This is a genomic window from Streptomyces pseudogriseolus (assembly GCA_002154585.1).
Lineage (GTDB): Bacteria > Actinomycetota > Actinomycetes > Streptomycetales > Streptomycetaceae > Streptomyces > Streptomyces pseudogriseolus.
This window is the reverse complement of sequence record MUNG01000020.1, coordinates 1-96,023: the sequence shown is the minus strand read 5'-3', so window position 1 is coordinate 96,023 and position 96,023 is coordinate 1. Positions and strand designations below refer to the sequence as shown.

Genomic DNA, 96,023 nt, shown 5'->3' with positions numbered 1-96,023 from the left:
GACACTGTTTCCGCCGGGGGGTGGGGTCCCCCCGGCGGAAACAGTGTCAGGCGAACACGTCGCATCACTGGGGACCTGGGGGGTTCTGTGCGGCAAGGGGGATTGGTCGGCCCGTTCCCGTCGGAACGGGATCTGGCCGACGGGGCGTTTCACAGAGGTACGGCCGACTGGGAGCACCGGTACCGCCGTACCGTGATCACGAGCGACACCGTGGCGACCGCCGTCGTGGTCGCCGGGATCGGCAACTTCTTCGGCGTGCGGGACGCCGCCGACTGGCACGAGAAGTGGGGCATCCTCGCCTTCGGCACCTGGCTGCTGGTGCTGGGCGCGCTGGCGGTGAGCCGGTCGTGGTCGCCGACCGTGCTCGGCCAGGGCGCCGAGGAGTTCCGGCGGCTGGGCCGCTCGCTGTTCATGGCGACCGTCGTGCTCGCGCTCGGCGGGATCGCCCTGACCTCGCGCAACATCAAACTCTGGATCTTCGTCGCGGTCCCCGCGATCGCGCTCGTCACCATGACGATGCGCTATCTGCTGCGCCTGCGGCTGCACCGCCGGCGCAAGGAGGGCCGCTGCCTGCGGCCGGTGCTCGCGGCCGGGAGCCCGGACACGGTGCGCGACCTGATCGCCCGCACCCGCAAGTACCCGCACCTGGGCTGGCGCGTGGACGCCGTGTGCACCACCGAGGGCCCCGGGATCGACGGGGACCGGCTGGACGGGGTGCCGGTGGTGGGCCGGCTGGCGGACGTCGCCGACCACGTCCGCCGGGACGGCTACCGCGTCGTCGCCGTCACGCCCGACGCGCACTGGTCCCCGGACCGGCTCCAGCGGCTGTCGTGGAACCTGGAGGGCTCCGACGCCGAGATGGTCGTCGCGCCGGTGCTGATGGAGGTGGCCGGGCCGCGGCTGCACGTCGACGCGGTGCTCGGCATCCCGCTGCTGCGGGTCAGCATGCCGGCGTTCACCGGCGGCCGCCGCGCGGTCAAGGGCGTCGTCGACCGGCTCGGCGCGCTGCTCCTGCTGCTGGTGCTCGCGCCGCTGATGCTGCTGGTCGCGCTGCTCGTGGCGACGGACAGCCGGGGCGGGGTGTTCTACCGGCAGCGCAGGGTCGGCAAGGACGGCCGCGAGTTCACCATCCTGAAGTTCCGCACGATGATCCCCGACGCGGACCGCGTCCGCGCCGCGCTCGCCGGCCTCAACGAGGGCGCCGGGCCGCTGTTCAAGATGCGCCGCGACCCGCGGGTGACCCGGATCGGGGCGGTGCTGCGCCGCTACTCGCTGGACGAGCTGCCGCAGCTGTTCAACGTGCTCACCGGGTCGATGTCGCTGGTCGGCCCCCGGCCGCCGCTGCCGGAGGAGTGCGCGGCGTACGGCCCGGACATCCGGCGGCGGCTGAAGGTGAAGCCGGGGCTGACCGGGCTGTGGCAGATCAGCGGACGCAGCGACCTGTCGTGGGAGGAGGCGGTCCGGCTGGACCTGCGGTACGTGGAGGACTGGTCGCTCGCCCTCGACACGGTGATCTTGTGGAAGACGCTGCGCGCCGTGGTGCAGGGACAGGGGGCGTACTGATGCGCGGCGGCCGTGGGGCGGCCGGGGTGCGGAGCGCAGGCCGAGAGGGCCTGCCCGGGGGGAGGAACGGGTCATGAGAGTCAGCGTGTTCGGGCTCGGCTACGTGGGCTGCGTGTCGGCCGCGTGCCTGGCGAGCATGGGTCACGAGGTCATCGGGGTGGACGTCAACCCGGTGAAGGTGGACCTGGTCAACGACGGCAAGGCGCCCGTCGTCGAGGAGCGGATCGGCGAGGTCGTCGCCGAGGTCGTGGGCAGCGGGGCGCTGCGCGCGACCACCGACGTGCGTGAGGCGATCGAGGGCAGCGAGGTGTCCCTGGTCTGCGTGGGCACCCCGTCGGAGCCCAACGGCAGCCTGTGCACCACGTACTTGGAGCGGGTCACCGAGGAGATCGGCGCGGCGCTGGCCGAGCGGGGCGGGCGGCACATGGTGGTGTTCCGCTCCACGATGCTGCCGGGCACCTGCCTGGGCCTGCTGGTGCCGATCCTGGAGAAGCACGTCGGCGGCACCGCGGGCGTGGACGTCGGGGTGGCGGTCAACCCGGAGTTCCTGCGCGAGGGCACCAGCGTGCGGGACTTCTTCGACCCGCCGAAGACCGTCATCGGCGAGCTCGACACGGCGAGCGGCGACGTCGTCGCGGCGCTGTACGCGGACCTGCCCGGCGAGGTGTTCCGGGTGCCGGTGCCGACGGCCGAGGCGATCAAGTACGCGGACAACGCCTTCCACGGGCTGAAGATCGGCTTCGCCAACGAACTGGGCGCGGTGTGCCGGGCGCTCGGGGTGGACTCGCACCAGGTGATGGACGTGTTCCTCGCCGACCGCAAGCTCAACATCAGCCCGGCCTACCTGCGTCCGGGCTTCGCGTTCGGCGGCTCGTGCCTGCCGAAGGACCTGCGCAGCCTGGTGCACGCCGCGCACCGGGCCGACGTGTCGGTGCCGATCCTGTCCCATGTGCTGCCGTCCAACGAGGAGCATCTCCAGCGCGCGGTGGAGCTGGTGGAGCGCACCGGAAGGCGCAAGGTGGGCCTGTTCGGGCTGTCGTTCAAGCCGGGCACCGACGACCTGCGCGAGAGCCCGCTGGTGGAACTGGCGGAGCGGCTCTTCGGCAAGGGGTACGACCTGAAGATCCACGACGCCAACGTCAGCCTGTCCCGGCTGCTCGGCGCCAACCGCGAGTACATCGAGACCCGGCTGCCGCACCTCGCGCAGCTGCTCGCCGACTCCGTCGAGGACGTGCTGGACCACGCCGAGGTCGTCCTGGTCGGCACGAAGGACCCGGCCGTGCTCGCGGCGCTGCCGCACGGCGACGACCCCGTCATCGTCGATCTCGTCCGCCTCCCCGACGCCGACGCGCGCCGGGCCGAACCCGGGTACGTGGGCCTTGCTTGGTGAGCCGAAGGGAGTGCGGGGCCGCCGCGCGCTGATCCTCGTGGAGAACCTGTCGGTGCCGTTCGACCGGCGGGTGTGGCAGGAGTGCCGGACGCTGCGCGACGCGGGCTGGGAGGTCGACGTCATCTGCCCGCGGGGCACGAAGCGGGACACGGAGCCGGAGGCCGTGATCGACGGGGTGCGGATCCACCGCTACCCGCTGCGCGCGGCCACCGGAGGACCGGCCGGCTACCTCAAGGAGTACGGCGCCGCGCTGTGGCACACCGCCCGGCTGGCCCGCAAGGTCGGCCCGGTCGACGTGGTGCACGCCTGCAACCCGCCGGACCTGCTGTTCCTGCCGGCGCTGCGGCTGAAGCGGCAGGGGGCGAAGTTCGTCTTCGACCAGCACGACCTGGTGCCGGAGCTGTACCTGTCCCGGTTCGGCCGGGGCAAGGACCTGCTCTACCGGGGCGTGTGCGCGCTGGAGCGGATGACGTACCGGGCGGCGGACGTGGTGCTCGCCACCAACGAGAGCTACAAGGACGTCGCGGTGCGCCGGGGCGGGCGGCGGCCCGAGGACGTGTTCGTGGTGCGCAGCGCGCCGGACACCGAGCGGTTCCGTCCGGTGGAGCCGGAGCCGGAGCTGAGGCGCGGCAAGCCCCATCTGCTGTGCTACCTGGGCGTGATGGGCCCGCAGGACGGCGTCGACTACGCGCTGCGGGCGCTGGCGAAGCTGCGCGACGAGCTGGGCCGCACCGACTGGCACGCGGTGTTCGTCGGCGCGGGCGACACCTTCGACGCGATGGTCCGGCTGTCCCGGGAGCTGGGGCTGGCGGACCAGGTGGAGTTCACCGGACGCGTGCCGGACGCCGACCTGGTGCGCTGGCTGTCCTCCGCGGACGTGTGCCTCTCCCCCGACCCGTGCAACCCGCTCAACGACGTGTCGACCATGAACAAGGTCCTGGAGTACATGGTGATGGGCCGGCCGATCGTCTCCTTCGACCTGAAGGAGGCGCGGGTCTCCGCCGGGGAGGCCGCCGTGTACGCGGCGGGCGACGACGAGCTCGCATTCGCGCGGCTCGTCGCCCAGTTGCTGGACGACCCCGAACAGCGCGCCCGGATGGGGAAGTTCGGGCAGGAACGGATCAACGGCCCGCTGGCCTGGCGCAATTCGCAGGCCGCGCTGCTGGCCGCCTACGAGGCCGCCGTCGGGGGCGGCGCGGACGCGGCGGCGGCCCGGAGCGGGCGGGAAGAAGGCACGTCCCTTGAGCGATGACGCGATACGCCTGGTCACCATCGGGCGGATGCTCCGCAGGCGCGGCCGGCTGCTGACGGTCCTGGTCGTGCTGGGGGCGCTGACCGGCTTCGGCGCCTCCCTGGTGTTCCCGCCGCGCTTCACCACGTCGGCGTCGGTGCTGCTGCCGGGCGCCTGGGAGGAGCGTGTGCTGCTGACCCAGGCGGAGATCGCCACCAGCACGGTGGTGACCGACCGTACGGCCGCCGAGCTCCGCTGGGCCGGGGTCGACGGCGAGGAGCTGCGCGAGCGGGTGCGCGCCAAGGTGACCAACGGCAACATCATCAAGATCTCCGGGACCGCCGAGAGCCCCGCGAAGGCCCGGCGGCTCGCGGACGAACTGGCGCGGCAGTTCGTGGCGTTCTCCGCGCGGATCGTCGACGACACCGCCGACCCGACGGCGGCGGCCGGCCCCGACCAGCTGCGGCAGATGGTGCTCACCACCAGCCGCCGCATCACCGAGCTGGCCGACTCCGCCGACCCCGGCCGGACCGTGGAGAGCGTGCAGACCCGCACGGAGCTGGCGAAGCTGCGCACCGCCCTCCAGGAGGCGGTCGGCAAACTGGACCAGGCCGGTTCGACCGCGGCCGGCTCCCGGCTGGTCGTGATGGGTCCGGCGGCCGAGCCGTCCGGGGAGGCCCCGCCGACCCGGGTGCAGCTGATCGCCGCCGGGGCGGTGCTGTTCTTCCTGCTGGCGGTCGTCGGGCATCTCACCGCGGCCCGGGCGAACCGCCGGCCGCGCTCCGAGCGGGAGATCGCCGCCGCGCTCGGGTCCGGGCTGCTGGGCGGCGTCGACGTGGCCGTGCGGCGGGGCGCGCTCCGGCCGGAGGGCGGCGGCGCCCGGCAGCGGCTCCGCCGGCTGCTGGGGGTGGACACGCCCTGGAACGCGCCGGCCCCGCCCACCGCCGGGGACGAGGCGAGCCTCGGCATCCGGTACCGGCGGGTGTGCGGGCGGATCCGCGAACTGGTGCCGGGCGCGCGGCGGCTGCTGCTCGTCGTGGCCGACGACGACCCCGTCGCCCTGCGGGCCGCCGAGCGGCTGGCGGAGGAGGCGGGGGGTGACCCGCTGCTGCGGGTGACGGAGGTGTCCGCCGAGGCGCCGCTGGTGCCCGACCGCGGGGAGGAGTCGGGGGTCCTGGTCGTGCTGGGCGCGGGCAGCCGCACCGGCGCCGAACTGGCCGGTGTCGCCGAGGCGTGCGCGGACGCGGGCCACGACGTCGTCGGCATCGTCGTGGCCGACGCGGTCCGGACCCGTCCGGCGCGTCCGGCGCGGTCCGCCGGCCCGCCGCGGGAGGCCGCCGCCCCGGCGCTCGCCCTCGGCGACGGCGCGCGGGGAGGTGCGCGATGACGAGTACGACAGCGGAGCCGGCGGCCGCCGCTCCCCTGCTGGATCTCCAGGCCCTGGTGGTGTCGGTGCGCAGACGCCGCCGCCTGTGGGGCTGCCTGGCGCTGCTTGGGCTGCTGCTCGGGGTGGCGGTGGCGGTGCTGCTGCCCCCGCCGCCGACCGCCGTGACCAAGGTGCTGGTCGCGCACCAGGACGACCAGCCCAACGACCCCGGCACGCTGATCCGCACCGACGTGGCGCTGCTGCACACCACGCGGATCGCCGACGCGGCCCTGACGTCCCTGAACTCCTCGGAGAGCGCCGAGGACTTCATGGAGGACTACGCGGGCGCCGGACTGACCAACAACCTGATGGAGATCAAGGCCACGGGTGAGACCGGCGAGGAGGCGGTGGCGCGCGCCGACGCGGTGGCCGAGGCGTTCGTCGCGGACCACGTGCGGCGGATCAAGCAGGCGGCGGCCGCCGACGCCTCGACGCTGCTCGCGCAGCGCGACCGCATGCAGAAGGAACTCGACGAGGTGAACAAGGCGATCGGCGACGGGCCGCCGGAGGGCAGCCCTGAGGAGTCGGCGAACCTGGAGACGCTGTTCGCCCGCCGCGCCGAACTCAGCTCCCGGATCAGCGACTTCTCGCAGCGGGCCGCGGAGGCCCGGGTGGGCACGCCCCGGCTGATCGCGGGCACGCAGATCGTGGACGCCCCGCACACCGTGAAGCACTCGCTGCCGCGTGCCGTCGCCACGAACGGCGGCATCGGGCTGGTCCTCGGCCTGGTGCTGGGCCTCGTGGTCGCCGCGGTCGCCTCGGTGGTGGGCGACCGCCCGGTGCTGCGCCGGGACATCGCGCGGCACCTGGGCGCCTCGGTCACCGCCGAGCTGTCCCGGTCCGCGCTGCGGCGGGGCCTGCCGGGGCGGCGCAAGCGCCGGCATGCGGCGCGGACCCGGCTCACCTCCTCCCTGGCCCGTACGGTGCGCGGCTCCTCGGAGCCGCTGGCGCTGCTGGAACTGGGCTGTGCGCGCGGGGCGGGCGTGATCGCCCTGGACCTGGGGCGGACGCTGGCGGCGGACGAGCCGGTGGTCGTGGTGGACGCCCTGCCCCGGCACGGCCCGGCCGGACGCCGGTCGAAGCCGGGCGACGTGGAGGTGGTCGGGGTGGAGCGGGCCGCGGCCCTGCCGTCCGACCGGCGCCGGATCGGCGTGGCCTCCGTGGCGCCGGGCGCGGCCTGGTCCGACCTCGCCGACCTGGCAGGCCGGGCCGTGCTGGTGGTGGCCGCCGGGCACGGCACCACGGCGTGGCTGCACACCGTGGCGCGGCAGCTCGCCGACCGGCGTGTGGAGGTGGCGGGCGTGGTGCTGGTCGACCCGGATCCCCGGGACCGGACGGACGGGACGCTGTGGGACGGGCCGTTCCCGGTGCCGCGGGTCCGCGAGGGACGGCCGGCCCGGCAGAACGGCGGAAGCGGATCGCACGCCGTGCAGGCCGTGGCCGACGGGCCGCGGCGCACGGAACGGCTGCCGATGTGGGCGGCGCGGATCCCGGACAGCGACCAGGAGGCGCGGTAGCTCATGTGCGGCATCGCAGGCACGTACCGGTGGCCGGACGGCAAGGCGGTCACCGACCGGCTCACCGAGACCCTCGCCCACCGCGGCCCGGACGGGTCCGGCACCTACGCCCACTCCCTGGGCGACGGCGAGGTGCACCTCGGGCACCGCAGGCTCGCCATCCTCGACCTGTCCGGCACCGGCGCCCAGCCGATGGTGTCGGACGGTCTGGCGCTGACGTACAATGGCGAGCTGTACAACGCGCCGGAGCTGCGGGCCGAACTGGAGGGCGCCGGGGTGCGGTTCCGGGGCACCTCGGACACCGAGGTGCTGCTGGAGGCATGGCGGCGCTGGGGCACGGACTGCCTGCCCCGGCTGCGCGGCATGTTCGCGTTCGGGATCTTCGACGAGCGGACCGGTGAACTGGTGCTGGCCCGCGACCAGTTGGGCATCAAGCCGCTGTTCCTGCTGCGGCGCGGCGAAGGGCTCGTGTTCGCGTCGGAGCTGAAGGCGCTCGCGGCGGTGACCGGCGGGTCGCTGGAGGTGGACCCGGCGGCGCTGGTCGCCTCGCTGCTGTACTACTGGGTGCCGGACTCGCGGTGCGCGTTCCGGGGGGCGGAGAAGCTTCCGCCGGGGACCTGGCTGTCGTGCCGCCCGGACGGCTCGGTGCGGCGCGGGCGGTTCTGGGATCTGCGGGAGGTGGCCGCCGAGGGGCAGGAGCGGGCGCGGTCCGGGGACGTGCCGGATCTGGCGGCCGTGGTGGAGGAGTCGACACGGCGCCATCTGCTGTCCGACGTGCCGGTGGCGACGTTCCTGTCCGGCGGCCTGGACTCCAGCTATCTGACCGCGCTGGCGGCCCGCGACCGGCCCGGCATCCCCGCGTACACGATCGGGTTCCGGGCCGAGGACGCGCGGTTCGAGGCGATGCCGGACGACCTGCGCTACGCCCGCCGGGTGGCGGAGCGGTTCGGGGTGGATCTGCGGGAGATCGAGATCGCCCCGGACGTGCAGGAGCTGCTGCCGCGGATGACGTACCACCTGGACGAGCCGGTCGGCGACCCGGCGGCGATCAACACCTTCCTGATCTGCTCGGCCGCCCGGGAGGCCGGGGTGAAGGTGATGCTGTCGGGGATGGGCGCCGACGAGCTGTTCGCCGGGTACCGCAAGCACCTGGCGAACCTGATCGCGGTGCGCTACCGGCGGGTGCCGGGGCCGGTGCGGCACTCGGTGGCCGCCGCCGTGGACCGGCTGCCGGTCGCCACCCGCCGGCGGGGGCTGCGGTCGGTGCGGTTCGCCAAGCGGTTCCTGACGTTCGCGGGTCTGCCGGAGGAGACCGCGTTCCGCCGCAGCTACACCCTGTACGACCGCGAGGAGCTGATCGGGCTGCTCGACCCGGACCTGGCCCCGGCGGTGGACGACGTGCTGACCGAGCACGCCGACGTCTACCACGACAACGCCCTCGACGACTTCGTGAACCGCATGTGCCTGGCGGACGCCCGGATGTTCCTGCCGGGCCTCAACCTCGCCTACACCGACCGGTCGAGCATGGCCGCGTCGACGGAGGTGCGGGTGCCGTACGTGGACGTCGAGGTGGTCAGGGCGGCGTTCGCGGTGCCCGGCGCGCGCAAGATCGCCGGACGGCAGGGCAAGGCGGTGCTGAAGGAGGCGGCCACGACGGTGCTGCCGAAGGAGATCGTGTACCGGCCCAAGGGCCTGTTCAGCGCCCCGCTGCGGGCCTGGATGAGCCGGGACCTCGCGCCGCTGGTGCGGGAGGTGGTGCACGACGGGCTGCTGGTCCGCTCCGGCTTCCTGCGCGAGGACGCGCTGGCGCGCATGGTCGCCGAGGACGCGGCCGGGCAGCGGGACCACTCCAAGCACCTCTGGCACGTGCTGACCCTCGAGCACTGGTACCGCGACGCGACCTCCAGGGCCGGCCACGACTCCCCCACCTCGACGGCGTAGAGACAAGAGGAACTTCCGTGAAGCAGGTAGTGCAGAACTACAAGAGCGGTGAGCTGGCGCTGCTCGACGTGCCGGTGCCGGGCTGCAAGCCGGGCGGGGTGCTGGTGCGCAGCGCCTTCTCGCTGATCTCCACCGGCACCGAGCTGATGAAGGTGTCCGAGGCCGGCATGTCGATGCTGGGCAAGGCGCGGTCGCGTCCCGACCAGGTGGCGAAGGTGGTGCAGAGCGTCGCGGCCAACGGGGTGCCCGCCACGTACCGCAAGGTGATGGGCAAGCTCGACTCCTACACGCCGCTGGGCTATTCGCTGTGCGGGGTGGTGGAGCAGGTCGGCGCCGGGATCGACGACGTGAAGGCGGGCGACCTGGTGGCGTGCGCGGGCAACGAGCACGCGCTGCACGCCGAGCTGAACTGGGTGCCGAAGAACCTGTACGTCCCGGTCCCGGACGGGGTCGCGGCGCGGCACGCGGCGTTCGGCACGGTCGGGTCGATCGCGTTGCAGGGCGTGCGGCAGGGCGAGTCGCGGCTCGGCGAGGTGGCTTTGGTGATCGGGCTGGGCCTGATCGGGCAGCTGGTGACGCAGCTGCTGAACGCCTCCGGGGTGCGGGTGGTCGGAGTGGACCCCGACCCGGCGCGCTGCGAGCTGGCGGAGCGGCTGGGCGCGGCGGCCTGCGGCGACCCGGGCTCGGCGAGCGTGGAGAGCGCGGTCGTCGAACTCACCGGCGGGATGGGCGTGGACCAGGTGTATCTGGCGGCCGGCGGGAGCAGCAACCAGCCGGTCGAGCTGGCCGCGCGGCTGTGCCGGGACCGCGGCCGGGTGATCGACATCGGCAAGTGCCGGCTCGACCTGCCGTGGAACGCGTACTACGAGAAGGAACTCGACGTCCGCTTCTCCCGCAGCTACGGGCCCGGGCGCTACGACCCGGAGTACGAACTCCAGGGCCGCGACTACCCGATCGGCTACGTCCGCTGGACCGAGCGCCGCAATCTGGCGTGCTTCCTCGACCTGATCGCCCGGGGCAGCGTCGACGTGGAGCCGCTGGTGTCGCACGTCGCCGATTTCGAGGACGCCGTGGAGACCTACCGGCGGCTCGAGGAGGGCGAACTCAAGGCGGTGGCCGTGCTGTTCCGGTACACGCCCGCGTCCGACGACGCACCCGCCGCCGAGGCGCCGCAGGTGACGGTGCCCAAGGTGCCCGAGGTGCCGCGGCCGTCCGGCCGGACGGGTGCCGCGCGGCGCTCCGGCCCGGTGCGGCTCGCGTTCGTCGGCGCGGGGAACTACGCCTCGTCGATGCTGCTGCCGCATCTGACCGGGCGTGACGGCGTGGAGCTGTCCACGGTGGTCACCACCACGGCGCTGTCCGCGGCCAACGCGCAGCGCAAGTTCGGCTTCGGGAAGGCCACCACCGACCTGGACGCGGTGCTCGGGGACCCGGCCGTGGACGCGGTGTTCGTGGTGACCCGGCACAGCTCGCACGCCGAGCTGACCCGGCGGGCGCTGCTCGCGGGCAAGGCGGTGTTCGTGGAGAAGCCGCTGGCGCTCACCGAGGAGGAGCTGGCCGGGGTGCTGGCGGCGGTGGAGGAGTCCGGCAACGACCGGATCCAGGTGGGCTTCAACCGCCGGTTCGCTCCGCTGCTGCGGGAGGCCAAGGAGCGGTTCGGCGTCCGTGGCGGCCCGGCGAGCCTGCGCTACCTGGTCAACGCGGGCCGGCTGGAGCACGGCAGCTGGTATCTGCGGCAGGACACGGAGGGGTCGCGGTTCGCCGGGGAGGGCGGGCACTTCGTCGACACCGCGAGCTGGCTCCTGGACGCCGACCCGGTGTCGGTGTACGCGGCCGCCCCGGCCGGCGGCGAGGACCTCCAGATCGTGCTGGGCTACCCGGACGGTTCCACGGCCACCATCAGCTACGTCACCTCGGGACCGGCGTCCTTCCCGAAGGAGACGCTGGACCTCATCGCGGACAACAAGGTGCTGCGGCTCGACGACTTCGTGCGGGCCGCCGTGCACGACGGCCGGCGCCGGCAGTGGGTCGGCTCCCGGCTGCCGAAGGCGCGGGACAAGGGGCAGAACGCGGAGCTGGCGGCGTTCGTGAAGGCCGTGCGGACCGGCGGGCCGATGCCGGTGCCGCTGGAGTCGCTGGCCGCGACGACGACGGCCACGCTCGCCGTGCGCACGGCGCTGGCGAGCGGTGTCCCGGTCACCCTGGCGGGGGCGCGATGAGCATGGGCGCGGGGTGGTACCTGCGGCGGCTGTCCCGGATGGGGCCGCGGGAGGCCGGCGGCCGGGCGGCCGACGCGGTGCGCCGCCGGCGCTGGCGGTCGGCGCCGCCGGAGCGCCCGCCGGTGACGGGCGTACGGTTCACGGCCGTGCTGCCCGGGGGCGCGCTCGACGCGGTGGCGCCGGACGCGGTGAAGCGTCTGGTCGCCGAGGCGGACCGGCTGATGGCGGGGCGGGCCGAGTTCTTCGGGGTGGTCCGCGACGACATGGCGGACCCGGACTGGCAGCGGGACCCCAAGACCGGGCGGCGCGCCCCGCTGGAGCACGCCTTCGACGTGCCGTACCGGGACGAGGAGACGGTCGGCGACATCAAGCAGATCTGGGAGCCGTCCCGGCACCAGTACCTGACCGTGCTGGCCGCCGCGTACGCGCTCACCGGGAACGACCGGTACGCGGAGCGGGTGGCCGCGCATCTGCGGTCGTGGTGGGAGGCCAACCCGCCGCTGCGGGGCGCGCACTGGGTCAGCGGGATCGAGCTGGGCATCCGGCTGCTGTCGTGGGTGTGGGTCCGCCGGCTGCTGGACGGCTGGGCGGGCGCGCCCGCGCTGTTCGAGGAGAACCCGGCGGCGCTGGACCAGATCTGGCACCACCAGCGGTGGCTGGCCGCGTTCCCCAGCCGGGGGTCGTCGGCGAACAACCACGCGGTCGCCGAGGCGGCCGGGCAGCTCGCCGCGTCCTGCGCGTTCGGCTGGTTCCCGTACTCGCCGCGGTGGCGGGCGGACGCGCTGCGCGACCTGGACCGGCATCTGCGCGGCAACACCTTCCTGTCCGGCATCAACCGGGAGCTGGCGAGCGAGTACCACGGGCTGGTGCTGGAGCTGGGCCTGGCCGCGCTCGCCGAGGCGGACGCCGCGGGTGTGGCCGTCCCGCCGACGACGCGGCTGGTGCTGCTGAGGATGACGGACGCGCTCGCGGCCGTGGTCGACAACCGGCTGCGCCCGCCGCGTCAGGGGGACGCCGACGACGGGTTCGGGCTGGTGCTGGACGGCCCGGACACCGACCGCTGGGGGTCGCTGCTGGCCACCGGGGAGGCGGTGTTCGGCCGGCTCCCCTGGTGGCCCGGGGTGCCGGGCGCCGATGTCCGCACCCCGCTGCTCGCGTCGCTGGTCACGCCGTACGGCGCGGGTGTGGCCCGTCCGGAGAGCCGGCCCGCCCACTTCGCGGACGCGGGGCTCACCGTGCTGCGGGGGCCCGGGGAGATCTGGTGCCGCTGCGACGGCGGGCCGCACGGCTTCCTGTCGATCGCCGCGCACGCCCACGCGGACGCGCTGTCCGTGGAGGTGCGGCACGACGGGGTGGACGTGCTGGCCGACCCCGGCACGTACTGCTACCACGGACAGCCCGAGTGGCGGAGCTACTTCCGGTCCACGCTCGGCCACAACACGCTCGAGGCGGGCGGCCGGGACCAGTCGGTGTCCGGCGGCCCGTTCCTGTGGACCCGGCACGCGGTGACGCGGGTACTGGCGGTGGACGCCGGCGGGGAGAGGGCGGCCCGCTGGGTCGCCGAGCACGACGGCTACCTGCCGCTGACCCACCGGCGGCAGGTGGAAGTGGCCCGGGACAGGGGCGAGGTGCGGGTGGTCGACACGGTGGGCGGCGACCGCCGGGAGGTGCGTCTGGCGTTCCACCTCGGTCCGTCGGTGACGGCGGAGCTGGACGGGAACCGGGCGCGGCTCACCTGGACGCGGGACGGCGAGGACCGCTCGGCGGTGCTCGACCTGCCGGCCGGGCTCACCTGGCGGGCGCACCGGGGTGAGACCGGGCCGCCGCTGGGCTGGTACTCCCCCGGGTTCGGGCGCAAGGTGCCGAGCACCACGCTGGTCGGCAGCGGATCCGTCGACGGGACGGCCGAGTTCACCACCGTTCTCGGGTTCGACGGCTAGGGGGCTGCGATGGGTCTGCGGGGAGGGGACGTGCGCCGGTGGTGGCGCTGGGCGTCGGCGGCCGGGCTGGCGCTGGCGCTGATGGCGACCGCCGACTGCGAGAACACTCCCGAGTCGGCGAACAAGCCGGACGGGCGGTCACGGGCGGACGCCCGCACCCGGCCGGAGGACTCCGGCGGGGCGCCGCGGCCCGTGGCCCGGGTGTGCGAGAAGCCGAAGCCGGGACCGGCGAAGGCGCCGTCCGGCGCGGTGACCGTGGACCCCTCGGTGCCCGGCGACCTCTCCGCGAAGACCGACTCCCACCCGGCCGGCACCACGTTCTGGCTGAAGCCCGGCAGGCACCGGCTGGCCGACGACCGGTACGCCCAGGTGGAGCCCAAGGACGGCGACACCTACATCGGCGCGCCCGGCGCGGTGCTCGACGGCCGGCGGACGAACCAGTACGCCTTCGGCGGCGGCGCCCGCGACGTGACCGTCCGGCACCTGACCGTGCAGGGGTTCGTCGCGCCGCACGACGAGGGCGTGGTCAACCACGACTCGGCCGACGGCTGGGTGATCGAGCACTCCCGGATCCAGTACAACTCCGGCGCCGGGCTGATGGCCGGGTCGGGCCAGCGGGTGCGGGCGAGCTGCCTGCGCGGCAACGGCCAGTACGGCATGAACGCCTACAAGGGGTCGGGGCCGCTGCGCGACCTGGTGCTGGAGGGCAACGAGATCACCGGCAACAACCGGCACGACTGGGAGCGGAAGCGGCCCGGCTGCGGCTGCACCGGGGGCGTCAAGTTCTGGGCGGTCGACGGCGCGGACGTGCGCGGCAACTGGGTGCACGACAACCGCGGCACCGGCCTGTGGGCGGACACCAACAACAACGACTTCCTGATCGAGGGCAACGTCCTGGAGGACAACGACGGCGCCGCCCTGATGTACGAGACCAGCTACAACGCGGTCGTCCGCGACAACACGATCCGGCGGAACAACTGGGTGGAGGGCAGCCGGTACGCCGAGCGCGGCGACACCTTCCCGTTCGCCACCGTCTACATCTCGGAGTCCGGCGGCGAGCCCCGCGTGAGGGCCCGCACCGACACGCTGGAGATCTCCGGGAACCTCTTCGAGGACAACTGGAACGCGATCACCCTGTGGGAGAACGCCGACCGGTTCTGCAACAGCCCCGCCAACACCTCCTCGGCCGACTGCACGCTGCTCGTCGAGGACATCGACCGCTGCGCGCGGCCGGGCATCGCCTCCGCGCCGCTGTACTCCGACTGCCGGTGGCGGACCCAGCGGGTGGACATCCACGACAACCGGTTCCTGCTGGACAAGTCGGCGGTGGACTGCACGTCGATGTGCGACCGCATGGCGGTGCTCGCCAACTACGGCACCTATCCGGACTGGTCGCCGTACATGGGCGAGAAGGTCGCCGACGCGATCACGCTGAAGCAGCACAACCGCTGGCGGGACAACGTCTACGAGGGGCCGTGGACGTTCGTCGCGCACGACCCGAGCGGGGAGCTGGACTTCCAGGAGTGGCGGGGCGCGCCGTACCGGCAGGACGCGGGCAGCGTCTACCGCGCCGGGGACGGTGGTTGACGTGCGGGTGGAGCACACGCCGAGGACGGTCCAGGCGGTGTGGGGGCTGCTGGTCCTCAACACCCTCGGCTCCACGGGCGCGGAGACGATCGTGCCGCTGCCCCGGTCGCTGATCCAGATGGTCACGATGGGCGCGCTGGTCGCCGCGTTCGTGCTGGCGCTCGCCCTGAATCTGCGGCTGCGGGTGCGGGCGAGCGCGTTCCTGCTGCTGCTCGGTCTGCTGCTGGTGCCGAGCCTGATCTCCAGCGTGGACCTGAGCGCCGGGTTCGGGGCGCTGTTCCGGTGCGGCCGGTTCGCGGTGTTCGTCGCCACGCTGTGGCTGGTCAGCCGCTGGTGGGACGGCTCCACCACGTTCGTGCGGTACCACATCCGCTGGTACTTCCTGGTGCTGTGCTCGGTGGCCGCCGGTCTGCTGCTGTCTCCGGGGGCCGCCCTGCCCGACCTGTACGGCGGCCGGCTCGTGGGCGCGCTGTGGCCGCTGACGCCGCCGCAGATCGGGCAGTACGCGGCGGTGGTCGTGGGGCTCGCGGTGCTGCTGGTGCTGGGCCGCCGCACCGACCGCGGGAGCGCCGCGCTGGTGATCGTGCCGTCGCTGGGGCTGCTGGCCCTCACGCACACCCGGACGGCGACCATCGGGCTGCTCGCCGGTCTGGTGGTGGCCATCGGCTCGATGGTGCTGACCAGCGCCGCCGCCCGCCGCTGGTTCGGCTGGGCGATGCTGACCGCGGCGGTCGCCGCGGTCGCCTTCGGGTCGCTGCTCCAGGCGTGGTTCCTGCGCGGGCAGACCGAGGAGAACTTCTCCACCCTCACGGGCCGCGCCAAGGTGTGGGAGGCGCTGCTGGACGCGCCCCGCACGGGCGCGGAGCGGCTGTTCGGGGTGGGGCTGGGCGACAAGTCGTTCGACGGGCTGCCCATCGACAACAGCTGGCTGGCCGTCTACCACGAACAGGGCCTGCTGGGCGTGGGACTGGTGGCGGGGTTCGTGCTCGTGCTGGGCGCGGTCGCGCTGCTGCGTCCGCCGTCGCTCGCGCGGGCCTGCGCGCTCTTCCTGATCACCTACTGCGGGCTCGCCTCGTACACCGAGGCCGGCCTGGGCGACGCCTCGCCGTATCTGCTGCACCTGGCCCTGGCGGCCTCGCTGCTGGCGGCGCCCGCCGGCCCGCCCGCGCCCGGGGCCGGTCCGCCGGCGCCGGAACCCGTCCGCCGGGCCGTCGCGCGGCCGGTCCGCGGCAAGGAGGTGGCGTGAATGCACGTCATGGTGGTGCACAACCGCTACGCGTCGGCGCAGCCGAGCGGGGAGAACAAGGTCGTCGACCAGGAGGTGGCGCTGCTGCGGGAGGCCGGCCACCGGGTCGAGGTGTTCGAGCGGCGCAGCGACGACATCGCCGCCCGCTCGCTGCCGGCGAAGGCGGCGATCCCGCTGCTGGTGCCGTGGAACCCGGCGGTGCGCACCCGGCTGGCCGAGCGGCTGCGCGCCGAACGGCCGGACGTGGTGCACCTGCACAACGTCTTCCCGCTGCTGTCGCCCGCGGTGATCGCCGCCTGCGCGGACGCGGGGGTGCCGGCCGTCGCCACGCTGCACAACTACACCCAGGTGTGCCCGCCGGGCACCCTGCACCGGGACGGCTCGCCGTGCACCGCGTGCGTGGGCCGGGCGCCACTGCCCGCGGTCCGGCACGGCTGCTACCGCGGCTCCCGTCTCGCGACGGTGCCGCTCGCGGTGAGCCTGTCGGTCAACCGGCGGCGCTGGTGGTCGGGCGTGGAGCGGTTCTTCTGCATCTCGGCGGCGCAGCGCGACGTGCTGGCGGGCGCCGGGATGCCGGCCGAACGGCTCGTGGTGAAGCACAACTTCGTGCCCGAGACGGACGTGCGCCGCACCGGCCCCGGTGAGCACCTGCTGTATCTGGGCCGGCTCGCCGAGGTGAAGGGCGTGCGGCTGCTGATGGCCGCGTGGGACGAGCTCGCCGCCGGCGGCGGGGTGGGCGTGCCGCTGGTCGTCGCCGGCACCGGCCCGCTGGAGGCGGAGGTGGCGGCCTGGGCGGCGGGCCGGGACGACGTGCGCTACGTCGGCCTGTACGACCGGGCGCGGTGCCGTGAGGCCGTCGCGCGGGCGGTGGCCGTGGTGGCCCCGTCGACGTGGAAGGAGGCGTTCGGCCTGGTCGTCGTGGAGGCGATGGCGGCGGGGGTGCCGGCCGTCGCCGCCGGGCACGGCGCGTTCACCGAGCTGGTGGACGACGGGGTGACCGGACTGCTGCACCGGCCGGACGACGCCGCGTCGCTGGCCACCGCGCTGCGCCGGATCGGCGCGGGGAGCGACGACAACCGGGAGATGGGACGGGCCGCGCGGCTCCGCTACGAGCGGGGCTTCAGCCCCGAGGTCGGGCTGGCGCGCCTGGAGGAGGGGTACCGCGCGGCGATCGCGGGACACGGCGGGGCGGACCCGTCGCGAGGGGACACGCACACGGGCTCGCGCCGGGGGGACCTGCGCGAGCGGGATGGGGGAAGCAGATGACACGTTGCCGACTGTGCGGTTCGACGGCGCTGGAGAGCGTCGTCGACCTGGGGGCGACACCGCCGTGCGAGAGTTTTCTCGCCGCGGAGCAGCTGGACGCGCCCGAGCCGACGTACCCGCTTCATCTGCGGGTGTGCACCGACTGCTGGCTGGCGCAGCTCCCGCCGCTGATCACGCCGGAGGAGACGTTCAGCGAGTACGCGTACTTCTCGTCGTACTCCTCCTCCTGGGTGGAGCACGCGCGCGTCTTCGTGGCGGATGCGGCGGCGCGGCTGGGGCTCGGCGCCGACTCGTTCGTGGTGGAGGTGGCGAGCAACGACGGCTATCTGCTGCGGCACGTGGTCGACCGGGGGGTGCGCTGCCTGGGCGTCGAGCCGTCGGTGAACGTCGGCGCGGCGGCGCGGGAGGCGGGCGTGCCCACGCTCACCGCGTTCCTCAGCCCCGAGACGGGTGCGGCGGTGCGCGCCGAGCACGGCCCGGCGGACCTGGTGGTCGCCAACAACGTGTACGCGCACATCCCCGATGTCATCGGCTTCACCCAGGGGCTGCGCGCGCTGGTCGCCGACGACGGCTGGGTGTCGATCGAGGTGCAGCACCTGCTCACCCTGATCGAGGAGAACCAGTACGACACGATCTACCACGAGCACTTCCAGTACTACACGGTCGCCTCCGCGATCCGGGCCCTGGCGAGCGGCGGACTGGCCCTGGTGGACGTGGAGCTGCTGCCCACGCACGGCGGTTCGCTGCGGCTGTGGGCGCGGCCCGAGGAGGCGGCCGGGGAGCCCAGCCGGCGGGTGGCGGACGTGCTGGCCCGGGAGAAGGCCGCCGGGCTCCAGGAGCTGTCCGGGTACACCGAGTTCTCCGCCCGGGTGGCGAAGGTGCGCCGGGACCTGCTGCGCTTCCTGGTCGACGCGGCCGAGGAGGGGAAGACGGTCGTCGGCTACGGCGCCCCCGGCAAGGGCAACACGCTGCTCAACCACTGCGGGATCCGGCCCGACCTGCTGCCGTACACGGTGGACCGCAACCCGTACAAGCACGGCCGCTACACGCCGGGCACGCGCATTCCGATCCTGCCGCCGGACCGGATCGCCGCCGACCGGCCGGACTACGTGCTGGTGCTGCCCTGGAACCTGCGCGCCGAGCTGGCCGAACAGCTGGCGTACGTGCACGAGTGGGGCGGCCGGCTGGTCTTCCCCATCCCGGAACTGAGCATTGTCGAGGTCGAGCGATGAAGGTCGTACTGTTCTGCGGCGGTTACGGGCTGCGCATGCGCGCCGGGGCGAACGACGACATCCCCAAGCCCATGGCGATGGTCGGGCCGCGCCCGCTGATCTGGCACGTGATGCGCTACTACGCGCACTTCGGGCACAAGGAGTTCATCCTGTGCCTGGGCTACGGCGCCCACCACATCAAGAACTTCTTCCTCAACTACGAGGAGACCACCTCCAACGACTTCGTGCTGCGCGGCGGCCGCACCGAACTGCTGACCACCGACATCGCCGACTGGACCATCACGTTCGCGCAGACCGGCATCGAGTCGCCGATCGGGGAGCGGCTGCGCCGGGTGCGGCACCATCTGGACGGCGACGAGATGTTCCTCGCCAACTACGCGGACGTGCTGACCGACGCCCCGCTGCCGGAGATGATCGACCGGTTCTCCCGCCGGGACGCGGGCGCGTCGATGATGGTGGTGCCGCCGCAGTCGTCGTTCCACTGCGTGGAGCTGGGCCAGGACGGCCTGGTGGGCGGCATCACCCCGGTGAGCGACCTGCCGCTGTGGGAGAACGGCGGCTACTTCGTGCTGCGCCAGGAGATCTTCGACCACATCCCGGAGGACGGAGATCTCGTCGCCGACGGGTGTGCCCAACTCGCCAAGCGGGGAAGGCTCGTTGCGCACCGGCATCGCGGTTTCTGGAAGCCGACCGACACCGTGAAGGAACGCGCGGCGCTGGACGAGGCCTACGCCAGGGGGGACCGGCCGTGGGCGGTGTGGGAGCGGAAGCGTGCGGGGACGGGGGTGAGCGCGTGATTCGGCTGGGAACCGGGCGGCTGGAGCGGGTCGTCGCGGTGGGCGCGCACTGCGACGACATCGCCATCGGCGCCGGCGGCACCCTGCTGACCCTGTGCCGGGCCCACCCGGGCCTCAGGGTCGACGCGCTGGTGCTGTCCGGCGGCGGCACGGAACGCGAGCAGGAGGAGCAGGAGGCGCTCACCGCCTTCTGCCCCGGCGCCGACCTGCGGCTGACCGTGGACAAGCTGCCCGACGGGCGGCTGCCCGCGCACTGGGCGGACGCCAAGGCCGCGGTCGAGGAGCTGCGCGCCCGCACCGAGCCCGACCTGGTGCTCGCCCCGCGCACCGAGGACGCGCACCAGGACCACCGGGGCGTGGCGAAGCTGATGACCACCGCGTTCCGCGACCATCTCGTGCTCGGCTACGAGATCGTCAAGTGGGACGGGGACCTGGGCCGTCCGGTGGTGTACCAGCCGCTGGCCCCGGACACGGCCGAGGACAAGGTGCGGCTGCTGCAGGAGCACTACCCCTCGCAGCGGCACCGGCCGTGGTACGACCGGGAGGCCTTCCTCGGGCTGGCCCGGATCCGCGGTATCGAGAGCAACGCCCGGTACGCCGAGGCGTTCGCCGTCACCAAACTGACTGTCGACCTGGGGGGTTGAAACCTTGCGCGTACTGCTCACCGGACACCAGGGCTATCTGGGCACCGTGATGGCCCCGGTGCTCACGGCCGCCGGACACGAGGTCGTCGGGCTGGACGCCGGCCTGTTCGCCGACTGCGTGCTGGGGCCGAGGCCCGCGGACCCTCCGGGGACGCGGGTGGACCTGCGGGACGTCACGGCCGACCACGTCGCCGGGGTGGACGCCGTGATCCACCTGGCCGCCCTGTCCAACGACCCGCTGGGGGCGCTGGCGCCGGAACTCACCTACGACATCAACCACCACGCGTCCGTGCGGCTGGCGAAGCTGGCCCGGGACGCGGGCGTGCGCCGCTTCCTCTACGCCTCGACCTGCTCGGTCTACGGCGCGGCGGGCGGCGACGACCTGGTGGCCGAGGACGCCCCGCTGCGCCCGGTGACGCCGTACGCCGAGTCCAAGGTGCGGGTCGAGGACGACCTGCACGAGCTGGCCGACGACGACTTCAGCCCGGTCTGCATGCGCAACGCGACCGCCTTCGGGTACTCGCCGCGGCTGCGCGCCGACATCGTGCTGAACAACCTGGTGGGGCACGCCCTGCTGTCCGGCGAGGTGCTGGTGCTGTCCGACGGCACGCCGTGGCGCCCGCTGGTGCACGCCGCGGACATCGCGCGCGCGTTCACGGCCGCTCTGGAGGCGCCGCGTGAGGCGGTGCACGACCGGGCGTTCAACATCGGCAGCGAGACCAACAACGTCACGGTCGCGGAGATCGCCCAGCAGGTCGCGGAGGCGGTGGACGGCTCCAAGGTGGTGATCACCGGGGAGACGGGGGCGGATCCGCGCTCCTACCGGGTGGACTTCTCCCGGTTCCGCGCGGCGGTGCCCGGCTTCGCGTGCGAGTGGACGGTGAAGCGTGGTGCGCTGGAACTCGCCGACGCCTACCGCGCGCACGGGCTGACCCGGGAGGACTTCGAGCAGCGGTTCACCCGGCTCGCGGTGCTGCGCGCCGCGTCCGAGGCGGGCGAGGTCGACGACACCCTGCGGCGGCGGTCGTGACCACGCCCGGCGAGGAGATGCACGCCCTGGTGGAGCGGATGTACCCGCTCCGCCGGAGCATCACCGGCGACGGGGTGCGCGCCACCCTGGACGTCGTCGGCGAGCTGCTGCCGCTCGAGGTGCACGAGGTGCCCACCGGCACGCAGGTGCTGGACTGGACGGTGCCGCAGGAGTGGAACGTCCGCGAGGCGTGGATCGCCGACCCGTCCGGGCGGCGGGTCGTCGACCTCGCCGACTCCAGCCTGCACGTGCTGGGGTACAGCGTGCCGGTGTCGGCGCGGATGCCGCTGTCCGAGCTGCGCCCGCATCTGCACACCTTGCCCGACCGCCCGAAGTGGGTCCCGTACCGCACCAGTTACTACAAGCCGGACTGGGGGTTCTGCCTGGCGCAGGAGACCCTGGACGCGCTGCCCGACGGCGAGTACGAGGTGCGCATCGACTCCACCCTGGCGGACGGGCACCTCACCTACGGCGAGCACGTGGTGCCCGGGCAGGTGCCGGACGAGGTGCTCGTCTCCAGTCACGTCTGCCACCCGGCGCTGGCCAACGACAACCTGGCCGGCATCGCGGTGGCGGCGTTCCTCGCCCGGTCGCTGGCCGGGTCCACCCCGTACTACACGTACCGGTTCCTGTTCGCGCCCGGCACCATCGGGGCGATCACCTGGCTGGCCCGCAACGCCGGACGGGTGGAGCGGGTGAAGCACGGGCTGGTGCTGGCCTGTGCCGGCGACCGCGGCTCGCTGACGTACAAGCGCAGCAGGCGCGGGGACGCGGAGATCGACCGGGTGATGCGGTACGTGCTGGAGACCTCCGGGCGCCCGCACGAGACACGGGAGTTCACCCCGTACGGCTACGACGAGCGGCAGTTCTGCTCGCCGGGCTTCGACCTGGGCGTGGGCTCGCTCAGCCGGACCCCGTACGCCGGCTACCCGGAGTACCACACCTCGGCGGACGACCTGGACTTCGTGACGCCCGAGGCGATGGAGGACACCCTGGCCGTCTGCCGGGAGGTGTTCGCCGTGCTCGACCGCAACCGGCGGTACGTCAACCTCAGCCCGTACGGGGAGCCGCAGCTGGGGCGGCGCGGGCTGTACGGGGCGCTCGGCGGCCGCAGTGACGCGCAGGAGGCCCAGATGGCGATGCTGTGGGTGCTCAGCCTCTCCGACGGCGAGCACGGTCTGCTGGACGTGGCCGAGCGGGCCGGTCTGCCGTTCGACACCGTCGTCGCGGCGGCCGACGCCCTGCACGGCGCCGGGCTGGTCAAGGCGTGAGCCCGGTGGCCACCGAGGGAGACAATCCGCCGACTCCGCCGCCGCCGACGACGGCAGCGGCGCCGGCGGCGCGCCCGGCCCGCACCGTCACGCGGGCCGTCGCGGGCAGGCTGTCGTGGGGACTCGCCGACCAGGCGGCCTCCAGCCTGTCGAACTTCGCCGTGGGCGTGTACGTGGCACGCTCGCTGGGACTGACCGCGTTCGGCGTGTTCAGCCTGGCCTGGGTGACCTACGGCGTGGTGCTCAGCGTCTCCCGGGGTCTGGCCACCGACCCGCTCGTGGTGCGGTTCAGCGCCGTGTCCGAGGCGTCCTGGCGGCAGGCGGTGTCCCGCTCGACGGGCACCTCGCTGGGCGTCGGCGCGGTCATCGGCGCGGTGTGCCTGGCGTCGTGGCCGCTGCTCAACGGCAGCGTGGGGGCCGCCTTCGCCTGCCTGGGCGTGGTGCTGCCCGGGCTGCTGCTCCAGGACGCCTGGCGGTACTCGTTCTTCGCGGCCGGCGTCGGCCGGAAGGCGTTCGTCAACGACGTGGTGTGGGGCGTGGCGCTGGTGCCCGCCATGGTCGTGGCGGCCCGGGCGGGCACCGTGCCCGCGTTCGTGCTCGCCTGGGGCGGCTCGGCCGCGGTGGCCGCCGCGTACGGCTGGGCGCAGTCCGGCATCCGGCCGCGGCTCACCGGGGCCCGGCCCTGGATCCGCGACCACCGTGACCTCGGCTACCGGTACCTGGTCGAGAACACCTGCGTGAGCGGCGCCGGCCAGCTGCGCGCGTACGGGCTCGGCGCCATCGTCGGCGTCGGCGCGGTCGGCGTCGTCCGGGGCGCCGAACTGCTCCAAGGCCCGTTCCTGGCCGTGCTGATGGGGCTGACGCTGGTCACCGTGGCCGAGGCGGCGCGGATGCTGCGGCAGGCCCCGCACCGGCTCGGCCGGTTCTGCTTGTTCCTGGGCGGCGGCCAGGCGGTGGCCGCCCTGCTGTGGGGCGGGGTGCTGCTGCTGATGCCGGACCGGGCGGGGGAACTGGTCCTCGGCGACGTCTGGCCCGCCGCCAAGGAGCTCATCGTTCCGGCCACCCTCAGTGTCGCGGGGGCCGGCGTCGGTACCGGAGCGGCCGCCGGGCTGCGCGCGCTCGGCGCGGCCCGGCTCAGTCTCCGGTGCCAGATCTTCGCGTCCGTCTGCTACGTGGGGCTCGGGATCGGCGGTGCGGCCCTCGGCGGCACCGTCGGCTCGGCCTGGGGGGCCGCCGCCGCGTCCGTGTGCGGTTCGGCCGCGTGGTGGCTGCACCTGAGGATCGCACTGCGCGAGCACCACCGAGATCTCTCATCCGTGAAGTGAGGACGTATGACCGCGCAACCACGGCTGAGCATCGGCCTTCCCGTGTACAACGGCGAGGAGTACCTCGCCGAGTCGCTGGAGGCCCTGCTCGGCCAGACGTACGAGGACTTCGAGTTGGTCATCACCGACAACGCCTCGACCGACGGGACCCAGGACATCTGCCGCCGCTACGAGAAGCAGGACTCCCGGATCCGGTACATCCGGCTGGCCCGGAACATCGGCGCCGCGCCGAACCACAACTACGTCTTCACCCAGTGCCGCGGCGAGCTGTTCAAATGGGCCTCGCACGACGACCTGTACGCACGGGACCTGCTGAAGCGCTGCGTGGAGGCGCTCGACGAGCGCCCCGACGTGATCCTCGCGCACAGCGACCAGGCCGTCATCGACGCCGACGGCAAGGTCAAGGTGCCCTACGCGTACACGCTGGACACCGGCTCGCCGCACGCTCCGGAGCGCTTCCGCAGCCTGCTGTTCGAGCCCGGCGGCGACGACTTCTACGGCGTGATCCGCGCCGACGTGCTGCGCCGGGTCAAGCCGCACGACAGCTACCACCACGCCGACCGCACCTTCGTCGCCGAGCTCACCCTGCACGGCCCCTTCCACCAGGTGCCGGAGCTGCTGTACTTCCGCCGCGACCACCCCACCCGTGCCGAGCGGGCCAACCCCTCCAAGCGCGCCCGCTGCGTCAACCTGGACCCGCGCCGCGCCGGCCCGCTGCACCCGACACCCCGGCTGCTCGCCGAGTACGTGTGGGGGTTCGTGTCGGCGGTGCAACGGGCGCCGCTGTCCCCCGCCGACCGGCGCGCCTGCCACCGGCATCTGGCCGCGTGGGCGACCAGCCGGGTCCGGCCGGGCGCCGGCGAGCGGGTGGAGGACCGGGCCCCGGTGGACCCGGCCGCGCTCGACATCTCCGTGGACGCCCTGGTCGCCGGCCGTGAGAGGGGTGCCGCGTGACGTCTGCCCGGGTGGGCCTCTTCGGTCTGTTCGGCTCCGGGAACGTCGGCAACGACGGTTCGCTGGTGGCCGTGCTGGACCAGCTGCGCGCGGACCGTCCGGACGCGGAGGTGGACGCCCTGTGCGGCGGCCCCGAGACCGTCACGGCCCGGTACGGCATTCCGGCGTCGCGGCTGCACTGGTTCCGCGGCGAGTACCGCACGGCGGCGCGCCCCGCCGACATCGCGGGCAAGGGCCTCGGCAAGCTGGTGGACGCCTTCCGCATCGCCGCGTGGGTGCGCCGGCACGACGTGGTGATCGTCCCCGGCACGGGCATCCTGGAGAGCACGCTGCCGCTGCGGCCGTGGGGCATGCCGTACTCGCTGTTCCTGGTGTGCGCGGCCGGGCGGCTGCTGCGCACCCCGGTCGCGCTGGTCGGCGTCGGGGCGTCCGGGACCCGCAGCCGGCCGGTGCGGACGCTCATCCGCTGGGCGGCGCGGCTGGCCGCCTACCGCTCGTACCGGGACACGCTGTCGCGGGACGCGCTCCGCGAGATGGGCGTAAACACCCGGCGGGACGAGGTCTACGCGGACCTGGTGTTCGCGCTGGCGACTCCGCCCTCGGGGAGCGACTCGGGGCCGCCCGGACCGGTGTGCGTCGGGGTCATGGACTTCGGCGGCAGCAACGACGAGCGGGACCGGGCGGACGAACTGCGCCGCCGCTACCTGGACGGCATGACGCGCTTCGTGCGCGGGCTGGCCGCGGAGGGCAGGCCGGTGCGGCTGCTCACCGGCGACGACGTGGACCGGACGGTGGCCGAGGCGATCCTCGAGGCGGTGGACTCGCCGCTGGTCGTCGCCGCGGCCACGGCGTCGCTGGGCGACCTGATGAAGGAGATGGCGGTCGCGGACACCGTGGTGGCGACCCGGTACCACAACCTGGTGTGCGCGCTGAAGGTCGGCACCCCGGCCCTCGCCGTGAGCTACGCGGCCAAGAGCGACCGGCTGATGGCCGACATGGGGCTGGGCGAACACTGCCATCCGGCGCGGGAGATCGACGCGGACCGGCTGCTGGAGCAGTTCCGCGCGCTGGAGCGCGACCGGGCGCGGGTCCGGCGGACCCTGGCCGAACGCAACCCGGTGCTGGCCGAGCGCGTCCGCCGGCAGTTCGAGGCGCTGAACGCGCTGTTACCGGCCTCCGGCGGCGCACCCGACCTCGCACGACAGGAGACCCCATGAAGGTGACCGAAGTCCCGGCGATCGCCGGGGCATTTCTGTTCGAGCCGACGCCGTTCACCGACGAACGCGGCTTCTTCTGCCGCACGTTCGACGCGGACGTGGCGCGTTCCGTGGGGATCGACCCGGACGCGTTCGTCCAGGACAGCCTGTCCCGTTCGGTGCGGGGCGTGGTGCGCGGCATGCATCTGCGGTCCGGCGAGGGCGAGGCCAAGCTGGTCCGCTGCTCGTACGGCCGGATCTTCGACGTGGTGGTGGACCTGCGGCCCGGCTCGCCGACCTACCTGGGCCGGGCCACGGTCGAGCTGTCCGGCGACACGCAGGCCACGCTGTACGTGCCGGCGGGCTGCGCGCACGGCTTCCAGGCGCTGACGGAGACCGCCGACACGTCGTACCGGATCGACCGCGAGCACGACCCGTCCGAGGACGTGACGATCGCCTTCGACGACCCGCAACTGGCCGTCCCCTGGCCGCTGCCGGTCACGCTGACGTCCGAACGGGACCGCAAGGCGCCGGGCCTGGCGGAGGTGCTGAGGACGCTGGAGGTGAAGGCGCCATGAGCGGCGAGGAGTTGAACCTGACCCGGTCGCGGGCGGTGAACGAGCGGTTGCACGCGGCGATTCCGGGCGGTGCGCACACGTACGCCAAGGGCGACGACCAGTACCCGCAGGACCTGGCGCCGGTCATCAGTCACGGGCGCGGCGCCCATGTCTGGGACGTCGACGGCAACGAGTACATCGAGTACGGCTCGGGGCTGCGGTCGGTGAGCCTCGGGCACGCGCATCCGCGGGTGCTGGAGGCGGTGCGCCGGGAGCTGGACCGGGGCAGCAACTTCGTGCGCCCGTCGGTGGTGGAGGCGGAGGCGGCGGAGCGGTTCCTCGCCACGGTGCCGACCGCCGAGATGGTGAAGTTCGCGAAGAACGGCTCCGACGCGACCACGGCGGCGGTGCGGCTGGCGCGCGCCGTCACCGGGCGCACCCGGGTGGCGCTCTGCGCCGACCACCCGTTCTTCTCGGTCGACGACTGGTTCATCGGCACCACGCCGATGCCGGCGGGCATCCCGTCGGAGACCGCGGACCTGACGGTGACGTTTCCCTACGGTGATCTGGCCGCCGTGGAGGCGCTGTTCGACCGGTACCCGGACGAGATCGCGTGCCTGATCCTCGAGCCGGCCACCCAGGCGGAGCCGCCGCCCGGCTATCTCGCCGGACTGCGCGACCTGGCCCACCGGCACGGCAGCGTGCTGGTCTTCGACGAGATGATCACCGGCTTCCGCTGGTCGGAGGCGGGCGCGCAGGGCCTCTACGGGGTGACCCCCGACCTGTCCACCTTCGGCAAGGCCCTGGGCAACGGCTTCGCGGTGTCCGCGCTGGCCGGGCGCCGCGAACTGATGGAGCGGGGCGGGCTGCGTCACGACGCCGACCGGGTGTTCCTGCTGTCCACCACGCACGGCGCGGAGACGCACGCCCTGGCGGCGGCGATGGCCGTGCAGACCACGTACACGGAGGAGGGCGTCACCGCCCGGCTGCACGCGCTGGGCGAGCGGCTGGCCACGGGGGTCCGGGACGCGGCGGCCGCGATGGGGGTCGCGGACCATGTGCGCGTCCGGGGCCGCGCCAGCAACCTGGTCTTCGCGACGCTGGACGCGCAGGGCCGGCCGTCGCAGGAGTACCGGACGCTGTTCCTGCGCCGCCTGCTGCTGGGCGGGGTGCTGGCCCCGTCGTTCGTGGTGAGCGGCGCGCTGGAGGAGGCCGACATCGACCGCACGGTGGACGTGGTCGGGCAGGCGTGCGCGGTGTACCGCAAGGCGCTGGACGCGGGCGATCCGACACCGTGGCTGGGCGGCAGGCCGGTACGGCCGGTGTTCCGGCGGAGGGCGTGAGGGAGACGGCGCAGACGTACGTCAGGTGAGGCGGGGGCGTGGGGAGCCGGCCCGTACGGTCGATGACTCACGCCGCCGCCGAAAAACTCCCGTCAACCGAGGCGGGGGCGTGGGAGGCCGGCCGCACGGTCGACGGCCCACGCCGCCGCCGGCACGACCGCGAGGGCGGTGCACCAGCCGCCCACCGTGTCGGTCGGGTAGTGCGCCCCGGTCGCGACCTGGGCCCAGCCCATGAGGGCGCCTGCGGCGGAGGCGGCGCCCAGGGCCAGGGCGGTGCCGGACGCCGGGCCGAGCCCGAGCCGCCCGGCCGCGAGCAGCGCGAGGGCGAGGGCGAACGCGGTGAGGAACGCGGTGTGGCCGCTGGGGAAGGCGAGGTTGTCGTCGCCGTTGATGGTGCGGGCGGCGAGCGGCTTCAGCAGCCGCGTGGCCCCGACGGCGAGCCCGGGTCCGGCGAGCAGCAGCACGGCGGCGCGGGGCCGGCGGGCCCTCAGGCAGCCGACGACACCGGCCGTGAGCAGCAGCAGCGCGCCCGCCGGGTCGCCCAGGAAGTCGGTCGCGGAGGCGATGTGCCACCAGGGCGCCCCGACCCCGTACGCGGCCTGCCCGATCCGGGCGTCCGCCCGCCCTGGCCCGGCGTCTCCGGCGTACCGCACGCCGAGGACGACGACCACGAGCGCGGCGAGCACGGCGACGACAGCGAGGCAGCCGCGCAGCTTCACCGGCAGCACCGCCGCAGCGGTCACCTTGCCGTCCGTCACCGTCACCGTGCCGCCCACCCCCGTGAGATGCCCCCTTGTCAGGTTAACCGACGGTGGCGCGCCGCGAGTTGGGGGCCGCCCGACCGGGGGTGCGGCGGTCGAGCGGCAGGCCCGAGGGGCGCGCCGTCGTTCACGGCGCGCCCCTCGTGGTCAGCACTCCTCAGGCCGGATGATCCGGCTGCTGCTCCGGCGGCTTGCCGCCACCCCGTCCGCCGCCCTTGTTGCCGCGGTCGGTTCCGTGGGCGTGCCCGCCCGCGCCCCGGCCGGGCTGGGACGCCTTGCGGGCCTCACTGTCCTGCGGTGTGGCCCCGCCCTTGTCGCTGCGCCGCAGCTCGGGCTGTTGCGGGTTCGACATCGGCTTCCTCCTTGCGTCGCCTGCGGGTGTGCGGTTCACGGGTGACTCGTGCGGGCACGCCGAAACACGCGCTTGAGGCACCCCTTCAGGGGCGCGGGGAACTGCGCGCCCAACCACGGCGTGCCTGCACCCGGCATACGACAGGTTCCGGCACCCCGGTGGCCGTGGCGAGCGCACCAAGACACGCGGGGTGCACACCCCCAGGGGCGCGGGGAACTGCGCGCCCAGCCACGATGCGACCCGCACCCGGCGTACGACAGCCCCGGCACCCCCACGACCGCAGCGAACGGGCCGCGGGTCAGTCCCGCGCGCCCTCCCCCGACCCCGGCTCCGCGAGCCGCCGATGCGCCGCCGCCTTGACGCCGTCAGGCAACACCTTCCCCGCCAGCCCCTGCGCCTTGGTCATCAGCGACCCGGTGACCGCCTTCTTCTCCCCCTTCACGATCGCCTCGAACGCCTGCTCGGCCACCTGCGCCGCCGCGTCCTTCTTCATGGTGCCGACACGGGTGTCGTCCGCCATGTCCGCCCGGTCGAAGAACTCCGTCTCCGTCGGGCCCGGCATGAAGGCGGTGACCGTCACCCCGGTGTCCTTCACCTCCTCCGCCAGCGCCTGCGCGAAGGACTGCACGAACGACTTGGACGCGTTGTAGACCGGCTGGAAGGAGCCGGGCATCTGCGCGGCGACGGACGACGTGAAGGCGAGCCGCCCTTCCCCGCGCGCCACCATCGCCCGCAGCAGCGGCTTGGCCAGCCGTACGGTGGCCGTGACGTTGAGGTCGATGACGGCCTGGTCGTCGGTGAGATCGGTGTCCACGAAGGCGCCGCCCTGGCCTACCCCGGCGTTGAGGGCGGCGACGTCGACGGTCAGGCCGTCGAGCGCGTCGAGGAGCAGGAAGCGTCCCTCGCCCGTCCGCAGATCGGCGCGTACGGCGCGGACCTCGGTGCCGGACTCCCGCAGCTGCCGCGCCGCCGCCTCCAGCTCCTCGTCCTCGGCGTTCACCACGAGGTCGTAGCCGTGCGACGCGAACTGCCGGGCCAGCTCGAGGCCGATGCCGCTGGACGCGCCGGTGATCAGTGCGAGGGGCCGTGTGTCAGTCATGCGGGACGAGTAACCCCACCGGCCCAGGTCACGCACCCCGCCCGCGACGGGCGACGTTCCCGCGCACCGTCTCCGCGCACGTTTCCCACGCACCCGCTCGGGTTACTCGCGCCTCATGCGTCCCTCCCGGCCGCGGACGTGAGCGAGGTGGCACCGTGACCGTCTCCGTCGTCCTGTTCACCGCCGACCTGCGCCTGCGCGACCACCCACCCCTGCACGCGGCACTGCGCTCCGCTGACGAGACGGTTCCCCTGTTCGTGCTCGACCCCGGCATCCACGCGGCCGGCTTCGACGCGCCGAACCGGCGGGCCTTCCTCGCCGACTGCCTCCGCGACCTCGACGCCTCGCTGCGGCGTCGCGGCGGCCGGCTCGTGGTCCGCTCGGGGCCGGTCGAGCGGGAGGTCGGCGCGGTGGCCGCCGCGTGCGGGGCCGCCGAGGTGCACATGGCCGCGGGCGTCACCGCGTACGCGCACCGCCGTGAGGAGCGGCTGCGCCACGCACTCGGCGCCGCCGGCGTGGCGCTGCGGGTGCACGAGGCGGTGATCACCGCCCTCGCCCCGGGCGCCGTGACCCCGGCCGGCTCGGACCACTACGGCGTGTTCACCCCGTACCTGCGCCGCTGGTCCCAGGAGACCCTGCGTACGCCGCTCGCGGCGCCGCGGGCCGTCCGCGTGCCCGACGGGGTGCGCGGTGAGCCCCTGCCCGACCGCGCGGACGTGTCCGGCACCTCCCCCGGTCTCCCGCCGGGAGGGGAGACGGCCGGCCGGGACCGACTCGCGCGGTGGACGCGCTCCGGGGGCATGGCGGCCTACGCGGACCGGCACGACGACCTCGCGGGCGACGCCACCTCGCGGCTGTCGCCGTACCTGCACTTCGGGACGCTCTCCGCGGCGGAGGCGATCCACCAGGCCCGCAAGCAGGGCGGTCCGGGCGCGGAGGCTTTCGTGCGGCAGCTGTGCTGGCGGGACTTCCACCACCAGGTGCTGGCGGCGCGCCCCGAGACGTCCTGGCGGGACTACCGCACCCGCGACGACCACTGGCGCGACGAGGAGGACGCCGCCGGGGACATCGCCGCGTGGCGGGAGGGGCGTACCGGTTATCCGATCGTCGACGCGGCCCTGCGCCAGCTGCGCCACGAGGGCTGGATGCACAACCGCGCACGCCTGCTGACCGCGAGTTTCCTGACCAAGACGCTGTACGTCGACTGGCGGATCGGCGCCCGGCACTTCCTGGACCTGCTGGTGGACGGCGACGTCGTCAACAACCAGCTCAACTGGCAGTGGGCCGCCGGCACGGGCACCGACACCCGCCCCCACCGGGTCCTCAACCCCACGGTGCAGGCCCGGCGGTTCGATCCGGACGGCGCCTACGTACGCCGCTGGGTGCCCGAACTCGCGGAGGTCGACGGCGCGCGGATCCACGAGCCGTGGCGCCTCCCGCCGGACCGGCGCGACGCCCTCGGCTACCCCGACCCGGTGGTCGACCTCGCCGAGGGACTCTCCCGCTTCCGTCACGCCCGCGGCCGTGACTGAGGGGACCGTCCGGCGCCGACGGCCGACACGCCACTCCCCGGCCGGCGCCTCGCTGTGCGAGACCGCCCGCCGGGGAGTGGGGTCCGGGCCCGGGTCCGGAACGGGCCCGGGCCGGTCTCAGCCGGAAACCGTGATCGTGGAGCTGCCGCTGCTCTGGTAGCCCTCGGTCGCCATGATCATGTAGTACCTGAACTGGCCCAGGTTCATGCCCGCGCGCGCCCAGGCGTCGAAGTGGTTCCCGGTGGTGATGGTGCCGGAACCGCTGGTCACCTTCTGCTGCCGGACGCTCCAGTACTGGTCGAACGTGCGGGTGCCCTCGACGGACGGGGCGTTGTACCGGGTCGTCCTGTAGATGTCGTACGTGCCGCCGTCGCTGTACACGGTGCCCCGGTACTCGCCGGTGGGCCGGTAGCTGCCCCAGTTGTCGACGATGTAGTACTCGACGAGCGGGTTGGAGGTCCAGCCGTAGAGGCAGCCGTAGCCGTTGCCCGACGGGTTGAAGTAACCGGTGTACCGGACGGTCCTGCGCCCGCCGTTGCCCCAGCCCTTGCCGGCCACGAAGTTGCCGCAGTTGGTCCACCGGGTGCTGTAGCTGCCGCCGCCGTTGAGCGTCATGGAGACGGAGCCGCCGCCGTCGGTCCAGAACGAGTAGTACATGCCGTCGTACCCGGTCTGGTTGGTGGTGATGGTGGTGGCTGCGTGCGCGGTGCCGGGCAGCAGCAGCCCGGACCCGGTGACGACCGCGGCGGCGCCCGCCCCGGCGCCGACGAGGAAACCGCGCCGGCTCAAGCCGCTGAAGGGGGCGGGGTTCTGCTCGGTCCCGGTCTCGAACCGCTTGCCGTCCTGATTCATGCGTCCTCCCGATGAAGGCTGGTGGGGGGCCGGGTGGCTGCTGCCGCCCGCGGCCTTGCATGGCCGGCCCACCGTCCCCGGGCGTGGGAGGCCGGGGACGGGGGGCGGCTGTCGTGCGGTGGCCACAGATTCGTGGAGCGACATGGGCGTGTCAACAGTTTCGACAGTCTTTCGGAAACTTCGTCTTGACGATCGCGACCTCACGGATGTCGTCGCCGCAGTTCAGATGCCATGTCCACTGAGTACGCTCAGCGCGATGCATGCACGCCACAGCGAAAGCGACGCAATCCTCTACGCGGGCAGCGAAAGTTTCGAAGGTCCACAACGACACGCCACCCCGCCTAAACATGATCTCCATCGATTTGATCAAGACATGCCACAGGCCGAAACACATCTTTACCCAGAGCACTACAACCGTTTCTCTACGTGACGCACATCACCGCGCGTAACCGTGGGTTAACCCTGTTTCCACCCCTTTTTCGCGTTGGACGGGCCGCCAAGATCCGGTTTCCATGAGGGCGTTGAACCGCGGGGATGGCGGGACGTCCCCTCGGAGCCGAGAAGGGGGTCTCGATGCCACACGCACGGGAGATATTCAGCAGACGCCAGTCACTGGCCATCCTTGGCGGAATCGCGGCAGGTACCGCGCTTCCCCTGGGGGTGTTCGGGTCGCGGCCCGCCTTCGCGGCGGACCCGGTGCCGGCCGACGGCGGGGCGGGGCTGCCCGACACCGACCGCGCCAAGGTCGTGCAGGCGTACCGGACGGGCGGTCGCGCGGTGCGTACGGCCGCCGCGGCGGCGCTCGTCGGCAACGCGGACGCCGTCGCCACGTTCCTGAGCGAGCGGCTGGCGGCCGCCACCGCCGAGGACAACCGGTTCACCCTCACCCAGGCCCTCGTCAGCGCGGGCAAGGCGACACGGACGGGAATCGGACAGGCGCTGTCCGGCGGGGAAGCGGCGGTCGCCGCCTACCTGGCCGGCGGCTTCCAGTCGGCGGTGCACGAGGACCTGCGGGTGGCCGTCACCACCGTCAACGCGCACGGCGGCAAGGCCGTGAAGCGCGAGTCCTCCGAGGCGCTGACGGCCGGTACGGACTTCGCGCTGCGGTCGTTCCTCAGCACCGGGCAGTACGACGCGCTCCACGAGGACCGGCGCGTGCAGGTCACCACCATCCTCGTCACCGCGTCGCCGCAGGTGCGGGAGTACGCCGAGCGGGCACTCGACGACGGATCGCCGCGGGCGATCCAGTGGTTCCTGACGACGGGGCAGTACATCGCCCGGGCGCGGGACGAGGAGTCGGCCACGATCCAGCAGCTGGTCAAGATCGTGGAATCGGAGGGCCAGCTCGCCGAGCGCAAGACCGACGAGGCCGTCGAGCTGTCGCAGCAGGCGGTCGAGGCCGCCGCGAAGGCCAAGGCGGCCGCGCTGGAGGCGAAGGCCGAGGCGCAGGCCGCCGAACAGGACGTGCAGCGCTCGGCGAAGGCGGCGAACAAGGCGGCGCGGGCCGCCCAGGGCGCCGCGGCCGCCGCGTCGACCGCGGTGTCCGCGTCGCGCACCGCGCAGGCCGCGGCCCGTCGTTCGGTGTCCGCCGCGAACGCCGCCGCGGCCGCTGCCGCCGCCGCGGGGCGCGCCGCGTCGCGTGCCTACCACGCCGCGATCAGCGCGTCGAAGAACGCGGGCATGGCGGAGGCCGCCAACCAGGCGGCGCAGGCCGCGAAGGCCATGGTCAACTGGGTCCGTACCGTGGCCGCGAAGGCCCGGCTCGCGGCCCTCGCCTCCGACGCGGCGGAGGCCGCGGGCAACGCCGCCGCGGGTGCGGCGGTCAACTCGGCCGCCGCCGCCCGCGCTTCCGCCGACGCCGCCGCCGCGTCCGGCGCCGCGCAGTCCGAGGCCGCCGAGGCGCAGCGCCAGGCCGCGATCGCGGAGGCCGCGGCCGGCCGGGCCACCGCGGCCGCGAGCCGGGCCTCGACGCTGTCCCGCAGGTCGGCAGCCGCCGCGCGCACCGCGGCCGACGCCGCCGACAGCGCGGCCGACCACGCGGACAAGGCGGCGGCCGCCGCCGAGGAGGCGGCAGCGAACGCGGGCAAGGCGGTGGACTACGCCAACCGCTCCACCGCCGCCGCGAACGCCGCCGTGGAGGCCGCGAACAAGGCTTACGACGCCGTCACCGAGGCGCGGGAGGTCGAGGAGGAGGCCCGTGAGGCCGAGATCGCCCGGCTGAACGAGGAGACCGAGGAAGCGATCGAGGTCGCCCGGCAGCAGCGGCGCGAGGAGACCGACCGTCTGGAACGCGCCAACCAGGAGCGGACCCAGCAGTCACGGCTCTCCGAGGAACTCCTCGCGCTGATCACCGCGATGGACACGGCGTTCGCCGAGGGCCGCACCGGGGAGGCCGTGGACAAGGGGCGGCAGGCCGCCGTCCTGCTCCTGGACCGGTCCGGCACCTGGACCCGGGAGGCCGCCGAGTTCGCGCTGGCCGGCTCCGACGAGGACGTCCTGCGGTGGATCGAGGCCGACCGGCTGATCGCCCTGGAGCAGGACAACGCGGAGAACGCCGCGGCCGTCGCCGCGATCTCCACGCGCGCGGTCGCCGAGGCCGCCGCCGCGGCGCTGGGCACCGAGGACGCCGCCACCGTCAGGACGTTCCTGGAGAAGGGCGCGGTCGAGGCGGCCCGGGACGACAACGAGGTGGAGATCACCACGCTCCTCGCGGACCCCGCCACCGGCACCGCCGTGCGGAGGGCCGCCGAGGCCGCCCTGGAGGACGGCTCCGCCGAGGCGCTGCACACCTTCCTGCACGTGGAGCGCGCCGCGGCCGTCCACGAGGACGACCGGGTGGCGGCCACCACGCTCCTGGCGTCCGGCGGTCCCTATGTACGGGCCGCGGCGCAGGTCGCCCTCGAGGGTGACACGCACATGCTGCGCCAGTTCATCGGGACGACGCAGTACGAGTTCGCGCGCATCGACCACGATCACGCCACGCACATCAGCGCGATCCGCGCGGCCATCGCCCGGGCCGCCAAGGTCGCGCAGGACGCGCTCGAGGACGCGGCGTACGCGTCCGAGGCCGCGGCCGTCGCCCGTCAGGCCGGCGAGGACGCCACGAAGTGGGCCGACGCGGCCAAGGGCTGGGCGGAGGACGCCAAGGTCTCCGCCGAGGAGGCCCGCCGGAACGCGGAGGCCGCGGAAGCCTCCGCCGCCTCCGCCGCCAAGTCCGCGCAGACCGCGGCGAACGCGGCGGCGGCGGCCCGCAAGGCGAGCGCCGTGGCGCGGGACGCGTCCAACCGGGCCGTGCGCTCGGCGTCCACCGCCGCGGCCTTCGCCGCCGACGCGCAGGCCTCGGCGACGGCGGCCCGGCAGGCGGAGCTCGCGGCGGGCAAGTCGTACGCCCAGGCGGCGAAGGCCGCCACGGAGGCGCGGATCCTGGTGATACAGGCCGCGATCCGGCAGGCGATGCAGGACGCCATCGACAACGCGAAGGTGCCGATCGACGGCGAGACCGGGCTGCCCGACGGCGCGGAGAGCTGTCTGACGCCGTTCGGGGACCCGATCGAGCACCGCAACGACAGCAACCCGTGGGAGCTGGGCTGGAGCTGGGTGTGGGGCGACGGCCCCCGCACGCAGTGCTTCGGCCCGAACGACGAGTTCACCCGTCTCTACCGCGAGCACGCGCACACCAGGGGCGTGATCGACTACTTCCTCCGCGAGTGGCAGCGCACCGGGAAGTACCAGCTGGGCCACACCTACATGTACGACTACAAGCTCAGCGGATTCGACGGCGTCGGCAAGTACCTCACCGACTACGGCACGCTCACCACGGCCGGGCTCACCGGCAACCTCGCGTACACGTTCCTGGGCTCGCACCAGGTCCGGATGACGCCCATCCGGGAGAACGCGGACGGCTCCGTCACCTGGCGCTACACCGCGTACAACGAGTCGGACATCGAGTCGGCGACGCACCCCCCGGTCATCGGGTACACGGACCTGTGGAGCGACACCGTGGGCGCGCTCGTCGACAAGATCGTCGGCGACGAGGGACCGTTGTCGCCCAAGACCCAGGTGATCGAGTTCGACGTCACCCTGGGCCCGTGACGCGCGGGAGGGCACGGGCACGGTGGCTGTCCGCCGTGCTCGCCTCGTCCGCCCTGCTCGCCTCGGGGTGTTCGGGCGGGATCGACCCGCAGCAGCTGCCCGGTGTGTACCGGAACGACGACGGCGGGCGGATCGAGCTCTCGGCGGACGGGACGTTCTCGGCCACCCGGGTGACGACGTCCGAGGGCGCCGGTCCGGCCGACTTCGGCGGCAGCTGGGACTACGAGGACCCCGGCACGTCCGACGACTTCGTGTACCTCGGCGTGGAGGACGGCGGGCTCGGCGCCACCGGCGGGATCCAGCTCTACGTGGAGGACCAGGACACCTTGTACTTCCAGCTCGATCCCGACGGTCCGGGCACGCAGACGTACGACAGGGCGGACTGAGCCGCCCGCTTCCCCCTGGGCGCGAGCCCAGGAGACCCGACCTTCCAGGACTGTTCCGACTTTCTAGGACTGTGATGAAGACACGCAACGCACTCGTGCGCCTTCTGGGCGCCGCGGCCACCGCCGGCGCGCTGGCCTGGGCCGTGCTCGCCCACGGCAACGCCGGCGCCGCCGCTTCACCGGCCGAGGCCGTCGTCGACGCCGCGCCCGGCTACGCCGTCGAGGACTACGCCTACCCGGACGCCGACCGGATCCTCGCCGAGCAGGACATCGTCCTCAAGCGCGGCGACGGCCACATCGTGCTCGCCGAATGCACCGACAGCACCGACCTCCTGCGGTTCCTCGCCCGTGACCGCGAGGACGTCTGCTTCCAGGTCACCGCCGACACCGGCTTCCTGACCCTCGAACTGCCCGCGGTGCACGGCGTGAAGACCGACGACTCCGCCAACACCCATCTGGAGATGACGGTCGAGGACGAGCAGGTCGAGTACGACATCCCGGCGGACACCTGGGAGGGCGTCGGCGAGTCCGTCGACGGCCGGGAGCACGTACTCGTCGAGATCAACGTCAGCAACTGAGCCGCCACTCCCCATGATTGAGGAACCCACCTTCATGTCCTTCGTCAGACGTCCTTCGGCGGCCTCGCTCTGCGCCGTCCTGGCCGCCGGGTCGCTCGTGCTGAGCGCGGCCCCCGCCCTCGCCGTCACCGGCGGCACTCCGGTGGCCGCCTCGGACACCGCGTACGCCTACACGGCGAAGATCACCGTCGGCGCCCACGACCGCGGCTGCTCCGCGGTCCTCGTCGACCCCGAGTGGCTGCTGACCGCGGCCAGCTGCTTCGCCGACGACCCGGCCGCCTCGCTCGCCGTGCCGGCCGGCGTCCCCGCCAAGGCGACGACCGCGGTCGTCGGCCGCTCCGACCTCACCGGCACGCGGGGCGCCGAGCGCCGCGTCGTCGAGATCGTGCCGCGCACGGACCGCGACGTGGTGCTGGCCCGCCTCAGCCGGCCCGTGACCGGCGTGACCCCGGCGGCGTTCGCCGCCGGCGCGCCCGCGGCGGGCACGGAGCTGACCTTCGCCGGTTACGGCCGTACGAAGACCGTGTGGGCGCCGAACCAGCTGCACACCGGCGTCTACACCGTGGACTCCGCCGCGGCCACCTCCGCGAACGTCACCGGCAAGGGCGGGATCGCCGCCTGCATGGGCGACGCCGGCGGTCCGGTCCTCTCCGGCGGCAAGCTCGTCGGCCTCACCAGCCGGTCCTCGCAGGGCGGTTGCCTCGGCACCGACGCGACGCAGACCTCCACGGCGGGTGTCGTCGCGCGCGTCGACGACCTCGCCGCCTGGGTCGCGTCGAAGGCCGGCGCCACCCGCATCGTCGACTTCAACGGCGACGCCGTCGAGGACATCGCCGTCGGCGACCCGATGGCCACGGTCGGCGGCGACACCACCGCGGGCCTGGTCCGTGTCGTCCTCGGCGGCGGCAAGGGCACCGCCGAGATCACCCAGGACCTGGACTGGGTGCCCGGCGGCGCCGAGGCCGGGGACCACTTCGGCAACCATCTCGCGACCGTCGACTACAACGAGGACGGCTACACCGACCTGGTGGTGTCCGCGTCCGAGGAGGACCTCGGCACCGCCACCGACGCCGGCTTCGTCGACATCCTGTTCGGCGGCAGGAGCGGTCTCGGCAGCGGCCCGGCGGCGGCGCACTTCGAGCAGGGCTCCGGCACCGGCTCCATCGGCACCGCCAAGGCCGAGAGCAACGACCGGATGGGCGCCGCCCTCGAGGCGGGCACCACCGCCGAGGGCCGGCCGTGGGTCCTGATCGGCGCGCCGGGCGAGGCGATCGGTTCGCTCGCTAAGGCGGGCGCCGCCTTTTACGTGCACGACAACACCAGCATCGACATCAACCAGGACTCGGGCAGCGTCCCGGGCGCGGCCGAGGCGAACGACGGCTTCGGAACGGCCGTGGCGGGCGACGCCAACTTCATCGCCGTCGGCGCTCCCGGCGACGCGATCGGCGGCGACGCGAACGCCGGCAACCTGTCCGTGTTCAGCCACACGCTGGACGCCGCCGGGCGGCCCACCGTGGTCACGGGACTCGACCAGGACAACCCGGAGCTCAACGCCGGGGCCGAGGCCGGTGACAAGTTCGGCCAGGCCCTCGCGCTGGTCGCGTACCGCCCGTCCGGCGCGGCCACGGCCACCGACTCGATCCTCGCGGTCGGCGCCCCGGGCGAGGCCCTGGCGGCCGAGACCGGCGGCGCGCAGCAGGCCGGCGCGGGCAACGTGCTCCTCGTGCACATCAAGGGCGACGGCACCTGGGAGTACATGCACGCCCTGAACCAGGGTTCCGGGACCGACGACCGCTCCGGCACGATCGAGGCGGGCGACCAGACCGGCGCGGCCCTCAGCGCGGTCAACACCGCGCCCCGCGAGGTCGGTTCGGCCGCGACCCTGAAGATCGCGGTGGGCACCCCGGGTGAGGACCTCGCGGGCGTCACCGACGCCGGCGCCGTCCACACCTTCTCCCTGCTGGGATCGGCGGGCGCCAACGACTCGTGGATCGAGGCGGGCGACGGCGACGGCGTCCCCGGACCTCCGAGCGCCGGCGCCAAGATGGGCACCAGCATCCACTTCACCCCGCGGAACCTGTACATCGGCCTGCCGTACGGTCCCGCCGCCACGGGCGCCGTGCACGTCCTGCCGTTCCCGAACGCCGTGACGGGCGGCACCAGCGCCCCCGCGACCACGTACCAGCCGGGTCAGGGCGGACTCCCGTCCCACGGTGAGTACTTCGGGTACGCGGTCCGCTGACGGCACCCCACCCCACCCACGGAAGGGCCCCGCGAGCCGCGTGCTCGCGGGGCCCTTCGTCGCGCCTGCCCGGTGAAACGGTGAGAAGACGATCACGAGGCAGGACGGCTCGGCGGGGTCAGGGCTTCAGCAGCAGTACGTCGGTGCGGGCCTTGGCGGCTTCGTAACGCTTCGCGACGTCCTGCCAGTCGACGACCTGCCACATGGCCTCGATGAAGTCCACCTTCTGATTCCGGTACTGGAGGTAGAAGGCGTGCTCCCAGGCGTCGAAGACCAGGATCGGGGTGGAGCCCTGGCCGACGTTGCCCTGGTGGTCGTAGACCTGCTCCACGATCAGCCGCCCGCTCAGCGGCTCGTACGCGAGCACGCCCCAGCCCGAGCCCTGCGTGGTGGCGGCGGCCTTGGACAGCTGGGCCTTGAAACCGGCGAAGGAACCGAAGGACTCGGTGATCGCGTCGGCCAGGTCCCCCACGCCGTCCTGCGCGAGCGGCTCGCCGCCGCCCTCCTTCGGGCCGGTCATGTTCTGCCAGTAGATCGAGTGGAGGATGTGGCCCGACAGATGGAAGGCCAGGTTCTTCTCCAGCCCGTTGACCGCGCCCCACGCGTCCTTGTCACGCGCCTCGGCCAGCTGCTCCAGGGTGTCGTTCGCCCCCTTCACATAGGCCGCGTGGTGCTTGTCGTGGTGCAGCTCGATGATCTCCGGGCTGATCACCGGAGCCAGCGCCGCGTAGTCGTACGGGAGCTCAGGGAGCGTGTAAAGCGCCATGTCCAACGTCCTCCGACGTTATTGCGAGTCATGTGCAACTGCACGCTAGCAGCAGGAACGATAGCGCGCGATCGGACGTCGGACCTAGGACCCCCGCGTACGCGTTCCCACACCTCGCGCCGGACGCCGGCCGTAGACCCCTTCGCGCTCTCGTCCCGTCCCGGGATCTCAGGGATTCATCTCGCGAAGGAGATCTCCGTGACCACCCAGTCCGCCGCCGCGACGGCACGGGCCACCGTGTACGGCTACCCCCGCCAGGGACAGGACCAAGAACTGAAGAAGGCGATCGAGGGCTACTGGAAGGGCAGCGTCTCCGCGGACGCCCTGCACGCCACCGCCGCCGGGCTGCGCCATGCCAACCGGCGGCAGTTGGCGGAAGCCGGCATCGACGAGGTACCGACCGGCGACTTGGTGCAGTACTTCGCCGAGCAGCTCACCGGCTGCCTGGCCACCCGGCACGGCTGGGTCCAGTCCTACGGCACCCGGTACGTCCGCCCGCCGAACCTGGCCGGCGACATCTCCCGCCCCGAGCCGATGACGGTGCGCTGGACGACGTACGCCCAGTCCCTCACCTCCCGGCCGGTCAAGGGCATGCTCACGGGGCCGGTCACCATGCTCGCCTGGTCCTTCGTCCGCGACGACCAGCCCCTCGCCGACACCGCCCGCCAGGTCGCCCTCGCCCTGCGCGACGAGGTGACCGACCTGGAGGCGGCCGGCACCGCGGTCATCCAGGTCGACGAGCCCGCGCTGCGTGAGACCCTGCCGCTGCGCACCGCCGACCGCGCCGCGTACCTGGCGTGGGCGACCGAGGCGTTCCGGCTCACCACGGCGGGAGTGCGGCCGGACACGCAGATCCACACCCCACATGTGCTACGCCGCGGAGGCCGCCGCGCTGCTGCGCACCGGGCTGGAGGCCATCCCGGCGGAGCGGCTGTGGGTCAACCCCGACTGCGGCCTGAAGACCCGCGCCTGGCCCGAGACCCGCGCCTCCCTGGAGAACCTGGTGGCCGCCGCCAGTACCGTCCGTGAGGAACTGTCCGCTTCCTGAACGCGCTCGGCCGCGAGGCCTCCTGTACCAGCGCTCGACCCTTGTTGCACACTGATTGCAACAAGGATCAGGTTGCAGGAAGGGGAGGGGTCGCGTGAACACTCCGGCGGATCCCGTCGTCCGCGTGCTGCAGGGCCGGGACGTGCTCGCCCACGCCGACGCGCTGCGCTCGGTCTACGCGGACGCCTTCGCCGCACCGCCGTGGAACGAGGACGAGGAGAGGGCGGCCGAGTTCGCCGGGCGCCTCACCCATGACGTGCGGCGTCCCGGCTTCACGGCGGCGCTGGCCTTCGCCGGCCGTGACGTGGTCGGCTTCGCCACCGGGTGGACCACGCTTCCGCCCTTCCCGACGGACCGCTGCTACCCGCAGGCCGCGGCGGGGCTCGGCGCCCGGCGGACGAACGACTGGCTGTGCGGAGCCTTCGAGCTGGACGAACTCGCCGTCCGGCCACGCGCGCAGGGCAGCGGGCTCGCCGGAAGGCTGCTGGAAGCGGTCACCGCGCCCGCCCCCGACGGGCGTTGCTGGCTCCTCACGTCCGTCCGGGCGCCCAGGGCCCTGGGCTTCTACCGCCGCCAGGGCTGGATCCAGGCCACCCATCCGTCCCCCGACGGCAGAGGCGTCGTCGTCTTCCTCGGCCCGCGCCATCCCGCCCGCCATCTCGTGCCGCAGCCCTTGTGAGTCCCGCGGCCCGCGAGCACGGCGGTCGCCGCCGCTCAGGAGCGGTGCGGCGCCGGGGCGGGTCGCGGCTCGCCCCGGCCTTCCTGCCCTCGCGGGGCAGTGGCGTCGTACGGGGTTCGCTCGCCGATCACACTGGCGGGATCGCGCCGGATGCGCACCGGCTTCCCCGGACCGTCGTCGCCCTGTCGCCGGTCATCATCCCGTCAGCCGGCCGCCGGGATCGTACGGGCCCGTGCTCACTCGGTCTCGGGCGCGTGCGGGCCCGTCGTCGGCGGTACGGCCGGGCGTTCGCGGCCGCCGTCCCGGCCGGACGCCACTACGACGAGCAGCCCCACCACTACGGCCACGGCCACCACTCGGCCCGCGGCCCGCACCACCCAGCCCGGCAGCGACCCGCGCCCGCGGCCCCCGGCCGCGCCCAGCCGCTCCGCCCGCCGCGCCGGCCGCAGCAGACGGAGCAGGAGCAGCACCGCGACCGGGAGTTGCAGCAGCCACAGCACCGTGCGCGGCCACTCGCCGTACCAGACGTTGGTGCCGTACAGCAGGGTGTGCCACACGCTCAGCACGTAGACGACGATGACGAAGCGGTGCAGCCGGCGCCAGCTGTTCGCTCCGATGCGGTGCCGGACGTAGAAGAGCAGGCCGAGCGGGACGGCCAGGTAGAGGGCGCCCTGGCCGATGGGGATGGCGACGCGGCCGGTGCCGGAGTCGTACCAGCCGGGCACGAACGAGTCCGCGAAGCCCGCCCACAGCCGCCCGGCCCACCCCAACTTGGCCTCGTAACGTACGAGTTCGGTCGCGAACATCAGCGCGTGCGCGAACATCAGGGCCGTCGTGGTCAGGCTGGTGGTGCGGTGCCAGCGTTCGAGGGTCCCCCGCGGGACCGGCAGCCGTGCGGGGCGCGGCCCCGACAGCAGCAGGCCGAGCATGACCGTGCCCCAGGCCCACAGCAGTGCCGACCAGCCGAACGCCTGGCTGAGGAGGTACATCCAGTACGTGCGGGCGTCGTCCATGAACGGCATGACCGCGACGGTCGCCGACTCGCCCGACTCCATGCGCGCCCAGAAGAACACGAAGACGGCCGCCGTGACGACGACCGCCGCGGTCGCGTCGGGCAGCGCGGCCCGCAGGTCGGAACGCAGCGTGACACGGTCGGCCGGGCGCCTGTCGCGGGCGGGCGGCGCGGTCGTGCCGTCGCCCTCGGGCGTCGTCTCTGGCAGCATCCTGGGCCTTCCCGGGCGCGGGACACCGACGAGGGCGGTGTGCACGGGCGGTGGTCGGAGGAACCAGTGTCAGCGAGGCGGCCCGGCCGTACCGAGGCCACATCCGGCCAGAGTGGCGCGTGGGGCGGACCTGACCGGCCGGTCCTCGCCGGGCGGACCGTAGGATCAGCGGGTCATCGCCGCGACGGGAAGCAGGAAGCCGGTGTGAATCCGGCACGGTCCCGCCACTGTGACCGGGGAGTGCACCCTTCGACACGCCACTGCGCGCCGCGCGGGAAGGCGAGGGGGAGCGTCGATCCGGGAGTCAGGACACTGGCCTGTCGCGGGCCCGATCCGAGGAGCGCGGACTCCGCAGGAGGCTTCACGTGTACGACCGTCCCCCGCTGTTCACCCCTGCCCGCGGGCGGCACGCCCTGCGGGCGACGGCCGCCGCCGTCGCCCTGTGCGCGGTGGCCCTGCTGACCGCCGGCTGCGGCTCGTCGCAGGACACCGCCGAGGGCGCGAGGGCCACGGCCGGGCCGGCCGCGGGCTTCCCCGTCACGATCGACAACTGCGGTGTGCGGACGACGTACGACAGGCCGCCCTCCCGTGTCGTCACCATCCACCAGCACCCGGCGGAACTCATGCTCGCCCTTGGTCTGAAGGACCGCATGGTCGGCACCGCCTTCCCCGACTCCGCCGTCCTGCCCGAGTTGAGGAAGGCGTACGCGTCGATCCCTGAACTGGCCGAGAGAGAACCGTCGTTCGAGACGATCCTGGAGGCCGGGCCCGACCTCGTCTACGGCGGCTACGGCAGCGCCTTCGCGGAGAACGAGGGCCGTTCCCGGGAGGCGTTCGCCGACGCCGGGATCGACACGCACCTCAACCGCGAGTACTGCGGCAGGAAACGCGTCACGATGGAGGACACGTACGACGAGATCCGCACCGTCGGCCGCATCTTCGGTGTCCCGGACCGGGCGGACCAGCTGGTCGCCGACCTCGCCCGCCGCGTGAACACCGCAGCCGCCGAGGTCGAGGGCGAGGACGAGGTGCCGGTCTTCGTCTACGACAGCGGCGACAAGGCCGCCTTCACGGCGGGCGGCAGAAGCCTCGGCACGGAGCTGATCCGGCTGGCCGGCGGCGAGAACGTCTTCGCCGACCTCGACGACGTCTTCGGGGACGTCTCGTGGGAGCAGGTCGTCGAGCGCGCGCCCGAGGTCATCGCCGTCTACGACTACGCCGGCGCGGGGAGCGTCGAGCGGAAGAAGGAGTTCCTGCTCTCCCAGCCCGCCCTGAGGGACGTGCCCGCGATCAGGAACAAGCGGTTCGTCGTCCTGCCGCTGACGGCGACGCTGGTCGGCATCCGCTCGGCCTACGCGGTCGAGGACCTGGCCCGCGGGATCCACCCCGAGAGCTTCGCGTGACCGGCCCGGCCGCCCGGGCCGACGTCGAGCGGGCCGCGCCGGAACGGCCCGGGCACGACGGCAGGCCGGACCGCGACGGACGAAACGGTCTCCCCCTCCCCCTCGCCCTCACCGTCCTGGCCGCCCTCCTCCTGGGCTCCGCCGTCGCGGGCCTGGCCATCGGCTCGGTGCACGTGCCGCCCGGCCAGGTGTGGGGCATCGTGACGCGCGCGCTGGGCGCCGGCTGGGTGGAGCCGGACTGGTCGCGGGCGCGGGAGACCATCGTGCTGGACGTACGCGCCCCACGCGTGCTCCTCGGGGCGGTGGCCGGCGCCGGACTCGCCGTCGTGGGCACCGCCCTTCAGGCCCTGATCCGCAACCCGCTCGCCGAGCCGTACCTCCTCGGCGTCTCCTCCGGGGCGTCCCTGGGCGCCGTCACGGTGATCGTCTTCGGGGTGACCCTGTTCGGGCCGGCCTCGCTGTCGGCCGCCGCCTTCGCGGGCGCTCTCGGCGCGCTGCTGCTCGTCTACGCCAGTGCCCGCACCGGCGGCCGGATCACCTCGGGGCGGCTGGTCCTGTCCGGGGTGGCCGTCGCCTCGGTGCTCACCGCCGTACTGAACCTGCTGCTGCTCACCACCGACCGGGGCAACGAGGCCCGCGCGGTGCTCGCCTGGACCCTCGGCGGCCTCGGCGGCGTCACCTGGGACACGCTGTGGCTGCCCGGCGCCGCCCTGGTCCTGGGCGTCGCCGTCCTCATGGTCCAGTCCCGCAACCTGAACCTGCTGCTCGCCGGTGAGGAGGCCGCGACCACGATGGGGCTGGACGTGGCCCGCTTCCGCGCCCGCATGTTCGTCCTGCTCTCCCTCGTCACCGGCGTGCTCGTCGCGGCGTGCGGCCCGATCGGCTTCGTCGGCCTCATGGTGCCGCACATCGTCCGCCTCGTCGTCGGCGGCGACCACCGCCGTGTCCTGCCGGCGGCGGCCCTCGGCGGTGCGGTGTTCCTCGTCTGGGCCGACATCGCCGCCCGCGTCGTCGCCGCGCCCATGGAGATACCCGTGGGCGTGCTCACCGCCCTGTGCGGCGGCCCGTTCTTCCTGTGGCTGATGCGCAGGGACGCCCGCCGGAGCGCCGACCGAGGAGGGTCATGAGCGGCACGGAACTCGTCGTCGACGCGGTCACCCTCACCGCCGGCGCGCACCGCCTGGTCGAGGACGTCTCCCTGACCGCACGCCCCGGCGAGGTGATCGGCCTGGTCGGACCGAACGGCAGCGGCAAGTCCAGTCTGCTGCGCGCCGTGTACCGCGTGCTGCGCCCCGTGTCCGGACGCGTCGCCGTCGACGGCGCCGACGCCTGGTCGCTGCCCGTGCGCCGGCTCGCCCGGACGGTCGCGGCGGTCGTGCAGGAGTCGGGCGGCGTGGATCTCGATCTGACGGTGCGCGAGGTCGTCGCCATGGGACGCACCCCGCACAAGCGGCTGCTCGACGGCGACACCCTCGAGGACGCCGGCCTGATCGAGTCGGCGCTCGCCGCGGTCGACGCCACCGAACTGGCGCACCGCGCCTTCGACCGGCTCTCCGGCGGCGAACGCCGGCGCGTGCTCATCGCCCGCGCCCTCGCCCAGCAGCCGTCCCTGCTCGTCCTGGACGAACCGACCAACCACCTCGACATCCGCCACCAGTTGGACGTCCTCGACACCCTGCGCCGACTGACCGCGACCGTCCTGGTCGCCCTCCACGACCTCAACCTCGCCGCGTACTACTGCGACCGCCTCTACGTGCTGAGCGCCGGCAAAGTCGTCGCCTCGGGCCCGCCCGCGGAGGTCCTCACGCCCCGCCTCCTCGCCGGCGTCTACGGCGTGGCGAGCGAGGTCACCGTCCACCCGCGCACGGGGGCACCGCAGATCACCTTCCTTCCCGGAGCGCCGCCCCCGTCGTGAGCTGCCTGAGCGCGATGTCGAGCTGGAGGACGTTGACGCGCGGCTCGCCCATGAAGCCCAGGGTGCGGCACTCGGTGTGCCCGGCGACGAGTTCCCGTACTTCTGCGAGGGGCAGGCCGTTCCGCTCGGCGACCCGGTGGACCTGGAGGTTCGCGTACTGCGGGGAGATGTGCGGGTCCAGTCCGGACCCGGAGGAGGTGAGGGCGTCCGGGGGCACCTGGGACGGGCTCACCTTGCAGGTGTCCGTGGAGTTGTCCCTGACGACGGCGGCCTTGGCGTCCCGCACCCACTGGACGAGCTGGTCGTTGTCCCCGGAGCGGTTGGTCGCGCCGGACAGGATGAGGTCGTACTGGGTGTTGACGGTGTTGGTGCCGAGACCGTTCTGCGGGCGGCCCTGGAACCACGTCAGGTCCGGCCGGGGGTTGCCTGGCCTCCCTCAGCGGCAGGTTGTACGCCTGCCCGATGAGTGAGGAGCCGACGACCGTGCCGTCGGCCTTGATCTCGGAGCCGTTCGCCCTGCCGGGGAACAGGCCCAGCGCGATGCCCGTGACGAGCAGGGGGTAGAGGACGCCGGTCACCAGGTCTCGGCTGGTACGCGCCGCTGGGCACCCGCCCCTCGTACGAGCTGATGCAGGGATGCGACACCCTGCTGATGATCGGCTCCAGCTTCCCGTACACGCAGTTCCTGCCGAAACTGGACCAGGCGCGGGCCGTGCAGATCGACATCGACCCGCACATGATCGGCCTGCGCTACCCGAACGAGGTCAACCTCGTCGGCGACGCCCGCGAGACGCTCCGGCGGCTCCTGCCCAAGCTGCACCGCAAGCAGGACCGGGCCTGGCGGGAGGAGATCGAGAAGAACGTCGCCCGCTGAGGAGGCGCCGTGCGGCCGGCTTCCGGCCGTCAGCGCGCATCGACGCCACTCGGGGCGGGCGTGGCCGCCGCCGGTGACGCCTCGATGGATGTACGGGGCTTGCGGAGGCCGACGGTGCTCAGCGCCGCGCTGACGGCGAGGGCCGCCACGGCCGAGAGCAGGGCGGCCCGCAGTCCTGACGGGAACTGGTCGGAGGCCACTTCGCCGACGAGCAGGCCCATCACCGCGACCCCGATGAGTCCGCCCACCTGGCGTGAGGCGTTGAGGACTCCGGAGGCGATGCCGGCGTTGGCCGGGTCCACCGAGATCGTCCCACTGGAGACCGCGCTGCTCGCCCTCGCCGACCCTGTCCGGCAGACCCTGGTACGCGAGCTCGCCGGAGCCGGGGACTGGGAGCGCTCATGCGGAAGCTTCGACGTGCCGGTCACCAAGGCGACCCTCAGCCGCCATTTCGCGGTACTGCGTGAGGCCGGGCTGCTGGAACAGCGCGACGCCGGCCCCAAGCGTCTCAACCGTCTGCGGCGCGCCGAGTTCGACGAGCGCTTCCCCGGCCTGCTCGACCTGGTGCTGCGGCAAGGCATCTGACGGGTCCATGCCTATATCTCCTGGGCCTCGCTCCGGCACACCGCATCCGGGCTTACCGCCCGGTCGTGCAGTGCCTTCGCCACGCTCCGCACCATGTCCGGGTCGGTGCTCGGAGTGCCGAAGGCAAGCGCCGTCCTGAACTCCCCGCCCAGGGTTCCGAGATGCAGGACGACGCCGTAATTGGCGCCGGTCCGGTTGACCACCGTCCGGTAGCCGGTGACCCGATCCGTGTGCGGGCCCAGGGCAGGGTCCACTACTCCGACGTTGGTGATGCAGATTCCGGGGGCCGATGCCTCGTCCGTGACGGGTTGGAGGCCGTCACCGCAGGTGGAGCGGTACGCGGGCAGGCCGGAGTAACCCGGCTGCGGCTGTCGCGTGCCGTGGCCCGGTACGGGCCGTCACGGCGGGGCAACGCCTGGGGTGAAGGGACCTGCTGAGTGAGGATCAGGAGCCCGTGGCAGGGGTGTCGGGGTGCAGGGGCAGCACCATGCGGAAGGTGGCGCCCTCGCCGGGGGCCGTGTCGACCTCCATGCGGCCGTGGTGGGCGCTCACCAGGGAGTGGACGATGGACAGGCCCAGACCGACGCCGCCGTCCCGGGTGCGGCCGCGGGCGTGGTCGACCCGGTAGAAGCGGTCGAAGACATGGGCGGCCTGCTCGGCGGTCAGACCCGGCCCCTCGTCGCTCAACTCCAGGACGGCCAGGCCGCCTTGGGTGCCGACGCCGATCCGTACCGGGGTGCCCGGCGGGGTGTGGGCGAGGGCGTTGCCGACGAGGTTCGACGTCACCTGCCGCAGCCGCGCCTCGTCCCCGAGGACGGGGGCGCCGCCGGGCGGTCCGCCGCCGGGTCCGGTCAGGACGACGGTACGGTCGGGAGCCAGGGCCCGCAGGTCGTGCAGGGCGTCGGCGGCCAGGGTGCGCAGGTCCATCGGCGTGAGATGGAGCGGCAGTCGCAGGTTCGCGGCGGCCTCCTCGTCGAGGCGCGCGAGCAGCAGCAGGTCTTCGACGATGCGCACGAGGCGGGCCGCTTCGCCTTCGATGCGGCTCATCGCGGCGTCGACGTCGGTGCGCTCGGGCATGCCGCCCATCCGGTACAGCTCGGTGAAGCCTTTGATGCCGGACAGCGGGGTGCGCAGTTCGTGGCCGGCGTCCGCGAGGAAGGTCCGCATGCGCGCGTTGGTGGCGGCGCGTGCGGCGTCGCCCTCCTCGATCCGGTCCAGCATGCCGTTGAGAGCGTCGGACAGGCGGCCCAGTTCGGTGCGGGGGGAGGCCGGCCGGGACACCCGGCGGGACAGGTCGCCGCCCGCGATGGCGGCCGCGGTCGTCTCGATCCGGCGCAGCGGGCGCAGTCCGGCCCGTACGGCGAACCAGCCGATCACGCCGAGCAGGGCGAGCACGAGGGAGTCGATCACCAGCATCCGTACACCGAGACCCCGGATGGTCGCACCGACCTGGTCCAGCGAACCGGCCACCACGATGCTGCCGCCCGCCGGGGTTCCTGCCTGGCCGACCGGCACGGCGATCACCCGCCAGTTCTCGCCGCCGCCCACGGCCGTGGCCTCGAACGGCCGCTCGTCGCGGGCCTCGACCGCCGCCCGGTCGAGCTTCGGCAGCCGGGGCGCGCCGGTGGCGGCCGGACGCGGTGTCCGCCGGACACGTCCCTCGGCGTCGAGGTAGACCACATGGACGTCGCCGGTCAGCTCGCCCTCCACCACGTCGCGCGCCCGTGGCCCGGTGTCGCCCGGAATCCTGGCCAGGTCGGTCAGGTCGGTGAGGTCGGACAGGCGGGCGGCCGCCGTGGCGGCGGACCGGAGCCGTTCGTCCAGCTGGTCGACCAGTTGGCGCTGCAGCAGGGTGACGAGCAGCGCATTGCTGGCGAGCAGGGCGGCGACCACCAGCAGCAGGCAGATCGCCACCAGGCGGCCGCGCAGGGACAGCCGTTCCAGGGCCCGGCGGGCGGACGGCGGCCTCATGGGCGGGGCCTGCGCAGTACGTAGCCGATGCCCCGCACCGTGTGGATCAGCTTCGGCTCATCCGTGTCGATCTTGCGGCGCAGATAGCTGATGTAGGAGGCGACGATGGAGTCGTCGCCGCCGAAGTCGTAGGCCCAGACGCGCTCCAGCAGCTGCTCCCGGGACAGGACCCGTCCGGCGTTCTCCATCAGCACCCGCAGCAGGCTGAACTCGGTCGGGGACAGCTCCACCGACCGGCCGCCCCGGAGCACCTGACGGCTGTCCGGGTCGAGCTCCAGATCACCCACGACCAACAGGCCGTCCTGCCGGTGGCCGCCGGTGCGACGCAGCACGGCCTGGATGCGCAGGACGAGCTCCTCCAGGTTGAACGGCTTGGTGACGTAGTCGTCGCCGCCCGCCCGCAGCCCGTTGATCCGGTCCTCGGCCGCGTCGCGGGCGGTCAGAAACAGGATCGGCGGAGGCCCGCCGGCCGCGGCCGGGTGCGACTGCCGCAGCCGGCGTGCGACCTCGAAGCCGTCGATGTCGGGCAGCATCACGTCCAGGACGATCAGGTCGGGCCGGCGCGCGCCGACCTCCTCCAGCGCCCGCGTCCCGTTCTCGGCCGCGACCACCTCGAACCCGGCCAGCCGCAGGCTCGCCGACAGCAGGTCACGCAGCGTCGGCTCGTCCTCCACCACCAGCAGCAGCTGCTCTGCGCCCGTCATGTCACCCGCTCCCCACCGATCATCGGTCCCAGTCTCCCGGCCCGCTAGGCGTCGCGCTTGCGGAAGACGACGAACGCCGCCGCCAGCAGCACGGCCACGCACCCGGCCATCACGCCGAGACCCGCCCACGGGCCGAGGAGCTCGGGATCGCGGTAGCCGGTGATGATCTGGCCTCCGGCGATCGGCGGCCAGTACGTCGACACCCACTCCCCGACCCCGCCGGGCAGGGCCGGCGCGAACGCCTGGACGATGAGCAGCACGCCGAACAGTGTCGTCACCGTGGCCGTCGTGGAGCGGATCACGGTACCCAGAGCCAGTCCGAAGAGCCCGGCCAGCGCCAGATACAGACCACCGCCGAGGATGCCGCGCAGTGCCAGGCCGTCGGACAGCGCCAGGCGCGGAGCGCCCGCCCCGGACAGCGACGCCTGCCCCACCAGAAACCCGGCGAGGGACACCGCGATCCCGGCCGGCAGCGCCACGCCCACCAGGACGACCGCCTTGGACCCGAGGACCCTCGCCCGGTGCGGCACCGACGTCAGTGTGCTGACGATCGTACGGGCGCCGTACTCGGAGGTGATCACCATGCCACCCAGCAGCCCCAGGGCGATCTGCGCGAGCAGATAGCCGCGCAGGCTGGTGGCCAGCGGATCGAAGACGGCCCGGTCGGCGGGGCTCAGGTCCGCGTACTCGCTTCCGGCCGACGAGCCGTTCAGCGCGGCGAGACCGACGCAGAAGGCGAGGGTCCCGAGGATCAGGTACGGGGTGGAGCGCATCGTACGGATCTTGATCCATTCGGCGTGCAGGCTGTGCCGGAAGGTCGCCCCGCGCGTGGTCGGACTGCTCGGTTCCGGGCCGGTCCGGCGGGCAGGGACGAGGTTCTTCGCCGTCCGGCCCGGGCGGGGCCACGCGGCGGTGCGGCTCATCGGCTCGCCCCCGTCATCGTCTCCGTCTTGGTCTCCGCCTGGTACTCCACCGCGTCACGCGTCAGGTCCATGAACGCCTGTTCCAGGGACGCCTGACGGGGTGACAGCTCATGCAGTTCCACGCCGCCGGCCGCCGCGAGGGCGCCGATCTCCGCGGCCTCCAGGCCGGTCACCACCAGGGCGCCGTCGTTCTCCGTGCGCACGTCGACGGCCGTGGCCAGCAGACCGCGCAGGGTTTCGGCCTGCGGGCTGCGTACGAGGACCTCGCGCTCGGAGTTCATGTCGATGAACGCCTTCATCGACATGTCCGCGATCAGCTTGCCCCTGCCGATGACGATGAGATGGTCGGCGGTCAGCTCCATCTCGCTCATCAGGTGGCTGGACATCAGCACGGCGCGTCCCTCGGCGGCCATGCTCCGCATGAGCTGCCTGATCCAGACGATGCCCTCCGGGTCGAGCCCGTTGAGGGGCTCGTCGAAGACGACGGCCGGCGGGTCGCCCAGAAGGGCGGCTGCGATGCCGAGCCGCTGGCGCATGCCGAGCGAGAAGGTCCCCGCCTTGCGCCGGGCGGCCTTCTCCATGCCGACGTCGGCCAGCACCTCGTCCACCCGGCGGCGCGGGAGGCCGTTGCCGGCGGCGAGCGCCAGCAGGTGGTGGAACGCGCTGCGGCTCGGCAGCACCGCGCCCGGGTCCAGCAGCGCCCCCACCACGGTGAGCGGAGCCGGCTGCGCGGCGTACGGCCGCCCGCCGACCGTCGCGGTGCCCGCGGTGGGGGCGTCCAGGCCGAGGACCATGCGCAGGGTGGTGGACTTGCCGGAGCCGTTGGGCCCCAGGAAGCCGGTCACCTCCCCCGGCCGGACGGCGAAGGTCAGGTCGTCCACGGCGAGGACGTCGCCGTAGCGCTTGGTCAGGCCACGCACTTCGATCATCAAGGCTCCCGAACCGGAGGCGGCAGTGGTGCACGCGAGGGCCGCGCGCACCACTCCACGTTCGGCGGCCGAGGTGAGCCGACTCTGCGTGAACATGTGTGCCGCGTGGGAGCCGCGATCCTCTGACCTGCGGCAACCGCACCGTAGGGGGCCGTCGGGCCGGGGATTCACATGGAACTCACATACGGGGGCGATGCCCCTGGCTCGTGGCCAGGGGCAGACTCAGAGCGTCACCGACCGGCGAAGCGGACGAAGGCGTCCCAGGCCGCCGCGTCCACTGCGAGGCCGGGCCGGGCTACGTCCTTGGAGTCGCGTACGTGTACGAGGTGAGGGCGGAGGGCGACCTCGACGCACTGGCCGCCCTCACCGCTGCTGTAGCTGCTCGTGCGCCACGTGACGACTTCCTCGACGTCGATGTTCATGTCTCTCCCAGCAGTTCCTCGACGAAGGTCAACGACTCGCGGGGCGTGAGAGCTTGTGCCCGTAGCAGACCGTACTGCTCTTCGAGCTGACGGACAGTGCCCCGGTCCGTGTAGAGGCGGCTGTCCTTGTACGCCTCCACGTAGGCGATCCTCCGCGCATTCTGTGTCTCGATCAAGGTGAAGGGCCCAGCCAGACCGGCATGCTCGTCGCGCGCGTTCGGCATGATCTGGATCTCGACGTTGCGCCGCCGGCCGTGCAGCAGAAGCTGCTCCAGTTGTCCCCGCATCACCTCGGTACCGCCTAGGGGCCGCGTCAGCGCGGACTGCTCGATGACGAAGCTGAGGGTGGGCATCGGTACGCGGCTGAAGATCCGCTGCCTGGCGAGACGCGCGGCAACCCGCTCCTCGATCACCTCCTCGCTGAGCAACGGTCGTCGCATCGTGAACACGGCCCGCGCGTATTCCTCGGTCTGCAGCAGCCCGTTGATGAGGTGGGTGTCGTACACATGGAGCTCGACCGCCTCCCCCTCCAGCCTGGCCGCGTCCCGGAAGAACGCCGGATACTGCGCCCGGGCCACCTCCTCCTTCATCTCCTGGAGGACCCCGCCCGCGTCCAGCACCTCGTCCGCCTGGTCGATGAACCTCGGCGGCGGCACCCGCCGCCCCTGCTCGTACGCGGCGATGGTCGACACCGAGTACCCCGTCAGCGAGCCGAACTCGGGCCGCTCCATCCCGGCCCGCACCCGAAACCGTTTCAACTGGCGTCCGAAGACCCGCAGGACCCCGGAGCCGGCGTCCGGTTCCGCATGCCGTTCCTCGACCTCGCCGCCCCCGGCCGCCCCGTCCGCCAGTCCCGTGGGTTCGCTCATCCCCGTACCACCTCCCTCGGTCAACGCACCCCCGCGCCGACCGTCACGCTCCGTCCCGCCTACACCCGCACATCGGCCACTTACAGCGACGACTCGTATGCGTGGCGTATCTGGTCACGCTAAAACCGCACCGGCAACGTGGGCCACATGAACAGCCGAATCTCCACCCCTCGGGGGCACACCTCCGGCGTCGGAGGCGAAAGCCCCTGCCCCCTGCACGAGTTCGCGATGGCGTTCACCTCCTCCCCGCGCGGCGCCCGCCTGGCGCGCAGACTGGTCTCGCACCGGCTGGACAGCTGGGGGCACCCGTACGGGGGCCGGGTGAACGAGACACTCGCGCTGATCACCGCCGAGCTGGCCGCCAACGCGGTCCGGCACGGGCATGTCGCCGGGCGGGACTTCCATGTCCGGCTCAGCCAGGGGACCGACGCCGTACGCGTCGAGGTGAGCGACACCCGGACCGAACGCGTCCCCGTGCTCGCCGACGCGGAAGCGCCGGGCGAGGCGGAGTCCGGCCGGGGTCTGCTGATCGTCGCGGGACTGGCGACCCGCTGGGGCGTCACGCCGCGTGACGGCGCGCCGGGCAAGACGGTGTGGGCCGAACTGCGCCTGGCGTGACTGCCCGGCCGGGGCGTCACGGCCTCGACGAGACCGCTGTGTCCTGTGCAGGACGACCGCCGCCGTCCCGAGTGCCGGAATGTCGACCGGCACCGAGCCGTCCCGCTCGATGCCGATGTCACGCGGGTTCAGGCCGAGGTAGGTGGTGCGTGCGGCGCCGGTCACCGTGAACGGCGTGCTCAGGCGGCAGGTGACGGGGGTGCCGGCCATCGACTGGAGGCGCACCAGGAGGTGGCCGTCGTCGGGGACGGTGAGTCCGACGAGCCGTACCCGGGGGTCGTCCACGGTCAGGAACCGCCTCTGCGCCGGAGTGCCGGCCCCGGATTCGGCGCGGGCGCGTACCGGCACGAGCGGGTGGCCGGTCACGGCGGCGACGCGCGCGGCGAGTTCGTCCGCGCCGGCGGAGGTGTCGTCCCCGGCTGAGCAGGAGCCGAAGCCGACGCTGTAGCGGAACACGTGGTCGAACGCCTGCTGGGAGGGGAAGTTGGTGTCCCAGATGTTGTTGTGCACCCAGGAGAAGACGGTGGCCGGTTCCTCCTGGGGCAGGGACGGGGGGTAGGGGACGTAGGGGATCGCGATGCCGCCGAGCTGGACGAGCGGGGCGTCGGCCGTCGCCAGGGCGGCGTGGTGGGTGCCGTCGCTGAGGCTGATCCAGCGTCGGACGGCGCGCATGTGGGTGGCCGAACCCGGCACGGTCTCCCGGTCGGTGCCGAGGACGCCGCCCGTGGCCTCCGTGTGCACGACAGGATGGTCGAGGGCGAACGGGAAGGCGAAGTAGGCGCTCTCCTTGGTGAGGGTCGCGGTCTTGTCGACGCGGTTCTCGATGTCGACGCGGGCCGCGTGGTGCGGAAGGTGCACCCGCACCCGGAGCCTGCGGGTGCCCGCCGGGGCGCATTCGTAGACGAGGGTCTGCCCTGTGGCGTCCGTGGTGCGCTCGACGAGGGCCGCGGGCGGGGCGGTGGTGCGGGAGGCCAGGAGGTGCATCGAGTCGTCGGCCACGGTCTTGCTGGACTGGTGGTTGAAGCCGCCGGCCGTGGCGTACTCGTCGTAGACGTATCCGTTGAAGCCGACGACCGCGTCCTGGCGCACCATCTCGCGCCCGGTGGCCTTGTCGACGACGGAGGCGATGCACGCCTCGCGCAGGTCGACCGTGACGCGCAGGTGAGCGTTCTCCAGGACGGTCGCGTCGGTGTAGGGGGACTCGTCCTCGCCGTCCCGTGCCGGGGTCCCGGTGCGGGCGGTGATGTCCAGGCGTACGGCGCCGCAGGCGGGTACGTCCGTCACGGGCACGTGGAGGAAGCGGCCCGCCGCGCGGTGGCGTTCGTTGCTCTGCGCCTCCTCGGTGAAGGGCAGGGGGGTGCCGGTGCGCGCGTCGGTGACCTGGACGGGGGTGTCGAGCGCGACGGTGCTCTCCGGGAGGAACAGGCGTGCGGTCTCGGTGCGGGGCCAACTGCACGTGTTCACCGTGTAGTACGACGCGAGCGCGTCCTCGGCGGGGGCGAACGCCTCGCCGAGCAGGGCGGAGGCGGCGTCCAGCAGTGTCTCGGCGTCGTCGTGGGCGCGCATGGCCTGGGAGTACTTCCAGTGCCACTGCTTCTCGCCGGATCCGTGGCCGTGGTCACCGTGGGTCCAGGGGTCGCCCGCACCCCAGGTGTGTTCGTTGAACAGCGACGCGGAGCGGTACACGGCCGGTGCGCTCCGGGTCACGGCCGTGCTGCCGGGCACGCCCATCAGGTGCGCGAACCCGGAGACGGTCTGCGCCTCGGCGAGGGCGGCCTGTCCGCGCCGGGTGGCCGCTTGCGGTACGGCGCCCGCGCCGACGCCGTCGACCCACCAGTCGGTCCAGTCGCCGCGGTAGGTCTCCAGGCGGTCGCCGACCCGCTTCTCCGCGTCCTCGAAGAAGTCCTGGTTGCGTGAGGCGCGCAGCCGCGGGTACGCCCACTGTTCGTTCCAGCGGCGCACCGTGTCGGAGATGATGCGGCGCGGCGGGCCGTTGTCGGCGAACTTGCCGAGGACCCGCAGGTGCAGCACGTCCCACGGGTAGGGGTCGGCCGTATCGGGCAGGTCGAGGGCGGGGAAGCCGGGGATCCCGCGTCCCTCGTGCGGGTAGGGGAACCGGGCCAGGGCGCTGAGGTAGGCCGGCAGCAGGTCGTCGACGTGGTCGTAGGACTCGTCGAAGCCAAGGATGGACCCTTCCATGTACGCCAGACCGTGCGGCGTGTCCGTGCGCCAGACCAGGACGCTGTTGCCGCTCGGCGCCTGCCAGCGGAACAGGCGCGGCAGGTGTTCGCCGCCGACGAGGTGGGGCACGGCGCGGCCCGCCCAGTTGTGGGCGACGGACAGGTAGCGGATGCCGTTGTCGGTGAGGACGTCGGGCAGACCCACGACCTGGCCGGGCACGTCGGTCTGCATGGCCGTGGTGATGTCGAGGCCGTGCCGGTCGCGCAGCTCGGTCACCGGGCGCAGCAGTTCGTGCAGTTCGTCGGTGGAGCAGGTCTCGGTGTGCAGGTTGAAGGGCATGGCGGTGAGTTCGACGCGCCCCTCGCGGACCCGGTCCAGGAAGGTCTCCACCTGGCGGCGGGGCCGGTTGGCCGCCCAGTCCTGGAAGGAGTGGAATCCCTCGACGGCCCAGCGGAAGCGGGCGGGGTCCGGCCACTCGTCGGTGTCCCGGCACAGCTCCAGGAGTGCGTCGAGGTAGGCGCGGCTCTCGGCCATCACCCGGCCCTGCGGGTCGGTGTAGCCGATGTCCAGGTGGGAGTGCTGCACCAGGTGGAGCGTCCAGTGGCGCTGCGGGCGCGCCTCGAAGGGGATGCGCGTGCCCTCTTCGAGGTCCGGGAGCTCGATCAGCAGGGGGGTGGGTGCGTCCACCTCCGGGACCAGGAGGCGGGTGTCGCCGTCGGGTCCCGGCAGGAGTTCGCAGTGGACGGGGCTGCCGCCCTCGGTGGTGACGTGGACCCGGGTGATGCGCGGCGGGCGGGGTGCGCCGTCCGGGCCGGTCACCCGCAGCCGGACGGACTGCAGCAGGCCGCCCCTGTCGTCGCGGCGCAGCAGCGGCTCTCCCGACAGCCGTATCCGCAGGCCGCCGAGGCCGGCGGTGGTGGCCACGCGCTCCTTGAGGAGGTCGCGCGCGATGTCGGCGTCCCACCGGGACGGCCGGGTCAGCGGGGGCTTGGGCATGGTCCGTGAGGTCCTTCGTGTCGAGGGTGCGGCGGTGCGGGTGGGCGGGCCGGTCAGTGGGAGCCGCGGCGGTGGTGGGTGGCGTCGGCGAGGGTGGCGAAGATCTGGACCATGGCCGACTGGTTGAGGGTCGCGGCCGGCGCGGCGGGGTCGTAGTCACCGCCGTTGGACGGCTGGAAGCGGAACAGGCCGGTGGCGGGGTCCCGGTTCGACGCGTAGGTGCTGTCGGCGTACGCGCTCATGGCCCGCAGATAGGCGGGGTCGGGGCGTACGGCGTCCAGGTCGAGCAGGTCCTTGAAGTAGAAGGCGTTGAACACGGCCGGCTGGTCGTGCAGACGGCTCCCCTCGGTCCAGTGGGCGAGGGAGCCCTTGGCGTCCTCGACCGCCTTCCTCAGGTACGCGGCGTCGCCGGTGCCGCGGTAGAGGGCGGTGGCCGTGCCGATCATGGCGCCCGAGTTGTAGGTCCACAGGGTCTCGTTGACGCTGCCGTCGTCGCCGCGGTCGTTGACGTACAGACCGGGCGCCTTGCGCATGCACGAGTACACCCAGCCGTACCACTGCTCGGCCTTGTGAAGATACGCGCGGTCGCGGGTGTGCTCGTAGAGCCTGGCGGCGAGCTGCGCCGACAGGGCGGTCACGTTGGTGGCCCGGATGGTGTTGTTCGGGGAGTCGTACCAGTCCATGCCGCCGGGACAGGACTTGGCGTCGTCGCCGTCCCAGGCGCGGGAGACCACGGGGACGACCCGCTCGGCGCGCTCCAGGAAGCGTCTGTCGCCGGTGGCCTCGTACTGGTCGAGCTGGGAGAGGGCCACCACCGCGTTGTCGTCGTAGTAGATGTCGCCGCCCGTGCCCAGCGGGGCCGGCAGATACGACTCGTACCCCGGGCGAGGGCCGGCGGTGAGGTAGAGCTCGGCCGTGTCGAACCGCTCCGCCGCGTCGTCGCGGTAGGAGGACCCGGTGCGCGGCAGGTGCTGCATGTCGACGGCCGCCTGCGCGGCCTCGCGGAACGGCCAGAGGTAGGAGTGCGCGGGGTCGTTGGCCTGCCTGGGGGTGTGCTCCAGGTACAGCCCGTGCTGGGCGGGGCCTTCGTAGAGGTGGTGCTGGAGGGCGTCGTAGGCGCGGGTGGCGCGGTCGGCCCATACGGCGGAGGACACCGGGCGGGCCCGTTCGGGACGTGAGGTCTGTGCGGAACTGCCGGCGTGTGCGGGCGTGGCGGTCCAGAGCAGACCCGCGCAGACGACGGAGATCGCGGCACGGGTGAACAGCGGGCGCGGCATGGGTGGTTCCCTTCGCGACAGAGGGGAGGGAGGGACGGGGAGGTGCGGGTTGTACGGGCTCAGCCGTGGATCTTGAGGCTGCTGACGAAGAAGCGCTGGGCGCAGAAGAACAGCACCACGGTCGGCAGCGAGACCAGGAGGGCGCCGCCGAGGACGACGGGCGGCCCGACGTTGGAGTAGTTGCCCTGGAGGTCGGCGAGCGCGGCCATCACCGGGCGGATGTTGCGGCTCGTGACCATGGTGATGCCGAACATGAGGTCGTTCCAGACGGCCACGAACTGGAACACGAACACGGCGATCATCGCGGACCGGGTGAGCGGCACGTGGATCTGCCAGAACACCCGCCACCACGAGGCGCCGTCCATACGGGCGGCCTCCACGACCTCCCGCGGCAGCGTGAGGGCGTAGTTGCGCATGACGAAGAACGCGAACGGGACCGCGATCGCCGTGTAGAGCAGGACGAGTCCGATCTGGGTGTCGTACAGCGAGGTGCGCGCGTAGGACAGGAACAGCGGCCGGATGAAGACCTGGAGGGGCAGCAGGGTCCCGGCGTAGATCACCCAGAACCACAGGGCCCGCCGCTTGACGGGCATGATCACCGTGGCGAACGCGGCGAAGCCGGCGACGACCGCGGCGGCCAGGGCGCTGACGACGGCGTACAGCAGGCTGTTGCCCAGCGCCGGGCCCAGGTTGGCCTTGTCCCAGGCCTGGGACATGTTGTCGAACAGCCCGAACTCCTGCGGCAGCCAGTGGGGGCTGCCGGAGTAACTCTCCGCTGGGACCAGCGCGTTGACGACGAGCAGCCAGGTGGGGATCAGCCACACCACGGCGAGCAGGGCGATGATGGTGTTGCGCACAGCGCGACCGAGGGACATCGTCATACGCCTTTCACGTCGAGTTGGCGGCGCAGGTAGACCCAGGAGGCCGCCAGCACGATCACGGTGAGGACGACCGCGATCGCCGCTCCCGCGCCGGGCCGCAGTTCCAGGAAGGTCTCGTTGTACATGGACACCGCGAGTGTCTCGGTGGCCCGGCCGGGGCCGCCCTGGGTGAGCACCCAGATCAGGTCGAAGGACTTGAGGCCGTTCACCAGGCTCATCCCGATCACGATGATCGACACCGGGCGGAGCTGCGGCAGGACGACGTGACGGAACCGCTGCCAGCCGGTCGCGCCGTCCAGGGAGGCGGCCTCGATCGTCTCCGGCGGGATGGACTGCAGCCCGACCAGGAAGAGGATCACGGCGACGCCGGTGGCCTGCCAGGCGTTGGCGAGGATCATCACGATCGTGTTGCCGGGCCAGGTCAGCAGCCAGCCCTGGGCCAGCGAGCCGAGCCCGAACGTGTCCAGGACCTGGTTGACGGCCCCGTCCGTGGTGAGCATGAAGTTCCACACCACCGCCACGGCGGATCCGGACAGCGCGTACGGCAGGACGACGCACAGCCTGGCCAGGCGGGAGAAGCGGCTCGCGTCGGTCATACAGGCGATGGCGAGCCCGAGGACGAAGGGGAGCACGACCGTGCCCACCACCCACATCAGGGTGTTCTGGACGGAGCGCGAGAGGGCGGGGTCGGAGGCGAACAGCGTGTAGTTGTCGAACCAGCTGAACGGCGTGGTCCGTGAGTCGCCGAAGAAGCTGCGGTGGACGGTCCACACGAACGGGGCCAGCAGGAACAGCGTGACGAGGAGGACGGCGGGGGCCATGAACCCGCCGGCCGTCAGCCGTTCACGCGTCGCACGGGCCGTGTGCGCGAGGGACGGGCGCCGCGCCGCGGGCCCGGGAGCCGCCGGCTCGCCGAGCGGGGCCGACGGTCGTCGGTCGGTCGTAGGCATGCTCATGCTTCGTCTCGCTTCCAGGCCGCCCATTCGCTGTCCGCGCGCTCCTGCATCCGCCGCAGCGTGGTGGCCGGTGAGGTCTGCCCGGCCATGAACCCGCCGAGGTCGCTGGAGTTGCCCTGGATGAGGCTCGGCGGACTGGCCTCCCAGTACCGGACGAGCGGCAGGCGCCTGTTGCGGGCGATGTCCCGCTGGAGCCCGGCCACCACCGGGTTGCCGGCGCGCACCCGCGGATTGGCGGAGCTGTCCTGGAGGAAGTCGCTCCACACCCGCTGCACGGACGGGTCGAGCCAGGCCCCGACGTTCGCCATCGCCGCCTGATGCGACGAGGCGCGGCTGGGCACCACGAAGACACCGGACTCGGCGATCACGCTCTTGGGGGTGGAGGGCCGCACCGTGGGGAGGATGCAGGCGCCGTAGTCGACGCCCGGTTCCATGCCCGCCGCCGACATGCCGGCGGCCTGCCAGGTGCCGTGCAGGAACATGCCCACCGTGCCCTCCTTCAGGGCGCCGGGACCGCGCGCCTGGTCGAAGTCGGGCGCGGTCATCCAGCCCTTGCGGTTGAAGTCCTGCCAGATGTCCATGGCCTGGCGGGCGGGATCGTCGGTGTAGGAGGCCTTTCCCGCCACCAACTGCTGGTAGAAGAGCGGGTCCACCTTGCTGACCAGCTCCTGGAACCACTCGATCGCGGGCCAGCCGCCGACCTGGCTGGCGAGGAACGGCGTGATCTTGTTGCGCTTGAGGACCTCGGCGCAGTGCAGCAGTTCGTCCCAGGTCCGCGGCTCGGACAGCCCGAGCCTCTTGAACACCGGCTTGCTGTAGAACAGCACGTAGTACGACTCGTACAGGGGTATCCCGAACGCCTTGCCGCGGTAGGAGACGGCCCCGCGCGACGCACCGCGCACCCACCCCTTGTCCGCGTACCGCTGCCAGACGCGGCTCAGGTCGGTGAGCCCGCCGGCCCGCGCCAGACGCTTGAGCTGATAGCCCGACGCCCACTTGACGAGGTCGGAGGCCTTCGAGGTCTCCAGCGTCATCTGCACGACCTGCTGGTACGAGGTGACGGACGGATTCGACAGCGGCCTGAGCGAGTAGCCGGTGATCTTCTCCAGCTCCAGGCCGGCCTTGCGGTAGCCGTCGTCCCAGGTCGCGTTGTCGTTGGAAAGACTCGTGGTGCCCGGCTGTGCGGACGTGCTCGCACCCCGGGCGCAGCCGGCCGCCGTCACGGCGGCCGCGCCGGCGGCCACGGTGGCGAGGAAGCGGCGCCGAGCAAGCGGCACGCCCGCACTGCTGGTCCTGCCCGATGCTGACATTGATCACCTTCACGGAATCGGGCCACCTGCATGGCCGGATGTGAACCGCCAGGCGCACATGACGCCGGAGAACCCCTGGTGCCGCCAGTGCGTGTGTCGTGGAGGTTAACGACACCATTCCGGCCAGAGCAATAGTCGAGGGCGAAGAGAATCGTTGTTCGGCGAAGTCGCGCACATATACCCTGGTCAGCTTGATGTGCACGCTTGGTTTTCATTCGGGACAGGCATGGACACCGTCAGCCGAGCGAAGTTATCGTTAACGAGCACACCATGGAGCCGAGTGAGGAGCAGCTGTGCCCGTGTCCCGTACGTACGACCCCCTCCCCAGCTACCGGCCGGCCGCCGGGGAGGTGGCCGCCGGCTGGTCGGCTCCGGTCGCGGGGCTGCCGCTCGGCCCGCTCGTCCTGGCCGTCGACGGACCCGCCGCCCTCGACTGGGCCGCGCTCGCCGAAGGCCTGGCGGCGGCCGTGCGCGCGGCCGGCCGGGACGTGGACCTGCTCGACGTCCGCGACCACTACGCGACCGGGGCCGGCGAGCGGCTGACCGCCGAGCCCGTCCCCGCCGACGACCCGTTCTTCACCCCGCTGTCCCAGGCGCGGGTCGCGGACCTGTTCGACGCCGTGCCGCGGCCCGGGCGCCCCGCGCGAGACGCGGTACGGGTGGTGTACGGGCCGGGTGCCTCACTGTGCGAGCCGGACGTGCTCTGGTACGCGGATCTGCCGAAGCGGTACGCCGAGGCGGCGGTGTCGAAGGGCGAGCTGCCGGTCGGCGTCAACCTGGGCCGCCCCGCGCGGCCCGGTGATCTCGTGCGCCTGTTCTACACCGACTGGCCGGTCCTCGACCGGCACCGCGACGCGATCGCGGGACGCGTCGACCGGTGGATCGACACGCAGCACCCCGCCCGCCCCGCCTCCCTGGACGGCGCCGCCCTGCGCGCCACCCTCGCCCACCTGGCACGCGGCCCGGTCCGCACCCGCCCGTACTTCAACTCCACCCCGTGGGGCGGCCAGTGGGCGGCGAGCGAACTCGGCTTCACCCCGCAGGGCGGCAACACCGCGCTCGGTTACGAGCTGATCGCCCCCGAGGCGGGAGTCCTCGTCGGCGAGAAGAACGGGGCGCAGGTCGAGATCCCCTTCCAGCTCCTGTGCGTCGGACATCCCGTGGAGATGCTCGGTGACGACGTGCACCGCAGGTTCGGCACCTCCTTCCCCATCCGCTTCGACTACCTCGACACGATGGGCGGCGGCAACCTGTCCCTGCACCTCCACCCGCGGGAGCGGTACATGCGGGAGGTGTTCGGCTGGCCGTACACCCAGCACGAGACGTACTACGTCACCGCCGCCGAGGAGGGCTCCCGGGTGCTGCTCGGCCTCACCGAGCACGCGGATCCCGCCACCATGCGGCGCCAGGTGGAGGAGGCCATCGCCGACGGCACCCCGATGCCCGTCGAGGACCACGTCCAGTCCCACCCGGCGACGGTCGGGCAGCTGTTCATGATCCCGGCCGGCACACCGCACGCCTCCGGCGCGGGCAACCTGGTCCTCGAGGTGAGCGCCACCCCGTACCTGTACTCCCTGCGCTTCTACGACTGGCTGCGCAAGGACGCCGCCGGTGCGTCCCGGCCCCTTCCGTACGAGCACGGCTTCGCCAACCTGGACACGGCCCGGCGCGGGGAGGACGTCACCAAGGAACTCGTGCAGCAGCCGCGCACGCTCCGGTCCGGCGACGGCTGGCGCGAGGAGGTCGTCGGCGCGCTGCCCGAGATGTTCTACGCGGTGCACCGCCTCGTCGTGGCGGAGGGCGCGGCCGCTCCCGACGACACCGCGGGCCGCTTCCACATCCTCAACGCCGCCGCGGGCGAGGGAGCCGTCATCGAGACCGGTGACGGGCGCACCCACGAACTCGCCTTCGCGGAGACCCTCACGATCCCCGCCGCCGTCGGCCCCTACCGGGTGCGCGCGCTCGGCGGCGACGAGGTGCGGATCGTCAAGGCGCTGGTGGTCGAACCGTGACCGCGGCCCGCGCGGGAGGCGCCCCGGTCCCGGTCCCGGTCCTCGACGTCGGCGGCACCCATGTCACCGCCGCGCTCGTGGACCCCGGCACGAGCCGCCCCGTCCCCTCGACGGTGCTCCGCAGGCCGCTGCGCGCGCACGGCGGGGCCGACGAGATCCTCGACGCCATCGCCTCGGCGGCGTCCGAACTGCCGGCCGGCCACGGCACGCGGTGGGGCGTGGCGATGCCCGGCCCGTTCGACTACCCCACCGGCGTCGGCCGCTTCGCCGGGGTGGGCAAGTTCGAGTCTCTGGCGGGCGTCGACGTGGGAGCGGGCCTGCGCGAGCGGCTGACCGGCCGGGCCGAGCGGCTGTGCTTCCTCAACGACGCCGACGCGTTCGCCATCGGCGAGTACCGCGCCGGCGCCGCCCGGGGACACGAGCGGGTCGTCTGCCTGACGCTGGGCACGGGGGTGGGGTCGTCGTTCCTGTCCGCGGGCCGCCCCGTCCACACCGGCCCGTCGGTACCGCCCAGCGGACACGTGCACCGGCTGACGGTGCACGGCCGGCCGCTGGAGGACACCGTGTCACGCCGCGGCATCCGCGCCCTGTACGGCAGGCTCACGGCAAATGACGAAGACGACCCCGATGAGCAACACGGCCCCGACGTGCACGAGATAGCCCTCCGTGCCGTGCAGGGCGAGGCCGCGGCGGCGGAGGCCTTCCGCTACGCTTTCGACGCACTCGGCCGGGCTCTGGCTCCCTGGATCGGCCTCTTCGAGGCCACCGCGGTGGTCGTCGGAGGTTCCATGGCCCAGTCATGGCACCTGATCCACCCCGCGCTCACCGCCGGGCTGGCCACGGGCGAACGGCCGGACGTACCCGTCCTGCCGGCTCTCCGGCCCGCGGAGGCCCCTCTGATCGGGGCCGCCCACTGGGCGCGGAGGGGGCAGGGCGCCCCATGAGGACGACCGCGCCGGTACAGGCAGGCAGAGGAAGGAGCACGGGCATGACCGCTCGCCGGGCCGGTGGGCCGACCATGCACGACGTCGGCAGGCTCGCGCAGGTCAGCGCCATGACCGTGTCCCGTGTCCTCAAGAACGCCCCCGGCGTGTCGGAAGCGACCCGGGAGAAGGTCTTCGCGGCGGTCGAGGAACTGGGCTACCGCCGCAATCAGACCGCCCGCAGCCTCCGCCTCGGGGGCAGCGGGATGATCGGCCTCGTCGTCACCAACCTCGCCAACCCCTTCTACTCGCGCCTCGCGCTCGGCGTCCAGGAAGTCGCGACGGAGTACGGCTTCCGCATGCTCCTCAGCAACTCCGCCGAGCAGGCCGACCGGGAGCCCGGACTGATCGACGGGCTCATAGACCACCAGGTCGAAGGTCTGATCGTCGTTCCGGCGGGCAGCAGGCAACAGCACCTGGCGGCCGCCATGCGGCACGTCCCGGTCGTCCTCGCCGCACGGCCGCCCGCCGGGCTCGACACCGACTGTGTGCTGGTCGAGGACTTCCACGGCGCGCGCGAAGCCACCGCCTGCCTCCTGGCCGACGGTCACTCCCGCATCGCCTTCCTCGGCAACCCGCCGGCGCTCTACACCGGCGCCGAACGGCTGCGCGGCTTCTGGGCGGCGCACGAGGAAGTCGGCATCGAGCCGGACCACGCCCTCATCCGCCAGGGTCTGACCGACTCCGCGGCGGCGGAGCGGGCCACCCTTGAACTCCTCGGACAGGCCGACCGCCCCACGGCGCTGTTCTGCACCAACAACCGCATCAGCCAGGGCGCGATCCGGGCCCTGTACAAGTCGGGCGCGTCCCTGCCCGTCGCGGGCTTCGACGACTTCGACCTGTCCGACGTCCTCGGCCTGCCCCTGACCCTCGTCTCCTACGACGCCGACGAGATCGGCCGCCAGGCCGCACGCCTGCTGATCGACCGCCTCGAACACGACGACGAGGCACCGCCCGCCTCCCGGCGCGTCACGGTCCCCACCCGCGTCGTCCGGTACGGCGCGCCCTCCACGGACGACGCGGACCGCTCGCCCCGCGTCTGACGTCCCGCGTCGGTCCCCGACGGCCGAGGCCCGAGAGCGCGCCGGGGCACGCCGATGCCTCGGCCTCACCCGGCGAAGGTGGTCCACGACCGGCCGAGCCGACCCGAAAGGCTTCCCATGCACTTCCCGACCAGCGTCAAGGACCACCCGACCGTCCGGCGTGCGGTCCGTCGGCTGGACGACCTCGCCGACCTCCTCGACCCGCGCGCCGGCGAGACGCTGGTGCGCTGCCTGGACGACACCCTGGCCCGCACCATCCGGCCGATGCCCGACGGCACCGCCTTCGTCGTGACCGGTGACATCCCCGCCATGTGGCTCCGTGACTCCTCCACGCAGATGATGCCGTTCCTGGCGCTCTGTCAGGAGGACGAGCCTCTCCAGGACCTGCTGCTGGCCGTGTTGCGGCGCCAGTTCCAGCAGATCGCACGGAATCCCTACGCGAACGCCTTCAACGCGGAGCCGTCGGGGCGGGCCCATGACCCCCGGGACCTGTGCGAGGACCCCTGGGTGTGGGAGGAGAAGTACGAGGTCGACTCCCTCGCCTTTCCCCTCCTGCTGGCGCACCGCTTCTGGCTGGCGAGCGGACGCACCGACCACGTCGCCCAGGCGCTCGACGCGGCCCGTACGGCCGTCGCGGTCTGGCGCACTGAGCAGGACCACGAACGGCTCTCCGCCTACCGCTTCCGCCGTGAGGACGGTCCGCCGAGCGACACCCTGCCGAACGACGGACGCGGAACTCCGGTCGCCCGAACCGGGATGACGTGGAGCGGCTTCCGGCCCAGCGACGACGCGTGCGTCCACGGGTACAACGTCCCCGCGAACCTGTGCGCCGCGGCCGCCCTCGACGGCGCCGCCGAACTGGCCCACCACGCCCACGACACGGACCTCGCGGAAAGCGCCGCCCTGCTGGCGGCGGAACTGCGGGCGGCCACGGCGGAACACGGCACCGTGGAGCACCCCGAGTTCGGCCTGATCTACGCGTACGAGGTGGACGGCAGAGGCAACGCGCTCCTGATGGACGACGCCAACATGCCGGGACTGCTCTCGCTCCCCCTGGTCGCGAACATCCCCGCCACGGACCCGGTGTACCTCGCCACACGGGCCTTCGCCCTCTCCCCCGCCAACCCCACGTGGCACCGGGGGACGGCGGCCGAAGGCATCGGCAGCCCGCACACGCCCGACGAGCACATCTGGCCCATCGCCATCGCCGTGCAGGGCCTGACCAGCGGCGACCGTACGGAACGACTCGCGGCTCTGCGGACACTGCTCGCGACGGACGCGGGAACGGGCCAGATGCACGAGTCGTTCCACAAGGACGACCCCCGCCGGTACACCCGCCCCTGGTTCTCCTGGGCGAACGCGATGTACGCCGAACTCGCCCTGGACATGGCCGACCTGGGCACCCGCGCCTTGTGGACCCGCCCGTCACATGTCACACGGCCTGTGCGGGGAGGTACGTCGTAGAGGGGCCCGCCCTCTGGCGGGGACCGTCGCGTCCGCGCGGGTTCCGGTCGGTGCCGGCGGTCAGCCCGCCGGACAGCTTGTTCGCCGACTCGCAAAGCGGAACTGACTTCTTCGCTCACCCCAGCGCCACGTGAAGACGGACGACCAGACCGGACGGCGGCGTCCTGATCTCCACCAGGTCGCAGAGTTGGTGCATCATCCATACTCCCCGGCCACCGCCGGGGGACAGCGGATCGGGCCGGCGGCGGCCGACGAGCGGGTCGGTGATGCGGCCCCGGTCCGTCACCTCGGCGACAGCCGTGTCAGGCGTGCGCCACAGACGCAGGGTGCCGCTTCCTCCTCCGTGGCGGACCGAGTTGCCGGTTGCCTCGTTGACCGCCAGCAGCCAGTCGGTGTGGCGCTCGGCGGACAGGCCCACCGAGCGGCCCCAGTCCCGCACGGTGTCGCGTATGCCGCCGAGGTTGCGCTGCCCGAAGTTCAGCACGACCGGAGCCTGCGGTTCGGGCAGGGGGGCGTCGCAGTCCCGGCAGACCGTGAGCGGGTCCGCGTAGTGCGGACTGTGCCGGTACCCGTCGAGGTCGCCGACGACCGGGTGCGTGCGGTGGGCCTCCTGGAGTACGTCCTCGGGCAGGGAGATGTCGTACGGGCAGAGGATGGTGGCGCTCCGGCCGGCGAAGGCGAGGTTGATCAGCGCCTCGTGACGGGTGGCTTCCCGTGCCTCCGCGGCCGTGCGGCCCACCCAGATGGGCTCTCCCACGATGGCCGCGGAGCGGTCCGCGTGCCGGTCGGCGAACTCCTGGAGCATCGAGAGGATGCGGCCGGGGTTACGTCCGCTGGCCCGCATGTCGACCCAGGTGACGCTCCGGTGTGCGTCACCGACCACGTCCCGGAGCACGGGCAGCCGCTCGTCGGGAACAGCGACGAGCACCGGCTGGTCCCGGCTCGCTTCCCCACGGATGAACCCGCCCACGCCCTTCGCGTACTCCTCCTCTGTCGCGTAGAAGAGGGCCGGATGGCGGAAGCAGGCGTCTTCCGGGGCGGGCGCGGAAGGCTGCCGCGTATGGGTGGTCACAGTTCGGCCACCTCCAGGCCGGCTCGCAGCTCCGGGAAGAGCTGCAGCATGCGGTGGACGGCGGCCGGCGCCCCGAGCAGGCGCACGGGGGCGTCGGCCGGGCGGCGACGGGCCGCGCTCACGATGTCGGCCAGGGCCGCGATGTCCAGATGGTCGAGAGCGGACAGGTCCAGGGTGAGAGACTCCGCCGGCGACGCGGCAAGCGCGGCGGCCGCAGAGGCCACGACCTGACGGCACTCGTAGCCGGCCGAGCCGGCGAGCCGGAATCCGGGCCGAGCCGTCAGCGGAGCAGCCGAGAGCACCGGTGTCTCACCCGGGTCGGCGGCGGCCGCTCTGGACAGGTGGGCTTCCCGCAGGACGCCCAGCGTTGTGCGCGGCAGCAGGCGCCGGTCGTAGAAGCACCACGCTCGCGGGGGAGCCTGCTCGAAGACCTCGTGGTGGATGCGCAGCTCGTACTCGAGCAGGCGCTCGGCGCCGACGATGCCGCGGCCGCCCCACGACATCTCGCCGATCGCCCGCAGGCCGTTGAAGCCCTGTGCGGCAGCCGCGTCCACGGACTCGTGCCACACTCCCATCATCGCGTCCGGGTCGAACCTGGCACCGGCCAGATACGTCTCGTCGGCGGTCGTCACCACGAGCTGGCCGCGCCGCACCGCTGACGCGGCGTCCACGCCGCGCTCCGTGAGGGTGCGTGTCACCCGGCCGGGATCGGTGGAGTCCGCGAAGTACTGGACCTGCTCGTCCCTCGCGAACCCCGCGCGGACGAAGGCCAGGAGGTGGCAGGCCCACTCGTCGTCACTGGAATACTCGACCGCGACGTGGCGATCCGCCGCGGTGCCGCCTTCCAGCGACGAGTTCTTCTCGTGCACGCGTCCCCCTTTCCCGTCCTGCGGTCGAGCACGACGCCTCAAGAGTAGGCCCTGTCCCGTCCGGCCCAGTGCCGGCGACGGCGACGCCGGCACCCCGTCTCACGAACGGGATGCAGCGGGCCGGACCCGGGCCCCCGAAGCCCGGCGGCGGAGGGCGCACCGTACGCCGGAAGCGTGTAGGCATCATCGTGCAGGGTGGGCGGGCGCAGGAAGCGCCACCACTGCCGCCGGCGTCGTCCCCGCGGCTCAGGACACGGCCGAGTCCGCCGCCTCCTCCTCCGTACGCGCCCCAGCCGTTGCCGGCGTGCCTCCGTCGCGCTCCAGGTGGGCACGCACGAACCATGGGAACTTCTCCAGGTCACGCAGCTGCCCGATGAGCAGGTCCTCGGCTGGAAGGACTACTCCATCGGCCGGGCCGACGCCATCGCCCGTCTCGGTGCCCTGGACCTGGTGTACACAGGGGTGATCGAGGACCTGCGCGCCGCCGTCACGGGCGAGGTCGTGTCCGAGCTCCCGCCGTCGCCGCTGCGCGGCGGGCCTGACGCAAGCGGATGCTCCCGGAAGCGCCGATCCCGATCGTCCTGCCGAGCGGAACCCACACCCGCACGCACATGGCCGTGGGACCCAGGACACCGACCGGCACATCGCTCAGGGAAACCTGTGCCGAGGGCCCGGCTGCCCGACGGCATTGGCGTTCGGGCGTGTGGTCGACTTAGGCTGCGCCGGTTCGTGCCGTTCACGGCGGCAGCCCATCAACGGAGAGGAAAGCCGATGGTGCAGCACGCATCGGCCACCGACCCGGCTCCCGGGCGCCGCCCGGAGCTGGTTCCCGACCCGGACGCGGAGGCGGCCCGTATCGCGGCGGTGCGCCGCTACGACATCCTCGACACCCCGCCCGACGGGGCGTTCGACCGGGTGGCGGCGATGGCCGCCCGGCTCTTCGACGTGCCGGTGGCGACGGTGACGATCGTGGACACCGACCGCATCTGGTTCAAGGCCGCCCACGGCCTGGAGGGTGTCGCGGAGATCGGTCGTGATCCGGGCCTGTGCGGCTCGGCGATCCTGCGCGATGAGACGATGGTCATACCCGACACTCTTCAGGATCCCGTCGCGGCGGACAATCCGCTGGTCGCCGGAGAAATGGGGGTGCGTTTCTACGCCGCCGCGCCGATCACCACCCCCGACGGGCACCGGCTGGGCACGGTCAACGTCCTCGACACCCGGCCGCGCTCGATCACCGAGGAGGACACCGCCACCCTGGCCGATCTCGCCGCGATCGTGCTGGACGAGATGGAGCTGCGGCTGTCGGCGCTGCGCGCCCTGCGCGACGAGCAGGCCCGCCGAAAGGCGGAGAAGCGGCACGCGGAGGCGGAACGGGCGCGGGCCGAAGCGGAACGGGCGGCGCGGGAGAAGGCGGAGGAGGACAAGGCCGCCATCGCCGCGTTCGCCTCCACCCTCCAGCGCACTCTGCTGCCCCCGGCCCTGCCCGTGGTGCCGGGCCTGGAGTTGGCCTGCCACTACCGCACCGCGTCCGCCCATGACGTGGGCGGCGACTTCTACGACGTCTTCCCGCTCGACGGCGGCCGGTGGGCGTTCTTCCTCGGGGACGTGTGCGGCAAGGGCCCGGAGGCGGCGACCGTCACCGCCCTGGCCCGCCACACTCTGCGCGCCGCGGCCCAGATCGACGCCGATCCGGTCACCGTGCTGAGCGCGCTCAACACCATGCTGCTCACCGACGTCACCGCCGGACGCCGCTTCTGCACCGTCCTCTTCGGCCTTCTCGAGCCCCGGGAGGACGGCGGCTTCACCGTCACCGTCGCCACCGGCGGCCACCCGCCCGCCTACCACCTTCGCCCCGACGACAGCGACGCCGTCTGGGTGCGGGCCGTACGCCCCGAGGGCGGGATGCTCGTCGGCGCCTTCCCCGAGGCGTGCTTCGCCCAGACCACCTTCTCCCTGACGGCAGGGGAAAGCCTGTTCCTCTACACGGACGGACTGATCGAAGCCCGCACCGCCGAGGGCGCCATGCTCGGTGACCACGGTCTGACCGGCTTCCTCCACCAGCGCACCGGCCCCGTCACCGCCCCCTCCCTGGTCGAGGACAGCATCACCCTGCTGGCCTCGCTGCCCGACGGAGCCGGCGACGACGTGGCTCTGCTGGCCCTGTCCGTCCCCCACCCCGACACCACACCCGACGGTGGCATCGCCGCCACCGTCCACACCGCCGCCGCGCCCGAACACTTCGGCCAGGAGTGATGACCGACGTGCCCGACACTCTGCACCTGACTGTCCAGCACCCCCGTCCAGGCCTCGCGATCGCCACAGTCGCCGGGGACATGGACACACGCACCGCGGACAGCCTGCGCCGCAAAGCCTCGGAGATCATCGAGGAAGGGTGTCCGCACCTGATTCTGGACCTGGCGCAGGTCCGCTTCTGCGACTCCGCCGGTCTGAGCGCGCTCATCGGCCTCTGGCACGCCGCGCAGGCGGCGGGCGGCGCACTCGGACTCGCGGACGTCCCGGACCGCCTGATGCGGATGCTCGTCCTGACCGGTGTGGACGCGGTCCTGCCGGTCCACGCCACCGCCGCGGAAGCGCTCACCACCATGACGAACGGCCCGTCCACCAGCACAGCCGACCGGAGTGGAGCCCAGAGCCCGTGACGCCGCGCACACCCCATCTTCGGGCGTGAGCTGATCACGTCGCCGGCTCGAAGACGAGCCCCAGCACGCGCGTGGGCGATGTCGGCCAATGCGGCGACGTAGTGGTGACCGGGGGAGGACACAGGCGCAGGTGGCCTCGTCATGGCTACCCGCGCCCGAGCCGCCCGAGGCGGACGCCCCGATCCCGGACGGCCGGAGTGTGGCGCCGCGGGGAGAGGAGGGTGACGTTCGGCCCACGCAGGACGGTCCGGAACCACAGGGCGGTGCCGCGGTGCTCGGGCTCCGGCTGACCGAGGTCGCTGTGTGCCGCGCGTGGCACTGGCCTTCACGGCCCAGTGGCCGGACCGTCCGACGAGCGAAGTGGTCAGTTCTCGGGTTTCCCATTCGAGCGCCGAGGGGCGGCGGCCCGGGTGGGGCGAGCGCCGGCCTCGAACTGCTGGGCGTACAGGGCGTTCGTCACGAGCTCGCGCGCGTATGCGGCGTCCAGGGGGACAGGACGGAAGAGGATGCGGTACATGATCGGCGCCACGACACGGTCGATCAGCAGTTCCGTCTCGGGCACCGGCTCCCCCCGCTGCACGGCACGGGCCAACACGGCGTCGATCTGCTCTGCGGCATACGCCGAACACTGACCGGCATTGGTTCCGTCGGGGTCGCCGAGCAGGGCGTCCCGGATGTAGGCGCGCCCGGACGGCGAAGCCATCTCGTCGAGGAACTGTTCCGCCCACGCGTCGAGATCGGCCCGCAGGCTCCCGAGATCGGCGGGATCCGTTTCCGGGCGCAGTCGTTCGACGGCCACGTCGGACAGGAGTTCCTGCAGGTCGCCCCAACGACGGTAGATCGTGGAAGGGGTCACGCCCGCCCGAGTGGCCACCATCGGGACCGTGAGCGCGTCGCGGCCCACCTCCTCCACGAGCTCACGCACCGCCGCATGGACGGACTCCTGTACGCGTGCGCTGCGTCCGCCGGGGCGGACCATGGGCCTGGGACTCATGCGATCCACCTTAATGCGATTTTGTCGCTTCTGGACGGTGGCCGGCGTCGGCGGCCCGCGGGGCTGCGCATCCGCGCGCCCGAGCACGGCGGACGCCCCCGCGGCGAGGCGACCGCATGCCGGCCGGAACGTCCGCCTGCCCTCAGGCGGCGAGGGGAGCGAGCCGCCCCGCGCCGGCCACCGACTCCTCGTAGGCCCGGCCCACACGGAGCACCGTCGCGTCGTGGAAGGGGCGCGCCATCAGCTGCATACCGATCGGCAGCCCGGCGCGGTCGTGGCCGACCGGCAGGGTGAGGGCCGGGACGCCGGTGATGTTGGCCGGGGCACAGAGGCGGACGTAGCTGTCCGACACGGACTCGGTCGTGCCATCGGCCCACTCGACGGCTTCCTGCCCCGCCTCGGCGGCGGTCATCGGCACCGTCGGCGCGGCGAGGACGTCGATCTCCTCGAACATGCGAGCCCAGGCGTCTCGCATCATGGTGCGGGCCCGCTGGGCGCGGAGGTAGTCGCCCGCAGAGGTGAGTGCGCCGGCCTCCAGCAGGATGCGAACGTCCGCGGTGTACAGGTCGGGGGCGACCCGCAGCGACCGCTCGTGGTAGGCGGTGGCCTCGGGAACCATCAGCCCCCACTGGACGGCCTGGAGGTAACGCGCCATCGGGATCTCCGCGTCGACAAGCTCCGCCCCCAGCTCCGCCAGCCGATCGATCGCGCCGCGTACGGACTCCTCGACCTCGGGGGTGACCCGGTCGAAGTAGTGGTTCCGCGGTACGCCGACCTTCAGTCCTCGCAGGTCGCCTCCCGGGAAGCGGTCCGGCACCGGACCGGACACGCTCGCCGGGTCGCGCGGGTCGTGGCCGGCGGTCGCCGACAGCACCAGCGCGGCGTCCTGGACGGTGCGGGTGAGAGGGCCCACGTGGTCCAGGGACCAGGACAGCGAGGTCACGCCTGTGCGTGGGACCAGGCCGTAGGTCGGTTTGAGGCCCACCACGCCGTTCAGGGCCGCGGGGACCCGGATGGAACCGCCCGTGTCCGTGCCCATGGCGAACGTCGCCCCGCCGGCGGCGACAGCCACCGCCGAGCCGCCGCTCGATCCGCCCGCGACCCGGGTGTGGTCCCAGACGTTGTTCGTCTGCGGAGTGGTCAGGCCGTAGGCGAACTCGTGCGTGTGCGTCTTGCCCAGGAGGACGGCCCCGGCGGCGCCGAGCCGTTCGGCCACCCGGCTGTCGCGTTCCGCCACGTGCCCTGCCCGGACGTGTGAGCTCGCCGTGGTGGGCATCCCCTCCACGTCGATCAGATCCTTGAGCGCCATGGGGATCCCGTGCAGCGGCCCGCGCGGTCCGCTTCCGGAGATCTCCCGTTCGGCGCGGACCGCTGCGGCGAGGGCCGCGTCGGCGGCGACGGTGACGTAGGCGCCCAGCCGTCCTTCGACGGCGGCAATACGGGCGAGCACCGATTCGGTGAGTTCGACGGGGGACAGTTCCCGTGCGCGCACCGCACGGGAGGCTTCGGTCAGCGACAGCTCAAACGGTTGCATCGGCGTTCCCCTGTCCGGCTCGGTAGGAGGACGCGGGAGGGGTCTCGCCGAGATCGAGCTCGCGCAACGTGCTGATGACGGAGTGGATGTGGTTGGCCGTCATGGCCACTCCTTCATGTCGGCCGTCCCCGAGGGGGAGCCCCGCCCGCAGCGCCCCTCGGGCTGCCTCTTGGGGGGTGAGTTCGCTGGTCATGGCTTCCTTTCGGATCTGTGCGGCGCGACGGGCCGGGGCCGGTACAGGACCTCCGACCACCGTAAAAGCGAATTGTTTGCTTTAGTCGATCGTAGGACCTACGGTGACTTAAAGCAAACCAATCGCTTTTAGCACAGGAAGGACCCTCATGCAGAGCGTCCCCGCGGGCCTCGCGCCTCCCCGCACCTCCCCATCCGGACGCCTGCCGTTCGCGTTGCACACCTCGATCCTGATGGCGCTGCTCGCCGCATCCGGCGCACCGACCCCGCTGTACCCCCACTACCAGGCTCAGTGGCGGTTGTCGTCCCTCGACATCACCGTGGTCTTCAGCGCCTACGCTCTGGCGCTCCTGATCGCACTGCTGACGACCGGAACCCTTTCCGACCATGTCGGACGCCGCCCGGTGCTCCTGGGCGCGCTCGCGGTCCAGGCCGCCTCCATGGCGCTGTTCGCGACGGCCGGCGGCCTGACCACCCTGATCGGCGCCCGCGTGCTGCAGGGCATCGCGACCGGCGCGGCGACCAGCGCGGCCGGTGCGGCTCTCCTCGACCTGGAAGACCCCGCCCGGCCGGGTCGCCCCGCTCTGGCCAACAGCATCGCGCCGGTGACGGGCATGGCGGCCGGCGTCCTTGCAGCCACTCTCATGGTGCGCTTCGCCCCCGTTCCGACGATCACGGTGTACGCGGTCCTGATCGCCGTGTTCGCCGCGCAGGCCATCGCCCTCGTCTCCACGACCGAGACCGTCCGCCGCCGTCCCGGAGCACTGCGCTCGACGCGGCCCCACCTGGCGCTGCCGCCGGCGGCCGCCCACGCTCTCCTGCTCAACGGCGCCGGCGTCGTCGCCGTCTGGGCCCTCGGCGGCTTCTACTCGTCCCTGGGACCGGGCTTCACACGGCTCGTCTCCCCCGGCGCACCCGCATACGTCGGCGGCATGGTCTTCTTCACGCTGACGGCCGTCGCCGCCCCGACGGTGTACCTCACCCGCAGGATGCGTGCCGACGTCTGCGCTCTTCTCGGGAGCTGCGCGGTGATTCCGGCGGCCGTCCTGTCCCTGGGCGCCCTCCACCTCGCCGGCCCCGTACTCCTCTTCGCCGGGGCGGCGCTGGCCGGGTTCGGCTTCGGAGCCGTCTCCCAGGGTGCACTGCGCGCGGTCGTCGACTCGGTCCCGGCCCGGGAGAAGGGCGGCACGCTCGCCTCTTATCACGTACTCAGCTACCTGGCGATGAGTCTCCCCGCCATCGCCGCCGGCGCCCTCGCAGCCGGCTTCGGGCTGCGTGCGGCAGCACTGGCCCATGCCGGCTGCGCGGCCGTACTGGCGACCGTCGCCGTCGCGACGCTGACCGCGACGCTGCGCAGCCGACGCCGGACACCGTCCCCGGACGCCCACTCCCGCCCGGCGACGAGCAACTGCACATCCGCCTCACCCGACACACCCGCTCCGGACATCTCCGTCCTCGCGACCCATGACAGGTAAGGAAACGCCGTGTTCACCTCATCGCACACGTCCGCGTCCACTACTCCCCCCGCCTCTTCCTGGACGGTGGGCAACCACATCGTGCGACGCATCGACGAAGTGGTCCTGCCCGCCCGGACCGGTCCGTGGCTGCTTCCCGGGGCAACCCCCGGCCTCGTGAGCCGGACTCCCTGGCTGAGCCCCGCATTCGCCGACGAACAAGGCGTCCTGCGCCTGGCGAGTCACAGCTTCGCCGTCGAGGTGGACGGCATGCGGGTGCTGGTGGACACCGGCATCGGAAACGGGAAGCGGCGCGCCAACCCCGCCTGGCACAACCTGAACAGCGACTACGAAGCACGGCTACGGGCGGCGGGCTTCGCGCCGGAGAGCGTCGACGTCGTGGTCCTGACCCACCTCCATGCCGACCACGTGGGGTGGAACACGCGGGCCGAGGGCGAGGCCTGGGTGCCCACCTTCCCGAACGCGCGCTATCTCACCTCACGCACCGAGTGGGACTACTGGGCGGGGGTCGACATGGAGGAGGCGCGCCGGCAGATGTTCCGGGACTCGGTCCATCCCGTCCGGGAAGCAGGTCTGTTCGACCTCGTCGATGTCGCGGACGAGGGCACGGACGTCGCGCCGGGCATCCGTCTGCTGCCCACCCCCGGCCACACACCGGGGCAGGTGGCGGTGCAACTGAGCAGTTGTGGCGAGACCGCGTTGGTCACCGGCGACAGCATCCACCACCCGGTCCAGATGGCGCATCCGGAGCTCTGCAGCTGTGTGGACGTCGCTCCCGAACTCGCGGCCAGGACCAGGAACCAGGTGCTCGGCTCACTGGCCGGTACGTCGACCCTTCTGCTCGGGAGCCACTTCCCGCCGCCGACCGCCGGACACGTGCTGCGCGAGGACGGCGGGTACCGACTGGTCCCGGCTCTCTCAGGGGTCACGCCCATCGGCGGCTGAAGCGGACCGGAGCACCCGGGACGTCCCGCGCTCCGAGACCGTGCCGAGTCCGAACGTCGCGCGGTCGATCGTGGTCCTCGGCGGGTGCCTCGCACACCGCGTCCGGAGCCGCCCGCTTCTGATCCAGGCCCGTGTAGGTCGCGCAGGCATGCGCTGCCCGGGGAAAGCTGACGCATGTGCCCGGGGCGGGTCCCGCCCCGGGCTGTGACTCAGGCGTCGATGATGACGGGGATGATGAGGGGCTTGCGGCGGTGGGTGCGGAACGCCCAGTTCGCCACGGCACGGGCGATGAGCTGTTCGAGCTGACGCGCGTCCCCGACGCCTTCCTCGGCCGCGGTGGCCAGGGTCTTCTCGATGACGGGGACGACCGGCTCGAAGGTGGTGTCGTCGTGGACGAAGCCCCGGGCCAGGAAGTCGGGGGCCTCGGCGAGGGCGCCGGTGTCCGCGTCGACGATCGCCACCACCGTCACGACGCCTTCCTCCGCGAGGGTGAGGCGGTCCTTGAGTGACGCTTCGGTTGCTCCGCCGACCTCCATGCCGTCCACGTAGACGTTGCCGGCCGGGACCTTGCCGGTGATGGACGCGCGCCCGTCGACCAGGTCGACGACGACACCGTCCTCGGCGAGGACGACCCGCTCGGGATCGACGCCGGTACGGATGGCGAGGTCGCCGTTGGCCCGCAGGTGGCGCCATTCGCCGTGCACGGGCATGACGTTGCGGGGTTTGACAATGTTGTAGCAGTAGACGAGTTCGCCGGCGCTGGCGTGCCCGGAGACGTGCACCTTGGCGTTGCCCTTGTGGACCACGTGGGCGCCCCACCGGGTGAGTCCGTTGATCACCCGGTAGATGGCGTTCTCGTTGCCGGGGATGAGGGAGCTGGCGAGCAGGACGGTGTCGCCCTGGCCGATGCGGATCATGTGGTCGCGGTTGGCCATCCGTGACAGCGCGGCCATCGGTTCGCCCTGGGAGCCGGTGCACACCAGAGTGACCTTGTGGTCCGGGAGCCTCTCCAGCTCCTTCGTGCTCACCACCAGGCCGGAGGGGACCTTCAGATAGCCCAGGTCACGGGCGATGCCCATGTTGCGGACCATCGACCGGCCGACGAAGGCGACCTTACGGCCGTACTGGTGGGCGGCGTCCAGGACCTGCTGGATGCGGTGCACGTGGCTGGCGAAGCTGGAGACGATGACACGGCGCGGCGCGGTGCGCATCACCTGCTCGATCGCCGGGTTCAGCTCACGCTCGGAGGTGGTGAAGCCGGGTACCTCGGCGTTGGTGGAGTCGGTGAGGAACAGGTCCACGCCCTCCTCGCCGAGGCGCGCGAAGGCACGCAGATCGGTGATCCGATCGTCGAGGGGGAACTGGTCCATCTTGAAGTCGCCGGTGTGCAGCACCATCCCGGCCCGGGTGCGGATCGCGACCGCGAGGCTGTCGGGGATGGAGTGGTTGACCGCCACGAACTCGCAGTCGAAGGGCCCGAAGCCACGCCGCTCACCCTCCCGCACCCGCACCGCGCGCGGCCGGATGCCGTGTTCCTTGAGCTTGGCCTCGAGGAACGCCAGCGTCAGCTTCGAGCCGACGACCGGAATGTCGCGGCGCTCGCGCAGTAGGTACGGCACGCCGCCGATGTGGTCCTCGTGGCCGTGGGTGAGGACCACGGCCACGATGTCGTCCAGCCGGTCCCGGATCGAGGTGAAGTCCGGCAGGATCACGTCCACTCCGGGCTGGGTCTCCTCGGGGAACAGCACACCGCAGTCGACGACGAGCAGCTTGCCCGCGTGCTCGAAGACGGTCATGTTGCGACCGATCTCCCCCAGACCACCCAGGGCGATGACCCGAAGCCCTCCCTCGGGAAGGGGCGGGGCGGCTTTCAGCTCGGGGTGCGGATGACTCATACCCCTGACGGTACCCGGAGACGGGACAGGATGATCCACTGCCTGTGCGATCCCTTGCTTCGGAGCGAAGCTCGGGGAGCACAGGCGATCCTCGGACGCAGGCCGGCGGAGACGCAGGCTGAAAAACCCGGCCCTTTCGAGAACCGGCCGACTCCCAGGGCTCCCGCAGGCCCGGTCGGTGGCGGATCGCCGGCCCTTGCACTCCCGACGCTTCGCCCCGCGGCGGAGCACTCGCACACGGGAGCGGACGACCCACCCGGTGACCCTCGAGGCGGCCGTCCGCGGTCCTTGGCACGCAGTAGCCGCGCATACGGACCCGCTGCCCCGTGGTGCGGCGCCGGGCGAGCCGCGGACACCCCCGACTCGGGCCGGTGGTGCCGCCGGCCGATTCCAAGCGACACCGCACGCAGTGAGGGCCCTGCCGGCACACGCCGGCAGGGCCCTCGGTTCTGCGTTCGGTTGCCGCCCGTCCCGTCGGTCAGCCGGACAGGGGAGTGCTGCCGAGCAGTGCGGAAGCCCGCTGCAACGGGCTGTCCACGCACGCAGGTGCGGCCTCGGGAAGGGCGCGACAGGTGAAGCCGAGCCGGGACATGGCCCGCAGGACCTCACCGGCGCTGAAATCGCGGCGGTCCTGGCGGGTGACGACCTCGCCGACCTGCTTGGCGGGGTAGTGGCGTCGTCCGATGATGACGGACTCGCCGGTGACCGGTTCGGGCTCGATGCCCTTCATCGATTCCAGTACGCCGCTCTTTGTCAGGTCGAACGGGAAGCGGGCGATGACACAGCGCATGATGCCTCACGGGGAGAGGGGGAAACGGGGCCGAACGCCGTGAAGCGGTTCAGCGGGACAGGGCGAGGACGAGGACGCCCAGAACGTTGCCCTGGTCGTCGACCACAGGCAGGGCCCGAGCCGGCGGCGCCGTATCGCACGCTCGGCCTCGGCCCCTCGTGGTCAGTGGCGAGGGAAGGGCCCGATGACGTCGACGGTGTCACGCAGCCGGATCCGGTCCGTGTATCCCGAGCCGTCACGAGCGGCAGTGAGCCCGGCCCGCGTGACCAGGCCGGTGCAGAGGCCGTCGTCGTCGCAGACGATCAGATGATCCGTACGGGCAGCAGCCATCAAGGACAGCGCCACCTCCACGGTCATGTCCTCCCAGACCCGCGGGCCGGCCGCGTCCATGGCATCGGCCGCCGTACCGTTCACGCGGTGGGCAATTTTCGGGCGGGACTGCGTCTGGGCCAGCGTCAAAGGGTGCCTCCTGCGGGGATGGGCCGGCTTTCTGATCACGAAGGTGCTGTGCCGTCGTACTGACGGTCGACTGCCGCACGGATGCGCGGCGGGCCGCCGAAGCGGGGCGGCGCCGGCCGCGTGAGGTCGCGCCGCGCTTCTCGGGGTGTTCGGCCGCCGGTGCGGTGATGACGACCGGGATGCCGGAGGGGGTCTGGGCGCCGGTGACGCGGTGCAGGGCCGACAGCAATTCCCGCAGCGATGAACAGCATGGAGAATTGCAGGAACGGGCCGGTGGAACGGCTACGGGGAATTCCGGCTGACGAAAAATCCGTGCGGGCGCAGGCGTGGGCGTCGAAATGAGGGACGCACAGTGGACGCAGTGTTCGGGCGTCATCGCGATGAAGTCATGACGGGCTGCGTGCACCCCTGAAGAATGCTCCGCATGCGGTGAGTCCGCGGGTTTCCTGGTCGTCGTCCACAGGAGACCTCTGCGGGATACGCAAGCAGCTGGGACCCGCACCCCAAAGGATGCGGGTCCCAGCTACGAGGTGCGCGTCAGCGTCAGGCGGGAACGATGTTCTCGGCCGTCGGGCCCTTCTGACCCTGCGCGATGTCGAAGGTCACCTTCTGGCCCTCGAGCAGCTCACGGAAGCCCTGGGCGGCGATGTTCGAGTAGTGGGCGAACACGTCGGCGCCGCCGCCGTCCTGCTCGATGAAGCCGAAACCCTTTTCCGCATTGAACCACTTCACGGTACCAGTAGCCATGTCTTTTCTCCTTCGGGGCAGTGCCTCGGGGCCCGCACTGCGCGGACACCGTGTCGCCGCGATGATCACCCCGCCCGGAAAAAGACCGGATATACAAAAGCGCTTCCAGTGGCACAGGGGCCGAGCCGGAGGCACTTGAAGTTTTCGGGAACCACAACTGCAACTGAGATCGACAGTAGCACGCCACAGCGGCCCGTGTGCGAGGAAGATTCCGAGTTCACTTATTGCGGCAGAAAATCTGTCTGCATGTTCCGTCGAAATCTCAGCCCGCCGGCACAGATATTGATCCAGCCGGAGGGCACGTTCCGGGGAGTACGGGGCACGCCGGACGGCAGGCCGGATCACGTTCTCAGCGCTGCCCACCGGTCTTCGGACCTGGCCGGAGCGCCGAGCGAGCCTCACGACGGCCACCGAGGCCGCCGGCGGACGTCGTTCCGTGTGTCGGGGGAGCCGCTTCGATGGTGGACGAACACCGGGGCCGGTGCGGTGCGGTCCCCGGCCCGTACGTCCGAGGCCCCGGCTGCCACCGGAACCGGCCCTGTCCTTCACATCACCGCTGCGCTTTCATCGTTCCGGGCCGAGGCCGGGTCGGCCCCGCCAGGCGCCACCGCCGAGCACGGCCACCGCTCGTGGGCCCGGTGGACAGCTTGGCACTGCTCGACGGGGAAGCGCGTGCCGGTGTTCCGACGGGCGCTGTCAGACCTCCGGCCGGATCTTGCCGCCGATGTGGGCGAGGCGGATCGCGCGTTCTTCCGGGACCAGGCGGAAGTGGATGCGGCCGGCGCCCGGCGTGAAGCGGGCGTGCAGGTCGAAGGTGCGTGTGTCCCCGTCCAGGTCGGTGAAACGGCATACGCGCTTGCGGGTCTCACCCTCCGGGCTGACCTTGCTCCGCCACTCGGGCTCGGCCATGGCGGTCGGATCCCACGCGGCAACGGCTTCCTCGAGCCGTTCCAGGGCTCGCCGTACGGGCACCACCCAGTGCGGATTCAGGCCGGCGAGCTGGCCCTCGACGCGCGGCAGGAAGGTGAGGTGCGGGTAAAGGTCGGCCCGGCTGTCCCAGATCCGCAGGCCGGTGGTGACGCTCTCCCGGCGCGCCTTCCGGATCCACTCCAGATGTCCGTCGAGATGCGGCTCGGCAGACAGATGCCGGACGTCGACGGTGTCATGCCGCATCTCCAGCGTGCCCTCATCGTCCTCGACGAGTTCGGCGCGCTCCAGCGTGACCTGATCGGTCTGCCAGGGACGGGCCACCGGAAGGCTGACGGCGATGCCGTCCATGAAGTGCGCGGCGCCCAGACCGAGGACGACCTCTCCGTCGTGGCGGTACTCCAGATGGTCGGCGGCATCCTCCGCGGGGAAGACGCTCCGCACGGGAGAGCGGCCTTGTTAAGGCCCGCAGGCGCTGCCAGAGGGCGCGGTTGCGCGGGCTGGCGCCGATCCACTTGTTGACGGGGTAGCCCTCGGCGATCTCCAGCGCCTTGACGTCCACCTCGCTCACGAGGGTCGCGCCTCCCGCGACCGCAGCGGCGCGGACGACGGCCACGAAGTCCGCCATGGCCCGCTCGGCCCGTGCCGGGTCGCAGGCCGTCCCCCAGGACTTCTCGTTGAGAAACAGCAGTGACACGCTTTCCTCCCCCTTATGCCATCCCGCCGCGTTAATCCAGCAGTTGGTCGAGCGAGTTCTCCCACTCGTCGAAGAAGCCCTCGGGCCACTGCTCGAGCATGCCGTCCTTGTCGATGCGCGGGGTGACGACCTCAGTGCCCGCCCCATTGCCGCTGAAGTAGTGGATGACTGTGTCCTGCGGCTGGAGGACGCCCTGTTTCACCGCGATGCGGAGGCCGTTCAGCACGTGGTCGCTGTGCGTCTCGACGATCAGCTGGGCGCCGGTGGCCGCGGCCGCGGACAGCAGTGCCGCCATCCTGCTCTGCCCCTTAGGGTGAAGATGGGCCTCGGGGTTCTCCAGCAGGATCAGGCTCTCGGGCGTCGCGGTGAGGCAGGCGACCACCACGGGCAGAGCGTAGGTGAGACCGAAGCCGACGTTGGTGGGGCGCCTGCGGCGGGTGGCGTTGATGCCTGCGGTGCCGCCGAAGCCGTAGGAGAGGCGGACCGAGTCGGTGCCTTCGATGGGGTCGGTCTCGATGTTGACGCCCGGACACAGCTCCTGCATCCAGGCGATCGTCTGGTCGAGGAGCTGGGGAGACGTGGCGTCGCGATGGCGGAGTGGACCGCCGGGCACCTCCATGGGTACGTCCTGATCTGTGTGGTGACGCAGGTAGTTGACGGTATGTTCACCACGTACGCCGAGGAAGCCCCGCGCGACGGCGATCTGGTGGGAGCGGGGGTAGGTGACCGCCGGGGTGATGCGGTCGGCGTGCAGGTATTGGAACGGCTGCTCAGCGAGGTGCGCGCGGACCGATCCCTCCGCCAGCGGCATGACGTCCCGGTCGGGGTGGCGGATGTCGTACGCGGCGGCCCAGGTCCGCTGCTCGCCGTCCTCCTCGATGACGAAGCCGACGAGCGGCTCGCGGACGGAGGGGAGTTCTTCCACCGGCCCGAAGTCCTCGTGCAGAACGTCCTGCGCGGTTCCCAGGGTCACGAGGTCACCGTTGAGCAGCAGCCCGCCCCCGGCACGTCTGGTCCGGACGAGCATCTGCGTCTCGTATGACTGTCGCAGCAGCCCCAGCGCCTGCAGGACACTGCTCTTGCCCGAGGAATTGAGACCGGTGAGGAGCGTGAGCGGGCCCAGGGTGAGTTCCAGACGCCGGAACGCCTTGAAGTTGATCAGCGTGATGTGGTTGATCACTGCCCGGCCCTGCTCCGTCCTTCGCTGAGCGCCGTCTCCAGGAGCTCCTTGACCGCGTCGAACCGCTTGCGGACCTTCCTGGCGTCACCGGTGCCCACCGAGATGGCACGTTCGAATTCCACGTCCTCCATCAGCTCCGCGAAGGCGTCGAGGACGTCGGTCTGCCCCAGCACCTCGCGCTCGTCGTCGCCGAGGCTCGCGAGATTGACGGCGACCGCCTCGAAAAGCGCTTTGTTGATGGGCGACTTGCGCTGCTGGTTCCGGCGGTACTTCCGGAAGGCGTGGGGGCCGAAGACTTCCTCGGCCGCGAGCATTGCCTTGAGGAACTCGGTCCGCAGCCGGTTCTCCTCCGCGCCGTCGAGACGGTTCACCTGATGCATCGCCTCGGCGAGGAACGCGTCGAAGTCACCGGGCTTGTAAGCGTGCGGGGAGGTCATCCGGAAGGCCAGGAAGCGAAGAACCATCTCCCGGTCGGCCATGCGGTCCCCGACGACGCTGTAACCGGTGGCCCGCCGGAACTCCTCGGTCTCCGCGAGCTCCGCGAGGAGCGTGCGCGCCCGGCCCGAGATGAGCGCGTGCCGGATCTCCTGCCGGGTGAGGGGCTCACCTCCGGTGTTGATGCGTGCGAAGACGTTGAACATCACCGGCTCGGGGGTACCTCGCCGGATGACGTGGACGACGACCTCGGTCTCACGCAGCCGGATCTGGAGTTTCCCGGACAGGTTCGCGAAGCCCGTGCCCTCGAAGTTGCGCAGGTACTCCAGACCCGTCAGTTTCAGCGGGTCGGCACCAACTGCCTCCGGCTCCACGAAACGCGCGATGGACGTGAGGCGCTGAATGCCGTCAACGATGGCCCAACTGCCGTCCTTCTTCTCGGCGGCGTAGAAGGACGGGATGGGAATGCGCAGCAGCAGAGACTCGATGAGCCGGGACTGCTTGCCATCGGTCCAGATGCCCGCCTTGCGTTGGAAGTCCGGGGCGAGGTCGATCATCTCGTTGCGCAGCCGGGACAACAGCAGATCGACGGTCGTCGTCCGGGTGTCGATGTCGATGTGCTCGGGGTCGAAGGGAGAGGTGATCTGCTCGATCACTACATCCTCGGCCTCCTCGCGCTCGATGTCGGTTGGCCGGCCGTCGGTGGTGACCTCCACGGTGAACGAAGGGGACTCAAGCTCCCCGGCATCAGCCGCGGCGTCCTGGTACCGCTCGAACACCGACCGTTGGTCCCGTGTACGCCCCTGGCTCTCCTCCAACGCCACCATGTCCTCTGGTCGCCCTCCCCCTCATGCCGTACGCGATCACCGTGTCCGCTGCGATCGTCCCTCACCCTACCGTCCGTGATCCCGCGGTGACGCCCGATCGATCGAAGCAGCGGGGACGGTGGTTGAGCGGAGCGGCACCGGGCGGTTGGGCTCCTCGCCCCCGGTCTCGGGTTCCCCGGTGGTGGACGACCCGTCGAGGAGAAGCTCTCTGCCCTGGTTCACGAGATCTCGGACGGGCAGATCACGGCCAGGTCGGCAACGCCCGCTGCCGCGAGCAGATCCGGGCCGCTCCCCGCCCGGGAAAAGGAACACCCCGACGATGAGCCCCACGGTCACCGCTGGTCTCGCGGGACTTGACCGCCCGACAGGCGCAGACAACGAGACCCCGTCCAGGCAGGTCCTTCTGAGAGGGACCCGGGAGGTCCGGACGGGGACCGGCGTCGAACGAGCGTCATGAGCTTTCCCGTTCGCCCCGCGGCGCAGGGACAACGCGTCCGCCCTCTCGCACACGCTCACGAAGGTCAATCCCTCTCCCTGGTCCCCCGGCACGCTCCACGCCGCGTACTGCGGGAAACAGGGCGAGCGCATCGGCCCACGCCGACAACCCACCAAAACCGCAGGTCAGGCACCCTTCCCGGCCGGTTCAAGGATCGCGACACACTCAACGTGGTGGGTCATCGGGAACAGGTCGAACACCCGCAGCGTCCGCACCTTGTACCCGCCGTCCCTGAAGTACGCGAGGTCGCGGGCCAGGGCGGCCGGGTCGCAGGCGACGTAGGCGATGCGGCGGGCGCGCAGGGAGGTCAGGTGCTCGACCGTCCTGCGGCCGGCGCCCGCGCGGGGCGGGTCGAGGACGACCAGGTCGACCTCGGTGATGCCGGTGCGGGGCAGCACCGACTCGACCTTGCCCTGCTCGATCCGCACGCGCGGGAACTCCGCCAGGTTGTGCCGGGCGTCCTCCACCGCGCGCTTGCCGGACTCGATGCCCAGCACCGCGCCCTGCTCGCCGACCCGGTCGGCCAGCGCGCCCGCGAACAGGCCCACGCCGCAGTACAGGTCGAGCGCCATGTCGCCCTTGCGCGGCAGCAGGCCCTGCATGACCGCGGTGACGAGGGTGTCGGCGGCCTTCGGGTGGACCTGCCAGAAGCCGCCGTTGCCGACGCGGTGGGTGCGGCCGTCGGCGCGCTCGCGGACGAAGGGTCGGCCGTGCACCCGGTGCACCTGCCCGTTGCGTTCGTCGATGCGCAGCACCGAGACGGGGCGGTCCAGCTCGACCAGCGGCAGGCGGGCGCCGGGCTTCGGCGTGAGGACCACCTGGCGGTCCTGGGAGCCGGTCGCGGCGATCGCCTCGACCGAGTCCATGCCGGTCCAGTCCCGCTTCTCGATGCCCAGCTCGCTGACGCCCTCCGCGGCGATCATGCAGTGGTCGATCGGCTCGACCTCGTGCGAGCGGTGCCGGCGCAGCCCCGCGCGGCCGTCCGCGGTCACCGCGTACTGCACCCGCGTGCGCCAGGACGGGACCTGGCCCGCGGGCACCTTGTCGCCCTCGGCGGGCATCACCGTGCCGTCCCAGCCGGCCTCCTCGGGCGTCAGCCCGGCCAGCCGCTGGAGCTGCTCGGCGACGACCTCGCCCTTGAGCCGCCGCTGCGCGCCCGGCTTGGCGTGCTGCCAGTCGCAGCCGCCGCAGCGGCCGGGACCGGCGAACGGGCAGGGCGCGTCGATGCGGTCCTTGGACGCCTCCAGCACCCTCACCGCGTCGGCGCGCAGGAACCGCGCGCCCTCCTCGCCCTCGGTGACGCGGGCGACGACGCGCTCGCCGGGCAGGGCGTGACGGACGAAGAGGACCTGCCCCTCCGCCGTACGGGCGATGCAGTGGCCGCCGTGGGCGACGGGGCCGATCTCGACCTCGTACTCCTCCCCCACCAGTGATTTCCTCGGTTCAGCCTGCATGGCGGGGTGACTCCACAACATCGGGTACGGGCGGGCGGGCCTGGCGGCCCGGGACAACAGCCCACCAGTCTACGTGCGCGGCGGGGTCTCCTTGGCCCGCTCCGCGGGTCCCCTGCGCGCCGAGCCGGGCGCGGCCCAGTCCTGCCGCCTGCGGGCGCGCAGCTTGGCGGCCTCGGAGGACTCCAGCTGGTACGGCACCGAGGTGACCATCACACCCGGTGTGAACAGCAGCCGGCCCTTGAGCCGCAGGGCGCTCTGGTTGTGCAGGAGGTGCTCGTACCAGTGGCCGACCACGTATTCGGGGATGATCACGGACACCACGTCCCGCGGCGACTGCGCGCGCAGGCTCTTCACGTACTCGATCACCGGACGGGTGACCTCCCGGTACGGGGAGTCGAGCACCTTCAGGGGGACGTCGATGCCGCGCCGCTCCCACTCCTCGCGCAGCGCCTTGGTCTCATCGGCGTCCACGTTGACGCTGAGCGCCTCCAGGGTGTCGGAGCGCAGCAGCTTGGCGTAGGCGAGGGCACGCAGGGTGGGGCGGTGCACCTTGGAGATCAGGACGACGGAGTGGACGCGGGACGGCCGTACGGTGTCCTCGCTCGGGGTGTCCGGCGCGGCGATCTCCTCGGCGACCCGGTCGTAGTGGCGGCGGATCGCGGTCATGGTCGCGTAGAAGATGCACATGCCGAGCAGCGCGACCCAGGCGCCGTGGGTGAACTTGGTGAGCAGCACGACGACGAGCACCAGGCCGGTGAAGAAGGCGCCGAAGGCGTTGATGGCCCGGGAGCGGATCATGTGGCGGCGTGCGGCCGGGTCCTTCTCGACGGCGAGCAGCCGGTTCCAGTGCCGGACCATGCCGGTCTGGCTGAGGGTGAAGGACACGAACACGCCGACGATGTACAGCTGGATCAGCCGGGTCGAGTCGGCGCCGTAGATCACCACGAGCAGCGCGGCGGCGCCCGCCAGCAGCACGATGCCGTTGGAGAAGGCGAGGCGGTCGCCGCGGGTGTGCAGCTGGCGGGGGAGGTAGCGGTCCTGGGCGAGGATCGCGCCGAGCAGCGGAAAGCCGTTGTAGGCGGTGTTCGCGGCGAGGAACAGCACCAGCGCGGTGGCGGCGGCGAGGACGACGAACAGGAAGCTGCCGTGTCCGAAGACGGCCTCCGCGACCTGGGAGATCACCGGGTCCTGCACGTAGTCGGAGCCGAGGGGGACGCCGTCGTGGACCAGGTCCTTGGCGGGGTTCTCGGCCATGCGGACGTCGGTGGCGGCGGCCAGCGCGATGATCCCGCAGAACATGGTGACGGCGAGCAGGCCCATCAGGGCGAGGGTGGTCGCCGCGTTCCGCGACTTCGGCTTGCGGAAGCCGGGCACGCCGTTGGAGATCGCCTCGACGCCGGTGAGCGCGGCGCAGCCGGAGGAGAAGGCGCGCAGCAGCAGGAAGACGAGGGCGAAGCCGGCCAGTCCCGGATGCTCGGGTTTGATCTCGAAGTCGGCGGTCGGCGCGCGCATGTCGTCGCCGAGGACGACCCCGCGGAAGGCGCCCCACGCGATCATCAGGAAGACGCCGGCGACGAAGACATAGGTGGGGATCGCGAAGAGCGTGCCGGACTCCCGGACCCCGCGCAGGTTCATCAGCGTCAGCAGCACGATCACGCCGATCGCGCAGGCCACCTTGTTCTCGACGACGAAGGGGATCGCCGAGCCGAGGTTCTCGATGCCGGAGGAGATCGACACGGCCACGGTGAGGACGTAGTCGACGAGCAGGGCGCTCGCGACCGTCAGGCCGGCCTTCGGACCGAGGTTGGTGGTGGCCACCTCGTAGTCGCCGCCGCCGCTGGGGTACGCGTGCACGTTCTGCCGGTAGGAGGCGACCACGGTGAACATCAGCACGACGACCGCGACGGCGATCCAGGGGCTGAAGTGGTACGCCGACAGGCCCGCGATGGACAGGACCAGCAGCACCTCGCCGGGCGCGTACGCCACGGAGGACAGCGGGTCGGAGGCGAAGACGGGGAGTGCGACGCGCTTCGGCAGGAGCGTTTCGCCCAGCCGGTCGCTGCGTAGGGCGCGCCCGATGAGGATGCGTTTGGGCACGTCGGTCAGTTTGGACACAAGTGAGGATCGTAGGCCGTGCGGCGACGAGTGGCGCACCCGCCACCCCAGATCCATACGGCATCCATACGGCCGCTGCCCTCCGGGTGAAAACTCGGCCGGCCGGGTGCGTACTGCGCAGGTCGGGGGATTCCCATGCCTGTACGACCACATGCCCGGCCGTTGTCGCCACGCCTCGTGGAGGGTTCCATGCACACGACCGCAGAACTGATCGGAGCGGCGGCCGGCCTCGTCGTCCTCGGCGTCCTGGCGATCGCCAGCGTGCGCAGTATCACTCGCCGCTAGGGGGCGGGCGCCTCTGCGGCACGCGGCGGTTCGGGCACGGTCGGGTGCGGGCCGTCGGGGGTTGCTCGCGCATTTCCCCGCGCCCCTGTGGGGCGCGTTCACCGCAGCACCCGTAGGGGCGCGGGGCACCGCGGGTCCGGGGCCCGGCTCACGGAACAACCCCGCCGGGCCCGCGTACCGTCGGTTACGGCGGGCAGTGGCGCCCCCGAGGGGCGTCAGGGGCGGCGGACCCCGGCATGATGTTGCCTGGCGGCCGCCAACCGGCCGCGACGTGTTGCCTGGCGAGCCGAAAGAGAGACATGAGCACGAAGGTCATGAAGGTCGCACGGCCTGCAGGAAGCGCGGTGTAACGCGATGCATATTGTCATCATGGGCTGCGGCAGGGTGGGTTCCGCCCTGGCCCAGGCCCTGGAGGAACAAGGGCACACGATCGCCGTGATCGACCAGGACCCGACCGCGTTCCGCCGGCTGGGCTCCTCGTTCGGCGGCCGCCGGGTCACGGGGGTCGGCTTCGACCAGGACACCCTGCGCGAGGCCGGCATCGAGGACGCCGGCGCCTTCGCCGCCGTGTCCAGCGGCGACAACTCCAACATCATCGCCGCCCGGGTGGCCCGCGAGATGTTCGGCATCGAGAACGTCGCGGCCCGCATCTACGACCCCCGCCGCGCGGAGGTCTACCAGCGCCTGGGCATCCCCACCGTGGCCACGGTCCGCTGGACGGCCGACCAGATGCTGCGCCGGCTGCTCCCCTCGGGCGCGGAGCCGCTGTGGCGCGACCCCACCGGCGGGGTCCAGCTCGCCGAGGTGCACACCTCCGCGGCATGGGTGGGGCACCGCATCTCCCGGCTCCAGGACGAGACGGGCGTGCGGGTGGCGTTCCTCACCCGGCTCGGGGAGGCCATCCTGCCCAGCTCGCAGACGGTGTTGCAGGAGGGTGACCTGGTGCACGTGATGATGCGCACGGACGAGATCGACCGGGTCGAGGCGGCCTTCGCCAAGGGACCCGAAGAGGAGGGCGGTCGCTCATGAGGGTCGCCATTGCCGGAGCCGGCGCGGTCGGCCGCTCGATCGCGGGCGAGCTGCTGGAGAACGGCCACGAGGTCCTGCTGATCGACAAGGCGCCGACCGCGATCTCGGTGGAGCGCGTCCCGCAGGCGGAGTGGCTGCTCGCCGACGCCTGCGAGATCACGTCCCTGGACGAGGCGGCGCTCCAGCGCTGCAACGTCGTCATCGCCGCGACCGGCGACGACAAGGTCAACCTGGTCGTGTCGCTGCTCGCCAAGACCGAGTACGGCGTGCCCCGCGTCGTCGCCCGGGTGAACAACCCGAAGAACGAGTGGCTGTTCAACGAGTCCTGGGGCGTGGACGTCGCCGTCTCCACCCCGCGTCTGATGTCGGCGCTGGTGGAGGAGGCGGTCAGCGTCGGCGATCTGGTCCGGCTGCTGCGCTTCAGCCACGGCGACGCCAACCTGGTGGAGCTGACCCTGCCGGAGGAGTCGGCGCTGGCCGGCACCCAGGTCGGGGACGTGCAGTGGCCGCAGGACACCTCACTGGTCACGATCATCCGCGGCACGCGGGTGCTGACCCCGACCCGCGAGGACTCCCTGGAGGCCGGCGACGAACTGCTCTTCGTGGCCGCGCAGGCCCGTGAGGAACAGCTGGAGGACCTGCTCTCGGTCCGCAAGGAGTCGTAGCGGCCCCCGGCGGTCGCGGTGCCGGTGGCCGTACGCCGGCACACGTGAGGGGCGCCCGGAGTGATCCGGGCGCCCCTCATGGCGTACGGGACACTCAGCGGCGGCGGTGCCGGCCCGCCGGCGCGCCCTCGCTCTCCGTCTCGGCGGCGGCCTTCCGCTCCTCATCGGCCCGCTCCTGCGCCTCCATCTCGGCGAAGACGTCGATCGGCGGCGGGGCCTTCGCCAGGAACACCCAGGTCAGGTAGACGGCGAGCAGGAACGGCGGGATCTTCAGCGCCACCAGCACCCAGCCGAGCTGGGTGGTGTCCGCCCACCAGTACAGCGGGAAGAGGATCGCGCACTTGGCGAGCAGGATCAGGCCCCAGGCCCAGCTGGCCTTGGTGTACGCCTTCTTGCGGCCCGGGTTCCTGGTGCGCCAGGAGAGGTTCTCCTTGAACACCGGGCCCAGCATCAGGCCGATCAGCGGCACGCCCGCCAGCGCCGTGACGATGTACGCCAGGGCCAGGCCGAGGGTGTAGAGCATGCCCGGCAGGTAGAAGTCCTTGGCGTTGCCGGTCATCATCGCGAAGACGACACCGAAGCCGACGCCGAAGACGCCGCTGAAGGCGTGCTTGACGGTGTCCCTGCGGACCAGCCGGACCACGACCATGACCAGCGCCACACCGAGCGCGGCGAGCGCCGACATGTGCAGGTTCTTGTTGACCGTGTAGATGCTGACGAAGAGCAGCCCCGGCAGCACCGTCTCGACCATGCCCCGGACACCGCCGAACGCCTCGAACAGGGCGGCTTCCGTCACCGCCCGGGCGTCTTCCGCGGACGTGCCGTCCGCGGATGTCTCTTCGGTTGTCGGCTTGTCGAGCGACGTCACCGGCTACTCCCGTCCGAGGGGTCTCAGTTCGTATTTCGGATTGAACAGCACCCGGCGGCCACGGGTCATGGCGATCCGGCCCGATGCGATCAGCTTGCGCCCCGGCTCTATCCCCACGATGGAGCGCCTGCCGAGCCACACCACGTCCAGCGCGGCGGTTCCGTCGAACAGCTCGGCCTCCAGGGCGGGCACTCCCGCGCGCGGCCGCAGCGTGACCGTGCGCAAGGTACCAGTCACCGTAACGATCTCACGGTCCTGGCAGTCACCTATCCGCGTGCATCCGGCAGTCGCGGTGTCCTCGCGCAGCTCCTCCGACTCCAGGTCCTCCTGCGAGGACGAGAGCCGGTCGAGCATGCGCCGGAACCGGCCTGCCGGCTTCTCGGACCGAGGAACAGCACTCATATCTGAAGCGTACCGGGGTGCGCCGAGGGTTACGTACCCCCTGCCGCGCCGGTCAGAACGGCCCTCGGTCACTTCTCGAAGCGGTAGCCCATGCCGGGCTCGGTGATGAGGTGTCTCGGGCGGGACGGGTCCGCCTCCAGCTTGCGGCGCAGCTGCGCCATGTAGACGCGCAGGTAGTTGGTCTCCGTCCCGTAGGACGGGCCCCACACCTCCCGCAGCAGCTGTCTCTGCCCCACCAGCCGGCCGCCGCCGCGCACCAGGACCTCCAGCAGGTGCCACTCGGTGGGCGTCAGCCGGACGTCCCGGCCGTCGCGGTGCACCTTCTTGGCGGCCAGGTCGACGGTGAACGTCTCGGTCTCCACGACCAGGTCTCCCCCGTCGGCGGGCTCCGCGCGGCGCACGGCGGCCCGCAGGCGGGCCAGCAGCTCGTCCATGCCGAAGGGCTTGGTGACGTAGTCGTCGGCCCCGGCGTCCAGCGCCTGGACCTTCTCGCCGGAGGCGTGCCGCGCGGACAGCACCAGGATCGGCACCCGGCTCCACTCGCGCAGCCGCCGGATGACGTCGACGCCGTCCATGTCGGGCAGGCCCAGGTCGAGGACGACCACGTCCGGGTGGCGGGCGGCGGCGCGCAGGGCGCCCGCCCCGTCCTCCGCGGAGTCGACCTCGTACTGCCGGGCCCTGAGGTTGATCACCAGGGCCCGCACGATGGACGGGTCGTCGTCGACCACCAGGACGCGGGTCATGGAACTCGCCTTTCGTTCCGGGCGGCGACGGGGGCGCGCGGGCCGTCGTGGGCGCCGTCGTGCGGGCCGTCCTCGGGCCGGGTGGCCACCGCGTGCAGGGTGAGGGTCATGGTGAGGCCGCCGCCGGGGGTGTCGTCGGCGTTGAGGGTGCCGCCCATGGCCTCGGTGAAGCCGCGGGCGACCGCCAGGCCCAGGCCGACGCCCGCGCCGCGCGGGGCGTCCCCGTGCCGCTGGAACGGCGCGAAGATGCGTTCCTTCGCCTCGTCGGGGACGCCGGGGCCGCGGTCGACGACCCGCACCTCGACCCGGTCGGCGAGGGCGCTGGCGGCGACCAGCACCCTCTCCCCCGGCGGGCTGTACTTCACGGCGTTCTCGATCACGTTGGCCATGGCCCGCTCCAGCAATCCGGGGTCGGCGTCGACCATGGGCAGGGTCTCGGGGACGTCCAGGGCGACGCTGTCCTCGGGCACCCCGCCGAGGGCGCGCGGCACCACCTCGTCCAGGTCGGTGCCGCGGATCAGCGGGGTGACCGTCCCGGTGTTCAGGCGGGACATGTCGAGCAGGTTGCCCACCAGGTGGTCCAGGCGGTCCGCGCCGTCCTCGATGCCCTCCAGCAGCTCGGCGCGGTCCTCGTCGGACCATTCGACGTCCTCGGAGCGCAGCGAGGAGACGGCCGCCTTGATCCCGGCCAGCGGGGTGCGCAGGTCGTGGCTGACGGCGGCGAGGAGCGCGGTGCGGATGCGGTTGCCCTCGGCGAGGGCGAGGGCGCGGTCGGCCTGTTCGCGCAGCCGGCGGCGGTCCAGGACCACGGCGGCCTGCGCGGCGAACGCGGCCAGCACCCTGCGGTCCTCGGCGGGCGGCACCCGGCCGGTCAGCGCCAGCGCCATGTGGTCCCCGACGGGCACCTCGACGTCGGCGTCCTCGGGCCGTTCGACCGGGCGGCTTCGGCCCACCCGGCCCGCGCAGGTCCAGGGCTCGACGTCCCCGGCCCGCTCCAGCAGCGCGGCGGACTCCATGCCGAAGGTCTCCCGGACCCGCTCCAGCAGGTCCTCCAGGCCGGTCTCGCCGCGCAGCACGTTGCCCGCGAGGAACGACAGTATCTCCGACTCGGCGCGCAGCCGGGCCGCCTGCTGGGTGCGCCGGGCGGCGAGGTCGACCACGGACGCCACGGACGCGCCGACCGCGACGAACACGACGATGGCGACGATGTTCCGCGGGTCGGCGACGGTCCAGGTGTGCAGGGGCGGGGTGAAGAGGAAGTTCAGCAGCAGGGAGCCGACCGCCGCCGAGGCGAGGGCCGGGGCCAGCCCGCCGAGGAGCGCCGCGGCCACCGTCACCGCCAGGAACATCAGCATGTCGATGGCGAGCCCCGGGTCGAAGGCGTTGAGCAGCACCGCCAGGAGCACGGGCCCCGCGGTGCCGGCCGCCCATCCCCAGGCGAGCCGCAGCCGGCCCAGCGGCGCGCCCCGGGTGACGGGCAGTCCGCGGCCCTTGGCGGCCTCCTCGTGGGTGACGATGTGCACGTCCAGGTCGGGCCCGCAGTCGCGGGCGACGGTCGCGCCGACGCCGGGGCCGAGGACGTACTGCCAGGCGCGGCGGCGGGAGGAGCCCAGCACGATCTGGGTGGCGTTGGCGCCGCGCGCGAAGTCGAGCAGGGCGGCGGGGATGTCGTCGCCGACGACGTGGTGGAAGCTGCCGCCGAGGTCCTCCACGAGGGTGCGCTGGGCGGCCAGCTCGCCGGGCGAGGCGGAGGTGAGGCCGTCGCTGCGGGAGATGTACACGGCGAGCAGCTGCCCGCCCGCGCCCTTCTCGGCGAGCCGTGCGGCCCGCCGGATGAGGGTGCGGCCCTCGGGTCCGCCGGTCAGCCCGACGACGATCCGCTCGCGCGAGCCCCAGATCGCGGAGACCGCGTGTTCGCTGCGGTAGCGCTGGAGGTGGGCGTCGACCCGGTCGGCGACCCACAGCAGGGCGAGTTCCCGCAGGGCGGCGAGGTTGCCGGGCCGGAAGTAGCTGGAGAGGGCCGCGTCGACCTGGTCGGGCTGGTGGATGTTGCCGTGCGCCATGCGGCGGCGCAGCGCCTCGGGCGTCATGTCGACCAGCTCGACCTGGTCGGCGCGGCGCACCACCTCGTCCGGCACGGTCTCCCGCTCCCGTACGCCGGTGATGGACTCCACGGTGTCGCCGAGGGACTCCAGGTGCTGGATGCCGACGGTGGACAGCACGTCGATCCCGGCGGCCAGCAGCTCCTCCACGTCCTGCCAGCGCTTGGCGTTGCGCGAGCCGGGCGCGTTGGTGTGGGCGAGCTCGTCGACGAGGGCGACGCGGGGACGGCGGGCGAGGACGGCGTCGAGGTCCATCTCGGCCGTGGTCACCCCGCCCCGCTCCGGCGTCCGGTACGGGACCTGCTCCAGCCCGGTGAGCAGGGCCTCGGTGCGGGGTCTGCCGTGCGTCTCGACGAAGGCGACGACGCAGTCGGTGCCCCGTTCGGCGCGGCGGTGCGCCTCGGCGAGCATCGCGTAGGTCTTGCCCACGCCCGGCGCCGCGCCGAGGTGGATCCGAAGCTTGCCGCGTCCCATGGCCCCATTGTCTTCCGGTCGTGCTCCTGGCGGAGTCGACCTTAGGCCGCCGTGCGGGGTGGCCGGGCGGCGGCCTAAGGTCGACTCC

At 72.6% G+C, this 96,023-nt stretch carries 78 protein-coding genes, 7 pseudogenes and 2 riboswitches; of the genes and pseudogenes, 46 read left to right on the top strand and 39 right to left on the bottom strand.

Annotated elements, in window-relative coordinates:
• The first annotated feature begins 87 nt into the window (after window positions 1–87).
• From CCN29_RS03075 to CCN29_RS02975, 21 genes are all read left to right on the top strand, one after another.
• Window positions 88–1,563: a sugar transferase gene (locus CCN29_RS03075; RefSeq protein ID WP_086679953.1), complete on the top strand. Its 1,476-nt coding sequence runs from the start codon at window positions 88–90 to the stop codon at window positions 1,561–1,563.
• Between the two features lie 73 nt (window positions 1,564–1,636).
• Window positions 1,637–2,953 carry a nucleotide sugar dehydrogenase gene (locus tag CCN29_RS03070; RefSeq protein WP_086679951.1) on the top strand — a complete coding sequence of 439 codons (1,317 nt, stop codon included), beginning with the start codon at window positions 1,637–1,639 and terminating at the stop codon, window positions 2,951–2,953.
• A 10-nt stretch (window positions 2,954–2,963) separates the two neighbouring features.
• A complete protein-coding gene (locus CCN29_RS03065; RefSeq protein WP_006134975.1) occupies window positions 2,964–4,205 on the top strand; it encodes a glycosyltransferase family 4 protein in 1,242 nt (413 codons plus the stop codon).
• Window positions 4,195–5,571, top strand: coding sequence for a YveK family protein (locus tag CCN29_RS03060; RefSeq protein ID WP_086679949.1), 1,377 nt, complete (start codon window positions 4,195–4,197; stop codon window positions 5,569–5,571). The genes CCN29_RS03065 and CCN29_RS03060 overlap by 11 nt, the downstream gene beginning before the upstream one ends.
• The gene (locus CCN29_RS03055; RefSeq protein WP_086679947.1) at window positions 5,568–7,127 is read left to right on the top strand and encodes a Wzz/FepE/Etk N-terminal domain-containing protein; all 1,560 of its coding nucleotides are present in this window, start codon (window positions 5,568–5,570) and stop codon (window positions 7,125–7,127) included. The genes CCN29_RS03060 and CCN29_RS03055 overlap by 4 nt, the downstream gene beginning before the upstream one ends.
• 3 nt (window positions 7,128–7,130) lie before the next feature.
• Entirely contained in the window at window positions 7,131–9,068 is a 1,938-nt protein-coding gene (gene asnB / locus CCN29_RS03050; RefSeq protein ID WP_006134978.1) for an asparagine synthase (glutamine-hydrolyzing), read from the top strand.
• 17 nt (window positions 9,069–9,085) lie between these two features.
• Entirely contained in the window at window positions 9,086–11,287 is a 2,202-nt protein-coding gene (locus CCN29_RS03045; protein WP_086679945.1) for a bi-domain-containing oxidoreductase, read from the top strand.
• Window positions 11,284–13,227, top strand: coding sequence for a heparinase II/III family protein (locus CCN29_RS03040; protein ID WP_031023084.1), 1,944 nt, complete (start codon window positions 11,284–11,286; stop codon window positions 13,225–13,227). Before CCN29_RS03045 ends, CCN29_RS03040 begins: the two co-directional genes overlap by 4 nt.
• Window positions 13,228–13,236: 9 nt before the next feature.
• On the top strand, window positions 13,237–14,814 hold the full coding sequence (locus tag CCN29_RS03035) for a right-handed parallel beta-helix repeat-containing protein (RefSeq protein ID WP_086679943.1): 1,578 nt from the start codon (window positions 13,237–13,239) through the stop codon (window positions 14,812–14,814).
• Window positions 14,807–16,060 carry an O-antigen ligase family protein gene (locus CCN29_RS03030; protein WP_031065728.1) on the top strand — a complete coding sequence of 418 codons (1,254 nt, stop codon included), beginning with the start codon at window positions 14,807–14,809 and terminating at the stop codon, window positions 16,058–16,060. Before CCN29_RS03035 ends, CCN29_RS03030 begins: the two co-directional genes overlap by 8 nt.
• Window positions 16,061–17,326, top strand: coding sequence for a glycosyltransferase (locus tag CCN29_RS03025; RefSeq protein ID WP_086679942.1), 1,266 nt, complete (start codon window positions 16,061–16,063; stop codon window positions 17,324–17,326).
• Window positions 17,323–18,558: a class I SAM-dependent methyltransferase gene (locus CCN29_RS03020; protein WP_031023079.1), complete on the top strand. Its 1,236-nt coding sequence runs from the start codon at window positions 17,323–17,325 to the stop codon at window positions 18,556–18,558. Before CCN29_RS03025 ends, CCN29_RS03020 begins: the two co-directional genes overlap by 4 nt.
• Window positions 18,555–19,355, top strand: coding sequence for a glycosyltransferase family protein (locus tag CCN29_RS03015; RefSeq protein ID WP_006133562.1), 801 nt, complete (start codon window positions 18,555–18,557; stop codon window positions 19,353–19,355). The genes CCN29_RS03020 and CCN29_RS03015 overlap by 4 nt, the downstream gene beginning before the upstream one ends.
• On the top strand, window positions 19,352–19,999 hold the full coding sequence (locus CCN29_RS03010) for a PIG-L deacetylase family protein (RefSeq protein ID WP_006133561.1): 648 nt from the start codon (window positions 19,352–19,354) through the stop codon (window positions 19,997–19,999). The genes CCN29_RS03015 and CCN29_RS03010 overlap by 4 nt, the downstream gene beginning before the upstream one ends.
• 4 nt (window positions 20,000–20,003) lie before the next feature.
• A complete protein-coding gene (locus CCN29_RS03005; RefSeq protein ID WP_086679940.1) occupies window positions 20,004–21,029 on the top strand; it encodes an NAD-dependent epimerase/dehydratase family protein in 1,026 nt (341 codons plus the stop codon).
• 17 nt (window positions 21,030–21,046) lie between these two features.
• A complete protein-coding gene (locus CCN29_RS03000) occupies window positions 21,047–22,300 on the top strand; it encodes a DUF4910 domain-containing protein (RefSeq protein WP_031023077.1) in 1,254 nt (417 codons plus the stop codon).
• 5 nt (window positions 22,301–22,305) lie between these two features.
• Window positions 22,306–23,625 (top strand): MATE family efflux transporter, encoded by a 1,320-nt coding sequence (locus CCN29_RS02995; protein ID WP_442538222.1) that lies wholly within the window; start codon window positions 22,306–22,308, stop codon window positions 23,623–23,625.
• Between the two features lie 6 nt (window positions 23,626–23,631).
• Window positions 23,632–24,579, top strand: a complete 948-nt coding sequence (locus CCN29_RS02990) for a glycosyltransferase family 2 protein (RefSeq protein ID WP_006133554.1) — start codon at window positions 23,632–23,634, stop codon at window positions 24,577–24,579.
• Between the two features lie 11 nt (window positions 24,580–24,590).
• Window positions 24,591–25,796, top strand: coding sequence for a polysaccharide pyruvyl transferase family protein (locus tag CCN29_RS02985; RefSeq protein ID WP_086679936.1), 1,206 nt, complete (start codon window positions 24,591–24,593; stop codon window positions 25,794–25,796).
• Window positions 25,793–26,353 carry a dTDP-4-dehydrorhamnose 3,5-epimerase gene (gene rfbC / locus CCN29_RS02980; protein WP_006133552.1) on the top strand — a complete coding sequence of 187 codons (561 nt, stop codon included), beginning with the start codon at window positions 25,793–25,795 and terminating at the stop codon, window positions 26,351–26,353. Before CCN29_RS02985 ends, rfbC begins: the two co-directional genes overlap by 4 nt.
• A complete protein-coding gene (locus tag CCN29_RS02975; protein WP_086679934.1) occupies window positions 26,350–27,675 on the top strand; it encodes a glutamate-1-semialdehyde 2,1-aminomutase in 1,326 nt (441 codons plus the stop codon). Before rfbC ends, CCN29_RS02975 begins: the two co-directional genes overlap by 4 nt.
• Before the next feature lie 92 nt (window positions 27,676–27,767).
• Here the strand turns inward: CCN29_RS02975 and CCN29_RS02970 are convergent, their stop codons facing one another.
• The 3 genes from CCN29_RS02970 to CCN29_RS02960 all read right to left on the bottom strand — a co-directional run bounded on the left by CCN29_RS02970 (window position 27,768) and on the right by CCN29_RS02960 (window position 29,887).
• Window positions 27,768–28,451, bottom strand: coding sequence for a phosphatase PAP2 family protein (locus CCN29_RS02970; protein ID WP_031023074.1), 684 nt, complete (start codon window positions 28,449–28,451; stop codon window positions 27,768–27,770).
• A gap of 142 nt (window positions 28,452–28,593) precedes the next feature.
• Window positions 28,594–28,788 carry a hypothetical protein gene (locus CCN29_RS02965; protein WP_006133547.1) on the bottom strand — a complete coding sequence of 65 codons (195 nt, stop codon included), beginning with the start codon at window positions 28,786–28,788 and terminating at the stop codon, window positions 28,594–28,596.
• A gap of 298 nt (window positions 28,789–29,086) precedes the next feature.
• Complete coding sequence (locus CCN29_RS02960; protein ID WP_031023073.1) at window positions 29,087–29,887, bottom strand: SDR family NAD(P)-dependent oxidoreductase; 801 nt, start codon at window positions 29,885–29,887, stop codon at window positions 29,087–29,089.
• A 155-nt stretch (window positions 29,888–30,042) separates the two neighbouring features.
• Here CCN29_RS02960 and CCN29_RS02955 point away from each other — a divergent pair, with 155 nt between their 5' ends.
• Complete coding sequence (locus tag CCN29_RS02955) at window positions 30,043–31,419, top strand: cryptochrome/photolyase family protein (RefSeq protein WP_086679932.1); 1,377 nt, start codon at window positions 30,043–30,045, stop codon at window positions 31,417–31,419.
• Window positions 31,420–31,536: 117 nt separating this feature from the next.
• On the opposite strand, the gene xynA is transcribed toward CCN29_RS02955, so the two are convergent.
• Window positions 31,537–32,271 carry an endo-1,4-beta-xylanase XynA gene (gene xynA / locus CCN29_RS02950; RefSeq protein ID WP_006133544.1) on the bottom strand — a complete coding sequence of 245 codons (735 nt, stop codon included), beginning with the start codon at window positions 32,269–32,271 and terminating at the stop codon, window positions 31,537–31,539.
• A 573-nt stretch (window positions 32,272–32,844) separates the two neighbouring features.
• On the opposite strand from xynA, the gene CCN29_RS02945 reads away from it, so the two are divergent.
• From CCN29_RS02945 to CCN29_RS02930, 4 genes are all read left to right on the top strand, one after another.
• On the top strand, window positions 32,845–36,363 hold the full coding sequence (locus CCN29_RS02945; protein WP_442538221.1) for an ALF repeat-containing protein: 3,519 nt from the start codon (window positions 32,845–32,847) through the stop codon (window positions 36,361–36,363).
• On the top strand, window positions 36,360–36,749 hold the full coding sequence (locus CCN29_RS02940) for a hypothetical protein (protein WP_031023067.1): 390 nt from the start codon (window positions 36,360–36,362) through the stop codon (window positions 36,747–36,749). The genes CCN29_RS02945 and CCN29_RS02940 overlap by 4 nt, the downstream gene beginning before the upstream one ends.
• A gap of 74 nt (window positions 36,750–36,823) precedes the next feature.
• Entirely contained in the window at window positions 36,824–37,327 is a 504-nt protein-coding gene (locus tag CCN29_RS02935) for a hypothetical protein (protein WP_031023066.1), read from the top strand.
• Between the two features lie 34 nt (window positions 37,328–37,361).
• The gene (locus CCN29_RS02930; RefSeq protein WP_086679930.1) at window positions 37,362–39,569 is read left to right on the top strand and encodes a S1 family peptidase; all 2,208 of its coding nucleotides are present in this window, start codon (window positions 37,362–37,364) and stop codon (window positions 39,567–39,569) included.
• A 118-nt stretch (window positions 39,570–39,687) separates the two neighbouring features.
• Here CCN29_RS02930 and CCN29_RS02925 read toward each other — a convergent pair whose 3' ends face one another.
• The gene (locus CCN29_RS02925; RefSeq protein ID WP_086679928.1) at window positions 39,688–40,335 is read right to left on the bottom strand and encodes a superoxide dismutase; all 648 of its coding nucleotides are present in this window, start codon (window positions 40,333–40,335) and stop codon (window positions 39,688–39,690) included.
• A 30-nt stretch (window positions 40,336–40,365) separates the two neighbouring features.
• Here CCN29_RS02925 and CCN29_RS35535 point away from each other — a divergent pair.
• The 3 genes and pseudogenes from CCN29_RS35535 to CCN29_RS02915 all read left to right on the top strand — a co-directional run.
• Window positions 40,366–40,695: pseudogene (locus CCN29_RS35535) on the top strand (hypothetical protein); the annotation flags it as partial.
• A 30-nt stretch (window positions 40,696–40,725) separates the two neighbouring features.
• Window positions 40,726–41,383, top strand: a pseudogene (locus tag CCN29_RS02920) (5-methyltetrahydropteroyltriglutamate--homocysteine S-methyltransferase); the annotation flags it as partial.
• A gap of 94 nt (window positions 41,384–41,477) precedes the next feature.
• Window positions 41,478–42,062 carry a GNAT family N-acetyltransferase gene (locus CCN29_RS02915; RefSeq protein ID WP_086679926.1) on the top strand — a complete coding sequence of 195 codons (585 nt, stop codon included), beginning with the start codon at window positions 41,478–41,480 and terminating at the stop codon, window positions 42,060–42,062.
• A gap of 48 nt (window positions 42,063–42,110) precedes the next feature.
• A riboswitch (cobalamin riboswitch) is annotated at window positions 42,111–42,228 on the bottom strand.
• A 70-nt stretch (window positions 42,229–42,298) separates the two neighbouring features.
• Here the strand turns inward: CCN29_RS02915 and CCN29_RS02910 are convergent.
• A complete protein-coding gene (locus CCN29_RS02910; RefSeq protein ID WP_086679924.1) occupies window positions 42,299–43,285 on the bottom strand; it encodes a ferric reductase-like transmembrane domain-containing protein in 987 nt (328 codons plus the stop codon).
• 165 nt (window positions 43,286–43,450) lie between these two features.
• Window positions 43,451–43,609, top strand: a riboswitch (cobalamin riboswitch).
• A 41-nt stretch (window positions 43,610–43,650) separates the two neighbouring features.
• Between CCN29_RS02910 and CCN29_RS02905 the strand changes: the two genes are divergently transcribed.
• The 3 genes from CCN29_RS02905 to CCN29_RS02895 are packed head-to-tail and all read left to right on the top strand — an operon-like array spanning window position 43,651 to window position 46,603.
• On the top strand, window positions 43,651–44,688 hold the full coding sequence (locus CCN29_RS02905) for an ABC transporter substrate-binding protein (protein WP_031023059.1): 1,038 nt from the start codon (window positions 43,651–43,653) through the stop codon (window positions 44,686–44,688).
• On the top strand, window positions 44,685–45,815 hold the full coding sequence (locus tag CCN29_RS02900) for a FecCD family ABC transporter permease (protein ID WP_086679922.1): 1,131 nt from the start codon (window positions 44,685–44,687) through the stop codon (window positions 45,813–45,815). The genes CCN29_RS02905 and CCN29_RS02900 overlap by 4 nt, the downstream gene beginning before the upstream one ends.
• Entirely contained in the window at window positions 45,812–46,603 is a 792-nt protein-coding gene (locus CCN29_RS02895; RefSeq protein WP_086679920.1) for an ABC transporter ATP-binding protein, read from the top strand. The genes CCN29_RS02900 and CCN29_RS02895 overlap by 4 nt, the downstream gene beginning before the upstream one ends.
• Here CCN29_RS02895 and CCN29_RS02890 read toward each other — a convergent pair.
• A pseudogene (locus CCN29_RS02890) lies at window positions 46,569–47,241 on the bottom strand (potassium-transporting ATPase subunit C). The gene CCN29_RS02895 and the pseudogene CCN29_RS02890 overlap by 35 nt on opposite strands.
• Here CCN29_RS02890 and CCN29_RS02885 point away from each other — a divergent pair.
• A pseudogene (locus tag CCN29_RS02885) lies at window positions 47,205–47,474 on the top strand (thiamine pyrophosphate-requiring protein); the annotation flags it as partial. The pseudogenes CCN29_RS02890 and CCN29_RS02885 sit on opposite strands and share 37 nt — an antisense overlap.
• A gap of 32 nt (window positions 47,475–47,506) precedes the next feature.
• Here CCN29_RS02885 and CCN29_RS02880 read toward each other — a convergent pair.
• Entirely contained in the window at window positions 47,507–47,779 is a 273-nt protein-coding gene (locus CCN29_RS02880) for a hypothetical protein (RefSeq protein WP_006136339.1), read from the bottom strand.
• Between CCN29_RS02880 and CCN29_RS02875 the strand changes: the two genes are divergently transcribed.
• Complete coding sequence (locus CCN29_RS02875; protein ID WP_442538220.1) at window positions 47,766–48,062, top strand: ArsR/SmtB family transcription factor; 297 nt, start codon at window positions 47,766–47,768, stop codon at window positions 48,060–48,062. The two genes, CCN29_RS02880 and CCN29_RS02875, sit on opposite strands and share 14 nt — an antisense overlap.
• Window positions 48,063–48,073: 11 nt before the next feature.
• On the opposite strand, the gene CCN29_RS02870 is transcribed toward CCN29_RS02875, so the two are convergent.
• The 7 genes from CCN29_RS02870 to CCN29_RS02840 all read right to left on the bottom strand — a co-directional run bounded on the left by CCN29_RS02870 (window position 48,074) and on the right by CCN29_RS02840 (window position 53,880).
• A complete protein-coding gene (locus CCN29_RS02870) occupies window positions 48,074–48,316 on the bottom strand; it encodes a hypothetical protein (protein WP_006136341.1) in 243 nt (80 codons plus the stop codon).
• 190 nt (window positions 48,317–48,506) lie between these two features.
• Window positions 48,507–50,033, bottom strand: a complete 1,527-nt coding sequence (locus tag CCN29_RS02865) for a sensor histidine kinase (RefSeq protein WP_086679914.1) — start codon at window positions 50,031–50,033, stop codon at window positions 48,507–48,509.
• Window positions 50,030–50,737 (bottom strand): response regulator transcription factor, encoded by a 708-nt coding sequence (locus tag CCN29_RS02860; protein ID WP_006136343.1) that lies wholly within the window; start codon window positions 50,735–50,737, stop codon window positions 50,030–50,032. The genes CCN29_RS02865 and CCN29_RS02860 overlap by 4 nt, the downstream gene beginning before the upstream one ends.
• Before the next feature lie 44 nt (window positions 50,738–50,781).
• On the bottom strand, window positions 50,782–51,660 hold the full coding sequence (locus CCN29_RS02855; RefSeq protein WP_006136344.1) for an ABC-2 transporter permease family protein: 879 nt from the start codon (window positions 51,658–51,660) through the stop codon (window positions 50,782–50,784).
• Window positions 51,657–52,589 carry an ABC transporter ATP-binding protein gene (locus CCN29_RS02850; protein ID WP_086679912.1) on the bottom strand — a complete coding sequence of 311 codons (933 nt, stop codon included), beginning with the start codon at window positions 52,587–52,589 and terminating at the stop codon, window positions 51,657–51,659. The genes CCN29_RS02855 and CCN29_RS02850 overlap by 4 nt, the downstream gene beginning before the upstream one ends.
• Before the next feature lie 230 nt (window positions 52,590–52,819).
• The gene (locus CCN29_RS02845; protein ID WP_031022391.1) at window positions 52,820–53,011 is read right to left on the bottom strand and encodes a DUF397 domain-containing protein; all 192 of its coding nucleotides are present in this window, start codon (window positions 53,009–53,011) and stop codon (window positions 52,820–52,822) included.
• Complete coding sequence (locus CCN29_RS02840) at window positions 53,008–53,880, bottom strand: helix-turn-helix domain-containing protein (protein WP_086679910.1); 873 nt, start codon at window positions 53,878–53,880, stop codon at window positions 53,008–53,010. Before CCN29_RS02840 ends, CCN29_RS02845 begins: the two co-directional genes overlap by 4 nt.
• Window positions 53,881–54,027: 147 nt before the next feature.
• On the opposite strand from CCN29_RS02840, the gene CCN29_RS02835 reads away from it, so the two are divergent.
• Window positions 54,028–54,498 (top strand): ATP-binding protein, encoded by a 471-nt coding sequence (locus CCN29_RS02835; RefSeq protein ID WP_052034424.1) that lies wholly within the window; start codon window positions 54,028–54,030, stop codon window positions 54,496–54,498.
• 45 nt (window positions 54,499–54,543) lie between these two features.
• On the opposite strand, the pseudogene CCN29_RS02830 reads toward CCN29_RS02835, so the two are convergent.
• From CCN29_RS02830 to CCN29_RS02810, 5 genes and pseudogenes are all read right to left on the bottom strand, one after another.
• A pseudogene (locus CCN29_RS02830) lies at window positions 54,544–57,675 on the bottom strand (glycoside hydrolase family 38 N-terminal domain-containing protein); the annotation flags it as partial.
• 53 nt (window positions 57,676–57,728) lie between these two features.
• Window positions 57,729–58,952, bottom strand: coding sequence for a glycoside hydrolase family 76 protein (locus CCN29_RS02825; RefSeq protein ID WP_086679909.1), 1,224 nt, complete (start codon window positions 58,950–58,952; stop codon window positions 57,729–57,731).
• A 59-nt stretch (window positions 58,953–59,011) separates the two neighbouring features.
• On the bottom strand, window positions 59,012–59,833 hold the full coding sequence (locus CCN29_RS02820; RefSeq protein WP_006136351.1) for a carbohydrate ABC transporter permease: 822 nt from the start codon (window positions 59,831–59,833) through the stop codon (window positions 59,012–59,014).
• A complete protein-coding gene (locus tag CCN29_RS02815; RefSeq protein ID WP_031022397.1) occupies window positions 59,830–60,789 on the bottom strand; it encodes a carbohydrate ABC transporter permease in 960 nt (319 codons plus the stop codon). Before CCN29_RS02815 ends, CCN29_RS02820 begins: the two co-directional genes overlap by 4 nt.
• Window positions 60,786–62,099 (bottom strand): ABC transporter substrate-binding protein, encoded by a 1,314-nt coding sequence (locus CCN29_RS02810; protein WP_086679907.1) that lies wholly within the window; start codon window positions 62,097–62,099, stop codon window positions 60,786–60,788. The genes CCN29_RS02815 and CCN29_RS02810 overlap by 4 nt, the downstream gene beginning before the upstream one ends.
• 293 nt (window positions 62,100–62,392) lie before the next feature.
• Between CCN29_RS02810 and CCN29_RS02805 the strand changes: the two genes are divergently transcribed.
• The 4 genes from CCN29_RS02805 to CCN29_RS02790 all read left to right on the top strand — a co-directional run bounded on the left by CCN29_RS02805 (window position 62,393) and on the right by CCN29_RS02790 (window position 67,601).
• A complete protein-coding gene (locus CCN29_RS02805) occupies window positions 62,393–64,111 on the top strand; it encodes a class I mannose-6-phosphate isomerase (protein WP_006136354.1) in 1,719 nt (572 codons plus the stop codon).
• Entirely contained in the window at window positions 64,108–65,055 is a 948-nt protein-coding gene (locus CCN29_RS02800) for an ROK family protein (protein WP_006136355.1), read from the top strand. Before CCN29_RS02805 ends, CCN29_RS02800 begins: the two co-directional genes overlap by 4 nt.
• Window positions 65,056–65,099: 44 nt before the next feature.
• Window positions 65,100–66,137: a LacI family DNA-binding transcriptional regulator gene (locus tag CCN29_RS02795; RefSeq protein WP_031063714.1), complete on the top strand. Its 1,038-nt coding sequence runs from the start codon at window positions 65,100–65,102 to the stop codon at window positions 66,135–66,137.
• 117 nt (window positions 66,138–66,254) lie between these two features.
• Window positions 66,255–67,601, top strand: coding sequence for a glycoside hydrolase family 125 protein (locus tag CCN29_RS02790; protein ID WP_086679903.1), 1,347 nt, complete (start codon window positions 66,255–66,257; stop codon window positions 67,599–67,601).
• 115 nt (window positions 67,602–67,716) lie between these two features.
• On the opposite strand, the gene CCN29_RS02785 is transcribed toward CCN29_RS02790, so the two are convergent.
• Window positions 67,717–68,673 carry an anti-sigma factor RsbA family regulatory protein gene (locus CCN29_RS02785; protein WP_086679901.1) on the bottom strand — a complete coding sequence of 319 codons (957 nt, stop codon included), beginning with the start codon at window positions 68,671–68,673 and terminating at the stop codon, window positions 67,717–67,719.
• Window positions 68,670–69,542, bottom strand: a complete 873-nt coding sequence (locus tag CCN29_RS02780; protein WP_086679900.1) for an MEDS domain-containing protein — start codon at window positions 69,540–69,542, stop codon at window positions 68,670–68,672. The genes CCN29_RS02785 and CCN29_RS02780 overlap by 4 nt, the downstream gene beginning before the upstream one ends.
• A gap of 390 nt (window positions 69,543–69,932) precedes the next feature.
• On the opposite strand from CCN29_RS02780, the pseudogene CCN29_RS35530 reads away from it, so the two are divergent.
• The 3 genes and pseudogenes from CCN29_RS35530 to CCN29_RS02765 form a co-directional block, all read left to right on the top strand.
• Window positions 69,933–70,034 (top strand): annotated as a pseudogene (locus CCN29_RS35530) (DNA starvation/stationary phase protection protein); the annotation flags it as partial.
• A 279-nt stretch (window positions 70,035–70,313) separates the two neighbouring features.
• Window positions 70,314–71,798, top strand: coding sequence for a PP2C family protein-serine/threonine phosphatase (locus CCN29_RS02770; protein WP_006136360.1), 1,485 nt, complete (start codon window positions 70,314–70,316; stop codon window positions 71,796–71,798).
• A complete protein-coding gene (locus CCN29_RS02765; protein WP_037817510.1) occupies window positions 71,798–72,205 on the top strand; it encodes an STAS domain-containing protein in 408 nt (135 codons plus the stop codon). Before CCN29_RS02770 ends, CCN29_RS02765 begins: the two co-directional genes overlap by 1 nt.
• A gap of 364 nt (window positions 72,206–72,569) precedes the next feature.
• On the opposite strand, the gene CCN29_RS02760 is transcribed toward CCN29_RS02765, so the two are convergent.
• The 3 genes from CCN29_RS02760 to CCN29_RS02750 all read right to left on the bottom strand — a co-directional run bounded on the left by CCN29_RS02760 (window position 72,570) and on the right by CCN29_RS02750 (window position 74,926).
• Entirely contained in the window at window positions 72,570–73,184 is a 615-nt protein-coding gene (locus CCN29_RS02760; protein ID WP_228679236.1) for a TetR/AcrR family transcriptional regulator, read from the bottom strand.
• Between the two features lie 157 nt (window positions 73,185–73,341).
• The gene (locus tag CCN29_RS02755; RefSeq protein ID WP_086679898.1) at window positions 73,342–74,733 is read right to left on the bottom strand and encodes an amidase; all 1,392 of its coding nucleotides are present in this window, start codon (window positions 74,731–74,733) and stop codon (window positions 73,342–73,344) included.
• Window positions 74,720–74,926, bottom strand: coding sequence for a hypothetical protein (locus CCN29_RS02750; protein WP_078592390.1), 207 nt, complete (start codon window positions 74,924–74,926; stop codon window positions 74,720–74,722). The genes CCN29_RS02755 and CCN29_RS02750 overlap by 14 nt, the downstream gene beginning before the upstream one ends.
• 148 nt (window positions 74,927–75,074) lie before the next feature.
• Between CCN29_RS02750 and CCN29_RS02745 the strand changes: the two genes are divergently transcribed.
• Together CCN29_RS02745 and CCN29_RS02740 are read left to right on the top strand one after the other, a co-directional pair.
• Window positions 75,075–76,400: an MFS transporter gene (locus CCN29_RS02745; RefSeq protein ID WP_086679896.1), complete on the top strand. Its 1,326-nt coding sequence runs from the start codon at window positions 75,075–75,077 to the stop codon at window positions 76,398–76,400.
• 66 nt (window positions 76,401–76,466) lie between these two features.
• Window positions 76,467–77,345, top strand: a complete 879-nt coding sequence (locus CCN29_RS02740) for an MBL fold metallo-hydrolase (RefSeq protein WP_086679893.1) — start codon at window positions 76,467–76,469, stop codon at window positions 77,343–77,345.
• A gap of 209 nt (window positions 77,346–77,554) precedes the next feature.
• Here the strand turns inward: CCN29_RS02740 and CCN29_RS02735 are convergent, their stop codons facing one another.
• From CCN29_RS02735 to CCN29_RS02690, 10 genes and pseudogenes are all read right to left on the bottom strand, one after another.
• On the bottom strand, window positions 77,555–79,240 hold the full coding sequence (locus tag CCN29_RS02735) for a ribonuclease J (RefSeq protein ID WP_006136366.1): 1,686 nt from the start codon (window positions 79,238–79,240) through the stop codon (window positions 77,555–77,557).
• Window positions 79,241–79,718: 478 nt separating this feature from the next.
• Window positions 79,719–80,030 carry an SCO5918 family protein gene (locus CCN29_RS02730; protein ID WP_031022423.1) on the bottom strand — a complete coding sequence of 104 codons (312 nt, stop codon included), beginning with the start codon at window positions 80,028–80,030 and terminating at the stop codon, window positions 79,719–79,721.
• A gap of 162 nt (window positions 80,031–80,192) precedes the next feature.
• Window positions 80,193–80,489 (bottom strand): CBS domain-containing protein, encoded by a 297-nt coding sequence (locus tag CCN29_RS02725; protein ID WP_006136368.1) that lies wholly within the window; start codon window positions 80,487–80,489, stop codon window positions 80,193–80,195.
• Between the two features lie 49 nt (window positions 80,490–80,538).
• Window positions 80,539–80,715: pseudogene (locus CCN29_RS02720) on the bottom strand (DEAD/DEAH box helicase); the annotation flags it as partial.
• 317 nt (window positions 80,716–81,032) lie between these two features.
• Window positions 81,033–81,236: a cold-shock protein gene (locus CCN29_RS02715; RefSeq protein ID WP_006136369.1), complete on the bottom strand. Its 204-nt coding sequence runs from the start codon at window positions 81,234–81,236 to the stop codon at window positions 81,033–81,035.
• A 696-nt stretch (window positions 81,237–81,932) separates the two neighbouring features.
• Window positions 81,933–82,607 (bottom strand): hypothetical protein, encoded by a 675-nt coding sequence (locus CCN29_RS02710; protein ID WP_086679891.1) that lies wholly within the window; start codon window positions 82,605–82,607, stop codon window positions 81,933–81,935.
• Window positions 82,608–82,891: 284 nt separating this feature from the next.
• Window positions 82,892–84,040, bottom strand: coding sequence for an AAA family ATPase (locus tag CCN29_RS02705; protein WP_006136371.1), 1,149 nt, complete (start codon window positions 84,038–84,040; stop codon window positions 82,892–82,894).
• Window positions 84,037–85,302 (bottom strand): DUF262 domain-containing protein, encoded by a 1,266-nt coding sequence (locus CCN29_RS02700; protein ID WP_006136372.1) that lies wholly within the window; start codon window positions 85,300–85,302, stop codon window positions 84,037–84,039. The genes CCN29_RS02705 and CCN29_RS02700 overlap by 4 nt, the downstream gene beginning before the upstream one ends.
• 621 nt (window positions 85,303–85,923) lie before the next feature.
• The gene (locus CCN29_RS02695; RefSeq protein ID WP_086679889.1) at window positions 85,924–87,252 is read right to left on the bottom strand and encodes a class I SAM-dependent RNA methyltransferase; all 1,329 of its coding nucleotides are present in this window, start codon (window positions 87,250–87,252) and stop codon (window positions 85,924–85,926) included.
• 69 nt (window positions 87,253–87,321) lie between these two features.
• A complete protein-coding gene (locus tag CCN29_RS02690) occupies window positions 87,322–89,367 on the bottom strand; it encodes an APC family permease (protein ID WP_086679888.1) in 2,046 nt (681 codons plus the stop codon).
• A 639-nt stretch (window positions 89,368–90,006) separates the two neighbouring features.
• Between CCN29_RS02690 and CCN29_RS02685 the strand changes: the two genes are divergently transcribed.
• Entirely contained in the window at window positions 90,007–90,681 is a 675-nt protein-coding gene (locus tag CCN29_RS02685; protein WP_006136375.1) for a potassium channel family protein, read from the top strand.
• Window positions 90,678–91,346, top strand: coding sequence for a potassium channel family protein (locus CCN29_RS02680; protein WP_006136376.1), 669 nt, complete (start codon window positions 90,678–90,680; stop codon window positions 91,344–91,346). Before CCN29_RS02685 ends, CCN29_RS02680 begins: the two co-directional genes overlap by 4 nt.
• Before the next feature lie 94 nt (window positions 91,347–91,440).
• Here CCN29_RS02680 and CCN29_RS02675 read toward each other — a convergent pair whose 3' ends face one another.
• From CCN29_RS02675 to CCN29_RS02660, 4 genes are all read right to left on the bottom strand, one after another.
• A complete protein-coding gene (locus CCN29_RS02675; protein WP_086679885.1) occupies window positions 91,441–92,214 on the bottom strand; it encodes a DUF3159 domain-containing protein in 774 nt (257 codons plus the stop codon).
• A gap of 3 nt (window positions 92,215–92,217) precedes the next feature.
• Window positions 92,218–92,616, bottom strand: a complete 399-nt coding sequence (locus CCN29_RS02670; RefSeq protein ID WP_078592391.1) for an OB-fold nucleic acid binding domain-containing protein — start codon at window positions 92,614–92,616, stop codon at window positions 92,218–92,220.
• A 68-nt stretch (window positions 92,617–92,684) separates the two neighbouring features.
• Window positions 92,685–93,359 carry a response regulator gene (locus CCN29_RS02665; RefSeq protein ID WP_006136379.1) on the bottom strand — a complete coding sequence of 225 codons (675 nt, stop codon included), beginning with the start codon at window positions 93,357–93,359 and terminating at the stop codon, window positions 92,685–92,687.
• Window positions 93,356–95,935 (bottom strand): ATP-binding protein, encoded by a 2,580-nt coding sequence (locus tag CCN29_RS02660; protein WP_086679883.1) that lies wholly within the window; start codon window positions 95,933–95,935, stop codon window positions 93,356–93,358. Before CCN29_RS02660 ends, CCN29_RS02665 begins: the two co-directional genes overlap by 4 nt.
• Between the last annotated feature and the right edge of the window lie 88 nt (window positions 95,936–96,023).

Coding starts and splice junctions, on each gene's coding strand:
- CCN29_RS02820 (WP_006136351.1), bottom strand. CDS start 59,833: ATGACGATGTCCCTCGGTCGCGCTGTGCGCAACACCATCATCGCCCTG.
- CCN29_RS02765 (WP_037817510.1), top strand. CDS start 71,798: ATGACCGACGTGCCCGACACTCTGCACCTGACTGTCCAGCACCCCCGT.
- CCN29_RS02700 (WP_006136372.1), bottom strand. CDS start 85,302: ATGGTGGCGTTGGAGGAGAGCCAGGGGCGTACACGGGACCAACGGTCG.
- CCN29_RS03020 (WP_031023079.1), top strand. CDS start 17,323: ATGACACGTTGCCGACTGTGCGGTTCGACGGCGCTGGAGAGCGTCGTC.
- CCN29_RS02865 (WP_086679914.1), bottom strand. CDS start 50,033: ATGAGGCCGCCGTCCGCCCGCCGGGCCCTGGAACGGCTGTCCCTGCGC.
- CCN29_RS02925 (WP_086679928.1), bottom strand. CDS start 40,335: ATGGCGCTTTACACGCTCCCTGAGCTCCCGTACGACTACGCGGCGCTG.
- CCN29_RS02930 (WP_086679930.1), top strand. CDS start 37,362: ATGTCCTTCGTCAGACGTCCTTCGGCGGCCTCGCTCTGCGCCGTCCTG.
- CCN29_RS02810 (WP_086679907.1), bottom strand. CDS start 62,099: ATGTCAGCATCGGGCAGGACCAGCAGTGCGGGCGTGCCGCTTGCTCGG.
- CCN29_RS03070 (WP_086679951.1), top strand. CDS start 1,637: ATGAGAGTCAGCGTGTTCGGGCTCGGCTACGTGGGCTGCGTGTCGGCC.
- CCN29_RS02910 (WP_086679924.1), bottom strand. CDS start 43,285: ATGCTGCCAGAGACGACGCCCGAGGGCGACGGCACGACCGCGCCGCCC.
- CCN29_RS02990 (WP_006133554.1), top strand. CDS start 23,632: ATGACCGCGCAACCACGGCTGAGCATCGGCCTTCCCGTGTACAACGGC.
- CCN29_RS02840 (WP_086679910.1), bottom strand. CDS start 53,880: ATGAGCGAACCCACGGGACTGGCGGACGGGGCGGCCGGGGGCGGCGAG.
- CCN29_RS02850 (WP_086679912.1), bottom strand. CDS start 52,589: ATGATCGAAGTGCGTGGCCTGACCAAGCGCTACGGCGACGTCCTCGCC.
- CCN29_RS03040 (WP_031023084.1), top strand. CDS start 11,284: ATGAGCATGGGCGCGGGGTGGTACCTGCGGCGGCTGTCCCGGATGGGG.
- CCN29_RS02685 (WP_006136375.1), top strand. CDS start 90,007: ATGCATATTGTCATCATGGGCTGCGGCAGGGTGGGTTCCGCCCTGGCC.
- CCN29_RS02745 (WP_086679896.1), top strand. CDS start 75,075: ATGCAGAGCGTCCCCGCGGGCCTCGCGCCTCCCCGCACCTCCCCATCC.
- CCN29_RS02770 (WP_006136360.1), top strand. CDS start 70,314: ATGGTGCAGCACGCATCGGCCACCGACCCGGCTCCCGGGCGCCGCCCG.
- CCN29_RS02815 (WP_031022397.1), bottom strand. CDS start 60,789: ATGAGCATGCCTACGACCGACCGACGACCGTCGGCCCCGCTCGGCGAG.
- CCN29_RS02750 (WP_078592390.1), bottom strand. CDS start 74,926: ATGACCAGCGAACTCACCCCCCAAGAGGCAGCCCGAGGGGCGCTGCGG.
- CCN29_RS02795 (WP_031063714.1), top strand. CDS start 65,100: ATGACCGCTCGCCGGGCCGGTGGGCCGACCATGCACGACGTCGGCAGG.
- CCN29_RS02935 (WP_031023066.1), top strand. CDS start 36,824: ATGAAGACACGCAACGCACTCGTGCGCCTTCTGGGCGCCGCGGCCACC.
- CCN29_RS03035 (WP_086679943.1), top strand. CDS start 13,237: ATGGGTCTGCGGGGAGGGGACGTGCGCCGGTGGTGGCGCTGGGCGTCG.
- CCN29_RS02670 (WP_078592391.1), bottom strand. CDS start 92,616: ATGAGTGCTGTTCCTCGGTCCGAGAAGCCGGCAGGCCGGTTCCGGCGC.
- CCN29_RS02845 (WP_031022391.1), bottom strand. CDS start 53,011: ATGAACATCGACGTCGAGGAAGTCGTCACGTGGCGCACGAGCAGCTAC.
- CCN29_RS02945 (WP_442538221.1), top strand. CDS start 32,845: ATGCCACACGCACGGGAGATATTCAGCAGACGCCAGTCACTGGCCATC.
- CCN29_RS02855 (WP_006136344.1), bottom strand. CDS start 51,660: ATGAGCCGCACCGCCGCGTGGCCCCGCCCGGGCCGGACGGCGAAGAAC.
- CCN29_RS02735 (WP_006136366.1), bottom strand. CDS start 79,240: ATGAGTCATCCGCACCCCGAGCTGAAAGCCGCCCCGCCCCTTCCCGAG.
- CCN29_RS03000 (WP_031023077.1), top strand. CDS start 21,047: ATGCACGCCCTGGTGGAGCGGATGTACCCGCTCCGCCGGAGCATCACC.
- CCN29_RS02730 (WP_031022423.1), bottom strand. CDS start 80,030: ATGCGCTGTGTCATCGCCCGCTTCCCGTTCGACCTGACAAAGAGCGGC.
- CCN29_RS02835 (WP_052034424.1), top strand. CDS start 54,028: ATGAACAGCCGAATCTCCACCCCTCGGGGGCACACCTCCGGCGTCGGA.
- CCN29_RS02755 (WP_086679898.1), bottom strand. CDS start 74,733: ATGCAACCGTTTGAGCTGTCGCTGACCGAAGCCTCCCGTGCGGTGCGC.
- CCN29_RS03025 (WP_086679942.1), top strand. CDS start 16,061: ATGCACGTCATGGTGGTGCACAACCGCTACGCGTCGGCGCAGCCGAGC.
- rfbC (WP_006133552.1), top strand. CDS start 25,793: ATGAAGGTGACCGAAGTCCCGGCGATCGCCGGGGCATTTCTGTTCGAG.
- CCN29_RS02760 (WP_228679236.1), bottom strand. CDS start 73,184: ATGGTCCGCCCCGGCGGACGCAGCGCACGCGTACAGGAGTCCGTCCAT.
- CCN29_RS02790 (WP_086679903.1), top strand. CDS start 66,255: ATGCACTTCCCGACCAGCGTCAAGGACCACCCGACCGTCCGGCGTGCG.
- CCN29_RS02960 (WP_031023073.1), bottom strand. CDS start 29,887: ATGACTGACACACGGCCCCTCGCACTGATCACCGGCGCGTCCAGCGGC.
- CCN29_RS03015 (WP_006133562.1), top strand. CDS start 18,555: ATGAAGGTCGTACTGTTCTGCGGCGGTTACGGGCTGCGCATGCGCGCC.
- CCN29_RS02715 (WP_006136369.1), bottom strand. CDS start 81,236: ATGGCTACTGGTACCGTGAAGTGGTTCAATGCGGAAAAGGGTTTCGGC.
- CCN29_RS02680 (WP_006136376.1), top strand. CDS start 90,678: ATGAGGGTCGCCATTGCCGGAGCCGGCGCGGTCGGCCGCTCGATCGCG.
- CCN29_RS02665 (WP_006136379.1), bottom strand. CDS start 93,359: ATGACCCGCGTCCTGGTGGTCGACGACGACCCGTCCATCGTGCGGGCC.
- CCN29_RS02975 (WP_086679934.1), top strand. CDS start 26,350: ATGAGCGGCGAGGAGTTGAACCTGACCCGGTCGCGGGCGGTGAACGAG.
- CCN29_RS03055 (WP_086679947.1), top strand. CDS start 5,568: ATGACGAGTACGACAGCGGAGCCGGCGGCCGCCGCTCCCCTGCTGGAT.
- CCN29_RS02965 (WP_006133547.1), bottom strand. CDS start 28,788: ATGTCGAACCCGCAACAGCCCGAGCTGCGGCGCAGCGACAAGGGCGGG.
- CCN29_RS02895 (WP_086679920.1), top strand. CDS start 45,812: ATGAGCGGCACGGAACTCGTCGTCGACGCGGTCACCCTCACCGCCGGC.
- xynA (WP_006133544.1), bottom strand. CDS start 32,271: ATGAATCAGGACGGCAAGCGGTTCGAGACCGGGACCGAGCAGAACCCC.
- asnB (WP_006134978.1), top strand. CDS start 7,131: ATGTGCGGCATCGCAGGCACGTACCGGTGGCCGGACGGCAAGGCGGTC.
- CCN29_RS02825 (WP_086679909.1), bottom strand. CDS start 58,952: ATGCCGCGCCCGCTGTTCACCCGTGCCGCGATCTCCGTCGTCTGCGCG.
- CCN29_RS02695 (WP_086679889.1), bottom strand. CDS start 87,252: ATGCAGGCTGAACCGAGGAAATCACTGGTGGGGGAGGAGTACGAGGTC.
- CCN29_RS02860 (WP_006136343.1), bottom strand. CDS start 50,737: ATGACGGGCGCAGAGCAGCTGCTGCTGGTGGTGGAGGACGAGCCGACG.
- CCN29_RS02660 (WP_086679883.1), bottom strand. CDS start 95,935: ATGGGACGCGGCAAGCTTCGGATCCACCTCGGCGCGGCGCCGGGCGTG.